General features: G+C 68.6%; 110 protein-coding genes, 1 tRNA gene and 1 pseudogene (1 of these 112 running past the window's edge). 49 read left to right on the forward strand and 63 right to left on the reverse strand.

The genetic code is table 11. The features are described from left to right. From mnmG to hemE, 7 genes are all read right to left on the reverse strand, one after another. The coding region (mnmG, locus tag ACK4I0_RS06120; RefSeq protein ID WP_409609030.1) for a tRNA uridine-5-carboxymethylaminomethyl(34) synthesis enzyme MnmG at positions 1-1,760 on the reverse strand (1,760 nt) is incomplete at its 3' end. A 69-nt stretch (positions 1,761-1,829) separates the two neighbouring features. Beyond that, positions 1,830-3,134, reverse strand: a complete 1,305-nt coding sequence (mnmE, locus tag ACK4I0_RS06125) for a tRNA uridine-5-carboxymethylaminomethyl(34) synthesis GTPase MnmE (RefSeq protein WP_409609032.1) — start codon at positions 3,132-3,134, stop codon at positions 1,830-1,832. A gap of 40 nt (positions 3,135-3,174) precedes the next feature. Beyond that, the gene (locus tag ACK4I0_RS06130) at positions 3,175-3,399 is read right to left on the reverse strand and encodes a DUF6489 family protein (RefSeq protein ID WP_135062401.1); all 225 of its coding nucleotides are present in this window, start codon (positions 3,397-3,399) and stop codon (positions 3,175-3,177) included. Positions 3,400-3,478: 79 nt separating this feature from the next. Beyond that, complete coding sequence (gene rho / locus ACK4I0_RS06135) at positions 3,479-4,894, reverse strand: transcription termination factor Rho (RefSeq protein ID WP_409609034.1); 1,416 nt, start codon at positions 4,892-4,894, stop codon at positions 3,479-3,481. A gap of 204 nt (positions 4,895-5,098) precedes the next feature. Then, positions 5,099-5,563: a CopD family protein gene (locus ACK4I0_RS06140; protein WP_409609036.1), complete on the reverse strand. Its 465-nt coding sequence runs from the start codon at positions 5,561-5,563 to the stop codon at positions 5,099-5,101. Then, a complete protein-coding gene (hemH, locus tag ACK4I0_RS06145; protein WP_409609038.1) occupies positions 5,560-6,612 on the reverse strand; it encodes a ferrochelatase in 1,053 nt (350 codons plus the stop codon). The genes ACK4I0_RS06140 and hemH overlap by 4 nt, the downstream gene beginning before the upstream one ends. Then, positions 6,609-7,643 (reverse strand): uroporphyrinogen decarboxylase, encoded by a 1,035-nt coding sequence (gene hemE, locus ACK4I0_RS06150; RefSeq protein ID WP_409609040.1) that lies wholly within the window; start codon positions 7,641-7,643, stop codon positions 6,609-6,611. Before hemE ends, hemH begins: the two co-directional genes overlap by 4 nt. Positions 7,644-8,125: 482 nt before the next feature. On the opposite strand from hemE, the gene ACK4I0_RS06155 reads away from it, so the two are divergent. From ACK4I0_RS06155 to dnaQ, 5 genes are read left to right on the forward strand one after another with little or no spacing between them, the layout of a single operon-like run. Then, positions 8,126-8,995 (forward strand): pyruvate, water dikinase regulatory protein, encoded by an 870-nt coding sequence (locus tag ACK4I0_RS06155; RefSeq protein ID WP_409609042.1) that lies wholly within the window; start codon positions 8,126-8,128, stop codon positions 8,993-8,995. Then, a complete protein-coding gene (locus tag ACK4I0_RS06160; RefSeq protein WP_409609044.1) occupies positions 8,992-9,597 on the forward strand; it encodes a Maf family protein in 606 nt (201 codons plus the stop codon). The genes ACK4I0_RS06155 and ACK4I0_RS06160 overlap by 4 nt, the downstream gene beginning before the upstream one ends. Next, positions 9,594-10,385, forward strand: a complete 792-nt coding sequence (locus ACK4I0_RS06165) for a shikimate dehydrogenase family protein (protein WP_409609046.1) — start codon at positions 9,594-9,596, stop codon at positions 10,383-10,385. The genes ACK4I0_RS06160 and ACK4I0_RS06165 overlap by 4 nt, the downstream gene beginning before the upstream one ends. Next, complete coding sequence (gene coaE / locus ACK4I0_RS06170; protein WP_409609048.1) at positions 10,382-11,023, forward strand: dephospho-CoA kinase; 642 nt, start codon at positions 10,382-10,384, stop codon at positions 11,021-11,023. Before ACK4I0_RS06165 ends, coaE begins: the two co-directional genes overlap by 4 nt. A gap of 6 nt (positions 11,024-11,029) precedes the next feature. Further along, positions 11,030-11,758, forward strand: coding sequence for a DNA polymerase III subunit epsilon (gene dnaQ / locus ACK4I0_RS06175; RefSeq protein ID WP_409609050.1), 729 nt, complete (start codon positions 11,030-11,032; stop codon positions 11,756-11,758). 6 nt (positions 11,759-11,764) lie between these two features. On the opposite strand, the gene ACK4I0_RS06180 is transcribed toward dnaQ, so the two are convergent. The 5 genes from ACK4I0_RS06180 to ACK4I0_RS06200 are packed head-to-tail and all read right to left on the reverse strand — an operon-like array spanning position 11,765 to position 16,869. Continuing rightward, complete coding sequence (locus ACK4I0_RS06180; RefSeq protein WP_409609052.1) at positions 11,765-13,591, reverse strand: heparinase II/III family protein; 1,827 nt, start codon at positions 13,589-13,591, stop codon at positions 11,765-11,767. Further along, complete coding sequence (gene rpe / locus ACK4I0_RS06185; protein ID WP_409609054.1) at positions 13,588-14,262, reverse strand: ribulose-phosphate 3-epimerase; 675 nt, start codon at positions 14,260-14,262, stop codon at positions 13,588-13,590. Before rpe ends, ACK4I0_RS06180 begins: the two co-directional genes overlap by 4 nt. Positions 14,263-14,314: 52 nt before the next feature. After that, entirely contained in the window at positions 14,315-15,187 is an 873-nt protein-coding gene (locus ACK4I0_RS06190; protein ID WP_409609056.1) for an alpha/beta fold hydrolase, read from the reverse strand. A 54-nt stretch (positions 15,188-15,241) separates the two neighbouring features. Further along, positions 15,242-15,763, reverse strand: coding sequence for a D-glycero-alpha-D-manno-heptose-1,7-bisphosphate 7-phosphatase (locus ACK4I0_RS06195; protein ID WP_409609058.1), 522 nt, complete (start codon positions 15,761-15,763; stop codon positions 15,242-15,244). Beyond that, a complete protein-coding gene (locus ACK4I0_RS06200; protein ID WP_409609060.1) occupies positions 15,760-16,869 on the reverse strand; it encodes an AGE family epimerase/isomerase in 1,110 nt (369 codons plus the stop codon). Before ACK4I0_RS06200 ends, ACK4I0_RS06195 begins: the two co-directional genes overlap by 4 nt. A 168-nt stretch (positions 16,870-17,037) precedes the next feature. Between ACK4I0_RS06200 and ACK4I0_RS06205 the strand changes: the two genes are divergently transcribed. Genes ACK4I0_RS06205 through metK form a run of 4 tightly spaced genes read left to right on the forward strand, consistent with a single transcriptional unit; the run spans position 17,038 to position 20,903 of the window. Then, entirely contained in the window at positions 17,038-18,207 is a 1,170-nt protein-coding gene (locus ACK4I0_RS06205) for a DegT/DnrJ/EryC1/StrS family aminotransferase (protein ID WP_409609062.1), read from the forward strand. Then, entirely contained in the window at positions 18,204-19,133 is a 930-nt protein-coding gene (locus ACK4I0_RS06210; RefSeq protein ID WP_409609064.1) for a Gfo/Idh/MocA family protein, read from the forward strand. Before ACK4I0_RS06205 ends, ACK4I0_RS06210 begins: the two co-directional genes overlap by 4 nt. Before the next feature lie 13 nt (positions 19,134-19,146). After that, on the forward strand, positions 19,147-19,668 hold the full coding sequence (locus ACK4I0_RS06215; protein WP_409609066.1) for a biotin transporter BioY: 522 nt from the start codon (positions 19,147-19,149) through the stop codon (positions 19,666-19,668). A 47-nt stretch (positions 19,669-19,715) separates the two neighbouring features. Beyond that, on the forward strand, positions 19,716-20,903 hold the full coding sequence (gene metK, locus ACK4I0_RS06220) for a methionine adenosyltransferase (protein ID WP_409609068.1): 1,188 nt from the start codon (positions 19,716-19,718) through the stop codon (positions 20,901-20,903). A gap of 22 nt (positions 20,904-20,925) precedes the next feature. On the opposite strand, the gene hslU is transcribed toward metK, so the two are convergent. From hslU to ACK4I0_RS06255, 7 genes are all read right to left on the reverse strand, one after another. Beyond that, positions 20,926-22,224, reverse strand: coding sequence for an ATP-dependent protease ATPase subunit HslU (gene hslU / locus ACK4I0_RS06225; RefSeq protein ID WP_409609070.1), 1,299 nt, complete (start codon positions 22,222-22,224; stop codon positions 20,926-20,928). Positions 22,225-22,298: 74 nt separating this feature from the next. Continuing rightward, positions 22,299-22,868: an ATP-dependent protease subunit HslV gene (gene hslV, locus ACK4I0_RS06230; RefSeq protein ID WP_409609072.1), complete on the reverse strand. Its 570-nt coding sequence runs from the start codon at positions 22,866-22,868 to the stop codon at positions 22,299-22,301. Positions 22,869-22,939: 71 nt separating this feature from the next. Further along, on the reverse strand, positions 22,940-23,764 hold the full coding sequence (locus ACK4I0_RS06235; protein ID WP_409609074.1) for a glycosyltransferase family 2 protein: 825 nt from the start codon (positions 23,762-23,764) through the stop codon (positions 22,940-22,942). 26 nt (positions 23,765-23,790) lie between these two features. Further along, entirely contained in the window at positions 23,791-24,861 is a 1,071-nt protein-coding gene (locus ACK4I0_RS06240) for a hypothetical protein (RefSeq protein ID WP_409609076.1), read from the reverse strand. A gap of 62 nt (positions 24,862-24,923) precedes the next feature. Continuing rightward, positions 24,924-26,030 (reverse strand): nucleotide sugar dehydrogenase, encoded by a 1,107-nt coding sequence (locus tag ACK4I0_RS06245; RefSeq protein WP_409609078.1) that lies wholly within the window; start codon positions 26,028-26,030, stop codon positions 24,924-24,926. After that, positions 25,931-26,176, reverse strand: coding sequence for a hypothetical protein (locus ACK4I0_RS06250; RefSeq protein ID WP_409609243.1), 246 nt, complete (start codon positions 26,174-26,176; stop codon positions 25,931-25,933). Before ACK4I0_RS06250 ends, ACK4I0_RS06245 begins: the two co-directional genes overlap by 100 nt. Before the next feature lie 256 nt (positions 26,177-26,432). Further along, positions 26,433-26,509 (reverse strand) — tRNA-Arg (locus tag ACK4I0_RS06255). A 99-nt stretch (positions 26,510-26,608) separates the two neighbouring features. On the opposite strand from ACK4I0_RS06255, the gene ACK4I0_RS06260 reads away from it, so the two are divergent. Next, positions 26,609-27,175 (forward strand): DUF2141 domain-containing protein, encoded by a 567-nt coding sequence (locus ACK4I0_RS06260; protein WP_409609080.1) that lies wholly within the window; start codon positions 26,609-26,611, stop codon positions 27,173-27,175. 23 nt (positions 27,176-27,198) lie between these two features. Next, complete coding sequence (locus ACK4I0_RS06265; protein ID WP_409609082.1) at positions 27,199-28,656, forward strand: carotenoid oxygenase family protein; 1,458 nt, start codon at positions 27,199-27,201, stop codon at positions 28,654-28,656. Here the strand turns inward: ACK4I0_RS06265 and ACK4I0_RS06270 are convergent. Both ACK4I0_RS06270 and ACK4I0_RS06275 read right to left on the reverse strand, forming a co-directional pair. After that, positions 28,653-29,411 carry a LytTR family DNA-binding domain-containing protein gene (locus tag ACK4I0_RS06270; RefSeq protein WP_409609084.1) on the reverse strand — a complete coding sequence of 253 codons (759 nt, stop codon included), beginning with the start codon at positions 29,409-29,411 and terminating at the stop codon, positions 28,653-28,655. The two genes, ACK4I0_RS06265 and ACK4I0_RS06270, sit on opposite strands and share 4 nt — an antisense overlap. Next, positions 29,408-30,127, reverse strand: a complete 720-nt coding sequence (locus ACK4I0_RS06275; RefSeq protein ID WP_409609086.1) for a TetR/AcrR family transcriptional regulator — start codon at positions 30,125-30,127, stop codon at positions 29,408-29,410. The genes ACK4I0_RS06270 and ACK4I0_RS06275 overlap by 4 nt, the downstream gene beginning before the upstream one ends. 174 nt (positions 30,128-30,301) lie before the next feature. Here ACK4I0_RS06275 and ACK4I0_RS06280 point away from each other — a divergent pair, with 174 nt between their 5' ends. From ACK4I0_RS06280 to odhB, 6 genes are all read left to right on the forward strand, one after another. Continuing rightward, positions 30,302-32,542 (forward strand): TonB-dependent receptor, encoded by a 2,241-nt coding sequence (locus ACK4I0_RS06280; protein ID WP_409609088.1) that lies wholly within the window; start codon positions 30,302-30,304, stop codon positions 32,540-32,542. Between the two features lie 155 nt (positions 32,543-32,697). After that, entirely contained in the window at positions 32,698-34,233 is a 1,536-nt protein-coding gene (locus tag ACK4I0_RS06285; RefSeq protein WP_409609090.1) for a spinster family MFS transporter, read from the forward strand. 96 nt (positions 34,234-34,329) lie between these two features. Continuing rightward, positions 34,330-35,520, forward strand: a complete 1,191-nt coding sequence (sucC, locus tag ACK4I0_RS06290) for an ADP-forming succinate--CoA ligase subunit beta (protein ID WP_409609092.1) — start codon at positions 34,330-34,332, stop codon at positions 35,518-35,520. Between the two features lie 45 nt (positions 35,521-35,565). Then, on the forward strand, positions 35,566-36,468 hold the full coding sequence (sucD, locus tag ACK4I0_RS06295; protein ID WP_409609094.1) for a succinate--CoA ligase subunit alpha: 903 nt from the start codon (positions 35,566-35,568) through the stop codon (positions 36,466-36,468). Between the two features lie 258 nt (positions 36,469-36,726). After that, positions 36,727-39,711: a 2-oxoglutarate dehydrogenase E1 component gene (locus ACK4I0_RS06300; protein WP_409609096.1), complete on the forward strand. Its 2,985-nt coding sequence runs from the start codon at positions 36,727-36,729 to the stop codon at positions 39,709-39,711. A 46-nt stretch (positions 39,712-39,757) separates the two neighbouring features. Next, on the forward strand, positions 39,758-41,260 hold the full coding sequence (gene odhB, locus ACK4I0_RS06305) for a 2-oxoglutarate dehydrogenase complex dihydrolipoyllysine-residue succinyltransferase (RefSeq protein WP_409609098.1): 1,503 nt from the start codon (positions 39,758-39,760) through the stop codon (positions 41,258-41,260). A gap of 138 nt (positions 41,261-41,398) precedes the next feature. Here the strand turns inward: odhB and groL are convergent, their stop codons facing one another. Continuing rightward, the gene (groL, locus tag ACK4I0_RS06310) at positions 41,399-43,048 is read right to left on the reverse strand and encodes a chaperonin GroEL (RefSeq protein ID WP_409609100.1); all 1,650 of its coding nucleotides are present in this window, start codon (positions 43,046-43,048) and stop codon (positions 41,399-41,401) included. Positions 43,049-43,099: 51 nt separating this feature from the next. Then, positions 43,100-43,387, reverse strand: coding sequence for a co-chaperone GroES (locus ACK4I0_RS06315; protein ID WP_135062067.1), 288 nt, complete (start codon positions 43,385-43,387; stop codon positions 43,100-43,102). 256 nt (positions 43,388-43,643) lie between these two features. Between ACK4I0_RS06315 and ACK4I0_RS06320 the strand changes: the two genes are divergently transcribed. Next, positions 43,644-44,072 (forward strand): hypothetical protein, encoded by a 429-nt coding sequence (locus ACK4I0_RS06320; protein WP_409609102.1) that lies wholly within the window; start codon positions 43,644-43,646, stop codon positions 44,070-44,072. A gap of 63 nt (positions 44,073-44,135) precedes the next feature. Here ACK4I0_RS06320 and pgi read toward each other — a convergent pair whose 3' ends face one another. Beyond that, positions 44,136-45,764 (reverse strand): glucose-6-phosphate isomerase, encoded by a 1,629-nt coding sequence (gene pgi / locus ACK4I0_RS06325; protein ID WP_409609104.1) that lies wholly within the window; start codon positions 45,762-45,764, stop codon positions 44,136-44,138. Positions 45,765-45,865: 101 nt separating this feature from the next. On the opposite strand from pgi, the gene ACK4I0_RS06330 reads away from it, so the two are divergent. Beyond that, positions 45,866-46,345, forward strand: a complete 480-nt coding sequence (locus ACK4I0_RS06330) for a hypothetical protein (RefSeq protein ID WP_409609106.1) — start codon at positions 45,866-45,868, stop codon at positions 46,343-46,345. 110 nt (positions 46,346-46,455) lie between these two features. On the opposite strand, the gene phnE is transcribed toward ACK4I0_RS06330, so the two are convergent. The 4 genes from phnE to ACK4I0_RS06350 form a co-directional block, all read right to left on the reverse strand. Next, entirely contained in the window at positions 46,456-47,265 is an 810-nt protein-coding gene (phnE, locus tag ACK4I0_RS06335; protein ID WP_409609108.1) for a phosphonate ABC transporter, permease protein PhnE, read from the reverse strand. Then, the gene (gene phnD / locus ACK4I0_RS06340; protein ID WP_409609110.1) at positions 47,262-48,269 is read right to left on the reverse strand and encodes a phosphate/phosphite/phosphonate ABC transporter substrate-binding protein; all 1,008 of its coding nucleotides are present in this window, start codon (positions 48,267-48,269) and stop codon (positions 47,262-47,264) included. The genes phnE and phnD overlap by 4 nt, the downstream gene beginning before the upstream one ends. Further along, positions 48,266-49,072, reverse strand: a complete 807-nt coding sequence (phnC, locus tag ACK4I0_RS06345) for a phosphonate ABC transporter ATP-binding protein (protein WP_409609112.1) — start codon at positions 49,070-49,072, stop codon at positions 48,266-48,268. The genes phnD and phnC overlap by 4 nt, the downstream gene beginning before the upstream one ends. 107 nt (positions 49,073-49,179) lie before the next feature. Next, positions 49,180-50,406, reverse strand: coding sequence for a DUF2254 domain-containing protein (locus ACK4I0_RS06350; RefSeq protein WP_409609114.1), 1,227 nt, complete (start codon positions 50,404-50,406; stop codon positions 49,180-49,182). A 229-nt stretch (positions 50,407-50,635) separates the two neighbouring features. Between ACK4I0_RS06350 and ACK4I0_RS06355 the strand changes: the two genes are divergently transcribed. The 3 genes from ACK4I0_RS06355 to ACK4I0_RS06365 all read left to right on the forward strand — a co-directional run bounded on the left by ACK4I0_RS06355 (position 50,636) and on the right by ACK4I0_RS06365 (position 53,597). After that, on the forward strand, positions 50,636-51,901 hold the full coding sequence (locus ACK4I0_RS06355) for a type III PLP-dependent enzyme (RefSeq protein WP_409609116.1): 1,266 nt from the start codon (positions 50,636-50,638) through the stop codon (positions 51,899-51,901). A gap of 221 nt (positions 51,902-52,122) precedes the next feature. Next, on the forward strand, positions 52,123-53,175 hold the full coding sequence (locus tag ACK4I0_RS06360) for a 1,9-bis(guanidino)-5-aza-nonane synthase (RefSeq protein ID WP_409609118.1): 1,053 nt from the start codon (positions 52,123-52,125) through the stop codon (positions 53,173-53,175). Positions 53,176-53,285: 110 nt separating this feature from the next. Next, positions 53,286-53,597, forward strand: coding sequence for a ribonuclease (locus ACK4I0_RS06365; RefSeq protein WP_409609120.1), 312 nt, complete (start codon positions 53,286-53,288; stop codon positions 53,595-53,597). An 8-nt stretch (positions 53,598-53,605) separates the two neighbouring features. Here ACK4I0_RS06365 and ACK4I0_RS06370 read toward each other — a convergent pair whose 3' ends face one another. Then, positions 53,606-54,058 (reverse strand): COG3650 family protein, encoded by a 453-nt coding sequence (locus tag ACK4I0_RS06370; protein ID WP_409609122.1) that lies wholly within the window; start codon positions 54,056-54,058, stop codon positions 53,606-53,608. A 67-nt stretch (positions 54,059-54,125) separates the two neighbouring features. On the opposite strand from ACK4I0_RS06370, the gene ACK4I0_RS06375 reads away from it, so the two are divergent. Beyond that, positions 54,126-55,283 carry a DNA cytosine methyltransferase gene (locus tag ACK4I0_RS06375; protein WP_409609124.1) on the forward strand — a complete coding sequence of 386 codons (1,158 nt, stop codon included), beginning with the start codon at positions 54,126-54,128 and terminating at the stop codon, positions 55,281-55,283. A gap of 9 nt (positions 55,284-55,292) precedes the next feature. On the opposite strand, the gene purH is transcribed toward ACK4I0_RS06375, so the two are convergent. The 3 genes from purH to ACK4I0_RS06390 form a co-directional block, all read right to left on the reverse strand. Continuing rightward, entirely contained in the window at positions 55,293-56,897 is a 1,605-nt protein-coding gene (purH, locus tag ACK4I0_RS06380) for a bifunctional phosphoribosylaminoimidazolecarboxamide formyltransferase/IMP cyclohydrolase (RefSeq protein ID WP_409609126.1), read from the reverse strand. Between the two features lie 88 nt (positions 56,898-56,985). After that, positions 56,986-57,507 carry a protein-export chaperone SecB gene (gene secB / locus ACK4I0_RS06385; protein ID WP_409609128.1) on the reverse strand — a complete coding sequence of 174 codons (522 nt, stop codon included), beginning with the start codon at positions 57,505-57,507 and terminating at the stop codon, positions 56,986-56,988. Between the two features lie 69 nt (positions 57,508-57,576). Next, a complete protein-coding gene (locus ACK4I0_RS06390; RefSeq protein WP_409609130.1) occupies positions 57,577-57,918 on the reverse strand; it encodes a hypothetical protein in 342 nt (113 codons plus the stop codon). A gap of 175 nt (positions 57,919-58,093) precedes the next feature. On the opposite strand from ACK4I0_RS06390, the gene sdhC reads away from it, so the two are divergent. The 6 genes from sdhC to ACK4I0_RS06420 are packed head-to-tail and all read left to right on the forward strand — an operon-like array spanning position 58,094 to position 62,285. Then, on the forward strand, positions 58,094-58,543 hold the full coding sequence (gene sdhC, locus ACK4I0_RS06395) for a succinate dehydrogenase, cytochrome b556 subunit (RefSeq protein WP_409609132.1): 450 nt from the start codon (positions 58,094-58,096) through the stop codon (positions 58,541-58,543). Then, on the forward strand, positions 58,540-58,944 hold the full coding sequence (locus tag ACK4I0_RS06400) for a succinate dehydrogenase, hydrophobic membrane anchor protein (RefSeq protein ID WP_409609134.1): 405 nt from the start codon (positions 58,540-58,542) through the stop codon (positions 58,942-58,944). The genes sdhC and ACK4I0_RS06400 overlap by 4 nt, the downstream gene beginning before the upstream one ends. Positions 58,945-58,951: 7 nt before the next feature. Continuing rightward, positions 58,952-60,751 (forward strand): succinate dehydrogenase flavoprotein subunit, encoded by a 1,800-nt coding sequence (sdhA, locus tag ACK4I0_RS06405; RefSeq protein WP_409609136.1) that lies wholly within the window; start codon positions 58,952-58,954, stop codon positions 60,749-60,751. Further along, positions 60,751-61,554: a succinate dehydrogenase iron-sulfur subunit gene (locus ACK4I0_RS06410; protein ID WP_409609138.1), complete on the forward strand. Its 804-nt coding sequence runs from the start codon at positions 60,751-60,753 to the stop codon at positions 61,552-61,554. Before sdhA ends, ACK4I0_RS06410 begins: the two co-directional genes overlap by 1 nt. 40 nt (positions 61,555-61,594) lie before the next feature. Further along, the gene (locus tag ACK4I0_RS06415) at positions 61,595-61,915 is read left to right on the forward strand and encodes a 2Fe-2S iron-sulfur cluster-binding protein (RefSeq protein ID WP_409609140.1); all 321 of its coding nucleotides are present in this window, start codon (positions 61,595-61,597) and stop codon (positions 61,913-61,915) included. 31 nt (positions 61,916-61,946) lie between these two features. Next, positions 61,947-62,285, forward strand: coding sequence for a PilZ domain-containing protein (locus ACK4I0_RS06420; RefSeq protein ID WP_409609142.1), 339 nt, complete (start codon positions 61,947-61,949; stop codon positions 62,283-62,285). A 3-nt stretch (positions 62,286-62,288) separates the two neighbouring features. Here the strand turns inward: ACK4I0_RS06420 and ACK4I0_RS06425 are convergent, their stop codons facing one another. Further along, positions 62,289-63,140, reverse strand: a complete 852-nt coding sequence (locus ACK4I0_RS06425) for an HAD family hydrolase (protein ID WP_409609144.1) — start codon at positions 63,138-63,140, stop codon at positions 62,289-62,291. 63 nt (positions 63,141-63,203) lie between these two features. Further along, positions 63,204-65,528, reverse strand: coding sequence for an ATP-binding protein (locus ACK4I0_RS06430; protein ID WP_409609146.1), 2,325 nt, complete (start codon positions 65,526-65,528; stop codon positions 63,204-63,206). A gap of 139 nt (positions 65,529-65,667) precedes the next feature. Between ACK4I0_RS06430 and ACK4I0_RS06435 the strand changes: the two genes are divergently transcribed. Beyond that, positions 65,668-66,090 (forward strand): metallopeptidase family protein, encoded by a 423-nt coding sequence (locus ACK4I0_RS06435; RefSeq protein WP_409609148.1) that lies wholly within the window; start codon positions 65,668-65,670, stop codon positions 66,088-66,090. A 4-nt stretch (positions 66,091-66,094) separates the two neighbouring features. Here the strand turns inward: ACK4I0_RS06435 and ACK4I0_RS06440 are convergent, their stop codons facing one another. The 7 genes from ACK4I0_RS06440 to ACK4I0_RS06470 all read right to left on the reverse strand — a co-directional run bounded on the left by ACK4I0_RS06440 (position 66,095) and on the right by ACK4I0_RS06470 (position 71,838). Next, entirely contained in the window at positions 66,095-66,634 is a 540-nt protein-coding gene (locus ACK4I0_RS06440) for a hypothetical protein (RefSeq protein ID WP_409609150.1), read from the reverse strand. Between the two features lie 78 nt (positions 66,635-66,712). Next, a complete protein-coding gene (locus tag ACK4I0_RS06445) occupies positions 66,713-67,180 on the reverse strand; it encodes a translation initiation factor IF-2 (protein ID WP_409609152.1) in 468 nt (155 codons plus the stop codon). Positions 67,181-67,269: 89 nt separating this feature from the next. Further along, positions 67,270-68,502 (reverse strand): argininosuccinate synthase, encoded by a 1,233-nt coding sequence (locus ACK4I0_RS06450; RefSeq protein ID WP_409609154.1) that lies wholly within the window; start codon positions 68,500-68,502, stop codon positions 67,270-67,272. An 81-nt stretch (positions 68,503-68,583) separates the two neighbouring features. After that, on the reverse strand, positions 68,584-69,522 hold the full coding sequence (locus tag ACK4I0_RS06455; protein WP_409609156.1) for a MotE family protein: 939 nt from the start codon (positions 69,520-69,522) through the stop codon (positions 68,584-68,586). Positions 69,523-69,595: 73 nt separating this feature from the next. Continuing rightward, positions 69,596-70,147, reverse strand: coding sequence for a DUF6468 domain-containing protein (locus tag ACK4I0_RS06460; RefSeq protein WP_409609158.1), 552 nt, complete (start codon positions 70,145-70,147; stop codon positions 69,596-69,598). Between the two features lie 3 nt (positions 70,148-70,150). Next, a complete protein-coding gene (gene fliM / locus ACK4I0_RS06465; RefSeq protein WP_409609160.1) occupies positions 70,151-71,194 on the reverse strand; it encodes a flagellar motor switch protein FliM in 1,044 nt (347 codons plus the stop codon). Continuing rightward, the gene (locus tag ACK4I0_RS06470) at positions 71,191-71,838 is read right to left on the reverse strand and encodes a flagellar basal body-associated FliL family protein (RefSeq protein ID WP_409609162.1); all 648 of its coding nucleotides are present in this window, start codon (positions 71,836-71,838) and stop codon (positions 71,191-71,193) included. The genes fliM and ACK4I0_RS06470 overlap by 4 nt, the downstream gene beginning before the upstream one ends. Before the next feature lie 201 nt (positions 71,839-72,039). On the opposite strand from ACK4I0_RS06470, the gene flgF reads away from it, so the two are divergent. The 4 genes from flgF (at position 72,040) to flgH (ending at position 75,189) form a co-directional block, all read left to right on the forward strand. Continuing rightward, on the forward strand, positions 72,040-72,777 hold the full coding sequence (gene flgF / locus ACK4I0_RS06475) for a flagellar basal-body rod protein FlgF (protein WP_409609164.1): 738 nt from the start codon (positions 72,040-72,042) through the stop codon (positions 72,775-72,777). 94 nt (positions 72,778-72,871) lie between these two features. Beyond that, positions 72,872-73,660 carry a flagellar basal-body rod protein FlgG gene (flgG, locus tag ACK4I0_RS06480; protein ID WP_135062086.1) on the forward strand — a complete coding sequence of 263 codons (789 nt, stop codon included), beginning with the start codon at positions 72,872-72,874 and terminating at the stop codon, positions 73,658-73,660. A gap of 3 nt (positions 73,661-73,663) precedes the next feature. Further along, entirely contained in the window at positions 73,664-74,431 is a 768-nt protein-coding gene (gene flgA / locus ACK4I0_RS06485; protein ID WP_409609166.1) for a flagellar basal body P-ring formation chaperone FlgA, read from the forward strand. A gap of 11 nt (positions 74,432-74,442) precedes the next feature. Then, positions 74,443-75,189, forward strand: coding sequence for a flagellar basal body L-ring protein FlgH (flgH, locus tag ACK4I0_RS06490; protein ID WP_409609168.1), 747 nt, complete (start codon positions 74,443-74,445; stop codon positions 75,187-75,189). 8 nt (positions 75,190-75,197) lie between these two features. Here flgH and ACK4I0_RS06495 read toward each other — a convergent pair. Next, a pseudogene (locus tag ACK4I0_RS06495) lies at positions 75,198-77,369 on the reverse strand (primosomal protein N'); the annotation flags it as partial. A gap of 21 nt (positions 77,370-77,390) precedes the next feature. On the opposite strand from ACK4I0_RS06495, the gene fsa reads away from it, so the two are divergent. The 4 genes from fsa to ACK4I0_RS06515 are packed head-to-tail and all read left to right on the forward strand — an operon-like array spanning position 77,391 to position 80,668. Beyond that, on the forward strand, positions 77,391-78,044 hold the full coding sequence (fsa, locus tag ACK4I0_RS06500) for a fructose-6-phosphate aldolase (RefSeq protein WP_409609245.1): 654 nt from the start codon (positions 77,391-77,393) through the stop codon (positions 78,042-78,044). Between the two features lie 22 nt (positions 78,045-78,066). Continuing rightward, positions 78,067-78,768 carry a DUF484 family protein gene (locus tag ACK4I0_RS06505; RefSeq protein ID WP_409609170.1) on the forward strand — a complete coding sequence of 234 codons (702 nt, stop codon included), beginning with the start codon at positions 78,067-78,069 and terminating at the stop codon, positions 78,766-78,768. Positions 78,769-78,772: 4 nt separating this feature from the next. Next, positions 78,773-79,687 (forward strand): tyrosine recombinase XerC, encoded by a 915-nt coding sequence (locus ACK4I0_RS06510; RefSeq protein ID WP_409609172.1) that lies wholly within the window; start codon positions 78,773-78,775, stop codon positions 79,685-79,687. 30 nt (positions 79,688-79,717) lie between these two features. Then, complete coding sequence (locus ACK4I0_RS06515; protein WP_409609174.1) at positions 79,718-80,668, forward strand: retroviral-like aspartic protease family protein; 951 nt, start codon at positions 79,718-79,720, stop codon at positions 80,666-80,668. Here the strand turns inward: ACK4I0_RS06515 and ACK4I0_RS06520 are convergent. Together ACK4I0_RS06520 and ACK4I0_RS06525 are read right to left on the reverse strand one after the other, a co-directional pair. Continuing rightward, positions 80,665-81,477 (reverse strand): SDR family NAD(P)-dependent oxidoreductase, encoded by an 813-nt coding sequence (locus ACK4I0_RS06520; RefSeq protein WP_409609176.1) that lies wholly within the window; start codon positions 81,475-81,477, stop codon positions 80,665-80,667. The two genes, ACK4I0_RS06515 and ACK4I0_RS06520, sit on opposite strands and share 4 nt — an antisense overlap. Beyond that, positions 81,474-81,938 (reverse strand): Rrf2 family transcriptional regulator, encoded by a 465-nt coding sequence (locus ACK4I0_RS06525; protein WP_409609178.1) that lies wholly within the window; start codon positions 81,936-81,938, stop codon positions 81,474-81,476. Before ACK4I0_RS06525 ends, ACK4I0_RS06520 begins: the two co-directional genes overlap by 4 nt. Positions 81,939-82,082: 144 nt before the next feature. Here ACK4I0_RS06525 and ACK4I0_RS06530 point away from each other — a divergent pair, with 144 nt between their 5' ends. Beyond that, positions 82,083-84,044, forward strand: a complete 1,962-nt coding sequence (locus ACK4I0_RS06530) for a potassium transporter Kup (protein ID WP_409609180.1) — start codon at positions 82,083-82,085, stop codon at positions 84,042-84,044. A gap of 50 nt (positions 84,045-84,094) precedes the next feature. Then, the gene (locus ACK4I0_RS06535) at positions 84,095-85,429 is read left to right on the forward strand and encodes an RsmB/NOP family class I SAM-dependent RNA methyltransferase (protein WP_409609247.1); all 1,335 of its coding nucleotides are present in this window, start codon (positions 84,095-84,097) and stop codon (positions 85,427-85,429) included. A 10-nt stretch (positions 85,430-85,439) separates the two neighbouring features. On the opposite strand, the gene dapD is transcribed toward ACK4I0_RS06535, so the two are convergent. The 3 genes from dapD to argB are packed head-to-tail and all read right to left on the reverse strand — an operon-like array spanning position 85,440 to position 87,882. Next, entirely contained in the window at positions 85,440-86,297 is an 858-nt protein-coding gene (dapD, locus tag ACK4I0_RS06540) for a 2,3,4,5-tetrahydropyridine-2,6-dicarboxylate N-succinyltransferase (RefSeq protein ID WP_409609182.1), read from the reverse strand. Further along, the gene (locus tag ACK4I0_RS06545) at positions 86,294-86,956 is read right to left on the reverse strand and encodes a pyrimidine 5'-nucleotidase (RefSeq protein WP_409609184.1); all 663 of its coding nucleotides are present in this window, start codon (positions 86,954-86,956) and stop codon (positions 86,294-86,296) included. Before ACK4I0_RS06545 ends, dapD begins: the two co-directional genes overlap by 4 nt. After that, entirely contained in the window at positions 86,953-87,882 is a 930-nt protein-coding gene (gene argB / locus ACK4I0_RS06550) for an acetylglutamate kinase (RefSeq protein ID WP_409609186.1), read from the reverse strand. Before argB ends, ACK4I0_RS06545 begins: the two co-directional genes overlap by 4 nt. Positions 87,883-87,954: 72 nt before the next feature. On the opposite strand from argB, the gene ACK4I0_RS06555 reads away from it, so the two are divergent. The 6 genes from ACK4I0_RS06555 (at position 87,955) to ACK4I0_RS06580 (ending at position 93,326) form a co-directional block, all read left to right on the forward strand. Continuing rightward, positions 87,955-88,140, forward strand: coding sequence for a hypothetical protein (locus ACK4I0_RS06555; RefSeq protein ID WP_409609188.1), 186 nt, complete (start codon positions 87,955-87,957; stop codon positions 88,138-88,140). A 47-nt stretch (positions 88,141-88,187) separates the two neighbouring features. Next, positions 88,188-89,231 carry a mannose-1-phosphate guanylyltransferase gene (locus tag ACK4I0_RS06560; RefSeq protein ID WP_409609190.1) on the forward strand — a complete coding sequence of 348 codons (1,044 nt, stop codon included), beginning with the start codon at positions 88,188-88,190 and terminating at the stop codon, positions 89,229-89,231. Between the two features lie 60 nt (positions 89,232-89,291). After that, positions 89,292-90,422 (forward strand): acyltransferase family protein, encoded by a 1,131-nt coding sequence (locus ACK4I0_RS06565; RefSeq protein ID WP_409609192.1) that lies wholly within the window; start codon positions 89,292-89,294, stop codon positions 90,420-90,422. A gap of 36 nt (positions 90,423-90,458) precedes the next feature. After that, positions 90,459-90,989 (forward strand): CHAP domain-containing protein, encoded by a 531-nt coding sequence (locus ACK4I0_RS06570; RefSeq protein ID WP_409609194.1) that lies wholly within the window; start codon positions 90,459-90,461, stop codon positions 90,987-90,989. 130 nt (positions 90,990-91,119) lie between these two features. Further along, positions 91,120-92,346 (forward strand): MFS transporter, encoded by a 1,227-nt coding sequence (locus ACK4I0_RS06575; RefSeq protein WP_409609249.1) that lies wholly within the window; start codon positions 91,120-91,122, stop codon positions 92,344-92,346. Beyond that, positions 92,343-93,326: a hypothetical protein gene (locus tag ACK4I0_RS06580; RefSeq protein WP_409609196.1), complete on the forward strand. Its 984-nt coding sequence runs from the start codon at positions 92,343-92,345 to the stop codon at positions 93,324-93,326. The genes ACK4I0_RS06575 and ACK4I0_RS06580 overlap by 4 nt, the downstream gene beginning before the upstream one ends. Positions 93,327-93,329: 3 nt before the next feature. Here the strand turns inward: ACK4I0_RS06580 and yihA are convergent, their stop codons facing one another. The 4 genes from yihA to rpmH all read right to left on the reverse strand — a co-directional run bounded on the left by yihA (position 93,330) and on the right by rpmH (position 96,418). Beyond that, a complete protein-coding gene (yihA, locus tag ACK4I0_RS06585; protein ID WP_409609198.1) occupies positions 93,330-93,974 on the reverse strand; it encodes a ribosome biogenesis GTP-binding protein YihA/YsxC in 645 nt (214 codons plus the stop codon). Positions 93,975-94,041: 67 nt separating this feature from the next. Further along, the gene (yidC, locus tag ACK4I0_RS06590; RefSeq protein WP_409609200.1) at positions 94,042-95,838 is read right to left on the reverse strand and encodes a membrane protein insertase YidC; all 1,797 of its coding nucleotides are present in this window, start codon (positions 95,836-95,838) and stop codon (positions 94,042-94,044) included. Next, positions 95,835-96,260, reverse strand: coding sequence for a ribonuclease P protein component (gene rnpA / locus ACK4I0_RS06595; protein WP_409609202.1), 426 nt, complete (start codon positions 96,258-96,260; stop codon positions 95,835-95,837). The genes yidC and rnpA overlap by 4 nt, the downstream gene beginning before the upstream one ends. A 23-nt stretch (positions 96,261-96,283) precedes the next feature. Beyond that, positions 96,284-96,418, reverse strand: a complete 135-nt coding sequence (gene rpmH, locus ACK4I0_RS06600) for a 50S ribosomal protein L34 (RefSeq protein ID WP_003164000.1) — start codon at positions 96,416-96,418, stop codon at positions 96,284-96,286. Between the two features lie 123 nt (positions 96,419-96,541). Between rpmH and ACK4I0_RS06605 the strand changes: the two genes are divergently transcribed. Together ACK4I0_RS06605 and ACK4I0_RS06610 are read left to right on the forward strand one after the other, a co-directional pair. Beyond that, positions 96,542-97,291 carry a TVP38/TMEM64 family protein gene (locus tag ACK4I0_RS06605; protein WP_409609206.1) on the forward strand — a complete coding sequence of 250 codons (750 nt, stop codon included), beginning with the start codon at positions 96,542-96,544 and terminating at the stop codon, positions 97,289-97,291. After that, positions 97,288-98,709 carry a sensor histidine kinase gene (locus tag ACK4I0_RS06610; RefSeq protein WP_409609208.1) on the forward strand — a complete coding sequence of 474 codons (1,422 nt, stop codon included), beginning with the start codon at positions 97,288-97,290 and terminating at the stop codon, positions 98,707-98,709. Before ACK4I0_RS06605 ends, ACK4I0_RS06610 begins: the two co-directional genes overlap by 4 nt. 2 nt (positions 98,710-98,711) lie before the next feature. Here the strand turns inward: ACK4I0_RS06610 and ACK4I0_RS06615 are convergent, their stop codons facing one another. Next, the gene (locus tag ACK4I0_RS06615) at positions 98,712-98,975 is read right to left on the reverse strand and encodes a hypothetical protein (protein WP_409609210.1); all 264 of its coding nucleotides are present in this window, start codon (positions 98,973-98,975) and stop codon (positions 98,712-98,714) included. 105 nt (positions 98,976-99,080) lie between these two features. Here ACK4I0_RS06615 and ACK4I0_RS06620 point away from each other — a divergent pair, with 105 nt between their 5' ends. Beyond that, positions 99,081-99,614 (forward strand): cell wall hydrolase, encoded by a 534-nt coding sequence (locus ACK4I0_RS06620; RefSeq protein WP_409609212.1) that lies wholly within the window; start codon positions 99,081-99,083, stop codon positions 99,612-99,614. Here ACK4I0_RS06620 and ACK4I0_RS06625 read toward each other — a convergent pair whose 3' ends face one another. The 11 genes from ACK4I0_RS06625 to prmC form a co-directional block, all read right to left on the reverse strand. Further along, entirely contained in the window at positions 99,615-100,088 is a 474-nt protein-coding gene (locus ACK4I0_RS06625) for an RNA pyrophosphohydrolase (protein ID WP_409609214.1), read from the reverse strand. A gap of 31 nt (positions 100,089-100,119) precedes the next feature. Further along, positions 100,120-101,307, reverse strand: a complete 1,188-nt coding sequence (locus ACK4I0_RS06630) for a divergent polysaccharide deacetylase family protein (RefSeq protein ID WP_409609216.1) — start codon at positions 101,305-101,307, stop codon at positions 100,120-100,122. A 235-nt stretch (positions 101,308-101,542) separates the two neighbouring features. Then, positions 101,543-103,009 (reverse strand): S41 family peptidase, encoded by a 1,467-nt coding sequence (locus ACK4I0_RS06635; protein WP_409609218.1) that lies wholly within the window; start codon positions 103,007-103,009, stop codon positions 101,543-101,545. A 131-nt stretch (positions 103,010-103,140) separates the two neighbouring features. Then, positions 103,141-104,223 carry a murein hydrolase activator EnvC family protein gene (locus tag ACK4I0_RS06640; protein WP_409609220.1) on the reverse strand — a complete coding sequence of 361 codons (1,083 nt, stop codon included), beginning with the start codon at positions 104,221-104,223 and terminating at the stop codon, positions 103,141-103,143. Continuing rightward, a complete protein-coding gene (gene rlmH, locus ACK4I0_RS06645) occupies positions 104,224-104,688 on the reverse strand; it encodes a 23S rRNA (pseudouridine(1915)-N(3))-methyltransferase RlmH (protein WP_409609222.1) in 465 nt (154 codons plus the stop codon). An 85-nt stretch (positions 104,689-104,773) separates the two neighbouring features. Beyond that, on the reverse strand, positions 104,774-105,214 hold the full coding sequence (gene rsfS / locus ACK4I0_RS06650) for a ribosome silencing factor (RefSeq protein WP_409609224.1): 441 nt from the start codon (positions 105,212-105,214) through the stop codon (positions 104,774-104,776). Between the two features lie 117 nt (positions 105,215-105,331). Then, the gene (locus tag ACK4I0_RS06655; protein WP_409609251.1) at positions 105,332-105,994 is read right to left on the reverse strand and encodes a nicotinate-nucleotide adenylyltransferase; all 663 of its coding nucleotides are present in this window, start codon (positions 105,992-105,994) and stop codon (positions 105,332-105,334) included. Between the two features lie 93 nt (positions 105,995-106,087). After that, positions 106,088-107,341 (reverse strand): pentapeptide repeat-containing protein, encoded by a 1,254-nt coding sequence (locus tag ACK4I0_RS06660; RefSeq protein WP_409609226.1) that lies wholly within the window; start codon positions 107,339-107,341, stop codon positions 106,088-106,090. Continuing rightward, on the reverse strand, positions 107,338-108,618 hold the full coding sequence (locus ACK4I0_RS06665; RefSeq protein WP_409609228.1) for a pentapeptide repeat-containing protein: 1,281 nt from the start codon (positions 108,616-108,618) through the stop codon (positions 107,338-107,340). Before ACK4I0_RS06665 ends, ACK4I0_RS06660 begins: the two co-directional genes overlap by 4 nt. A 74-nt stretch (positions 108,619-108,692) precedes the next feature. Continuing rightward, on the reverse strand, positions 108,693-109,658 hold the full coding sequence (locus tag ACK4I0_RS06670; RefSeq protein ID WP_409609230.1) for a DUF4167 domain-containing protein: 966 nt from the start codon (positions 109,656-109,658) through the stop codon (positions 108,693-108,695). Between the two features lie 323 nt (positions 109,659-109,981). After that, on the reverse strand, positions 109,982-110,459 hold the 3' portion of the coding sequence (prmC, locus tag ACK4I0_RS06675; RefSeq protein ID WP_409609232.1) for a peptide chain release factor N(5)-glutamine methyltransferase. The gene runs 413 nt beyond the window's last position; 478 of the gene's 891 nt are visible here — the last part of the coding sequence; the start codon falls outside the window, past its right edge; the stop codon is at positions 109,982-109,984.

The following is a 110,459-nucleotide window of genomic DNA, read 5'->3' on the forward strand; positions in this document are numbered from 1 at the left end:
GGCCTGACCCGCTCGAGCTTTTCGCGAACCTCGTTGGACAGACCGCCGATCGCCGCATAGTCCAGACCGGCCGGCAGCGTCAGCCCTTCATCACGGCGCAGGGCCTCTGCGTCGGCCGCCTGGCGATCCAGATAGCCGGCGTAGCCCGCGTCGATCTCGACCTGCTCTCGCACCGTCGCGGACCATTCGGCGATCTCGGGCCAGCGCCCCTCAAACCGCGTCAGGTCGACGCCGGGATAGGCCAGCAGGTCGCGTAGAGACCGACGCTGCCCATCGGCGTTGACCGCCACGCCCAGCGCTTGGGCCTCGTTCGGCGTCAGGCGGATATCGCGCGCAAAGGCCTGGGCCTCGGTCACGGCCGCGCGCTTGACCTCGAAGGCGCCGGCGCGCTTGGGCCCAACGACCCCGATCTCGACGCCCAGTCCTGTCAGACGCAGATCGGCGTTGTCGGCCCTGAGGCTGAGCCGGTACTCGGCCCGGCTGGTGAACATCCGATAAGGCTCGGTGACCCCGCGGGTCACCAGATCGTCAATCATGACACCGATATAGGCCTGTTCGCGGCCGAGAATGACCGGCGCTTGGCCGCCGGCGGCGCGCGCGGCGTTCAGCCCCGCCATCAGGCCCTGCGCGCCCGCCTCTTCATAGCCGGTCGTGCCGTTGATCTGGCCCGCCAGATAAAGGCCCGGCCGCGCCTTGACCTCAAGCGCCGGTGTCAGTTCGCGCGGATCGACATAGTCGTATTCGATCGCATAGCCGAAGCGGAACACCTCCACCGCCTCCAGTCCCGGAATGGTGCGCAGGAACTTCAGCTGGGTCTCATCGGACACTGAGGTCGAGATGCCGTTGGGATAGACGGTCGGATCGTCCAAGCCCTCGGGCTCCAGAAAGATCTGGTGGGAGGTCTTGTCGGCGAACCGGACGACCTTGTCCTCGATGGAGGGACAATAGCGCGGGCCGCGGCCTGACAGGCGGCCGCCGTACACGGCGCTCTCACCCAGGTTTTCGGCGATGATCCGGTGCGTTTCCTCCGTCGTGTGCGTCACGCCACACGCGATCTGAGGCACGTTGATACGGTCGGTCAGGAAGCTGAAAGGCACAGGCTCGGCGTCGGCCTGCTGCATCTCCAGACGGTCCCAGGCGATGGTTCGGCCGTCCAGGCGCGCGGGCGTGCCGGTTTTGAGCCGCCCCATGCTCAGGCCCGCCCCGTACAGATCGGCGGCCAGGCCAGTCGAGGGCGCCTCACCGAAACGGCCCGCGGCGATCCGCTCCTCCCCCCGATGGATGACGCCGTTCAGGAAGGTCCCGGTCGTCAGAACGACGGCGCCAGCACGCACTTCCTTACCCTCGCCGGTCACCACCCCGACGACGCGGTCGCCGTCCAGCATCAGCCTCTCGGCCGTCGCGCCCTTCAGCGTCAGATTGGGCATGACAGCCAGTTCGGCCTGCATGGCTTCGCGATACAGTCGACGGTCGATCTGGCTGCGCGGCCCGCGCACCGCTGCGCCCTTGGATCGGTTGAGCATGCGAAACTGGATGCCGGACACGTCCGCCAGCCGACCCATCAGTCCATCCAGCGCATCGATCTCGCGCACCAGATGGCCCTTGCCCAGGCCACCGATAGCCGGGTTGCAGCTCATCTCGCCGATGGTCTCGAGCTTCTGGGTCAGCAGCAAGGTGCGGGCACCAAGACGCGCCGAAGCGGCCGCAGCCTCACAGCCGGCGTGGCCGCCGCCGATGACGATGACGTCGAAAGCATTCATGGCCGCTCACATAATCGAAATGGACCGATGCCGCCACCGAGGCCATGGGGTCGTTTCACGTGAAACAGCCTACTTGCCGATGCAGAAGGTTGAGAAGACCTCGCCCAGGATGTCCTCAACCCCGATCTCGCCCGTCACTCGAGAGAGGGCGAGCGCGGCTCGGCGGAGATCATCGCCGGCCATCTCGGGCGCATTGTCGAGAGCGCGACGGCCGGCATCGACCGCCTCAAGCGCCTCGACCATACGACGCCGATGGCGCTCTCGCGTCACTGCCGGGAAGTCGGCGCCGGACAGGTCCCGCGCCAGCCGGCGTGCGATCCAATCGTGAAGCTCGACCAGTCCCTGCCCCGTAGTGGTCGAGACGGACACCTCGTCCGGTCCATCGGCCGAGCGAGACGCCAAGTCGGCCTTGGTGCGCACCACCAGATCATCCGGCCGGGCGAAAGCGGCGGCCGCGCCGGCCGGGTCGCCGGGTGCCCGGACCCATAGCCGCAGGTCGGCGGCCTCGGCCCGCGCACGGGCGCGCCGCACCCCTTCCGCCTCCACCAGGTCGTCGCTGTCGCGCAGACCTGCGGTGTCGGACAGCGTCACCGCATAGCCGCCGATCACCAGTTCGGCGTCGAGCACATCGCGCGTGGTCCCAGCGATGGGCGTGACGATGGCGGCTTCGCGCTCGACTAGGGCGTTAAACAGCGAGGACTTGCCGGCGTTCGTTTCGCCGATCAGCACGACCCGGTAGCCCTCGCGCACGCGCCGCCCGCGATCCGCATCGCCCAAGGCACGGCGAAGGTCGTTGGCCAAGGCGTCCAGAACCGGCCCGGCGGTCGAGGCCAGATGGTCAGGCACCTCTTCGTCGGGAAAGTCGATCTCGGCCTCGACCAGAGACAGGGCCTTGAGCAGGTCACGACGAAATCCGGCGTAGGCGGCGGACAGGGCGCCGTCCAACTGACCCAGGGCCTGCTCGCGCTGGGCCGCCGTTTCGGCATCGATCAGGTCCGCGACAGCCTCGGCCTGAGCGAGGTCCATTCGGCCGTTCTGGAACGCGCGACGGGTGAACTCACCGGGCTCCGCAGGCCGTACGCCCAGAGCGATGAGGGCCTGGGTGGCCGCTTCGACGACCGCGCGTCCGCCATGCAGATGGAGCTCGGCCACGTCCTCGCCGGTGAAGCTGCGAGGCGCCAAAAACTTGAGCACCAGCGCCTGATCAATCGGGCGGCCGTCGCGCCCCAGGTCGCGCACGGACGCTTGACGCGGCTTCAGTCCGGCGGCGCCCAAGGCCGAGAGCGCGTTTTCTACGCCCGGCCCCGACACGCGGATGACCGCGATGGCGCCGCGACCGGGCGGCGTAGCGAGCGCAAAGATGGTGTCGGTCATCGATTATCTCCTCCCCACATCGTGGGAAGGCGACGGCTCACTATTTGACCGCCGCTTCCATCAGACGGCGGAACTGATCCTGGGCCTGCAGCCCGAAGCTGGTCCAGGTCTTCATCAGCTCTTCGGGCTGCATGGCCGCGACATTGGCCTGCATGCGTTTTTGCATCTCGGCCACCATCGCCTCGTTCAGCGGCGTGACATCGGGCAGTCCGAGAAAGGCGCGCGCCTCGGCCGGCGTGCAGTCCACTTCGACATTCATCTTCATGCGGCGCGCTCCTGTTTCACGTGAAACATCTTTTGGTCCCTATCGCCTCGCGCGCGGCGCGTGGCTGCTTGAGGGAGGCTTATGTGTTCATCGACTGGAAGAAGTCCGAGTTGTTCTTCGACTGACGCAGCTTGTCGAGCAGGAACTCGATCGCGTCCTGCGGACCCATTGGGTTCAGGATGCGACGCAGGACATAGGTCTTGGCCAGCTGATCCTTCGGCGTGATCAGGTCTTCCTTGCGCGTGCCGGACTTAAGCACGTCGATGGCCGGGAAGATGCGCTTGTCGGCGACCTTGCGGTCCAGGACAATCTCGGAGTTGCCGGTGCCCTTGAACTCTTCGAAGATCACCTCGTCCATGCGGCTGCCCGTGTCGATCAGGGCCGTGGCGATGATGGTCAGCGAGCCGCCCTGCTCGACATTGCGCGCCGCGCCGAAGAAGCGCTTGGGCCGCTGCAGGGCGTTGGCGTCGACGCCGCCGGTCAGCACCTTGCCCGACGACGGCACAGTGGCGTTGTAGGCGCGGCCCAAACGGGTGATGGAGTCTAGGAGGATCACTACGTCCTTCTTGTGCTCGACCAGACGCTTGGCCTTTTCGATCACCATTTCGGCGACGGCGACGTGGCGGGTGGCGGGCTCGTCGAAGGTCGAGGCGACGACTTCGCCCTTCACCGTCCGCTGCATGTCGGTGACTTCCTCGGGCCGTTCGTCGATCAGCAGGACGATCAGCGACACCTCGGGGTGGTTGGCCTCGATCGACTTGGCGATGTTCTGCAGCATCACCGTCTTGCCGACGCGCGGCGGCGCCACAATCAAGCAGCGCTGGCCCTTGCCCAGCGGAGCGACGATGTCGATGACCCGGCCAGAGCGATCTTTCAGCGTCGGATCCTGGATTTCCATGTTCAGCCGCTCTTCGGGATAAAGCGGCGTCAGGTTGTCGAACAGGACCTTGGTGCGGACGGCCTCGGGGTCTTCATAGTTGATCGTGTCGCACTTCAGCAGGGCGAAGTAGCGCTCACCCTCACGCGGGGCACGCACGGCGCCGTGCACCGTGTCGCCCGAGCGGAGGCCGAAACGGCGGATCTGCGACGGCGAGACATAGATGTCGTCCGGGCCCGGCAGATAGTTGGCGTCGGGGCTGCGCAGGAAGCCGAAGCCGTCCGGCAGGATCTCCAGCACGCCGTCAGCGATGATCTCGACCTCTTCCTCGGCCAGGGCCTTGAGGATAGCGAACATGAGGTCCTGCTTGCGCAGGTTGGAGGCGTTCTCGACCTCCAACTGTTCGGCGAAGGCGACCAGATCGGCCGGCGTCTTCTCGTTCAGCTCCTGCAGGGTAATGCGGCCGGAGGGGACGACAGGATCGCCCTCTTCCTCGTCGTCGACTTCCTGGTCGATCACGGCGTTGCCCTGATCTTCGCCCGCCGCTTCGGTCTGGACCTGCTCGTCCAGAGTCTCGGCTTCGGGGGCGGTGTTGTCGGTGTCGCGGACGTCGGTCATGTGCAGGCTCACGCTCGCGCGGCGCAGCGGCGCCGGCGATGGACTGGAAGTCGGATTGTGCGGCCTCGCGGCCGAGAGGGAGGCGCGACGGTCTCCGGTCCGCTCAAGGGACAGGCGTCACGAAAAGGCGGGGTCCGCCCCAAGCTGGAACGGCGTCGTCAGCGGAACCACGAAACGCCCCTTCAGGTCAAGCGCAGCCGCTTGTCAGAAGGTCCATTCCAGAGTGACCGACAGCACCATGATGATGGCCAGCACGAAGGGAATTTCGTTGGTCATGCGCCAGAAGCGGCCGGTGCGCACCGAGGTCCCCGCCGCGATCCGCTTGCGCTCGGCCGACAGGAAACCGTGCCAGCCGCTGAGCAGCAGCACGCCCAGAAGCTTGGCCAGCATCCAGGGCTCCAACAGGAAGGTCCAGCCGCGCGCAACGGTGTCGATGTGGATCAGCCACAGGCCGAACGCCCAGGCCAGGATCATCGCCGGGTTCAGGATGATGCGCAGCAGCCGTGTCTGCCATGCGCGCAGAAGCGCTTGCATCTCGCTGCGCAGCGGCTCGGGCTTGTCGCGCTGCTCGGCGTCATAGGCATACAGGCGAGGCAGGAACAGCAGGCCAGCCATCCAGGCGATCACCGCCAGAATATGCAGCCCGCGAGCCAGGTCATAGACGCTCATGCCGCATCCTTGCGTTCAGCCTGACACGGACAGGCCTTCCAGCGACCCCGACAGCCAGGACCGAAAGGTCGTGTCCCCTCGCGGCCCAGGGCCTCGGTGACGGCGTCCGCCAGGGTGTCGATGAACAGCGGCCCGGCGCCCACGGCCGGCGCCCGCAGATAGGGGCTGACGCCCTGCTCGTGCGCCAATTCGGCGTATTCGATGTCCAACTCGACCAGGGTCTCGATGTGCTCCGAGACGAAGGCGACCGGCGTGACCACGACGCCCACCTTGTCTCGGGCGGCGTGTTCGATCGCCTCGGGCGTGGATGGGCCCAGCCACTTCAGCGGGCCGACCCGGCTCTGATAGCAAAGGGCGTGATCGATCGGTCCGCGCAGCGCCTCGATGCGCGCGACCACGGCGGCCACGGTCGTCTCGACCTGTTCCTGATAGGGATCGCCCTTGCCGCTGACCAGCTTCTCGGGAATGCCGTGGGCCGAGAACAGCACGCGCATGGGCGCGTCGCCCGCCTCGTCCATCTTGCCGATGACCGCCTGCGCCTGCGCCTCGATCCAGCCGTCCGCGGCCGGATAGCAGCAGACGGTGCGGCTGCGGCCCGGTCCGGCGTAGACTTCGTTCCACTTCTTCAGCGACGACGCCGTGGTGGTGGTCGAGAACTGCGGATAGAGCGGCAGCAGGACGATCTCGTCGGGCGCAAAGGCCGCCACCTCGGCAGCCGTTCGTTCCGTCAGCGGGTTCCAATAGCGCATGGCGATGAAGACGCCGATCTCTGCGCCCGCCATCCGCTGGCCCAGCGCAGCCTTCAGCGCCTCGGCTTGGGTGCGCGTCTCGGGCAGCAGGGGCGATCCGCCGCCCATCAGGGCGTAGTTGGCCTGGGCGCTCTTCTCGCGCCGGCTTGAGATCAGCCGGGCCACCGCCGTGCGGGCGATGCCGGGTAGGCCAATGATGGCCGGGTCATTGAACAGGTTGAAAAGAAAAGGCTTTACCGACGCCTGGTCATCCGGACCACCGAGGTTGAACAGGACGACGGCGATACGGCCCCCGCTCATTGGGCGCCGATCCGACGCAGGGCCCGCTCGACGTGGGCGATGGGCACGTCCGGCAAGATGCCGTGGCCCAGGTTGAAGATCCACGGCCCGTGGCCCCAGGCCTCCATCAGCTGATCGATGCGCCGATCCAGCGCCGGGCCGCCTGCTCGCAGCAGCAGGGGATCCAGCGCGCCCTGGATGGGTTTGATCGCCTGCACCCTCTTGCCGACCTCAAGCGGGCAGGCCGTGTCCAACGCCACGGCCTCGAAAGCTGTTTCGCGAGCATAACGCTCGGCCAACGCCGCGGAACCGCGCGGGAAGCCGATCAGCGGAACGGTCACCCCCAGCTCGCGCACCCGGCGGACCAGGGCCTGGTGCGGCCGCAGCACCAGGCGTTCGAACAGGTCGTCCGGCAGGCCCTCGGCCCAGCTCTCGAACACCTTCAGCACCTGGGCGCCGCTGTCCGCCTGCATCTTCAGATAATGGGCCGTGGCCTCGACCAGCACGGCCAGCAGGGCGTCCACCATCTCGGGCTGGGCGTAGGCGTAGGTGCGGGCCGTGGCGCGCTCGCCCTTGCCGATGGTGCGGGCCTCGCCGTCCAGCATGTAGGTGGCCACCGTCCAGGGCGCGCCGGCGAAGCCGATCAGGGCTCGTTCCGGCTCCAGCTTGTCGCGCACGATCGACAGGGTCTGGCCCACGGACTTCAGCGCCGCTCCGGCGCCCTGGGCCTTGTCGCGCATGCTCTCGACCGGGGGCATGGCGCCCAGCCGAGGCCCTTCACCCGCCTCGAACCAGACCTCCTGGCCCAGCGCGCCCGGGATCAGCAGGATGTCGGCGAACACGATGGCCGCATCGAAACCGAAGCGCCGCATAGGCTGAAGGGTCGCCTCGGCGGCCTTGTCCGGCGTCATGCAGAAGTCGATGAAGCCCGAGGTCGTGGCCCTCAGCGCCCGGTACTCGGGCAGGTACCGCCCCGCCTGGCGCATGAACCACACCGGCGGCCGGTCTAGCGTCTCGCCCCGAAGGACACGGATCAGCGCGGGCGTTGTCATGAACGCCATCTACGACCCGGTGAGCCCAGTCTCAAGGGCGTCGCCGTCGCAGGCTTCCTCTTTCTCCCTTTCAAGAATTGAAAGGATTGGAAGCAGAGGTGTGGGGCCGGGGATGGCGGGGATGACTCGGGTGAGATCCGCCGGTCATGCCGGGCTTATCCCAGGGTTTTCCCAGGTCCGCGGCCTGGGCGCCGCCCTGTGGGCATCATGAGGGTGATCGAGCAGGCCAGCCCGGTGTGTCGGGGCCAAGCCGACATCGACCGCCTGTGGACCCTGGGCGCCGTTAGGGTTTCATTAGGATTTGCCCGACCTTTCGATGAGGGATTGTCCGCCCGTGGATGGACACGGTCCAAGCTCTCGCGTTTTCCGACCCCGTCCCCAGGATCGGCGGGTCGCGGGCGGGCCTTCGTCCGGCTAAGAGGAAACGGCGCCCTGCGGCGCGTCAGAGGCTCAACCGTCATGTCCACAGAAGAGCGAACCTTATGAGTCCGTCGCGCAGCGGCCCCGGTGGACGGCTGGCCACCTATTTCCACGTGCACCTGGTGTCGGACTCGACCGGCGAAACGCTGAACGCCATGGCCAAGGCGGTCACTGCCCGCTTCGACGGCGTCATCCCCATCGAGCACATCTATGCGTTGGTCCGCTCCGAGAAGCAGATGGAGCGGGTGCTGGAGGAGATTGCGTCCGCGCCGGGCGTGGTGCTGCACACCATCGTCGACCGCGAGCTGCGCGAACAGCTGGAGGAAGGCTGCCGACGGCTGGACATGCCTCAGATCGGCGCGCTGGATCCGCTGGTGGGCGCCCTGTCGCGCTATCTGGGCGCGGCCCTGTCGACGCGGGTCGGCGCTCAGCACGCGCTGGACCACGACTATTTCAACCGTATCGCCGCCTTGGACTACGCCATGGCCCACGACGACGGACAGGGCACGCTGGACCAGCTGGAGGGGGCCGACGTTGTGCTGTGCGGAGTGTCGCGCACATCCAAGACGCCGACCTGCATCTATCTGGCCCATCGGGGCATTCGCGCCGCCAACGTGCCTTTGGTGCCGGGCCAGGAGGATGGCGAGCGTCTGACGGCCCTGCGCAATCCGCTGGTGGTCGGGCTGACGGTCTCGCCGGATAGGCTGGTTCAGATCCGGCGCAACCGTCTGGATGGGCTGAACGCCGCCCACGCCTCGGCCTACGTCGACCATGACGCGGTGCGCGACGAGACCGTCAAGGCGCGGCGCGCCTTCGAGCGGCGCGGCTGGCCCACCATCGACGTGACCCGCCGCTCGGTCGAGGAGACCGCCGCCGCCATCGTCAATCTGCTGAGCGAGCGCCGCACCCGTCGTCTGGGAGCCAGCTGGTGAGCGGATTGGTAGGAAACGGCGAGCGCCTGATCCTCGCCTCCAAGAGCGCCGCCCGTCAGGCCATGCTGCGCGATGCGGGCGTGCTGTTTTCCGTCCAGGTCGCCGATGTCGATGAGGACGCCTTGAAGCGACCCGGCGTGGACGCCGCCGCCCTGGCCGTTGAACTGGCCCAGGCCAAGGCCCTGGCGGTGTCGCGCCACGACGCCGAGGCCTGGGTGCTGGGCGCGGACCAGACCCTGGTGTTCGACGGCGGCCTGATTTCCAAGGCGCCGGATCTGGACGCTGCCCGCGTTCGCTTGTCGGTCATGCGCGGCCGGCCGCACGCCCTGCATTCCGGCGCCGCCCTGGCGCGTAACGGTCAGATCGTCTGGTCCGGCGTCGATACGGCGACGATGGAGGTCCGCGACTTCTCCGACGCCTTTCTGGATGGCTATCTGGCGGCCGAGGGTGAGGCCCTGCTGTCTTGCGTCGGCAGCTATCGGCTTGAGGGCCTGGGGTCGCAGCTGTTCGATCGGATCGACGGCGACTATTTCACCGTCCTGGGTCTGCCGCTGTGGCCCGTGCTGGCCGAGCTGCGGCGCGCCGGGGTGATCGCGGCATGACGGTGCGCGCCGGGGTCGCCGGCTGGCCGATCGCCCATTCGCTGAGCCCGCTGATCCACACGGCCTGGCTCTCGGCGGCGGGCCTGGACGGCGCCTATGCGGCGCACCCCTGCGGGACCGAGGCCGATTTCAACCGCTTGCTGGACGGGGGACGCGCCGGCCGGCTGCGCGGCCTGAACGTCACGGCCCCGTGGAAGGAACAGGCGTTGTCAGAGGCCGACATCGTCTCACCGACAGCCCGCGCCTGCGGCTCGGCCAATCTGCTGGTGTTCGAGGGCGGCCGGATCGTGGCCGACAGCACGGACGGCCACGGTCTCCTGATCGCACTGGCGGAGCAGGCGCCTCACCTCTCGCTGTCGGGCGCGTCGGTGGTCGTGCTGGGCGCCGGCGGCGCGGCGCGGGCGGCGGTCCAGGCCCTGGTCGCCGCTGGGGCCGAGGTCGGTGTGCTGAACCGCACGGCCGAACGCGCCGAACGCCTGGCCCAGGACCTGGGCGCGAGGGTCGTCACCCCCGAAGCGCTCACGACGGCCCGGCTGGTCGTCAATGCGCTGAGCGTGCCGCCCGCCCTGGACCTGGACGCCCTGCCGGCCGACGCCGTGGTCATGGACATGACCTATCGCCCGCTGGAGACGCCCTTTCTGGCTCAGGCGCGCGCGCGGGGCCTGACGGGCGTCGACGGTCTGGCGATGCTGATCGGCCAGGCCCGGCCGTCATTCGAGGCCCTCTTCGGCGTCTCGCCACCCGACGTGGATGTGCGCGCCCTGGCGCTGGAGGCGCTGGCGTCATGATCGTGCTCGGTCTCACCGGATCCATCGGCATGGGCAAGTCCACCACCACGGCCATGTTCCGCCGTCACGGCGCCCTGGTGTGGAACGCCGACGAGGCCGTGCACCGTCTCTACGCGCCCGGAGGCGCGGCCGTGGGGCCCATCGCCCAGGCCTTTCCCGGTACAATCGTCGATGGCGGTGTGGATCGCGATCGCCTGGCCGCCGCCCTGGGGCAGAACGCCGAGGCCTTCGCAAGGCTGGAAGCCATCGTCCATCCCCTGGTCGCCCAGGGCCGCGCCGATGAGTTGAAGGCGGCGTCTGATGGAGGGGCGCGGCTGGCGGTCTTGGACATCCCCCTGCTGTTCGAGACCGGCGCCGACCAGGCCGTTCACGCCGTGGTGGTCGTCACCGCCCCCGCCGACGTCCAGGCCCAGCGCGTCCTGGCGCGACCCGGCATGACGCGCGAGCGCTTCGACGCCATCCTGGCGCGACAGACGCCCGACGCCGAAAAGCGCCGCCGCGCCGACTATGTCGTCGACACCAGCCGGGGACTTCAGGCCGCCGAGGCCCGCGTCGCCGAAATCGTGGCAGAGGTGCTGTCGCCGCAGTGGAAACCGCCACGCCGAACTCTTCCGTCAGAGGCCGAACGGCCCCATTAAGAGGCTATGGCTCGCGAGATCGTTCTGGATACGGAAACCACCGGCTTCGACCCGCGCACGGGCGACCGGCTGATCGAGGTCGGCTGCATCGAGATCGAGGACCTGCTGCCGACGGGCCGCACCTTCCACCGCTTCGTCAATCCCGAGCGTCTGATCCCGCCTGACGCCATCCGCGTGCACGGCATCACCGACGACAAGGTGCGCGACGCGCCGAAATTCCACCAGATCGTGGGCGACCTGATGGAGTTCATCGGCGACGCCCAGATCATCGCCCACAACGCCGCCTTCGACCGCAACTTCATCGATTTCGAGTGCGGCCGCTGCAATCATCCGATCACCGGCGAGGCGCGCTGGATCGACACGCTGCAGCTGGCGCAGAAGCGCTTTCCGGGCATGGCCAACTCGCTGGACGCCCTGTGCAAGCGGTTCAAGATCTCGCTGGTCGAACGCACCCTGCACGGCGCCCTGATCGACGCCCGCCTGCTGGCCGAGGTCTATCTGGAGCTCAAGGGCGGCAAGGAACGGGTGCTGGATCTCAGCGCCGCGCGGTCGACCGGCTCCGATGTCGGCCAGACCGGGCCGCGCGCCTATGGGCCTCGCCCGCGCCCACTGTCGCCGCTGGGCACGCCCCAGGAGCATCTGGCCCACGCCGCCTTCGTGCGCGACGTGGTCAAGGACGCAAGCCTGTGGGCCGCCTATGGCTTGGAGGTCGCCCCGGCCGAGGCCGCCGCCTGAGTCCGATCAGTGCGGATCGTCGGCGGCGCCGGCGGGGCTGAGCTTCCAGCGCACCTTGGTCTCGGCGTCTGTACGAGCCGAACCGCGCACCACGATCTGAAGCGATCGACGGGTCAGACCCTCGTCGACATGAACCGCCGGCTCGATCGCCACGTCCGGCCCGTCGGTGCGGAACCACCAGCCTCGCCCGGAGGGTCCGCGCAGAAGGATGGCGCGGCGGTCACGTGACAGGGACGCCTGGACGCCTGGCTCAAGCTGGAACCGCAACGCATAGGGCGCGGCGATAGGGCGTTCGCCGACCTGACCCTCGGCCGGCGGATGCAGCCGCTCCTCGGCGCGAAGCTCGTCCAGCCGCTGATCCAGATACAGTCTCCGCTGGTGAACCAGGCCGAACGGCCGCTTCCAGCCGTCGTGCTCCATCTCGAGCCAGACCGCGCCTTCGGCCGCCTGAGCGTCATGGCTGACACTGAAGGGTTCGCCGACCAGCCGCTGCCCCAGAATCTCGCCCATCCATCCGCCTAGCGGCTCGCCCAGCGGCTGTTCGCCAAGTGTCAGGGTGGAATGGGCAGGCGACAGGCGCAGGGCCTGACGATCCGCCGCGGCCGGCGTCCAGTCGCAGCCGGTCATGAGCCGATCGCGCCCGCAGGTGACGACGAGCGCGAGGGGCTGTGCGCAAGCGGCCTCGCTCCAGCCGCCTCTGGGCGGCGCGCCGGCGTCCGCCACGACGGTTATGAGGGGGCTGGCGATGCGGATCAGGCCGCCGACTTGGCCGGAGGCGTCCTCACGGTCTGTCTCGTCATGGGCGCGGGCCGCGGCGACTCGCTCGGCGGTCGAAGGCCCGCCGCCGTGAAAGCCCGCCAGCCGGCCGTCAGGCAGGGTCTGAAGCCGCAACGCGCGGGTCAGCCGTTCGATCGCGCGGCCGACCGGCTGCGGCGTCGGCAGAGACAGCTGCGCCAGCGCGTCGTCCAGCGTCAGCAAATCCAACAGCAACTCCAGCCCGGCTTCAGGACTGCGCGCCGAATGACCCCCGTCGGGCTGGACCGTCTGCTCCAATGCCTTGTCCAGCTTGGCCAGGGCCCGCATGCGGATCGACGCGCCCGGTCCGCCCGACAGGACGCAGCCGGCGACCGCCGCCGCCGTGAACCGCTCGGCTCGGCCTGCCAAGGCGCCCGGCGGGCGGAGCAACTGCCGCGCCTGGCGCCCCAGAATATCGGCCAGTCGCTGGCGCTCGGGCTCGCTGGCGGCCTGCCCCATCCGGCGCGCCGCGCAGGCTAGGTTCATGACCCGGCGCGCCAGAATGCGCGCCTCCCAGGCGAAGGGCGACCAGCGCGCGAAATGATCGTTCCAAGCCAACGTCAGCCGTGTCGCCTCGCGCGCGCCGCGGTCGCCCTGGCTCATGAGGCCAGGCAGCCAGGCGAAGGCGTGCAGTTGCACCGCAAAGGCGCGGCTGGGGCTGGGGCGATTCCAAGGGTCGGCCGGCGCCGGCGCGTCCATCGTGGCGCCGGCCAGGGCGAAGCGGCCCGACATCACCGCCTTGCCCGGAGCGGGATCCACCGGCCGGAAATCGCGTGGAGAGGCGGCGAAGCCGACCGCGCGCCCGAACCCGAGCGTCAGCCCATAGCCGGGCAGGCCGTAAAGCTCGATCCACATCTGCCGGGTGATCAGTCGCCCCAGCACGGCGGGCAAAAGGGCTGCGCTGGCCTGGGAGCGCCCGGGCTTGACGGGCGTACGCATGGGCGCACCGCGCAGACCGGGGATGACGCCGGTCGGTTCCGACGCTCCGCCTGACGATGTCGGCTCGGGGCGGTCGGCGAACGGACCCAGCGGGCTCACGCGGCGCGGCTCCCGGCGGCTTTCAGGGCGGCGATGTTGGGGGCGTAGGCGCCCGGACCGCCCTTGAACACGGCCGTGCCGGCGACCAGCGCGTCAGCCCCGGCCGAGACGCAAGCGCCGATGGTGTCCACCGTCACGCCGCCGTCGACCTGCAGATGCGCGGGCGAGCCGACGCGGTCCAGGATGGCGCGGACCCGCTCGATCTTGCGCGTCGAGGCGTCGATGAACTTCTGGCCGCCATAGCCGGGATTGACCGACATGATCAGCACCACGTCCACGGCCTCGACCACCTCTTCCAGGATCGCGACCGGCGTGGCGGGGTTCAGCACCAGCCCGGCCTTGGCGCCCAGCTGGCGGATGCGGCCCAGGGTGCGGTGCGTGTGCGGTCCGCTTTCGGGGTGGATGCTCAGGATGTCGGCGCCCGCCTCCCGATAGGCCTCCAGCCAATTGTCGACCGGCGCGGTCATCAGATGGACGTCAAACGGCAGGCTGCTGTGCGGCCTCAGGGCCTTCACCACGTCGGGGCCGATGGTAAGGTTGGGCACGAAATGCCCGTCCATCACGTCGACATGGACCCAGTCGGCGCCCGCCGCCTCGATGGCGCGGACCTCCTCGCCCAGTCGGGCGAAATCACTGGCGAGAATGGACGGGCAGATCAGGGGCGCGCTCATTCACCCCGCTTAGGACCCGTAAACGGCGGCGGCAAGGCGCCGCGCAGACCCGTCAGGGAACCTCGGCCAGAAACTGGAAGATGGCCGAGCGCGAAGCGGCCTCGTCCAGCATGGGGGCGTGGCCGACGCCGGGGATCTCGGCGAAGATCATTTTGCGCGCGGCCTTGCGCATCTTGGCGGCGATCTCTTCGCTCAGCAGGTCCGAGTTTTGGCCCCGGATCAGCAGGACGGGCCGGCCACGCGTCAGGCGGCGGAACATGGGCCACAGGTTCGGGACCAGCGCCTTGGCCCCCGCTGCCTTGATCGGAACTGATATGTCCGGGTCGTAGTCCGGCACCGGTGCGCCCTCGGTGCCTTCCTTGAAGGTTCGGCGAGCGAAGGTGTCCCAGTCTGCATCGGTGTAATGCGGCAGGGCGGCGGCGTTGATGGTCTTGACGTAGGCGGCGGCGTCGTCCCAGGACTGGACCACCACCGGCTTGCCGGCATAGGCGGCGATGCGGGCCAGGCCTTCCTTGGCCACCTCGGGCCCGACGTCGTTCAGAATGGCTGCGGCGATGACCTTCGAGCGCTGCGCCGCCAGGGCCATGGTGATCAGTCCGCCCATGGAGGTGCCCAGGAACACCGCCCGCTCGATGCCGGTCTGCGCCAGAAGAGACTGGATGTCGCGGGCGTAGACATCGGGCGTGTAGGTCATGGGATCCGGCGCCCGGTCCGAGCCGCCGCGCCCGCGCACGTCCACCGCCAGGACGCGACGACCGCTCTGGGCGATCAGGGGCGCGATGACGTCGAAGTCGGCGGCGTTGCGCGTCAGGCCGTGGATGGCGACGACCGGCAGGCGGGCGGGACCGGCGGCTGGGGCGTAGTCGCGAGCGTGCAGGCTGAGGCCGTCGTGGGACGTCCAGCGGCGATCGACGAAGGCGGACATGGCGAGGTCTCCGGGTCGGGGCGGCGGTCGTCGGCCGCGTCTGAAGGGGGCGACCTATGTGCTGCCCGAGGGCTGGGCAAGGATGCGGGCGACAAAGGCGTCCAGATCGCCGCCCTGAAACAGATGGCCCGCGACATGGGCGCGGCGCGCGGCCTCCAGGTCGCTGGGCTGGTCGCCGATCATCAGCGAACGCGCGGGATCGAGGTCGTGATCCGCTACGGCGCGCAGGATCATGCCGGGGGCCGGCTTGCGGTCGGGATGGTCGGGGTGCCGCCACTGCGGATCGGCCGCGTCGGCGTGATAGGGGCAGGCGTAGACGGCGTCGATCACGCCCCCGTCCTGGGCCAGCCGCTCCAGCAGAAGGGCGTTGAAGGCCTGCATCTGCTCCAGGCTGAAATAGCCGCGCGCCACGCCGGACTGATTGGTCACGATGACGGTGACGAAGCCTGCCGCCTTCAGCCGGGCGACCGCTGCGCCCGCACCCGGAGTCAGGCGCAGCTGGTCCGGGCGATGCGGATAGCCGACGTCCTCGATCAGCACGCCGTCGCGATCCAGGAAGGCGGCGGGGCGGCTCATGCGCGAGCTGGCTCGCGGATCAGGGCCGAGAAGGCGGTCATCAGGTGATAAAGGGTCGAGGCGGGCACACTTCGGTCGGGGCTCTGCCCAGCGGCGTCGTAGCTGTCGGTCCACAGGCCGGGCACTTCAGTCGCGAGATGGGTGGCGAAAACTCCGTCGAAAAGCTGGCCGAAGCGCGCCTCCGCCCCCACAAGCGCCAGGGCGCGCAGGCCTTCCGTCTGGGCCCAGAGACGCCGGCCGCCATCTATGAAGCCGGCCCGGCGGTCGATCTCGCGCACTACGAAGCCCTGCTCGTCCAGGCCGCGGGACAGGGCGGTCTCCAGCAGCGGCTGGTCGGCCTCACGCACGGCCAGGCCAGCGCGGCGTGCGCGGTCCAGCAGCCAGATCCATTCGAAATGGTGTCCCGGCTCGACGACCCGGCCAGGCAGGCCTTGGGCCGGCGAAAGCCCTGCGTCGAAATATTCGCCCAGAGTTCCGGTCGCGACGTCAAAGAAGCGATCGTGGAACAGGTCCAGCACGGTGGCGGCGCAATCGCGGAAGCCGGCCTCGGGCGCCGTCTCCATCCAGGCGAGGATCGCCTCCAGCAGATGCATGTGCGGATTCTGGCGGCGCGGCAGGATGGGCGGCAGGCCCTCGCTCCAGCCGCCGGAGGGCTCGCGCATCTGGGCGTTGATGGCCGCCAGCGTCTGTCGCGTAAGCTCCAGCGTCCGGCCGTCTTTCAGCACGCGGTGAGCGGCCGCGAACGCGAACAGGACGAAGGCTTGGTCGTAAAGGTCGGCGCGCTCGTTCAGCGGCTGGCCCGCGTCGTCGGTGGTCAGCCGCCACAGGCCGTCATCGCGCCGGCATGTGGCGATCAGTCCGTCCAGCCCGCGACGCGCGACGGCCTCGGCGCCGGCCCAGCCCAGGGACGCCGCCTCGCAGAAGACATAGACCTGTCGAGCCTGCACCCGGGTGCGGCGGGCGACGCCGATGATCGGCCGCGCATCGAAGTGCAGCGCCTCGTAAAACCGGCCGTTGGCGTCGACACCCCGGTCCGCCCAAAGCGGCAAGGCCTGGTCGAACAACCAGGCGCGGGCCTTTTCGCGGGCGTCGGTCAGCGTCGTCACCGCTCCCGATTAGGCGGGCTTCCCGACTTTGCCAAGCGGACGCCTTGTTGCGAGACGCAACGCGATGTGACGCGCGGGGATTTGGCCTTTGTCGCCCGCCTTGCTAGCTAGCCCCATTCCGCGCCCGCGCGACAGACGCGCCCCAGCCGCCGCCGGAGAAATCCCGTCATGACCCTCCCCTTCATCGACCTTCAGGCCCAGCGCCTTCGCCTCGGCGGCAAGATCGAGGCCGCCGTCCAGGAGGCCGTGGTCGGCGGCGCCTGGGTCATGGGGCCTCAGGTGCGCCAGTTCGAGGCCGACCTGGCCGCCTTCGGCCAGGCCAAGCACGCCCTGGGCTGCGCCAATGGCACCGACGCCCTGGCCCTGCCGATTATGGCGTGGGGCATCGGCCGCGGCGACGCGGTCTTTGTGCCGTCCTTCACCTTCGCCGCCACCGCCGAGATCGTGCCCTGGTTCGACGCCGAACCGATCTTCGTGGACGTCGACGAGAACACCTACAACATGGATCCGGCCGCCCTGGAGCGCGCCATCGACGGCATCAAGGCCGAGGGGCGACTGACGCCGCGCGTGGTCATCGCCGTCGACCTGTTCGGCCAGCCGGCCGACTATCCGGCCATCAAGGCGATCTGCGACAAGCACGGGCTGAAGCTGATCGCGGATTCGGCCCAGGGCTTCGGCTGCACCCTGGGCGGCGAACACCCGCTGAAGTGGGCCGACATCACCACCACCAGCTTCTTTCCGGCCAAGCCGCTGGGCTGCTACGGCGACGGCGGGGCGGTGCTGACCAATGACGACGAACTGGCCCAGCTGATCGATTCCGTGCGTGTTCACGGCAAGGCCGTGGCGGTGGACCTGAAGGACCGCACCTTCGACCACGATCCCAAGTACCTGAACATGCGCATCGGCCTGAACAGTCGGCTGGACACCATCCAGGCCGCCGTCCTGATCGAGAAGCTCAAGGTGTTCGGCGACGAGATCGAATGGCGCAATCGCATCGCCGCCCGATACAACGAGGCCCTGCGCCCGCACGTGACCAAGGTGCCCGATGTGCCGGCTGGAAACGTCTCGAACTGGGCCCAGTACACGATCGAACATCCCGACCGCGACGCCCTGGCCGCGCACCTGAAGGATCAGGGCGTGCCCACCGCCGTCTACTATCCGATCCCGCTGCACCTTCAGCCGGCCTATGAGCACTATCCGCGCGGCGCAGGTGGTTTGCCGGTGACCGAGCGTCTGAAGGACGTGGTCGTCAGCCTGCCCATGCACGCCGATCTGGACGAGGCGACGCAGGCCCGCATCATCGACGCCGTCGCCAGCTTCAAGGGACAAGCCGCATGACCCAGATCCCGATCAAGGTGGGCGTCGCCGGCGCCGGCGTCATGGGGCGCAACCACGCCCGCGTCCTGGCCGAGACCCGCGACTTCCGCCTGACCCACATTCTGGACGCCGACGCCGTGACGGCCGAGGGCGTCGCGGCCGCCTATGAGGCGACCGGCGTCGCCAGCGTCGAAGCCTTCGTCGATGCCGGATTGGACGCCGCCGTCGTCGCCACGCCCAACCGCACCCACGCGGATCTCAGCGTCGCCCTGCTGGAAAAGGGCGTCCACGTCCTGGTCGAGAAGCCGATCGCCGCCACCGTCGCCGACGCCCAGCGCATGATCGACGCGGCCAAGGCCAACAACCGCGTGCTGATGGTCGGCCAGGTCGAGCGCTTCAACCCGGCGGTCGAGGCGGTCAAGCGCGCCATCGCCGACGAAGACGTCATCTCCATCCAGATCACCCGCGTCGGCCCCTTCCCGCCGCGCATGGGCGAGGTCGGGGTGGTCATCGATCTGGCGGTGCACGACATCGACATCATCCGCCATCTGACGGGCGCCGAGATCGTCGACGTCCAGCCGCAGCTGGCCCGCACCAAGGCCGAGCGCGAGGACACGGCCCTGCTGCAGTTTCGGCTCGACAACGGGGTGATCGCCCATATCACCACCAACTGGGTCACCCCCTACAAGACCCGCACCCTGCAGGTGGCGACCAAGGGCAAGTTCGTCGTCGCCGACCTGATGACGCGCCAGGTCACAGAATATTTCGGCCAGCAGCCCGACGGCAGCTATTCGACCCGCGGCCTGATGAGCTGGCCCAACGAGCCTCTCAAGAAGGAGCTCGAGGCCTTCGCCTACGCCATCCGCACCGGCGAGACCCCGGCCGTGACGGGCGAGGATGGGCTGCGCAACCTCGAAGTCGCCCTGCGTTGTCTGGGCGAAGCCTGATCCGCTTGAACCAATGAGGCGATCGGCGTCGGCCTTCATCGTCTGGACGCTGATCGGGGCCGCTTTGATCGCGGTCGGCGCGCGGCTGGACGTGGCTATGCATCCCGTGCCGATGTCGCTACAGAGCCTCGCCGTCCTGGCGGCGGGCGTGCTTGGCGGCTGGCGCATCGGTTTGGCCGCCAGCCTGCTCTATCTGACGGCGGGCGCTCTCGGCGCGCCTGTGTTCGCGGGCGGGTCGAGCGGCTGGACCGCCCTGACGGGACCGACGGCCGGCTATCTGATCAGCTTCCCCATCGCCGCCTTCGCGGCGGCCCTGATCGCCCGAAGAAAGCCGAAGCGCCTCGCCTTCATCGCCGGCCTGGCCGGCCACGCCCTGATCCTGGGCCTGGGATGGGCCTGGCTGGCCCAGACGATCGGTGCGCAGGCGGCGTGGAGCGGCGGCGTTCAGCCCTTTCTGATCGGCGCGATCGCCAAGTCAGCGGCCCTGGCGCTCATCGCGCTTTTCACGATCCCGCGCGGTCTCTTGAAGACATAAGCATATCTTTATATGTCTGCGGGCCACGTCGACAGCAGGAGCCTGCCTTGGCCCGTACGTCCTTCCTCTTCACCTCCGAGAGCGTCTCGGAAGGTCACCCCGACAAGGTCGCAGACCGCATCTCCGACACGGTGGTGGATCTGTTCCTGGCCCGCGACCCCGAGGCCCGCGTGGCCTGCGAGTGCCTGACCACCACCAACCGCGTGGTCCTGGCCGGCGAAATCCGGGGCAAGGGCATCTGGGAGAACGGCGCCTGGGCCGATGGCATCGAGGCCGAGATCGAACAGGCCGTCCGCGCCGCCGTGCGCGACATCGGCTATGAGCAGGACCAGTTCCACTGGGACACCTTCGAGTTCTCGAACTATCTGCACGGCCAGTCGGTCGATATCGCCGTCGGCGTCGACGCCGCCGACAACAAGGACGAGGGCGCGGGGGACCAGGGCATCATGTTCGGCTACGCCTCGAACGAGACGCCCGAGCTGATGCCGGCGACTTTGGCCTACAGCCACAACATCCTGAAGAAGCTGGCCGAGGTGCGACACGCTGGCGGCACCCTGCTTGAGCCCGACGCCAAGAGCCAGGTCACGATCGAATACGTCGATGGCAAGCCGGTGCGCGCCACCTCGATCGTGCTGTCGACCCAGCACGCCAAGGGCAAGGCCGACGCCGTCGCCGCCTTCGTCAAGCCGCTGATCCTGGAGGTCCTGCCCGAGGGCTTCACCGACGAGAAGACGGTCTGGCACATCAATCCCACCGGCATTTTCGAGATCGGCGGACCGGACGGCGACACCGGCCTGACCGGGCGCAAGATCATCGTCGACACCTACGGCGGCGCGGCGCCCCACGGCGGCGGCGCTTTCTCGGGCAAGGATCCGACCAAGGTGGACCGTTCGGCGGCCTATGCCTGCCGCTACCTGGCCAAGAACGTGGTCGCGGCAGGTCTGGCGGACCGCTGCACCATCCAGATCAGCTACGCCATCGGCGTGGCCGAGCCCCAGTCGATCCACGTCGACCTGCACCGCACGGGCCGGATCGATGAGGCCGTGCTGGAGCGCGAACTGCTGGGCCTGATCGGCGGCGCCACCCCGCGCGCGATCCGAGAGCACCTGGGGCTGAACAAGCCGATCTACGCCCGCACCGCCGCCTACGGCCACTTCGGCCGCGAGCCTGACGCGGACGGCGGTTTCTCGTGGGAGAAGACGGACCTGGTCGACAAGCTTAAGGCGCTGGCCTGAGCCCTCGCCTTCAGTTCACATCCTACAGGATGTAGCGGCTGAGATCGGCGTCCTTGGCCAGGTCGCCGATCTTCTCGCGCACCTTGTCGCCGTCGAAGACCAGGGTCTGACCTGACAGGTCAGACGCCTTGAAGCTGGTCTCTTCAAGCACGCGCTCGATCACCGTCTGAAGCCGGCGTGCGCCGATGTTCTCGACCGCGCCATTGGCCGCAACGGCCGCGTCGGCCAGGGCGTCCACGCCGTCGGGCGTGAATTCCAGCGTCACGTCCTCGGTCGCCAGCAGGGCCTGGTTCTGGCGGATCAGATTGGCCTCGGGCTCGGTCAGAATGCGGCGGAAGTCGTCGCGCGTCAGGGCTTTCAGTTCGACCCGGATGGGCAGGCGCCCCTGCAGTTCGGGCAGCAGGTCCGACGGCTTGGCCACGTGGAAGGCGCCCGAGGCGATGAACAGGACGTGGTCGGTCTTCACCGGCCCGTATTTGGTCGACACCGTCGTGCCCTCGATCAGCGGCAGCAGATCGCGCTGGACGCCCTCGCGGCTGACATCGCCGCCCTGCGCGCCCTGGTGCGCGGCGACCTTGTCGATCTCGTCCAGGAAGACGATGCCCTCGTTCTCGGCCAGCAGAAGGGCCTCCTTGGTCAGGCTGTCCTGATCCAGCAGCTTGTCGCTCTCTTCGGCGACTAGGGGCGCGACCGCGTCGCGGACGGGGATCTTGACCGTCTTGGTCTTCTGCCCGCCCATCTTGCCCAGCATCTCGGACAGGTTGATCAGGCCGACATTGCCGCCCGGAATGTCCAGCCCCTGCATGGGCGAGGCCGTATCGGCCAGGGCGATCTCGATCTCCTTGTCGTCCAGTTCGCCGGCGCGCAGCTTCTTGCGGAAGGCGTCGCGCGTGGCCGGCTGGCTGCCCGGTCCGACAAGCGTGTCCAGAATGCGGTCCTCGGCCGCCGCCTCGGCGCGGGCGCGCACGCCGGTGCGGCGCTTGTCGCGCACCATGACCAGGGCGCTCTCGACCAGGTCGCGCATGATCTGATCCACGTCGCGGCCGACATAACCGACCTCGGTGAACTTGGTGGCCTCAACCTTCAGGAAGGGCGAGCCGGCCAGGCGCGCCAGGCGCCGCGCGATCTCGGTCTTGCCCACGCCCGTGGGCCCGATCATCAAGATGTTCTTGGGCGTGACCTCGTCGCGCAGGTCCTCCGGCACGCGCTTGCGCCGCCATCTGTTGCGCAGCGCCACGGCCACGGCGCGCTTGGCGTCGTCCTGGCCGACGATAAAGCGGTCCAGTTCGGAGACTATTTCACGGGGAGACAGGTCGGTCATGCAGGGTATCCGTTCAGAGTTCGCGAGCGCCACGCGCTCAAGCAGCGAGGCTCCGCGAGCCTCGCGGTAGCGCCCTAAAGCCGCTCCACCGTCAGGTTGCCGTTGGTGTAGACGCAGATTTCGGCCGCGATCTTCATGGCCTTGCGGGCGATGGCCTCGGCGTCCAGCTCGGTGTTCTCGTCGATGAGGGCGCGGGCGGCGGCCAAGGCGTAGTTGCCGCCCGAACCGACGGCGGCCACGCCATGCTCAGGCTCCAGCACATCGCCGACGCCGGTGACGGTGAAGATCGAGTCCTTGTCGGCCACCAGCAGCATGGCCTCCAGCCGGCGCAGATAGCGGTCGGTGCGCCAGTCCTTGGCCAGATCAACGCAGGCCCGCGCCAGCTGGCCCGGATACTGCTCCAGCTTGGCTTCCAGCCGCTCGATCAGGGTGAAGGCGTCGGCCGTGGCCCCGGCGAAGCCGGCCAGCACCTTGCCCCCCGACAGCACACGCACCTTGCGCGCCGCGCCCTTGACGATGGTCGGGCCCATCGAGACCTGGCCGTCGCCGGCGATGATGGTCTGGCCGTTCTTGCGCACCGCCAAGATAGTGGTGCCGTGCCAGCCGGGAGAGGGGGCTGAGGTCGAAAATGCGTCGTGGGTCATTCAGGCCAGATGGAGTGGCGCTCGAGCCGTGGCAAGCGTGCGCGACATTGCGACCGATCAGGGCGTGCGGATCATAGGTCCGCTGGCTCGATGGCCATTCGCTGAAGGAGAGGGTGATTGGGCACGTGGTTGATGACGGACTGAAAAAAACGCGATCCATGCAAGCGCTGCAGTGTCATCCGCGCCTGTGCCTTCAGTTCGTCGCGCTGGGCGGCTGAAAAGCTCTGGGTTTTGAAGTGAACCGCCATTATCCAGGGGGCGATGGCGCAGAACCAGCCGGCCTGCATCAGCCGGAAGCAGAGATCGTCTTCCTCGCCATAGCCGCGCGGGAAGTTGATCGCATCGAAGCCCCCGACCTCTCGGATCGCCTCTGTACGCCAGAGGGCGCAAAAGCCATTGATTGACGGCACGACAATCGGCCGCCGACCGAACTTCCACTCCAGTTTCGGCGCAAGATAGTCGATCGCCGAGAAAATCTCGGCCTGAGTGAGGTGTATCCAGGAGCGTTCCGACGACAGCACGACGCTCTGGCTGCCGGCCTGGTTCGATAGGGGACCGATCGCCGCGAGCATGGGGAAAGCTTCCGCCGCCTCGACCATGGCCTCGATGTCGGCGCGCCGGATGAGGCAGTCGGAGTTCAACAGCAGAACGTATTTCGACGCGCCGTCAAAGGCGCGGGCGATGTTGGCGGTGTAGCCTTGGTTCTCCTCATGCCGCTCATAGGCGCAGCCTCGCTGGGTCGCCCAATCTCTCAATTCGCTCCAGCATTCGTCCGTCGAACCGTCGTCTAGCAGACGGATGCGATCCACGGGAACACCGCTGCTGAGCAGGCATTCGACGGCGCGGCGCGTCAGCTCGATCGCATTGTAGATCGGGATCGCGACGATCCAGTCCACAGATGCTTTGGCGGAGGAAGGCTGTCTCACCACGAGTTCACGACGACGCCTGGAGTGTTCCGCAGGTGTGTTTGGCCGCCGTTGAACAGTGACACCTTCAAGGCGCTGTGCTTCAGGGCCAGAGGAAGAGTGACCTGGTCCCTGGCGATGAATCGTCGGGCGAGGCCAAAGGCCCTCCTGAGCACGCGCGCCGTTTCGGGGGTGGCCCGGAAGCCGATCGCTCCGGTCTCCATCAACCCGCCAGATCTTTCAAATTCCTGTTCCGTCAGGTGGTTTCGGAATTCCGCGACCTCATCTGCTGACGCTCTGTTTCCGCGTATTATTGCATCGAGCTCATCGTAGACGCAGTCGCGCTCATAATGGGCGAAGGCGCAGATGTCGGAGTGATCCAGGGTAGCGGATATTTCCTCGAGCGCATGTCGCTGAACCGAAACACGGGAATCGATCCAGATGATCTTGCTGCCCTCAGGCATCAGAGAGGCCAGGCAGTATTTGTGAAACAGGACTGCAAGCTTGGGATTTGCGTCCCAGTACAGACTTGGAATGAGGCGCCATCCCTTCACATCCAGCCCAGCGTCGTTGTAGAGTCGCATATCCGGCCACTGGGTGGTGTTGTTTGTCAGGGCGTGCCGCTCGCCTGAGATGGCCGTGAAGACTATGGCCTCAGTGCTTCCCGGCTGTCTGGCAAGCCCATACAGCGGCAAGATCGGCGTTTCGGTCGTCGGCTGAGGGTCGGGCGTCTCCGTCCTCGTCCACGCTGTCCGCATCGCATCGGCTCGAGCGGCGTCGAGAGCCAGAAGATGCGTGAGGGGATCGTCCTGATTTGTAAGGCCGAACTGGGCTCGATATGCGGCGGGATCAAACCACGGCGCCGGCCATCGCCCCTCGCGACACCCATGATTGAGCCAATGCTTCATGGGATCGACACCCGCTCGCGCCACATCGCGGTACTTTGACAGGTAGAAGTCGGCGTCGAAATAAGACGCCAGAAGGCCGTCGCGCGTCGCCTCCGACGAACAATCCTCGCTCAGATCGGTCGGCTCGTCGCGAACGGTCGATCCTGCCGCCTGCCGTTTCCACAGCCGCCGCAGGCTCAACTTCTGTCTCGCCGAGCCGACCCGGAACCCCGTAGCAACGTCCTATCCCCCCTCGTGCCGCGTCAGGCGCAGTACAGACCTTCGAACATCTTGCGATAACGACCCCGCGTGTCCACGACGGCCTGTGCCTCGCGCTGAATGCGGGCATAGTCGTAATAGTCGTGGTCGGTGGTGATGACGATGCAGTCGTAGGCGGCGAAGCCTTCGGCCTCGGCGTCCACCTGAGCGATGCCCTCGGGCGCTTCATGACGGTTCAGATCGGTGACGTAGCGGTCGTCGTAAACCAGGTCGGCGCCCATGGCCGAGAGCTGGTGGATGATCTCGAGAGCCGGGCTCTCGCGGAGGTCGTCAATGTTCTTCTTGTAAGCCAGGCCGCAGATCAGAATGCGGCTGCCGTTCACTGATTTGGACGCGTCGTTGAGCGCCTTGAGCACCTTGCTGACCACGAATTCCGGCATGGCGGAGTTCACCTGCCCGGCCAGTTCGATGAAGCGGGTATCGATGCCGTACTCGCGCGCCTTCCAGGTCATGTAGAAGGGGTCGATCGGAATGCAGTGGCCGCCCAGACCGGGGCCGGGCCAATAGGCGGTGAAGCCGAAGGGTTTGGTGGCGGCCGCCGAGATGACCTCGTGGATGTTGATGTCCATGCGGTCGGCGACGATCTTCATCTCGTTGACCAGGCCGATGTTCACGCAGCGGTGGATGTTCTCCAGCAGCTTGGTCATCTCGGCCGTGCGCATGGACGAAACCTCGACCACCTGGTCGGTCATCTTGCCGTACAGATAGCTGGCGCGTTCCAGGCACTTCTCGGTGTGGCCGCCGCAGACCTTGGGCGTGTTGTGCGCCGAGAAGCGGGCGTTGCCGGGATCTTCGCGTTCCGGCGAATAGGCCAGGAAGATGTCACGGCCCACCACCAGACCTTCCGCCTCAAGAGCAGGCAGGAAGAACTCCTCGGTCGCGCCGGGATAGACGGTCGATTCCAGCGCGACCACTTGGCCCGGCCGGAAATGCGGCCGCAACGCTTCGGCGGCGTCAGCCACATAGGACATGTCCGGCGTGCGGTTGGCGGTCAGGGGCGTGGGCACGCAGACGATGACGGCGTCGGCTTCCTCCAGAACCGAATAGTCGCTGGTGAAGCGGCAGCCATCGTTGTCGACCAGGGTCTGCACGGCGCTGTCGGCGATTGACGGATGGGCGATCGCCCTTCCGAGAGCAGGTCCACCCGCTCGCCGCTGGCGTCCAGCCCGATGACGGGAAAGCCCACTTCGCTGAAGCGCATCATCAGCGGAAGACCGACATAACCCAGGCCGACCACGGCGACGGTCAGAGCGCGCTCATCGACCTTGCGTTTGAACTCTGTCCCGGAAAGACGTCCAGGATGTGCACCATCTGCCAAGGCGAAACTCTCTACTAGAAGTGGTCAGGCGCCGCCCTTTAGACCACGTTTGATACGAACGCCCTGCCGCAGGGTGCGGTGGAGTGTCGCACGGGCTGGCAGCGCGCACGAAGCCGAAGCTTGACCATAATCATCTGACTTCGCTGGACACTCGTGAGGGCGAGTGTCGGAAAGATGGCGCACCCGAGAGGATTCGAACCTCTGACCCCTGCCTTCGGAGGGCAGTACTCTATCCAGCTGAGCTACGGGTGCGTCTGCGGCGCGAGGCCGGAGCGGCTGCTTACAGCATGGGTGAGGACGCCTCAATCCCCAGGATGATCGACGCGGTCGGCGGGCGCGGGGCGGTGGGCGTTGGCGCTTCGCGAACGGACGGCGGTGGTCATCGGCGAAGACGAGGCGGTCGCCGCCGCAAACGGCATGGTGGGCTGGTGGCGGCCGGCTCAGGGTCCGGTCATCGAGGCCCGGCGGTTCGGGCCTTTTCATAAACCCGGAGCCCCGCAGATGATCCTGTCCGCCCTCGTTCTCGCCGCCGCCCTGTCCGCCTCGCCCCTGCAGGAGGCGACGCCCGCCGCCGTGGCCTTCACCTTTGACGCCGCCGCGCAGGGCACGATCCGTGTGGCGCTGTTCGACAGCGCCGAGGCCTATGCCGGGCGCGGCCAGCCGGTGCGCGTCGCCGAGCTCAAGGGCGATGCGGCCTCGACGGGCGCCGTCTTCGAGGGCCTGCCTACCGGCCAGTACGCCGCCAAGATCTATCACGACCTGAACGACAACGGCCGCATGGACGCCAATCCGTTCGGCATGCCGACCGAGCCCTTCGCCTTCTCCAACAATGCGGTGGGCAACATGGGGCCGGCCAACTGGGAGCGGGCGCGCTTCAGCGTGTCGGGCGACACCGCCCAGTCGATCGTGCTGCGCTGAAGCGAAGCTGCAAGGAGATCGCCATGCGCCCCAACCGCCGCGCCTTCATGATCGGCGCCTCCGCCCTGGTCGCCACGCCCGATGTCAGCTGGGCCGCGCACGCCCTGAATGTCGCCTCGGACTGGTCGCTGGCCACGGCCGACGTCGATACCGACGTGGCGCCGCGCGCTCTGGAGCTGGTGCACGGCCGGGCGCCCGAGGGCCTGGCCGGCTCTCTGTATCGCAACGGCCCGGCCAAGTTTCGGCGGCCGGGCGGGGCGGCGACCCACTGGTTCGACGGCGACGGCATGATGCGTCGATTCCGCATTCAGGACGGCCAGGCCAACCTGGCGGCGCGCTTCGCCGATACGCCCAAGCGCCGGCAGGAAAGCCGGCTGGACGCCATGGTCATGCCGGGCTTCGGCACAGCCGCCGATCCGCGCGCCGAGCTGGGCGGACCCGACGACGCCAATGCGGCCAACACCTCGGTTATACCGGTCGGCGACGCGGTCTGGGCCTTGTGGGAAGGTGGATCGCCTCTGGCCATGGACGCCGACAGCCTGGCGACGCGAGACTTCGTCACCCTGCGGCCCGATCTGAAAGCCATGCCCTTCCTGGCCCATCCGCGCATCGAGCCGGACGGCCGCATCTGGAACCTGGGCATGAGCGGAAACCGCGCCATCGTCTGGCGTCTGGCGTCCGACGGCGCGCTGGAGGACGCCCAGCTGATCGATCTGCCGCGGGCCAGCTATGTCCACGACTTCACTGCCACGGCCCGCCATCTGGTGATCGTGCTCCAGCCTTGGGTTCAAATCCGCGACGTCATGCCGGTCAGCCACAGCTATGACTGGCGCCCGGAGGCGGGGACCCAGGTCCTGATCGTCGATAAGGCGGACCTGAGCCGCCGGCGCGTGGTCGAGCTGGAGGCGTTCGGCTTCTTCCACCTTGGCGACGCCTGGGAGACGGCGGACGGGGAGATCCGTTTCGACGTCTGCGCCCATCGGGACATGAGCTTCGCCGCCACCGGCGCCTCAAACCTGCTGAACGGCCAATCCTCAGGCGCGCGACCGGCGGAGCTGGCCCTGGCCGTGTTGCCGCTCAATGGGCCGGGCCGGCTGGAACGAACTGGGGTGGCGGCCGAGTTCCCGCGCGGTCTGTCCCGTCTGGCCGGCGAGGCGCGGCGCTTCAGCGTGCATACGGCGGGTGAAACGCCCGGCCGGCCGCTGGCCACCGGCGTCGGCGTCACGGACTGGTCGACGGGCCGCACGCGCACCTTCGACTTCGGCGACGGCCATGTGGTGGACGAGATGATCCCCGTCGCCCGTCCCGGAGCGGTGCACGAGGCCGACGCCTGGCTGCTGGGACCGACCATCAACCTCAAGGCCGGTGTGACCGAGCTGCACGTCTTCGACATGGCCGATGTCGCGGCCGGACCGGTCGCGACCTGGCGGGCGGACGTGGCCCTGCCCGCCGCCTTCCATGGCAACTGGAAGGCTGCCTAGTACCAGCAGGCCTCTCGCAGAGCACGGGCGTAGCGCCGGCTGACGGGGGCGACCACGCCGCCCTCCAGCGTCAGGGCGGCGCGGCCGTCGCCGCGCTGGATGTCGCGCACGGCGTCCTTGGCCACCCACCAGCTGCGATGGGTCTGGGCGCCTTCCAACCCTTCCAACTCCTCCAGCGCGTCGGACAGGCGCATCAGGATCAGGTCCGAGCCTCGGTCGGTGTGGATGCGAAGATAGTGATCCTCGGCTTGGACAGCATGGATGGCCGCGCCGCGCAGACGAGGCGGCAGGCGGGCGGGAAAGCGGGCGGCGGGCCGGCTCTCGGGCGCCTGATGGGTCTGAACCGGCTGTGCGCGACGGCCGGTGAAGACGTTGATCGCACTGACCACGGCGGTGATCACCACGACGGGAAAGAACAGCTGGCCCATGGCGGTCGGGGCGTACAATCGCCCGGCGAAGGCCAGCCCCGTCGCGGCCCAGACCAGCACCACCAGCGGTCCGCTGATCACAAGGGTCAGCACGATCACCTGCAGCCAGGGCCGCTCGTCCAGGTCGATGAACCGGTCGATCATCACGGAGCACAGGTGGCCCCACAGGCCGCCCAGGATCATGATCGGGATCCAGTAGGCCAGGCGCGCACCTAGCGGCGCCGCGAGGCTGCCGAACGCCCCGGTCAGCGACAGCACGACGCCGGCCGCCACGGCGACGCCCAGACCGCGTGCGATCCGCCGCCAGGCTTCGGACTTCGGCGTCATTGCGGCCGGGTCTCGGGATCGCAGACGGCGCGGAAGCCGGCGGCCGAGAAGCGGACCATGTAGGCGCAGGCGCTTTCCAGGTCGCCCGACCGGCAAAGGCCGCCCGACAGTCGGTCCAGCCGCCCGGTTTCGCCCAGTGTCAGGGTCAGGGCGCCCGACAGATTATGCCAGGCCCAGTACAGGTCGGTCTCTCGCGCCTGGGGCAACACTCGCTTTAGCAACTGGATCAGCCGCAGGATGGCCGGGTCGAAATAGCGCGCCATGGTCTCGCCGCCGAAGGTCGGATTGGCGTTGGTCTGGGCCACCAGGGCGGAATAGTGCTTCCAGCCGGGGCCGCCCTTGAGCGACCATTCGAAGGGCGGGCGCAGGAAGGCTTCGAGCAGTCCCTCCAGCGTCATGGCCTCGCCATGGGCCTCGGCGTAGCGGTTGATGGCGTCCATGCGCTCGTCGTTCCACACCTGGGCGCGCCGCACGAAGACGGCGTCGAACAGGTCGCGCTTGGCCCCGAAATAATAGTGAACCAGCGCCGTATCCACGCCGGCCTCGCGCGCCACCTCGCGGATGGTGACGCCGTAGAACCCGTGCTTGGAGAACAGGTCCTCGGCGGCGTCCAGAATCGAGTCTCGGGTTTCGCCGGCGGCGCGCGCCTGGGTCTTGGGCGGTCGACCGCGACGAGCGGGCTTGGACGGGTCAGCAGTGGCCTTCGGCGCAGTCATGGAGGCAGCTAAGCGCGCTCCGCCAAGCGGTGCAATGGCGCCACAGCGGTGGATGATCCAACCCGTCCAAAAGCGTGGCCGTTTGACATCATGGCGAAAGCTGGTCAGTTTCACGAAAATCATTGAACGCTGAATAAAAGCGTCATCGGGCTGGAAACAGAGATTGGGATGCAGATGAACAGACTGGTGAAGACCGCCCTCATGGCGGGCGCGGCCTGGACCGCGATTTCAGGCGTGGCCGCAGCGCAAAGCGTGGAGACTCGCGCCCAGCAGCAGAACGAGCAGGCCGCGTCCGTCGAGGACATCGTCGTCACCGCGCGCCGTCGCGAAGAAAGCTTGCAGGACGTGCCCGTGGCCGTCACCGCCGTCTCGGGGGAGCAGCTGGAGGCGCGCGGCGCCATCGACATCACCGAACTGGCGCGTTCGACCCCCAGCTTGACGCTGAATGCGGCGCGCGGATCGAATTCCACCCTGATCTCCTTCATCCGCGGCGTGGGCCAGCAGGACCCGCTGTGGGGCTTCGACCCCGGCGTCGGTCTGTACATCGACGACGTTTATGTGGCGCGTCCGCAGGCCGCCGTTCTGGACATCTTTGACGTCGAGCGCATCGAGGTGCTGCGCGGGCCGCAAGGCACGCTGTATGGCCGCAACACCATCGGTGGCGCGATCAAATACGTCACCCGCCGGATCAACGTCGACGAGCCGGAAGGTTCGATCCGCGCCTCGTACGGCAGCTATGATCAGCGCGACTTCGTCGCCACCGCCGCCCTGCCCTTCAGCGAAGACTTCGCCGTGTCGGCCTCGCTAGGCCGCTATCTGCGCGACGGCTACGGCGTGAATCTCAACACGGGCAACGAACACTACAACAAGGACGTCACCGCCTTCCGCGCCAGCGCGGAATGGACGCCGACCGACAGCCTGTTCTTCCGTCTGGCCGGCGACATCGTGAAGGACGACTCCAACGCCCGCCACGGTCACCGCGAAACCGCCCCCAGCCCGACCGATCCGTACGACACGGCCGCCGGCGCCGGCGACACCAACAAGGTGGTGGCCAAGGGGCTGTCGCTGACTGGCGAATGGGCCGTCAACGACTGGCTGACCCTGAAGTCGATCACCGCCGCGCGCGACGGCTTCACGCGCGGAAACATCGACTTCGATAACTTGCCCGGGCCGATCCTGGACATTCCTGCGCGCTATGACGACGAGCAGTTCAGCCAGGAATTCCAGGCGCTGCTGACCGGCGACCGCTGGTCGGCCGTCGCCGGTGTCTATTACATGGACGCCACGGCCTCGGGCGCCTTCGACACCGTGGTGGGCCTGGCCAATCTGACGACCCTGACTGCGGGCTCGGTGGACACCAAGAGCTACGCCGTCTTCGGCGACGTCAGCCTGGACGTGACCGACGCCCTGTCGCTGTCCGTCGGCGGCCGTTTCACCCACGACGAGAAGACCGGAACCGTCTTCCGCCAGCAGTATCTCGGCATCCGCAGCCCCGACTTCGGCAATAACGCCGCCGTGCCGCTGGGCGGGCCGCGCACCGACTACACCGCCACGCGCGAGTTTGAAGAGTTCACGCCGCGTGTCTCGGCCAGCTACAAGTTTGGCCCGGACCTGACGGCCTATGCCTCCTGGGGCAAGGGCTTCAAGTCGGGCGGTTTCGACATGCGCGGCGACGCCGTCCTCTATCCCGACACCGTCAACGGCTATGATCCCGAGATCGTCGAGACCTATGAGATCGGCCTGAAGGGCTCGCTGTTCGACCGCCGCTTCACCTTCGCCACGGCGATCTTCGACTCGTCGTATGAAGATCAGCAGATCACGACCCAGTACCCGGCCGGTGCGACCGTCGCCTCGGTGGTGGACAACGTCGGATCGTCCTCGATCCGGGGCTGGGAGTTCGAGGGCCGCCTGCGCGCCACCCCGGCCCTGACCTTCCAGGGCACGCTCAGCTACATCGACGCCAAGTTCGACGAGTTCCTGGCCTACATCCCGACCGGCCCGCTCAACGCGACCTGCCCGACGCAGCCGGGCTGCTTCGTCGATGTCTCGAACGCGCGTGACTTCCAGAACACGCCGGAATGGACCGGTTCGATCGGGGCGACCTACAACCTGTTCCTGAGCGACGGTTCGATGATCTCGTTCCTGCCTTCGGCGGCCTATCGCGGCGCCTATCAGCAGTTCGAGACGCCGGCTCCGCTGCTGGACCAGAGCGACAGCTTCTGGCTGTACGACGCCAGCGTCGTGTGGACCTCGGCCGACGACCGCCTGACCTTCGGCGTGCACGGCAAGAACCTTTCGGACGAGCGCTACAAGATCGGCGGCTACAACTTCCCCGGCGCGCTGACCGGCGACTCGATCATCGCCTTCTACGGCCCGCCGCGCACCGTCACGGCGACCCTGGGGCTGAAGTTCTGATCGCCCGTATTCTCCTGAAAGCCTGATCCGAAAGTGATCCGGGCGGCGGTCCCGACGGGCCGCCGCCCTTTTTCTTGGCGCCGGGGGCCTGTCGCGCTTACCGTCGTCCGCAAGCGGCCAGCCAAGACGCCGCAACCGCATCCGAGGACACGCCCATGACCGCCGCCTCCGCGACCCCGCCCGAAACGGCTCCGGCCTCGCCCGGCTACCGCTTCTATGTGCTGGGGGTGCTGATCCTCGTCTATATGCTGAACTTCCTGGATCGGCAGATCATCGGCATCCTGGCCGCGCCGCTGAAGGCGGAGTTCGGCCTGTCGGACAGCCAGTTCGGCCTGCTGGGCGGCATCGCCTTCGCTTCGGTCTATTCCACCCTGGCTATTCCACTGGCCGCCCTGGCGGACCGGGCCAGCCGGGTGTGGATCATGACCGGCGCCCTGGCGGTCTGGTCAGGCTTCACCGCCCTGTGCGGCGTGGCGGGCTCGTTCGGCCAACTGTTCCTGTTCCGCATGGGCGTCGGCGTAGGCGAGGCCGGCGGCGTAGCCCCCGCCTATTCGCTGATCGCGGACTATTTCCCGCCGAGACAGCGCGCGCGGGCGCTGGCGGCCTTCGCCTTCGGCATTCCGCTGGGGACCGCTGCGGGCACCCTCGTGGGCGGCCTCCTGGCCGCAACCTACGGCTGGCGCACCGCCTTCATCGTCGTCGGCCTGATCGGCCTGCTGGTGGCGCCTATCCTGCGCCTGACCGTGCGCGATCCCAAGCGCGGCGGGTCCGATGCGCCCAAGGTGATCCAGCCCGCCGCGCCCGTGGACGCCGCGCCGGTGGCGGCCCAACCGCCCGTGAACGTCTCGGACCGCGTCGGCCGCATCGCCTCGCGCATCATGCTGGGCCTGGGGGCGGGCTGCCTCGTCCTGGCGGCGCTGGCGCAGTTCGCCGGCCTGGGGCTGAACCCGCTGGTCGCCGGCTTTGGAGGCCTGCTGGCCATCGTCATCGGCGTATCGCTGCACGTCGCGCGGGTCACCGCCTCGGTGGTCATTCCCAAGAAGAGCTTCTGGCTTCTGGCCCTGGGCGCCGCCTCGTCGTCGGTGTGCGGCTATGGCGTGGCCGGCTGGCTGCCGCTGTTCTTCATGCGCAGCTTCGACCTGACCCTGGCCCAGACCAGCTGGTACTACGCCGGCATCGCCCTGATCGGCGGCCTGGTCGGCATCTGGATGGGCGGCATGATCGCCGACAAGCTGGCCAGCCGCGGCAAGGGCGCCTATCCGCTGACGCCCGCGATCGCCTTCCTGATCTCGGCGCCCTGTTTCATTCTGGCGATGAACTCGCCCTGGCTGATCGGCCTGGTCCTGCCGGGCGGCGGGTCGCAGGCGCAGCAGCTGACGCTGGCCTTCCTGATCTTCCTGATCCCGACCGGGCTGAATCTGGCGTGGCTGGGACCGATCACGGCGGCGATCCAGCACATCGCGCCGGCGCCCATGCGTTCGACCGCCTCGGCCCTGTTCCTGCTGATCAACAACCTCTTGGGGATCGCCGTCGGCTTCTACTATTTCGGCTGGATGAGCGACCTGCTGGCGCCCCGCTTCGGCGACGAGAGCCTGCGCTGGGCGATCTACACCGGCATGGGCTTCTATGTTCTGGCGTCCATGCTGCTGATCGGCGCGTCGCGCACCCTCAAGAAGGACTGGGTCGACTAAAGGCCCCGCCGTTCGCGCCATACCCCTGTTGCGCCTGCGAAGGGCCGACGCCTATAAGCGCCGCAACTCTCTCTCAAGCGGTCAGGGCGTCGGTCCATGAACATTCACGAATATCAGGCCAAACAGGTCCTCAAGGGCTTCGGCGCCCCGGTCGCGGCGGGCGTTCCGATCACCTCGGCCGACGAGGCCGAAGCGGCCGCCAAGCAGCTGCCCGGCCCGCTCTATGTCGTGAAGTCGCAGATCCACGCCGGCGGGCGCGGCAAGGGCAAGTTCAAGGAACTGGGCGCCGACGCCAAGGGCGGCGTCCGTCTGGCCTTTTCGATCGAGGAAGCCGTCGCCCACGCCAGGGAAATGCTGGGCAACACCCTGGTGACCGCCCAGACCGGCCCGGCCGGCAAGCAGGTCAACCGCCTGTACATCGAAGACGGCGCCGACATCGCCCGTGAACTGTACCTGTCGCTGCTGGTGGACCGCTCGGTCGGCCGCGTGGCCTTTGTCGTCTCCACCGAAGGCGGCATGGACATCGAGACGGTCGCCCACGACACGCCCGAGAAGATCCACACCATCGCCATCAATCCGGAAGCCGGCGTGACCGACGCCGACGTGGCCGCCATCTCCAAAGCGCTGGAGCTGACGGGCGACGCCGCCGAGGACGCCAAGTCCCTGTTCCCGGCGCTCTACAAGGCCTTCGTCGAGAAGGACATGGCCATGCTGGAGATCAACCCTCTGATCGTCATGGAGAACGGCCGCCTGCGCGTGCTGGACGCCAAGGTCAGCTTCGACGGCAACGCCCTGTTCCGCCACGAGGACATCCGCGCCTTGCGTGACGAGACCGAGGAAGACGCCAAGGAGATCGAGGCCTCCAAGTGGGACCTCGCCTATGTCGCCCTGGACGGCAACATCGGCTGCATGGTCAACGGCGCGGGCCTGGCCATGGCGACGATGGACATCATCAAGCTGTACGGCAAGGAGCCCGCCAACTTCTGCGATGTCGGCGGCGGCGCGTCCAAGGAGAAGGTCGCTGCGGCCTTCAAGATCATCACCGCCGACCCCAAGGTTGAGGGCATCCTGGTCAACATCTTCGGCGGCATCATGAAGTGTGACGTCATCGCCGAAGGCGTGGTCGCGGCCGTCAAGGAAGTGGGCCTGAAGGTGCCGCTGGTCGTCCGCCTGGAAGGCACCAATGTCGAGCTGGGCAAGAAGATCCTGAACGAGTCGGGCCTGGCCATCACCGCCGCCGACGACCTGGACGACGCCGCCCAGAAGATCGTCGCGGCGGTCGCCTAAGCGACCCGACCGCCCCAGACACGCACGAATTCAGAGCACAGACACATGTCCATTCTGGTCGACAAGAACACCAAGATCCTGGTCCAGGGCCTGACCGGCAAGACCGGCAGCTTCCACACCGAACAGGCGCTGGCCTACTACGGCACCCAGATGGTCGGCGGCATCCATCCGGCCAAGGGCGGCCAGACCTGGACCGGCTCGCACGGCGAGAGCCTGCCGATCTTCGCGTCGGTGGCCGAGGGCCGCGACGTGACCGGCGCCGACGCGACCGTGATCTACGTCCCGCCGGCGGGCGCCGCCGACGCCATCATCGAGGCCATCGAGGCCGAAATCCCCTTCATCACCTGCATCACCGAGGGCATCCCGGTCATGGACATGGTGCGGGTCAAGGCGCGGCTGGACCGCTCCAACTCGCGCCTCCTGGGCCCCAACTGCCCCGGCGTGCTGACCCCCGAAGAGTGCAAGATCGGCATCATGCCGGGCTCGATCTTCAAGAAGGGCTCGGTCGGCATCGTCTCGCGCTCGGGCACCCTGACCTATGAGGCCGTGTTCCAGACCACCAACGAGGGCCTGGGCCAGACCACGGCCGTCGGCATCGGCGGCGACCCGGTCAAGGGCACCGAGTTCATCGACATGCTGGAGATGTTCCTGGCCGACGACGCCACGGAATCCATCATCATGATCGGAGAGATCGGCGGCGCGGCCGAGGAAGACGCCGCCCAGTTCCTGATCGACGAGGCCAAGAAGGGCCGCAAGAAGCCGATGGCCGGCTTCATCGCGGGCCGCACGGCCCCGGAAGGCCGCACCATGGGCCACGCCGGCGCGGTCGTCTCGGGCGGCAAGGGCGATGCGGGCTCCAAGATCGAAGCCATGGAAGCGGCCGGCATCAAGGTCTCGCCTTCGCCGGCGCGCCTGGGCAAGACGCTTGTTGAAGTGCTGAAGGGCTGAGCCCTTCAGCGGCGCTTCGCGCGGGCGCTATGCTCGCGACGCGGTCGCTCGCGGCTTGAGCGCCTTCGAGTTGATGAGGCGGTTTTTCCGCCTGAAACGCCTCCGGTTCGCGCCGGAGGCGTTTTTCTTTGCCGTTTGCGACCAATTTCCCGCCGAATCGCCCCGCTTCGGTCATGACCCATAAGGAAACAGCGCCTATATGAGCACACCGCCTACGTGCAGACGTGCGCGTGCGGGTCCAAGGGACTGACAAGAACAATGGCTGACGACGCCGGACGGCTGAACCAGGTCTTTGCAGAGACCGCCTTCCTCTACGGCTCCAACGCCGCCTTCCTCGAAGATCTGCACGCGAAGTGGGCCGCGAACCCCGCCTCGGTGTCGGACGAGTGGCGCGCCTTTTTCGACCAGCTGCGCGACAACGCCGACCAGGTGAAACAGGCCGCCGCCGCCGGCGCCTGGGGCCGCTCGGTTAATGGAGAGCCGACCGAAGAGACCGGCGTCTTTGACGGCCGCTGGCCCGAGCCGAAGCCCGATCCCAAGAAGCCCGGCGCCGCCCCGGCCAAATCCGCGCCGACCTCGGCCGACGAGATCAAGGCCGCCGCCCACGATTCCATCCGCGCCCTGATGCTGATCCGCGCCTATCGCGTGCGCGGCCACCTGCAGGCGACGCTGGACCCGCTGGGCATCGAACAGCCTGTCCAGAACCCCGAGCTGACGCCCGAGTTCTACGGCTTCACCGGTGCCGACCTGGACCGCCCGATCTATCTGGACGGCGTTCTGGGCCTGCAGACCGGCACAATCCGTGACGTTTTGGAGATCCTGAAGCGCACCTACTGCGGCCACATCGGCATCCAGTACATGCACATCGCCGAGCCCGAGGAGAAGTCCTGGCTCCAGGCGCGCTTCGAAGGGCCCGACAAGTTCGAGAAGAACGCCTTCACCAAGGAAGGCAAGCTGGCCATCCTGAACAAGCTGATCGAAGCCGAAGGCTTCGAACGCTTCCTGCACAAGCGCTTCCCCGGCACCAAGCGGTTCGGCCTGGACGGCGGCGAGGCCATGGTCCCGGCTCTGGAGCAGGTGATCAAGCGCGGCGGGAACCTGGGCGTCGACGAGATCGTGCTGGGCATGGCGCACCGCGGCCGCCTGAACACCCTGGCCGCCGTCATGGGCAAGCCCTATCGCGCCATCTTCCACGAGTTCCAGGGCGGCTCGACCGTCCCGTCGGACATCGAGGGCTCTGGCGACGTCAAATACCACATGGGCGCCTCGTCGGACCGCGAGTTCGACGGCAACACGGTGCACCTGTCGCTGACCGCCAACCCGTCGCACCTAGAGATCGTCAATCCGGTCGTGCTGGGCAAGGCGCGCGCCAAGCAGGCGTTCGACATCAGAGAGGCCAACGCCGGCAAGGCCGAAGCCGAATGGGCGCTGGACCGCACCAAGGTCGTGCCGCTGCTGATCCACGGCGACGCCGCCTTCGCTGGCCAGGGCGTGGTGGCCGAGTGCTTCGCCCTGATGGGACTGAAGGGCTACCGCACCGGCGGCACCCTGCACTTCGTCATCAACAACCAGATCGGCTTCACCACCAGCCCGCGCAACAGCCGGTCGTCGCCCTATCCGTCGGATGTGGCCCTGATGGTCCAGGCGCCGATCTTCCACGTGAACGGCGACGACCCGGAAGCGGTCGTCTTCGCCGCCAAGGTGGCCACCGAATATCGCCAGAAGTTCAACAAGGACGTGGTGGTGGACATGTTCTGCTACCGCCGCTTCGGTCACAACGAAGGTGACGACCCGACCTTCACCCAGCCGCTGATGTATTCGAAGATCCGGGCGCAGGCCTCCACGCGCGAGATCTACTCCAAGCGCCTGATCGAAGAGGGCGTCATCAGCCAGGGCGAGGTCGACGCCGAGATCGCGCGCTTCGAGGCCTTCCTCGACGCTGAATTCGATGCCGGCAAGAGCTTCGAGGCCAAGAAGGCCGACTGGCTGGACGGCCAGTGGCAGGGCCTCCAGGCGCCCAAGGAAGAACAGCGCGGTGAAACCGCCGTGCCGGCCGACAAGCTGCGCGATTATGGCCACCGCCTGACCACGCTGCCCAACGACGTGGACGCCCACAAGACGCTGAAGCGCGTGATCGACGGCCGCCGCGAAGCCATCGACAGCGGCCAGAACATCGACTGGGCCACCGCCGAGAGCCTGGCCTTCGCGTCGCTGCTAGACGAGGGCTATCCGGTGCGCCTGTCGGGCCAGGATTCAGTGCGCGGCACCTTCTCGCAGCGCCACTCGGGCATCATCGATCAGACGACCGAGGCCCGCTACATCCCGCTCAACAACCTGCGCGACGGGCAGGCTCATTTCGAGGTCATCGACTCGGCCCTGTCGGAAGAGGCGGTGCTGGGCTTCGAGTACGGCTATTCGCTGGCCGACCCGAACAGCCTGGTGCTGTGGGAGGCCCAGTTCGGCGACTTCGTGAATGGCGCCCAGGTGGTGATCGACCAGTTCATCTCGTCGGGCGAGCGCAAGTGGTTGCGCATGAGCGGCCTGACCATGCTGCTGCCGCACGGCTACGAGGGGCAGGGGCCCGAACACTCCTCGGCCCGCCTGGAGCGCTTCCTGCAGCAGTGCGCCGAAGAGAACATGCAGGTCGCCAACTGCACGACGCCGGCCAACTATTTCCACATCCTGCGCCGCCAGATGCACCGGTCGTTCAGGAAGCCGCTGATCCTGATGACGCCCAAGTCGCTGCTGCGTCACAAGAAGGCGGTCTCGACCCTGGCTGACATGGCCGAGGGCAGCGCCTTCCACCGCGTGCTGCACGACGACGCCCAGACGCGGCCCGAGGTTGCCGGCGTCAGCATCCGCCCCGACAAGGACATCCGCCGGGTCATTCTCTGCTCGGGCAAGGTCTATTACGACCTGCTCGACGCCCGCGAGAAACAAGGCGTGGACGACGTCTACATCCTGCGCCTGGAGCAGTTCTATCCGTGGCCGATCCAGTCGCTGCGCAAGGAGCTGGCCCGCTTCGTCAACGCCGAGCTGGTGTGGTGTCAGGAAGAGCCCAAGAACATGGGCGGCTGGACCTTCGTCGATCCGTGGATCGAGCTGACACTGGAGAAGATGGACATCAAGGCCAAGCGCGCCCGCTATGTCGGCCGCCCGGCCTCGGCCTCGACCGCCGCAGGCCTGATGAGCCGACACCTCAAGGAACTCGAGGCTTTCACCACCGAAGCCTTCGCCCGATAATCAACTAGCCGCCCCGATACAGACGCACCCGCACGAGACCGACGACATGGCCGACATCCTGACCCCCGCCCTTGGCGAATCCGTATCCGAGGCGACCATCGCCAAGTGGTCGAAGAAGGTCGGCGAGCCGGTCAAGAAGGACGAGGTCCTGGTCGAGCTGGAAACAGACAAGGTCTCGCTGGAGGTCGTGGCGCCGGCCGACGGCGTGCTGGGCGAGATCAAGTTTGGCGAGGGCGACACGGTGACGCCGGGCGCGGTGTTGGGCTCGGTGTCCGAGGGCGGCGCGGCCGCCGCGGCCCCCGCTCAGTCGAAAGCCGAGGCGGAACCGGCCAAGGCCGAGGCCGCTCCGACCGACGCCGCTTCCGAGGCCGTCGCCATCAATGTCCCGACCATGGGCGAAAGCGTCGCCGAGGGCTCGATGGGCAAGTGGCTCAAGACGTCCGGCGAGGCGGTGAAGAAGGACGAACTGCTGGTCGAGATCGAGACCGACAAGGTCGCGGTCGAAGTCTCGTCGCCGGTCGACGGCGTCCTGACCATTGAGGCCGACGAGGGCGCGACCGTCACCCCGGGCCAGAAGATCGGCTCCGTCTCGGCCTCGGGCGCGGCGTCCGCCCCGCAGGCCGCCGCCCCGGCTAAGTCGGCCAACACCGGCTCGGCTCAGGTTTCCGGCGACAAGCTGTCGCCGGCCGTCCAGCGCGTCGTCGCCGAGAACAACCTGGACCCCAAGGCCATCGCGGCTACCGGGCCCAAGGGCAACATCACCAAGGGCGATGCGCTCGCGGCCATCGGCTCGGACGCGACCGCGCCGGCGCCCAAGGCCGCTGCGCCGTCCGCGCCGCGTGAAACCGGCCCGCGCGAAGAGCGCGTGAAGATGACGCGCCTGCGTCAGACCATCGCTCGCCGCTTGAAGGAATCGCAGAATACGGCCGCGCAGCTGACTACCTTCAACGAGGTGGACATGACCAACGTCATGGCCCTGCGCGCCGCCTACAAGGATGTGTTCGAGAAGCGCCACGGCGTGAAGCTGGGCTTCATGAGCTTCTTCACCAAGGCGGTCGTCGCCGCCCTGAAGGAGATTCCCGCCGTCAACGCCGAGATCGACGGCACGGACATCATCTACAAGAACCACTACGACATCGGCGTGGCCGTCGGCACCGACAAGGGCCTGGTCGTGCCGGTGCTGCGCGACGCTGACCAGCTGTCGCTGGCGGGCATCGAAAAGGGCATCGGCGCCCTGGGCAAGGCCGCGCGTGACGGCGACCTGACGCTGGACCAGCTGCAGGGCGGCACCTTCACCATCACCAACGGCGGCACCTACGGCTCGCTGATGTCGACGCCGATCCTGAACGCGCCGCAGTCCGGCATCCTGGGCATGCACAACATCGTCCAGCGCCCCATGGCGGTGAACGGCGAGGTGAAGATCCGCCCGATGATGTACATCGCCCTCAGCTACGACCACCGCCTGGTCGACGGCAAGGAGGCGGTGACCTTCCTGGTGCGCGTCAAGGAACTGCTGGAAGACCCGCAGCGGGCTCTGCTGGACCTCTAGGTCCGACGACCCTCGAAACAACGAAGCCCCGGGGTGATCCCCGGGGTTTTTTTGTCGCCCGCTTTGGCGGCGGTCCACGAAAAAGGGCGGCGTCCGCGAAGACGCCGCCCTTCATTCTCAGTGAGCCGATGAACTTCCTTAGAAGTCCATGCCGCCCATGCCGCCCATGCCGCCGCCCATGTCGGGGGCGCCGCCGCCGGAGGCCTTCTTCGGCGCATCGGCCACGGCCGCTTCGGTCGTGATCAGGATACCAGCAACCGAAGCCGCGTCCTGCAGAGCCGTTCGGACCACCTTGGCGGGGTCGATGACGCCCATCTTGACCAGGTCGCCATACTCTTCGGTCTGGGCGTTGAAGCCGAACGACGGGTCGTTGTTCTCCAGCACCTTGCCGACCACGATCGAGCCTTCGACGCCGGAGTTTTCGGCGATCTGGCGGATCGGAGCCTGCAGGGCGCGGCGGATGATGGCGATGCCGGCGTTCTGGTCGGCGTTGTCACCCTTGACGTCGGCCAAGATCTTGGAGGCCTTCAGCAGGGCGATGCCGCCGCCCGGAACGATGCCTTCGTCAGCCGCGGCGCGCGTGGCGTTCAGGGCGTCGTCGACGCGGTCCTTCTTTTCCTTCACTTCGACTTCGGTCGAGCCGCCGACGCGGAGCACGGCGACGCCGCCGGCCAGCTTGGCCAGACGTTCTTGCAGCTTCTCCTTGTCGTAGTCCGAGGTGGTGTCTTCGATCTGGCGCTTGATCTGGGCCACGCGGCCTTCGATGTCGGCCTTCTCACCCACGCCTTCGACGATGGTGGTGTCGTCCTTGGTGATCGAGACCTTCTTGGCCTTGCCGAGCATGTCCAGGGTCACCGACTCGAGCTTGATGCCCAGGTCTTCCGAGATGACCTGGCCGCCCGTCAGGATGGCGATGTCTTCCAGCATAGCCTTGCGGCGGTCGCCGAAGCCCGGAGCCTTGACGGCGGCGACACGCAGGCCGCCACGCAGCTTGTTGACCACCAGGGTGGCCAGGGCCTCGCCTTCGATGTCCTCGGCGATGATCAGCAGCGGACGGCCCGACTGCACCACGGCTTCCAGGATCGGCAGCATGGCTTGCAGCGAGGTCAGCTTCTTCTCGAACAGCAGGATGAGCGGCTCTTCGAGGACGGCCTCCATCTTGTCGGCGTTGGTGATGAAGTAGGGCGACAGGTAGCCGCGGTCGAACTGCATGCCTTCGACGACGTCGACGGTGGTGTCGGCGGTCTTGGCTTCCTCGACGGTGATGACGCCTTCGTTGCCGACCTTGGCCATGGCCTGGGCGATCAGCTCACCAATTTCCGAGTCGCCATTGGCCGAGATGGTGCCGACCTGGGCGATTTCCGAGTTGTTCGAAACCGGCTTGGAGCTGTTCTTGATGTCTTCCAGGACCAGGGTCACGGCCTTGTCGATGCCGCGCTTCAGATCCATCGGGTTCATGCCGGCGGCGACGGCCTTGAGGCCCTCTTGCACGATGGCCTGAGCCAGGACGGTCGCGGTGGTGGTGCCGTCACCCGCCTTGTCGTTCGTCTTCGAAGCGACTTCGCGGATCATCTGGGCGCCCATGTTCTCGAAGGCGTCTTCCAGCTCGATCTCTTTGGCGACCGACACGCCGTCCTTGGTCGAGCGCGGCGCGCCGAAGGACTTCTGGATCACGACGTTGCGGCCCTTGGGCCCCAGGGTCACCTTGACGGCGTTGGCTAGTACGTTGACGCCCTTGAGCATCTTGTCGCGAGCGTCGGTGTTGAAGTGTACGATTTTAGCGGCCATGCGGGCAGCTCCTATCTAATTGGGATGTAAGGGAAACCGGTCAGACGCGTCTTACGACAGCACGCCCAGGACGTCGGATTCCTTCATGATGATCAGGTCGTCGCCGTCGATCTTCACTTCCGTGCCCGACCACTTACCGAACAGGATGCGGTCGCCGGCCTTCAGCTCCAGGGCGTTGACCACGCCCTTGTCGTCACGGGCGCCGGGGCCGACGGAGACGACTTCGCCTTCCTGGGGCTTTTCCTTGGCCGTGTCGGGGATGATGATCCCGCCCTTGGTCTTGGACTCTTCTTCAACGCGCTTGACCAGCACGCGGTCGCCGAGGGGACGAAACGCCATCTGCATGTTTCCTCTAAAGGGTTGTCGATACGCCCGACGGAGCGCCGTTTGGCAGCCAGAGCCGTCGAGTGCTAACGCCGCCGGAGGTAGGCAGACGAAGGGGTCGAGTCAAGGCGGGCGAGGCGCGTTTCGGGCTGGATTTCCGGCCGCTCGATGAACCGAGAATGAACGCAGGGCTCCGGGGACGTTCAAGCCGGCTGTCTTAGAAAAGGTGCAACGCCGGGAATTCCCTCGGCCATGGACCAAGGAGACGGACATGACCAAGATGATGAAGACGGGCATCCTCGCCGCGGGCGCCGTGGCTCTGACCATGGCCGCGGCCAGCCCCGCCGCCGCCCAGTATCGGGACCGCGACCGCGACAACACCGGCCGTGACGCCGTCGTCGGCGCCGTCGTCGGCGGCCTGGCCGGCGCTCTGATCGGCAATGGCGACGGCCGCTATATCGCCGGCGGCGCCCTGGCTGGTGCTGCGGTCGGCGCTACGGCCACCAATCGCGGCTCGGGCTGCGAATACTACCGCGGCGGCCAGTGCTACCGGAACCAGGGCCACTGGGAGCGGGAACATGGCATCAACAGCCGCGACCCGCGCTGGCAGCAGCGTCGCGATTATCGCGACCACCGCTACAATAGCCGCCACGACCGTCGCGATTATCGCCGCGACTACCGCTACGACCGTCGCTGGTAGAACGACGGCGCATCGAGAACGAGATGAGGGAACGGGCGCTTCGGCGCCCGTTTTCTTTTGGGTTCAGCTGAGGCGACGCAGCAGGTCGGCCGTCGAGGGGTCCAGGCTTTCCGACACCTGGCCGCCGTGCGCATCCGTCAGGATCGCTTTCGCCAGAACCTTGCCCAGTTCCACGCCCCACTGGTCGAAGCTGTTGATGTCCCAGAGGACGCCCTCGACGAAGGTCTTGTGCTCATACAGCGCCAGAAGGGCCCCGAGCGCCTGCGGCGTCAGGCGATCCATGACGATGGTGGTCGAAGGCCGGTTGCCCGGAAACGCCTTGTGCGGCGCCAAGCGGTCGGCCTCTTCCGCCGCGACGCCCGAGGCCAGCAGCTCCTCCCGCGCCTGATCCTCGGTCTTGCCGATCATCAGGGCCTGGGCCTGGGCCAGGGCGTTGGCCCACAGCGGGGCCTCGACGGCGTCGCCCAGGGTGCGGCGCAAGACCACGAACTCGGCCGGGACGGTCATTGGGCCCTGGTGGATCTGCTGGAAGAAAGCGTGCTGACCGTTGGTGCCCGGCTCGCCGAACACGACCGGGCAGGTCTGGCGCTCGACCGGCCGCCCGTCCAGCCGCACCCGTTTGCCGTTCGACTCCATCTCCAACTGCTGCAGGAAGCTGGGCAGGCGGCGCAGGCCGTGGGCGTAGGGCGCGACCGTCCGCGCCGGCCGGTTCAGCCCATCGACGTTGTAGATCTGCGCCAAGGCCATCAGCACCGGGGCGTTCGCCTCGAGCGGCGCCTCCAAGAAATGCGTATCCATGGCGGCCGCGCCGTCCAGCAGGCCCTGGAAGACATTCCAGCCCAGGGCGATGGCGCAGGACAGGCCCACCGCCGACCACAGCGAATACCGCCCCCCGACCCAGTCGCGAAACCCGAAGGTCCGCCCGCAGCCGAACGCCATGGCCTTGTCCGGCGCGGCGGTGACGCCGATGAAGTGCCGATCCAACCCTTCTTCCGGCAGGGCGGCCTTCAGCCAGTCGCGCGCCAGCACGGCGTTCGCCAGCGTCTCCTGGGTCGTGAAGGTCTTGGAGACGACGACGACAAGGGTCGTTCGCGGGTCCACCCCGGCCAGGGTCTCGGCCATCTCGCGGGGGTCGATATTGGCCACGAACCGCAGGTCCAGCGCCGCGTCGATCGGGCGAAGCGCGTCCCAGATCAGACGCGGCCCCAGATCCGAGCCGCCGATGCCGACGTGGACGATGGTCTCGAAGCGCTGGCCCGTGGCACTACGTTCGGATCCGGTGCGCACAGCCTCGGCATAGGCGCGCATCTCGGCCCGCACCGCCTCAACCTCGGCCGAGACGGGTTCGCCCAGGGCCTTGAAGCCGGCGCCCGCGCTGGCCCGCAGCGCCGGATGCAGCACCGCCCGGCCCTCGGTCGGATTGACCACTTCGCCCCCGAACAGGGCGGCGCGGCGGCCTTCCACATCTGCGGCGCGCGCCAGGGCCAGGGCCGCGACGAACCCCTCGCGGCTCCAGGACTGCTTCGAAAGATCCAGATGCAGGCCGGCGGCTTCCACGCTGAACCGCGCCAGACGCTCCGGGTCGGCCGCGAATTGATCCAGGATGGGTATCCGCCCGTCGCCTTGCGCCGCCGCCGTCAGCGCGCCCCAGGCCGTGTCGATGGTCAGGGCGTTTGCGGTCGGGTCGGTCATGGTCGGCTCCAACGAAGTCAGGGAGGTCATAAGCCCTCGTTTACGGTCCAGGCGTAAGCCGGTTCAATCCGCAAGGCCGGATTCATTGGAAAGGTCTCGCCATGTCCTGCGCACTCGCCCTCGCCTCCGCTCTTCTGCTGGCCGATCCGGTTGCGGCGACGGCCGCCGCCCAGCCCGCAGCTGCAACTGCAGCCGCGCCAGTGTCGGTGGCTGGAGAGCCCCTGTTCGCCGACATCATCGCCCGCTCGGCGCGGCTGAAGGCGGTCGTGGACGGCTGGAGCGCCTCGGGCGCCGCCGACGCGTCCGGTTTCGTGACGGGCGCCGACTTCACCGCCTTCAAGGCCCAGACGGTCGAACTGGCCGCCCTGGACATGCAGGGCCACGTCATCCTGCGTGAACGCGGGACGGACGGCGATCTGAAATGCATCCTGCGCGGCATCTCCGAGGACATGCCCAAGAAGGTCGCCGCCGTCGAAAGCGCGGCCGACGCCCACGCCCGTCATACGGCGCTGGAAGAGCTGGCCTATCTGCTGAACGACAATGTCGAGGTCATCACCGCCCCGCCTCAGCCGGAAGTGTAGGGATTTTTCTGGCGCTACGTTCGCCGCGCGGCGGCTCACCGCTTGAGCGCAAAAGAAAAGGGGCCGCGACTGTCGCGACCCCTTTTTGCATTACGAAATGTCAGTCGCTGTCAGAGCAGGCGCTTGCGCATGGCCTGGGACAGGAAGTCGATCAGGGTCACGGCGACCACGACGATGATGACCACGGCCGACACGTCGCGGAACGCGAAGGCGTTCATACGGTCGAACAGGACCTGGCCGATGCCGCCGGCGCCGATCAGGCCCAGCACGGTGGCCGAGCGGCTGTTGGATTCGAAGCGGTAAAGGGCGAACGAGGTCCACAGGGGCGCGACCTGCGGGATGACGCCCCAGTTGATCTCGTGCAGCTTGGAGGCGCCGGTGGCGCGCACGCCCTCGACCGGGCCCTTGTCGATGGATTCCACCGCTTCGGAGAACAGCTTCGCCAGCACGCCGGCTGTGTTCAGGGTGATGGCCAGCACGCCGGCCAGCGGCCCCAGACCCACGGCGACCACGAACAGCAGGCCGATCACCAGGTCCGGGATCGAGCGCAGCAGGTTCATGACGATGCGGACCGGCTGAACCACCCAGACGGGCGCGATGTTGCGCGACGCGGCCAGGCCCATGGGCACGGCGAAGATCACGGCCAGGAAGGTGCCCCACAGGGCGATCTGCACCGTCTCCCACATCTTGTCGACGAATAGGCGCCAGTCGGTGAAGTTCGGACGCAGCAGCTCGGCGCCGAAGTTCTGGATGCTGGCCGAGTTGGTGACCAGGTTGGAGATGTTGCCCAGGTCGACGGGGCCGAAGCTGATGATCAGCAGGACGGCCACGCCGCCCCAGATCAGAACGTCGAGCGCCCAGGCTCCGGCCGACTTGGTCGGCGGCTTGGGAATGGCGGTCGCGGCGACGGCGTCGGTCAAGGCTGGACCTCACGCAGGGCGCGCAGGCGGTTCAGCTCGGCCTCGGCGGCCGTGACGGCGGCGGCGTTGTTGCCGCGCCGCGCCTGGGACAGGGCCTGGTCGGCGATCAGTTCGCGCACCGGGTTCAGATAGCTGTCATCGGCGGGGTTGAAGCGCGAATAGTTGAGCCCGGCCAGAACCTGGCGCTGACGTTCGGCCTCGGCGCCCTCGCCCTGGCCATAGGTCAGGAAGAACTGGCGCACCTTTTCCTTCAGCGCCGGATCCAGATCCTTGCGCACCACGATGCCCGATTCCGGGATCGGCGGGGATTCCCAGATCTCGACCAGCTGATCGGCGATGCGCGGGTTCTCGCGGCGGATGAAGATGGTGTTGACGCTGTTCGACGTCGCCACGTCCAGCACGCCCGAGGCGACCGAGAAGGCGTTGGCCTGGTGGTTGGCCGAGCGCACGGTGCGGAAGCAGCGCGACGGATCGATGTTGCGCGGATTGAACAGGAAGGTCAGCGGCGCCAGCGTGCCCGAGGTCGATTGGGCGTCGCCGATGCCGAAGTTGTACCGCTGCCCGCACGCAAGCACGCTGTCCAGGGTGATGCCCGACCCCTGACGCACGATCAGGGTGGACTTGTAGCTGTCGTTGCCTTCCGGATCGACGATGCGGGCGATCACCTCGGCGTCAGCGCGGTCGATGGCTTCGACCGCCGGCTTGGCCGAGAACCACGCCACCTGGGTCTGGTTGGCGCGCATGGCCTCGACCAGAACGGTGTAGTTGGAGCCGAAGTGCGGGCGCACGCGCACGCCCGTGGCCTTGGCCATGTCGTCCAGTAGCGGCTGCCATAGCGGGCCCGACGAGGCCTGGCCTTCGGCGGACAGGATGGAGAAGGTGATTTCGGTCGGCGCGCCCGAGGCGGACTTGCCGTCGCCCTGGCCGCACGAGGTCAGACCCAGGGCCAGCGCGCCGGCGGCCGCCAGGCCGAGAGCGCGACGCGAAAAGTTGAAACGGCTCATGCCTTGGTTTCCCAGAAGGCGTCCTCGAACTCGGGACCGTAGATTTCAATAAGGCGCTTGGTGTCCAGCCCGGTCGAGGGGCCGTCATAGACCACCTTACCGCCCTGAAGCGCGATGACGCGGTCGCAGTAGCGGATGGCGTAGTCGACCTGGTGAAGGGTGACGATCACGCCCAAGCCGTCCCGCTTGTTCAGCTCGACCAGAAGCTCCATCACCTTGCGGGCGGAGACCGGGTCCAGCGAGGCGACGGGCTCGTCGGCCAGGATGGCCTTTGCGCCCTGGACCAGGGCGCGGGCGATGGCGCCACGCTGCTGCTGTCCGCCCGACAGGGTGTTGGCGCGCTGGGCGGCGTAGTCGGACACGCCGACGCGGTGCAGGGCCGCCATGGCCTTGTCCTTGTCGGCCTGGGGCCAGACGCCGAAGAAGCCGCGCCAGCCCGGCAGGCGGCCCAGCGATCCCAGCATGACGTTGGAGAACAGGCTCAGCCGGCCGACCAGATTGAACTGCTGAAAAATCATGCCCAGGCGCGAACGCGCGCGACGCACGGCGTTGGTGGTGCGCCCGTCCTTCTGGACGGTTTCGCCGAACACCTGGATCGTGCCGCCTGGGTCGATGGTCTGCAGCCCCGTGATGGAGCGCAGCAGCGTGGACTTGCCCGAACCCGAGGGTCCGATCAAAGCCACCATTTCACCGGCGTCCACGGAAATGGAGACGCCGTTCAACGCTTTGCGGGCGCCGAAGGTCTTCGTCACGTCGCGCGCCAGGACTAGGCCCGGGCCGGCGGTGGCGGTTGCAGAACTCATGGACTCGCTAAGGGTCGGCTGCGGGTGGGGGCGCCGGATGACGCGAGAGCGGCGTTTCGGCAAGTCTTAATCGCACGCCTGCGTCGATCTCGTCCAGTGTGCGGTGTTCAGGCCGCGCCCGCGGCCTCCCGAAGGCGGGCGCGATCGTCGTCGTCGGTCAACGCGCGCAGGCTGCGGGCCAGCGCCTGATCGGCCAGACCGGCGGCCGCTCGGCCGACAGAGCCGGGATCGCGCGCCAAGGCTCGTAGAGTCTTCTGCAAGCGCACCGCGACCATCAGATCTGCGTCGCCATAGCGCATGGAGGGCCCGAAAAGGTCGTCGATCAGGTCCTTGGCCGACAGCGCCGGACCAAGCAGCCGGTCGCAACCCGCCTCGACCGGCTTGTCGCACCCCTCGGCCCACACCTCGGCCACGCGCAGCGCCGCGGCCATCACCGCCACCGCGGTGCCGGGGTCGTTCACCCCGGGCGACAAGGCGCGGGCCGTGACCTCTCCCAGGACGACGGCGCCATAGCGCGGGTCCTGATCGTAGGACCGATTGTCCCCGATTACGAAGGCCGAGCAGATGCGGGCGCGTCGAGCGTCGTCGGCCTCGCCCTGGAGGCGGGCCAGGGGGTCGCCCTTCCGAACTAGGTCGCCCGGCTGAACCAGGATCTGGATGCGGCCTTCGATGGCTTCGGCGCAGGCCTGCAGGCGTTTGGGGTCGACATTCTGAACATAGCCCGTGGCCGGGGCATGCACTGTCGGGCCGTCCAGCAATGCTCCAGCCGAGCCGCCCAGCCGCGGCTGCGTCAATCGGTGAATGAGGGCGTCGGCCGCACGCGTCTCGATCTGCTGAATCGTGTGGCTGAGGCGCGCCAGGCTGGACAGGCGGTCCACCCAGGCCAGAAGCCTGAACGCGACCAGGCCCACCACGAACAGGCTGACCACGAAGATGATCGCCCGCCCTTCGGCTCCATAGTACTGGGCGTTGATCGCCGTCAGTCCGACGATGGCGTAGAGGAAGGCTCCCACGAAGGTCGCCAGCGCCTTCTGAACCGCCTCGTCGCCGGTCACCAGTCCCGCCGCGCGCGGCGTCGCCGAGGACGAAACCGAGGTGTAGGCCGTCACCATCGCGCCAAGCGAAAAGGTGGCCACCGCCAGCAGGCTGGAGGCCAGTACCGCCAGGATCTCCTCGACCGACTCTCCGCCCAGGCGCTCGGCCATCACGTCCGGCACCCAAGGGCGCAGGAATACCGCCGCAAGCGCCGTGAACACGCCGAGCGCTGCATACAGACCCGCACGCCACCACAGGCGGCGGCTAAGCTTGCGCCAGAAGAACAGCCAACGGCTCATGATCGCCCCTCGAACCCCGCGACCGGGGAAGTTTTTCGGAACGCCCCGGGGACAGGACGGTTCTCCTGAACGCATCCACCCACAGGCCCCGGCCGGCCGCGTCATCAAAATACCGCTTTACATGACGGCGACGCGACCCTAAATCGCGCGCTCCGGCGGACCCCGTGGTCTAACCGTTATGCGCTGCTAACGCCGGTCTGGGTTAACAATCAACAGGGGGTTACGTGAATTGCGCACGTACCAGCTTCCCCTGGACCTGGTCCGCGAGCGGCCTCCTGAACGTCCCGTCGCCCTCGTGCGGCCGCGTTCGGTTTCCGTAGCGGCGCGCTGGTTCCAGGACAATCTGAAAGCCGACGTCTTCTATGCGGTGAAGGCGAACCCGTCGCGCTGGGTCATCGAGACCCTGGTCGACGCGGGCGTCACCGCCTTTGACGTGGCCTCCATCGCCGAGATCGAACTGGTCCGCTCGGTCAGCCCGACCGCGCGCTTGGCCTTCATGCACCCGGTCAAGAGCCGGGCCGCCATCGCGCGCGCCTATTTCGACCATGGCGTGAAGACCTTCTCGCTGGATTGCCACGAAGAGCTGACCAAGATCGTCGAGGCCACCGACGGCGCCGCCGACCTGAACCTGGTCGTGCGCATGGCGGTCTCGGCCGACGGCGCGGCCTATACGCTGTCGGGCAAGTTCGGCGTGTCGTCGGATCAGGCGCCGGCCCTGCTGATGGCCACGCGTCAGGCGGTCAAGGACGGCCTGATGGGCGTGTCCTTCCACGTCGGATCGCAGTGCATGCGCCCGTCCGCCTATGAGGCCGCCATGGCCCAGGTCGGCCGGTCGATCGCGCGCGCCGGTGTGTTCGTCGACATCGTCGATGTCGGTGGCGGCTTCCCCTCGGTTTATCCGGGCATGGTCCCGCCGGACATGAGCGAATACGCCGACGCCATCCATCGCGGCTTCAACGAGATGCCGGTGTCCGAGACGACCGAGCTGTGGTGCGAGCCCGGCCGCGCGCTCGTGGCTGAAAGCTCGTCGGTGCTGGCCCGCGTCGACCTGCGCAAGGGCGACGCCCTGTATCTGAACGACGGCTCCTACGGGTCGCTGTTCGACGCCACTCACTCGCGCTGGCCCTTCCCGACCAAGCTGGTCCGGGACGGTTCGTCGTCGAGCGAGTTGAAGCCCTTTCGCTTCTACGGCCCGACCTGCGATTCCATCGACCACATGCCCGGCCCGTTCTGGCTGCCGGCCGATGTGCAGGAAGGCGACTTCATCGAGATCGGCATGCTCGGCGCCTATGGCGTCGCCATGTCGACCGGCTTCAACGGGTATGGCGAGCACGACATCGCCGTGGTCGAGGACGCCCCGATGGCTTCGCTGTACGGCCTGGCGCCCCGCTCCATCCCGACCGTGCGCACCACGGCGGAAGAGCAGGCCCGCAAGGTCGTTCGCCTGTCGCGCCCCAAGGGCAAGGCCGGTCAAAGGAAGAAGTCGCGTCGCTGATCCCTCTCCCGTTGGGAGAGGGCTTGAGCCTCCGAGAGCCTAGCGATCGGTTAGGCGAAAGGGTGAGGGCCGCAGGTCAGAAGCGTCAGGCCGGAACCCCTTATCCTCCCACCCGCTGAGGCGGGCGGGCCCGTTTGCTTCTCCCGCCGGGAGAAGGTTCTAATCGCCGTCGCTCCGTCCGGCTATCCGACGGGCGCTCACCTGTAAGGGAAACCAAACCGATGAACGCACCCGTCCAATCGAACACGAAGGCCGAGTTGCTCCAGAACACGGTCGAGCACGTCGACATCACCAGCTTCGACGCCCGCCCGATCATCGACAGCATGCGCAAGATGTCGTTCTCGTCGCGCGACACCGCCCGCGCCGCCGACATCTTCAACATGGCGCTGGAAGACAAGAGCTGCTCGCCGTGGCTGATCCTGGCCGGCTCTACGTCGGCCGGCGGCTGCATGCACGTGTACCGTGACATGGTGAAGATGGGCATGATCGACGCCGTGGTCGCCACCGGCGCCTCGATCGTCGACATGGATTTCTTCGAGGCTTTGGGCTTCAAACACTACCAGGCCGCCGGCCCGGTGGACGACAATGTCCTGCGCGACAACTACATCGACCGCATCTACGACACCTACATCGACGAGGAAGAACTCCAGGCCTGCGATCACACCATCCTGGAGATCGCCAACCGTCTGGAGCCGCGCGGCTATTCCAGCCGCGAGTTCATCTGGGAGATGGGCAAGTGGCTGTCGGAGGGCAACGCCAAGAAGGAAGGCAGCCTGATCCAGACCGCCTATGAAGAAGGCGTGCCGATCTTCTGCCCGGCGTTCGTGGACTCCTCGGCCGGCTTCGGCCTGGTCAAGCACCAGAAGGAGCGCGCGGCCGCCGGCCAGCCCTACATGATGCTGGACGCCATCGCCGACTTCCGCGAACTGACGGACATCAAGATCGCGGCCGGCACCACGGGCCTGTTCATGGTCGGCGGCGGCGTGCCCAAGAACTTCGCCCAGGACACCGTCGTCTGCGCCGAGATCCTCGGCGTCGAGGCCGACATGCACAAATATGCGGTCCAGATCACAGTCGCCGACGTGCGCGACGGCGCCTGCTCGTCCTCGACGCTCAAGGAGGCCGCCTCGTGGGGCAAGGTCGACACGACCTTCGAACAGATGGTCTTCGCCGAGGCCACCACGGTGGTGCCGCTGATTGGGTCGGACGCCTACCACCGCGGCGCCTGGAAGACCCGCGAGAAGCCCCGGTGGGCCAAGCTGTTCGGGAAGTGATCAAAACTGATCGCTGAGATCATGGAGCGCTGGGATTTCGATCCCGGCGCTCTTTTCGTTTGGGAACCTGCGGCCCGCCGCGCTCGCTCTAGTCGGCGAAGGAGATCGCCATGACCGACCAGAACCAGACCAACGACGCACGCGAAGCCGAGGACGCCGGCGAAAAGCCCGATCTGGGCCGCAAGCCGGACGCGCTGAACGAGGCTCTGAGCGGTTCAGACCTGGGCTCGGACAGCCGCGCCGGATCGCTGCGCGGCGGATCGGCCTCGGGCTCGGACATCGACCCCGATCAGGACGCGATCAATGAAAGCCTGGCCAGCGAAGGGATGGCGTCCGCCGATCCCGAGGCCAAGGACGCGGAGTCTCGGAACGACGGCGATGATCCCAAGGCGGGCGGCGAGGCCGACGCCGCCACGGGCTGATCAGCTGATCAGCCGACAGGGCCGCTTTCCGACGCGCGCAGAATGGCGGCCGTCGAGGCGGCGCAGCCGTTCAGGGTGTCCTGCCCGATCTGGACCCGCGCCGTCAGCCGATAGGTGCGGTCGCTCATGCCGTCAGAGCATTCGGTCGCCATCAGGGTTACGGTCATGGAGCCGTCATTGGCGCGCCAGGTCGCCATGGTGCCTTGCACCTGCGGGCCCGAATGCGCGGCACGCGTAGCGGTCACCACGCCGGCGCGGTCATAGGCCATCTGATCCGGTCCGATCTCCACGCTCCAGAAGGGTTCGGTCCCCAGGGCGCGGACCGGCTCGCTCAGATTGACCCCGCCCAGCATGGCCGGTCGCACTTCAGGCGTGGTCTCGATCGGTTCGGGCGCAGAGGCCGGCTCGGAGCAGGCCGCCAGGGCCAGAACGGGAAGGCTGAGCAGGGCGAGGCGGCCCATGGAAATCTCCTGGAGGTAGGCGAGGCTGCGATGGCTGAACGCGTCGGGCGCTCTATGGTGGCGAATCATGAGCCCGCCGTCGCCAGCCCAGGCCCCCGTCGCCTATGAATTTTTCGCCGGGGGCGGCCTGGCGGGCCTGGGCCTGTCCGGCTTTCGCATCGGCTTCGCCAACGACCTGGACGCGATGAAGGCCGCCGCCTTCCGGGCCAACCACCCCGAGACGCCGTTCCGCCTGGGCGACGTCTGGGACATCACGCTCGGCGACCTGCCGGGCCGGCCGGACCTGATGTGGGCCTCGTCGCCATGCCAGGATCTGAGCCTGGCGGGCGCGCGAGGCGGGCTGAAGGCCGAGCGGTCGGGCGCTTTCTGGGGCTTCTGGCGGCTGGTCGAGGGCCTTCAGGCCGAGGACCGCGGCCCGTCCGCCGTGGTGCTGGAGAACGTCTGCGGCCTGCTGACGTCCGGCGGTGGGGCCGATTTCTCGGCCGTCTGCGAGGCCATGACGCGGGCCGGCTACCGCGTCGGCGCGCTGGAGATGGACGCGGCGCTGTGGCTGCCCCAGTCGCGCCCACGGCTGTTTGTGGTGGGGCTGAAGTGCGCCGATCATCTGGCGAGCGAGGGGCCTGCGCAGCCCTTCCACTCGCCCCGTCTGATCCGCGCGCACGCGCGCCTGCCGCAGTCCGTGCGCGACGCCTGGGCCTGGTGGCGTCTGGCGCCGCCGTCCCAGCGAAACGGCGACCTGGCTTCGGTGCTGGCGCCCGAGGCCGAGTGGCTGGGCGAGGCGGAGACCGAACGTCTGCTCGCCCTTCTGTCGCCCCTGCACCGCCAGCGGCTGGAAGCCATCCGCGCCTCAGGCGAGCGACGGATCGGCGCGGGTTTCCGCCGGGTGCGCCGCGAGGGCGACCAGCGTGTCCAGCGGCTGGAGTTGCGGTTCGACGGTCTAGCCGGCTGCCTGCGCACCCCCTCGGGCGGCTCGTCGCGTCAGTATGTGATCAAGGCGGCCGAGGGCCGCGTCCGCATCCGCCGTCTGACCGGCCGCGAGGCGGCGCGCCTGATGGGCCTGCCCGACGACTACCGACTGCCCGACCGCGACAACGCCGCTCTCAAGCTGACCGGCGACGCCGTGGCCGTGCCGGTGGTGCGGGCGCTGTCGGATCAGCTGCTGCTGCCGGCCGTCGCAGTGCAGACCCGGGCGCTCAAGCCGCGAGCGACCGCGTCGCGAGCCTAGCGCCCTTGATCAGTGCCTGAACACCCGCACGCCCGTGAAGGCCATGGCCACACCCTTTTCGTCGGCGGCGGCGATGACCTCGGCGTCGCGCATCGAGCCGCCCGGCTGGATCACCGCCGTGGCCCCGGCGGCCACCGCTTCCAGCAGTCCGTCGGCGAAGGGGAAGAAGGCTTCGGACGCGCAGGCAGAGCCCTCGGCCAGAGACTGGGTCAGCCCCTTAGCCTCGCCGGCTTCCTTGGCGCGGATGGCGGCGATGCGGGCGCTGTCGCGACGGTTCATCTGACCGGCGCCGATCCCGGCGGTCTGGCCGTCCTTGGCATAGACGATGGCGTTGGACTTGACGTGCTTGGCCACGGTGAAGGCGAACAGCATGTCCTGGATTTCGGTCGGCGTCGGCTGGCGGCGCGTGACGATCTTCAGGTCCGATGGCTTGATCAGGCTGCGGTCGCGCGACTGCACCAGGAAGCCGCCGGCGACCGAGCGGAACACCTCGCCCGCGCCGTGCGGATCCGGCAGGCCGTCGGTGATCAGCAGGCGCAGGTTCTTCTTGGCGGCGAAGACGGCCTTGGCCTCATCGTCGGCGCCCGGCGCGATGACGACCTCGGTGAAGATGCCGGTGATGGCGCGGGCGTCGTCGCCGTTCAGGGGGCGGTTGACTGCAATCACGCCGCCGAAGGCCGAGACGGCGTCGCATTCCAGCGCACGGGCGTAGGCTTCCGACAGGTTCTTGCCGATCGCCACGCCGCAGGGGTTGGCGTGCTTGACGATGACACAGGCCGGGGCCTGGAATTCGGCCACCAGCTCATAGGCGGCGTCGGCGTCGGCGATGTTGTTGTAGCCCAGCGCCTTGCCTTGGACCTGGGTCGCATAGGCCACGCCTGGGCGGCGTTCGCCGGTGCGGTAGAAGGCGCCGGTCTGGTGCGGGTTTTCGCCATAGCGAAGCGTCTGGGCCAGGGTTCCGGCGATGGCCTTGCGGGCCGGGGCTGCGTCTTCCAGCTGACCGGCGAACCAGGCCGAGACGGCCGCGTCATAGGCGGCGGTGCGGGCGAAGGCGCGCGCGGCCAGCTGCTTGCGCAGCGCCAGCGTCGTCGCGCCGTCGGCTTTGAGAGCTTCGAGGATCAGGCCGATGCTTTCGCCGTCCACCGCCACCGCCACATGGCCGTGGTTCTTGGAGCCCGAGCGGATCATGGCCGGGCCGCCGATGTCGATGTTCTCGATGGCGGCCTCGAAGCCGCCTCCGCCCTCCACGGTCTTTTCGAACGGATAGAGATCGATCCAGACGATATCGATCGGGCCGATGCCATGGGTCGTCATGGCCTCGGCGTGGGCCGGCGCGTTGCGCACGCCCAGCAGGCCGCCGTGCACGACGGGGTGCAGCGTCTTGACCCGGCCGTCCATCATTTCGGGAAAGCCCGTCAGGTCGGCCACATCCTTGACCGGCAGGCCGAGCGCCGCGATCGCCGCCTTGGTGCCGCCGGTCGACACCAGTTCGACACCCAGGTCGTGCAGGGCGCGGGCCGCCTCATCCAGCCCCGCCTTGTCGGACAGGGAGATCAGGGCGCGCTGCGGCGCCACCCGGTCGGGAGCGGGCGGAAAGTCGGGGGCTGCGGGCATGGCGGCGTCCTAGGAGCGAGGAGGAGACGGGACGCCGGCGCCTCTAGCACGCGGCGCCCGGTCTTTCACCCCGGCGGACGCCGTTAAATCAGGCCTGGCCGGCGTCGTTCGGGCCGCGGGCGATCTGCTGCTGGCGCTGGACGTAGATGCCGGCGAAGTCGATCGGGTCCAGCATGAAGGGCGGATAGAAGCCGCCGTCCGCCGTGGCGCCCGAGATGATCTCGCGTGCGTAGGGGAACAGGTAGCGCGGGCATTCGATCAGCAGCATCGGCTCGATGTCCTGCTCCTGCACGCCGGTCAGGGCGAACAGGCCGGCGTAGACCAGCTCGACATGGAACACGGCCATGCTCTCGGTCGACGCCTTGACCGACAGGCGCAGCTCAACCTCGAAGAGGCCGTCCGGGCGGCCCTGGGCGCTCATTTCGACACCCATGTCGATCTGCGGCTTGGCCTCGATGCGCAGGCTTTCCGGCGCGCGCGGGTTTTCGAAGGACATGTCCTTCACATACTGGGCCAGGATGCGGAAACCCGGTCCCTGCTGCTGATCCTGGGGCTGACCCTCGGCGGGCGCGCCGTTGTTGGCGTCGGCGGGGGGCGTGGCGTCGGTCATGATGAAGCGGCTCTGTGAAATGGGCGCGGTCGCCTCACGCCGTTGCGCGAGGCTCCGAAGGCGGCGCGACTAACACGAGCGAGGGTGCGCCCGCAACGGCGGCCGGGTCCCCGCGGCGGCGTCAGCGGCTCGCTCGGCCAAGGCCACGCCCTGGTCGTATTCGCGTTGAGCTAAGCTCGGGGCAGTCTCATAAGCCCCGCAGTAGGCGTCTATGGTGACCGAGCCGTACAGCGGTGCTCGCAGAACAACGCGCTCTACCGGCCTGGACCCTTCGCGTCCGAAGTCGGACGGCGGCTGATACGCGCCGACGGCGGGTCTGACATAGGGTTGGTAGCGGCTCAACACCTCCAGCGGCTCGCCGGGCAGCATCAGAACGGCCATGATAGGTGCGACCAGGGCAGGCGTGATCATGTGCCGAGGCTGCCTCAGCGGCGGCGGGCTGCGCTACTGCCTCGCGCAGAACCCGCGAAAACGTGATCGGTTCCCCTCGAAACGCCTGGTTTCGTTGACACCGCGCCGAAACCCTCACTAAAGCCTGTTGCATCCTCCCGAGGCTTGAATTTCCTCGCTTTTGAGAACGATTCGCATGTCGAGCAACGACGCGCGCGACGACCAGACCGGTCGTTTCGTCACGCAGCCGAACGGACGCATCCGACCGCTGTCGCCGCACCTTCAGACCTGGCGCTGGCACATCACCATGGCCGCTTCGATCCTGTTCCGAGCGACGATCGGCGCGGCCTCGTTCGGCGCTCTGTTTGCTATTGGCTGGCTGGCGGCCCTGGCTTTTGGTCCCGAGGCCTATGCGGATCTGCTGGCTTTCGCCGGATCGCCGCTGGGCCTGCTGATCGGATTCGGCCTGACCTGGGTGCTGTTCTCGTTCCTGCTGAACGGCGGCCGCCACCTGTTTAACGACACGGGCGAAGGTCTGACGATCAAGAGCGCCGACGCCCTGTCGCACGTCGCGGTCTGGGGGCCGATCGTCCTATCGGTCCTGTTCTGGGCTGCTCTGTTCGCCTCGGGGAGGGTTTCGCTGTGAGCCGTCAGACGCGCTACCGCAACATGGTCAAGGTCTCCGAGCGCCACGGCGCGGGCGAATGGCTGACTGAGAAGGTGCTGCTGGCCCTTCTGATGCCGCTGGGCCTCTGGGTCGCCTTCAGCGCCTGGGCCCTGGCGGGCGCCGGCTATGACGCCGTGCTGGCTTGGATCGCCAGCCCGCTGAACGCCGGTCTGGCCGCCGCGACGCTGCTGGTTTTCTGCGGCTACGCCAGCCTGGCTTGGAAGGTCATCATCGAGGACTACATCCATCGTCCGGGCAACAAGGGGATGCTGATCCTCCTGTCGAACCTGATCTTCCTCGCGCTGGCGGCCGCCGGCGTCTTCCTCATCGTGCGGCTGGCGCTGGGCTCGGCGCCGCTGCCGGCTGGTCTCGGAGTCTGAACGCCTGATGGCTGCTTACGAATTCATCGACCACGAATATGACGTCGTCGTCGTCGGCGCCGGCGGCTCGGGCCTGCGCGCCGCGCTCGGCGCCGCCCAGCAGGGCCTGAAGGTCGCCTGCGTGACCAAGGTCTTCCCGACCCGCTCGCACACCGTGGCGGCCCAGGGCGGCATCTCCGCCTCGCTGGGCAACATGGGCGAGGACAGCTGGCAGTGGCACATGTACGACACCGTCAAGGGGTCGGACTGGCTGGGCGACCAGGACGCCATCGAATACCTGGTCAGGAATGCGCCCAAGGCCGTCTATGAGCTGGAGCACTGGGGTGTGCCCTTCAGCCGGACGGACGAGGGCAAGATCTATCAGCGCGCCTTCGGCGGCATGACCCGCAACTTCGGCGAGGGTCCGGTTCAGCGCACCTGCGCCGCCGCCGACCGCACCGGCCACGCCATCCTGCACACCCTGTACGGCCAGTCGGTCCGCCGCGAAGTGAAGTTCTTCGTCGAATATTTCGCGCTGGACCTGATTATGCAGGCCCAATCTGACGGGACTCAAGCCTGCACCGGCGTCACCGCCCTGCAGCTCGACACCGGCCAGATGCACCAGTTCCGCGCCAAGATGGTGGTGCTGGCGACCGGCGGTTACGGCCGCGCCTATTTCTCGGCCACCTCGGCCCACACCTGCACCGGCGACGGCAACGCCATGGTGCTGCGCGCCGGCCTGCCGCTGCAGGACATGGAGTTCGTGCAGTTCCATCCCACTGGGATCTACGGCGCCGGCTGCCTGATCACCGAGGGCGCGCGGGGCGAGGGCGGTTATCTGACCAACTCCGAGGGCGAGCGCTTCATGGAGCGCTATGCGCCGACCGTGAAGGACCTGGCGCCGCGCGACATGGTCTCGCGCTCCATGACGCTGGAAATCCGCGAAGGCCGCGGCGTAGGCCCGAACAAGGACCACATCTTCCTGCACCTGGACCATCTGGATCCCAAGATCCTGCACCAGCGCCTGCCGGGCATCTCCGAAAGCGCCAAGATCTTCGCCGGGGTCGATGTCACCAAGGCGCCGATCCCGGTGCTGCCGACCGTCCACTACAACATGGGCGGCATTCCCACGAACTACCACGGCGAGGTGCTGACGCTGCGCGACGGCAACCCCGACAGCGTGGTGCCCGGCCTGATGGCCGTGGGCGAGGCGGCTTGCGTGTCGGTGCACGGCGCCAACCGTCTGGGCTCCAACTCCCTGACCGACCTGGTGGTGTTCGGCCGCGCCGCCGGCCTGCGCTGCGGCGAGGTGGTGGACAAGTCATCGAGCGTGCCCAGCGCCCCGGCCGCGACCACCGAGGCGCACCTGGCGCGCTTCGACCGCTTCCGCAACGCAAACGGCTCTACCCCCACCGCCAAGCTGCGGCTGGAGATGCAGCGCGCCATGCAGTCGGACGCTGCGGTGTTCCGCACCGGCAAGACGCTGGAGGAAGGCGTAGCCAAGCTGCGCGACATTCACGCGCAAGGGTCGGACATCAAGACCACCGATCGCGGCCTGATCTGGAACACCGACCTGATCGAGACCCTGGAATACGACAACCTGATCGACCAGGCGCTGGTGACCATCGAAGGCGCGCTGAACCGCACCGAGTCGCGCGGCGCCCACGCCCGCGAGGATTATCCGGACCGCGACGACGCCAATTGGATGAAGCACACCCTGGCGTGGAAGCGCCCGGACGAAAGCGTCCAGATCGACTACCGTCCGGTGCACAACTACACCATGTCCAAGGACATCGATTACATCGAACCGAAGGCTCGGGTTTACTGATGGTCCAGCTTACCCTTCCCAAAGGCTCCAAGCCCGCTGCCGGCAAGGTCCACAAGGCCCCGCCGGGTGCCCAGAACGTCAAGACCTACAAGGTCTATCGCTACGACCCCGAGGTCGATGCGGATCCGCGCTGGGACACCTATGAGGTCTCGACGGACGACCACGGCCCGATGCTGCTGGACGCCCTGATCCACATCAAGAACGAGATCGATCCGACCCTGGCCTTCCGCCGGTCGTGCCGCGAAGGCATCTGCGGCTCGTGCTCGATGACTATCGACGGCCGCAACGCCCTGGCCTGCACCAAGGGCTGGGACGAGTGCTCGGGCAATTCGATCTCGATCGCGCCCCTGCCGCACCAGCCGGTGGTCAAGGATCTGGTGACGGACCTGACCCTGTTCTACGCCCAGTACGACTCCATCCAGCCCTACCTCCAGACCAACGACGAGGTGGAGCCCGAGAAGGAGCGTCTGCAGTCGCCGGCCGACCGCGAGAAGCTGGACGGGCTGTACGAATGCATCCTGTGCGCCTGCTGCTCGACGTCATGCCCCAGCTACTGGTGGAACCAGACGGACTATCTGGGCCCGGCCGCCCTGCTGCAGTCCTACCGCTGGATCGCCGACAGCCGCGACGAGGCCACGGACAAGCGCCTGGACGACCTGGAAGACCCGTTCAAGCTCTACCGCTGCCACACCATCATGAACTGCGCCCAGGTGTGCCCCAAGGGCCTGAACCCCGCCAAGGCCATCGCCGAAACTAAGAAGCTGATGGTCTCACCGAGCCGCAAGAAGACGGCGGCGGCCTGAGCATGTTGTTTCGCCCTATCGCTGCGCTACCTGAGGGCTGATGGCCAAGATCACCTACATCGAACACGACGGCCGTGAGCACGTCGTGGAGGTCAAGACCGGCCTGTCGGTCATGGAAGGCGCGATCCGCAACAACGTGCCTGGGATCGATGCGGACTGCGGCGGCGCCTGCGCCTGCGCGACGTGCCATGTCTACGTGGACGAGTCCCTCCAGGACGTGACCGGCCGGGCCTCGGCGATGGAGGAGTCGATGCTCGATTTCGCCGAGAACGTTCAGCCCAACAGCCGGCTGTCGTGCCAGATCCGCGTCAAGGACGAGCTGGACGGCCTGATCGTGCGTCTGCCGGAAAACCAGCACTAAACCGCCCACAGCCTCGCGCGTTCAAGAGCCCATGCCCTTCTTCGACATGAGCAAGAACCGACGCCAGGGCGAACGCAAGGCGGTCAATCTGCGCGGGTTGATCGTGGCGCAGGGGCTGGAACTGCGCTGCGTCATCGTCGATCTTTCCGACGGCGGCATGAAGGTCAGGCTGGATCGCGGCGTCGCCCTGCCCGACCGGCTCATCATCGTCGATATAGCCGCCGGCCAGGCTCACGAGGCCCAGGCCGCCTGGGCCAAGGGTCAGGAAGCCGGGCTCAAGACCTCGGGGCGCCCCGTCCCGCTGGGCGGTCTCGCCCCGGCGCGGTTTGTCGCCGCGCGCGACGCCTGGCTGCGCGTGAAGAGCCGCTAGGTCCTAATCAATCGCGCGCATCGTCCCGGCGTTGATGGCGATGCGGCCGATCAGGCCCTTGACGATCAGGTCCAGCGCCGAGCCTTCGCGATAGTCGGCGGCCGCGACGAAGTTCACCCGGTCCTCGGAGATCAGGCCGTAGATCTTCTCCTGGTCCCGGGCGCTGTTGCGCGGATCATAGACCGCGATCGAGAAGCCGCCCTTGGTGTGCATCATCTTCATGGTCGGCACATCGGTGTCGCCGTCGCCCAGGAAGATCATCCGCTCGAACGGCACCGGCCGGTCGTCGTCGGCCATGAAGCGGTTGATCCGCTCATGCTCCCAGTGGTTCAGAACGCCCTTGTTGATGCGGAACAGATACTGGGTCTTGGTGGTGTAGTTCACCCCCACCGCCGGCCAGATGGCCACGCCGTTCTCGTCATAGACGAACTTGGACGCAAAGACGTGGCGGAAGGCGTCGCGGATGGGGCAGCCGTCGATCATCTCCTCCAGGCCGGCGGAGATGATGTAGTGCTCGATCTCCAGCCCGTATTCGCGGCCGATGGCGTCGATACGCTCGAACCAGCCCTTGCCCGTCAGGTCCGACTTAAGACCGTCGAACAGCTTCACGTCCTGGCCATGCTCGTGCAGCGTCTTGCGGGTGATCGGCGCGCCGTTCTCGCGAGCGCGGGCCAGCATCAGCTGCATGTACATCAAGATGTTGTCGCCGTCGGCGTCGCGCGTCAGGGCGTCCGCCGCGCCCCAGAAATCGCCGATGCTCATCCCCACCGAGGGGATGAAGGTGACTTCCTGCATATTGCCGCGCGCCAGCGTGCCGTCGAAGTCGTAGATGAGGGCGGTCTTCAAAAGGGCCATGGGCCGGGGCTCCGTGTTCGGCCCGCCTCTTACAGCGCCTTGGCGCGCGGCCCAAGCGGCCCGTCAGTTCAGCTGAAGCTCTGGCGCGGCGGCGGCGCCCGCCGCCTGCAACGGCAGGTGAAGGATGAAGGCGGCGCCCTTGCCCGGCTCGCTCTCCACCTCGGCCCAGCCGCCATGCAGTTCGACCAGCGCCTTGACGAGGGCCAGGCCCACGCCCGGCCCGCCGCGCTCGCGCCGCACGAAGCGGTCGAAGACGTGGGGCTGCAGGTGATAGGGGATGCCGCGCCCGGTGTCGGCGATGCGGATACGGGCCTCCGACGCCCCGCGCTCGGCGCTCAGCCTGACCTCGCCGCCTTCCGAGACGGCGCGGGCGGCGTTCTCCAGCAGGTGGTCGATGGCCTGCCCGATGCGGCGGGCGTCCGCGCGGATCGGGCTAAGGTCGGGCGGGCAGCTGACCGTCAGCGTCGCGCCCCGGCCTTCGACGCGCGCGCGCACCTTGTCGGCCGCCTCGTCCAGCAGGTCGCAGACCCGCACGTCGCCCAGCGTCAGCTCCATCTCCCCGGCGTCGATCTGGCTCATGTCCAGCACGTCGTCGATGGAGCGGGCCAGCTGACTGGCGGCGACGCGGATGGCGCCGGCGTGCTGGCGGCTGCGTTCGGGCAGATCGCCCATCGTCTCGAGCAATTCGGAATAGCCGACGATGGTGGTCAGCGGCGTGCGCAGCTCGTAGCTGACCGAGCCGACGAACTCTCGCTTCAGCGCCTGGCTTTCCTGCAGCGCCGCCTCGCGCTGCGCCAGGGCCTGCTCCAGGGCGCGACGGGCGGTGACGTCGGAAAAAGCCACCAGGGTCGCACCGTCCGGCAGCGGCCGGGTCTGCCAGGCGGCGAACCGCCCGTCAGCGGTGCGCCCCTCGCCCGAGATCGGCACGCGGCTTTCGGGATCCGGATCGGCCACCCGCGCCTTGAGCCCCAGCCACAGGCTGGGATCGGGCAAGACAGGCTCGCACAGCGCGGCCACGGCGTCGAAGTCCGAGGCGGCGGTCAGCCGCTCGGCCCCCACGCCCCAGAAGGCCTCGAACGCCTCGTTGTGCAGCCGCATCCGCCCGTCGGAGCCAAACACGGCCACGGCGTCGTTCAGCTTGTCGAGCGTCGCCGTCTGGACCTGCAGCTGGGCGTTGAAGCGGCTGCGCAGCTTCAGCTCGTCGGTGATGTCCGAGAAGATCAGCAGCACCCCGCCCAAGGGGTGGGGCTGGCGCACGATCCGCAGGGTCCTGCCGTCGGGCAGTGACCAGCTGTCGTCCGGCGCGGCCTGGGCGGCGCCGTAGAAGTCCAGTTCGTTGGCCTTCCAGCCGGCGTAGTCGATGACCTCGGGCAGCAGGCGGCGCTGGCGCAGGCGGTCCAGCAACTCGGCGTGGGTCGGCCGCTCGTCCAACCAGGCCGGATCGATGTCGAACAGGGTCTGGAAGGCGGTGTTGTGGAAGGCCAGCCGCTTAGCCGGGCCGAAAATGGCGACCGCGTCGGCCAGGTGGTTCAGGGTTTCGTCGTGGGCCTCGACGTGGCGGCGCAGGGTGTCGCGCGTCTCTTCGGCCTCGGTCACGTCCAAGGCAAAGGCGATGACAGCGCCTGAGGGGCCGGCCGCCGGCTCGACCACGACGCGCCAGGCGCGGCGCCGGCCGCCGCCGGTGGTCCAGCGGAAGCCCTCCTGGCGCAGGCCCAGGCGCTGAGCCTCGGCGGCCAGCGCATCGGCGGCGCGGTCGAAGCTGGCGCCCGACGCGATCGCGGCCTCCAGCGACGGACAGCCGGTCTCCTCCAGCCAGGCGCGGTTGGCCCAGGCCAAGCGTCCGGCTGGGTTCAGCACCCAGGTCGGCACGGGCGAGGCGTCGGCCAGCACGCCAAGGCCGCTCTCGACCGCCGTCTCGGCGCCGGCCGCGAGCGGCTCAAGCCTCAGCCAGGCGGTCCCGCCGACGATGCGGCCCTCCAGCCGCCAGGCGCGCTCGCCACCCTCGACCAGGGCGTCGAAAGGCGAGCCCTCCAGGAAAAGGGCCTGCAGCCGCGCCGAATGGATTTCAGCCAGGCGCGCCAGCACGCCGTCGGCCGCCGCCACGCCCGAGCGGCCGCCCAGATCGCGTCGCGCCGCCTCCAGTGCGTCGGGCGCGCCCATCACCTGATCGATCCGGCCCTTGGGGGTCAGCGACAGCCGCACGTCATCGAAGGCCGACAGGGCCGCTTCGCGATCGAACAGGGCGCGTCGTCGGTCCTCGTCCACGCTAGAGACCGCCAGCTCGCGCGCCGACAGCCGGGCGCGCAGACGCCAGGCCCAGGCGCTGACGGCCAGGGCCAGGCCGGCGGCGCCTGCCGTGGCGGCGTATGCGATCTCGGCTTCGGCCATCCCCGCTCAATCCCCACCCCGTTCGATCAGGGGCGATTCGCGTTCACCATAACGCAAGCCGAGGCGGAATGGTTGGGGTGATGCATGTGCGGCGAGCGGCCCGATTGCGGGCTGGCGCACGGCGGCCGATACGGACCGGATGAGCACCCCCGCAACGCGCTTCGTCTGGGCCGATCAGTTCGCCCCCTCGCTGGAGGATTTCGCCCGCCTGGCCGAACAGGCCTTCGCCGATCTGCCCGACGCGTTCAGGGGCCTGGCCGGCGAGGTGGTGATCCGCGTTGACGACTTCGCCGACGAGGCGACCCTGGCGGAAATGGGCATCGAGGACCCGTTCGAGCTGACGGGCCTGTACTACGGCGTGGACCTATCCAGCCGCGAAGGGCTGGGGCCGGCGCCGGAGCCGTCACGCGTGTTTCTTTACCGTCGGCCGATCCTGGACGAATGGTGCGAGCGCGGCGACGTCGGCCTGGCCGAGATCATCGCTCACGTGCTGATCCACGAGATCGGCCATCACTTCGGCCTGTCCGACGACCGGATCGACTTGATCGAGGCGATGGACTGAGGCCTCAGTCGACCTTCGGCGCCGACAGCGACGCCTTGGCCGCCTCGGCGTGAGCCTCGTCTATCGCGTCGGCCGCCTGCGACAGGCCGTAGTCGGCCAGCAGCTCATAGGTGACCATCTGGTCCGGGTCGGGATTGGTCCAGGCGCTGTTGGCGATGACGCCCTGAACCGGCGCCATGGCGGTCTGAACCGCCTCCCCGGTGATACGCGCCACATCCACCTCGGTCATGGCGGCCTGCGCGAGCTCGCCGCCCAGCCGCACGGCCAGGGTGGTGAACTCCGCCAAGGCCGGTTCTTGCGCCGCCCACAGGGCATGCAGACGCGCTTCACGCTCGTCTTCGGTTAGGGTCTGGTTCTTTTCGAGCGCCTCGGCCTGGGCGGCGAAGGCCTCCATCCGCTTGCCGAAGGCTTCGGCGGCGGCTTCAAGCCGGGCTTCGGCGGCTGGCGCGGGCTCGGGCGCGGACTGCGCGGAGGCGGGCGCAGCCGCAAGGATCGCCATTGCGGCGACAGGCGCGGTCAGGGCGGCGAGGGATATGCGGGCCATGGGCGGACCTCCTGCAAAAGCGCGCAGAAGGTCCGCCCGATCAGCCGTCGCGACAAGTGAAATCGCGGTAAGGCGGTCTTACTGGGGCGCCTCGGCCGGGGCCTGGGCGGCGGCGAGCTGTTCCGGCGTGGCCTGGCCGATCTGGTCGCGCATCATGGTCGGAACACTGCGGATCTGCGTCACGCCCTGGGCGATCTGAGCCTGGGCTTCGGCAGGGACGCCCGACGCCGGATCGGCGGCGAAGGCGGCCAGGGCGTCGGCAAAGGCGTCGGCCTGCGGCTGATAGCGGGCGAGAACGGCTTGAGAGTCCGCTTGATACTTGGCGGTGTCGGTCCCGGCGGCGGTGCGCAGGGCGATCAGTTCGCCCTGCATCTGCTCGACGCCGGCTTCGAACTTCTGGGCTTCGGCTTCGACAGCCGCCTGAGCAGCCGAGGGCGCCGGTGCGGCGGCGGGTGCGGGCGGGGCGGCGGGGGCCTCTTGAGCCAGGGCCGGCGCGGCCATCAGGGCGAGGGCGGCCGTGGCCGTGGCGAGGGTGGCGAGACGCATGTGAGGCTCCTTGGCTCTGCGATCACGCCACCGTGAAGGGCGAATGGGGCGGGGGCAAGCCGTCAATGCGGCGCCCCGCCCCCGGACTCTTAGCGCTGGTCGCGGCGCGCCAAGACGCGCAGACGCAGGGCGTTCAGCTTGATGAAGCCCGCCGCGTCGCGGTGGTCATAGGCCTGAACGCCCTCTTCGAAGGTCACCAGATCCTGGTCGTACAGGCTGTCGGGGCTTTCGCGGCCGATGATGGTGACATTGCCCTTGTAAAGCTTGACCCGGACGGTCCCGTTCACCCGCAGCTGCGAGTGATCGATGGCCGCCTGCAGCATCTCGCGCTCGGGCGCGAACCAGAAGCCGTTGTAGATCAGGTGGGCGTATTTGACCGCCAGCTCGTCCTTCAGGTGCATGGCGCCGCGGTCCAGGGTGATGGACTCGATGCCGCGGTGCGCCGCCAGCAGGATAGTGCCTCCCGGCGTCTCGTAAACGCCGCGCGACTTCATGCCCACGAAGCGGTTCTCGACCAGATCCAGGCGGCCGACGCCGTTGTCGTGGCCCAGCTGGTTCAGTCGGGTCAGAATTTCGGCCGGCGACAGAGCCTCGCCGTCGATCGAGACGGCGTCGCCCTTTTCGAAGCCGATAGTGAAGATGGTCGGCGTGTCCGGCGCGTCCTCAGGGCTGATGGTGCGCTGGTGCACGAACTCGGGCACCTCGACCGCCGGGTCCTCCAGCACCTTGCCCTCGGACGAGGAGTGCAGAAGGTTGGCGTCGACCGAGAAGGGCGCCTCGCCGCGCTTGTCCTTGGAGATCGGGATCTGGTGCTTTTCGGCGAAGTCCAGCAGGGCCTCGCGGCTGCGGAACTCCCACTCGCGCCAGGGGGCGATGACGTGGATGTCGGGGTTCAGGGCGTAGTAGCCCAGCTCGAAGCGGACCTGGTCGTTTCCCTTGCCCGTCGCGCCGTGACAGACGGCGTCGGCGCCGACCTGGCGGGCGATCTCGATCTGGCGCTTGGCGATCAGCGGCCGCGCGATCGAGGTGCCCAGCAGATACTGGCCCTCATAGACGGTGTTGGCGCGGAACATCGGGAAGACGAAGTCCCGCACGAACTCTTCACGCAGGTCGTCGACGAAGATGTTCTCGGGCTTGATGCCCAGCTTCAGCGCCTTCTCGCGCGCCGGCCCAAGCTCCTCGCCCTGGCCCAGGTCGGCGGTGAAAGTCACCACCTCGGCCTGATACTCGGTCTGCAGCCACTTCAGGATGATCGAAGTGTCCAGACCACCGGAATAGGCCAGGACGACCTTCTTGACGGGCTTGTCGGCGGGCGAGCTCATGGGCGGATCCTTGCACCGGACGCGGGGAGGCGTTCGCGCGGCTTAAAGGGCCAGACGCGCCGGGATGCAAGAGGCGCCGCGCTACTGCACCTGCTGGCGGCCGGGAGCAGCGGCGGGGGCTTCGGCGGCCGGCGCGGCGCGATAGGGCTGCGGGCCGGCGGGTTCGGGAGCGGGGGCGGCGGCGGGCGGGCGGCTTTCCGTCGTTCTGTTGGCCGCGCGTTGCGCCGGCGGCCGGGCGCGCGCGGCTGGCTGGGCAGCCGGCTGAGCCGCCGGTCGGGCGACGGGAGGTGCAGCGGCGGGCGTCGGCGCGGGTGCGGCTGCGGGCGCCCCGGTCGCGACCGAGCCGGGCTCGGCGGCGGTCAAGGGCGCGCTGGCCGTGGCCGTGCGGGCGGCCAGTTGCTGGGCCTCGTAGCGCCGCGCCAGTTTCTCGGTCAGTTCGCGGGCGGCTGCGGGCGGCATCTGGGCCATGACGGCCGCCAGCGACCGGGGGCGCATGGCGGCGGCGACCGGCAGGCGCACGGAGTCGTTCAGTGTATTGAAGACCGCCGCCGCTTCTCGCGGGCGCATGGCTGAATAGACCTGGACCAGGCGGTCGATCTCGGCCTTTTCGCGCTCGTCGACCTGGCCCAGCAGGCCTTGCATCTCGGCCTTCAGCGCCTCCATGGCCTGGAGCTTGGCGTCCAGCTTCTGCTCGGCCGAGGCCATCAAGGGCAGCATGGTCGCGAAGTCGGCGTCGCGCGCGTCCAAGTCCTCGCGACGCTTGGACAACGATTGCAGAACGCGCAGCTCGGCGGGCGACAGGCCGGCCTGCTGGGCCAGCTGTTCGGGGCTCAGGGCGCAGACTGCGGGGGCCGGCTTGGCGGGCGCGGCGGCGGCGCCTTCGCCTGCGGGCTGCACTGCTTCTTCGGCCCAGGCGCGCGCGCCTTGGAACAGCTCTGGCGCAGCGCCGGCGGCGCGCAGCACCACCACCCCGCCGATGGCGACGGCGATCAGGGGCAGGATGCGGGGCAGTCGGCTCATCGTCGGCTCACTCTCAAATCAGGCTGACCTGCCCTCAAGTCGTCCGTCGCCGCGCGACGGACATAGGGCTGCATCATGCCGCGAACAGGTCTTCGTCCAGGCTACGGCGGGCGCGGTTGAGGCTTTGTTTCGCAGCCTGGTTAGCGGCCAGGGCCTGCAATACGGGGGTGAAACGCTCGACCTGCTCCTCGTTCAGCAGACGCGGCCGCTCGGGCGCGCGGTCGGCGAATAGGGAGCGGTCGCGGTCGCGCGACCCGCTCAGCACAGGCTCGCCGCGCGGTTCGCGGGGGCGCGGCGCGGGTTCGGCCGTTGGCTCGATCTCGACAGGGGCGCGGGAGACGACCGGCGCCGTCGGCGCGCGCGCGATCAGGGTTTCGAGCTGTTGCTTGACCTCGCGCGCCTTGACGATGCGGTCGTGCAGAAGATCGGTCTCCTGGCCCGAGCCGCGCAGGGCCGACAGGGCGGCTTCGGCACGCGAGGCGGCCTGGTTCAGCTCGGTCACGGCGCCGGCAAAGGCCAGTTGGCCTTCGCGCAGAGCCCGCAGCCGCTTCTCCAGCCGCACCCCGTAGCCCAGGGCGGCGACCAGCAGCAGCATCAGAACGGCGTCCATCACCAGTCCGGCCATGGTTCAAGCTCCTCTTCGCGACAGGGCGGATGCGGCGTCGACGCTGATAGGCCCCTCGACGCGGACGGCGATGTGCTGGCCCTTGCGGCCCATCTTCCCGGTGGTCAGGGGGATCGAGCCCGCGCGCACCGAAATGTCGCTGTCGGGCGTGGCGTTCAGCATCAGGGTGTCGCCGACCTTCAGATCCAGCACCCGCGACAGCGGCACCTGCTGCTCGTCCAGCACGGCCCGCACCTCGGTGCCGGTGGTCCAGAGCTCGGTGGCCAGGTGGCCTTCCCAGATGTTGTCGCGCCCGAACTTCTCGCCCATGAACTGCTGCAGCAGCATCTTGCGGATCGGCTCCAGCGTCGCATACGGCAGCAGCAGCTCGACCCGGCCGCCGCGGTCTTCCATGTCGATGCGCAGCTTGACCAGGATAGCGGCGTTGGCCGGGCGCGCGATGGCGGCGAAACGAGGATTGGTCTCCAGCCGGTCCAGATTGAAATGCACCGGCGTCAGCGGCTCGAACGCCGCCTGGGCGTCGGCCAGGATGACCTCGACCATCCGCTGCACCAGAACCCGCTCGATGGTGGTGTAGGGCCGGCCCTCGATGCGCAGCGCCGCTGTCCCTCGGCGGCCGCCCAGCAGGACGTCCACAATCGAATAGATCAGGTTGGAATCGACCGTCAGCAGGCCGTAGTTGTCCAGCTCCTCGGCCCGGAACACCGCCAGTATGGCCGGCAGCGGGATGGAGTTCAGATAGTCGCCGAACCGGATCGACGAGATGTTGTCCAGCGACACCTCGACGTTGTCCGACGTGAAGTTCCGCAGGGATGTCGTCATCAGCCGCACCAGGCGATCGAAGACGATCTCGAGCATCGGCAGCCGCTCGTAGCTGACCAGGGCCGAGTTGATGATGGCGCGGATGCCCGATCGCTCGGAGCCGTCGTCGTCGCCCAGGTCGAAGCCCAGCAGGCTGTCGATCTCGTCCTGGTTCAGAACCCGTTCGGAGACGGCGGGGCGATCCGCTTCGTCCGCGCCGAAGGGATCGGCCATGGTGTCGGTCATTGCACCAGCATCTCTTCGATCAGCACGGCGTCGACCTTGCCCGGCGCGGCGATCAGATTGACCCGGCGCAGGATCTCGGCGCGCAGCTGATAGGTCCCGGCCGAGCCGGCCAGATCCTCGGGCCGCAGTTCGCGCAGGAAGCCCTGGAACATGTCCTGCATGCGCGGCATCTCGCTTTGCAGGTGCGAGGCCAGGGCGGCGTCCTTGGTCTCGAGGGTCAGCTTCAGCTTCAGGAAGGTCGGCCGTCCGTCCGGCGACTGAATGTTCACGACCATGTCGGGCAGGGTGTAGAAGGTGACCCCATCGGGGCCCGCGCTGATCTTGCCCAGCGCCGGGTCGGCCTCGCCTTCCTTGCCGCCGCCGTGGCCGCCGCCCTTTTCAGCCTTCTTGGGCGCGGCGGCGTGGCCGTCCTCGCCCTGCGCCGCTTCGGCCGGCTTGGGCTTCAGCAGGAAGAATGCCGCGCCTCCGCCCCCGCCCAGCACGACGAGCGCGGCGGGAATGATGATGAACAGCAGGGGCAGTTTCTTCTTCTTGGGCGCCTCGCCCTCGCCCTCGGCCCCGGCTTCGCCTTCGGGGGCGGGCGCGGCTTCGGCGGCGGCCTCTTCGGGCGCGCCCTTCTTCTTCTTCTTGCCCAGCTTCAGCATGGCGACGCCCCGGTCGATCCTCGCAGACACCCGTCTCTGGATGCTGGGGGTCGAATTGCGCCGGGTTTGGTTAACGAGCCGTTTAGAACCGGCAAATCCTGCCGGGCGCCGACGAGGGCGATCCCGGCAAAACGCCCGCCCCGCCTGGATTCACCCTGTTGGCACGACCGTTGCGACGGACTTCTGCGAAAGGAGCCCGCCGTGGAAAACGCCGCCTATATCGGATTGTCCCGCCAGATGACGCTGCGCCGCGAGCTCGACATCGTGGCCAACAACATCGCCAACGCCGACACGACCGGCTTCAAGGTCGAGCAGCTGCTGGTGGGTGAAGAGGTCGGCGACCGCGCCCGCAACGCCTTTGTGCGGCCCGGCGTCAGCTTCGTCATGGACCACGGCGTCGGCCGCGACTTCGGCCAGGGCGCGCTGAAGCAGACCAGCCGCAGCCTGGACTTCGCCATTGAGGGCGAGGGCGTCTTCTTCGCCCTGAAGGACGGCCAGGGCCGCGACGCCTACACCCGCGACGGGGCCTTCACCACCGACGCCGAGGGCCGGCTGATGACCCAGGCCGGCGCCCTGGTCCAGGGCGACGGCGGCGAGATCGTGCTGGACCCGGCGCTGGGCGCCCCGGCGGTCGCCGCTGATGGAACCATCAGCCAGAACGGCCAGCCTGTCGGCCGTCTGTCGGTGGTCCGCTTCGCCGCTCTGGGCGTGCTCGAGAAGGGCGGCGACGGCCTTTACCGCAACGCCTCCAACGCGGCCCCGATGGACGCGACCGACGCCCAGGTGCGCCAGGGCATGCTGGAAGGCTCCAACGTCAACTCGATCCTCGAGATCACCAACCTCATCGAGATCAGCCGGTCCTACGAACGGATCAGCCGGATGATCGAACAGACCACCGACCTGTCCAAGCGCGCCGTCGAGCGCCTCGGCAAGGTCTGACGCAAACCCGGTCGCTGACCCGACCAGAAACAAACCTATCGCTCAAGCAGCGAGGTCCCGCGGACCGAGCGTAGCGATCACGGAGTGGACAAAAATGAGAGCGCTGCGAACCGCCGCCTCCGGCATGGCCGCCCAGGCCCTGAACGTCGAGGTCATCTCGAACAACATCGCCAACATGAACACGGTGGGCTTCAAGCGTCAGCGCGCCGAATTCCAGGACCTGCTGTATCAGAACGTCGAGCGAATGGGCGCGCAGTCGTCCAGCCAGGGCACCGTGGTTCCCACCGGAATCCAGATCGGCGCGGGCGTGAAGGCCGGCAGCGTCTACCGCATCACCGAACAGGGCACGCCCAACCGCACCGGCAACACCTACGACCTGGCCATCGACGGCAAGGGCTATTTCCAGATCACCCTGCCCTCGGGCGAACAGGCCTACACCCGCGCCGGCAACTTCGCGATCAACGGCGAAGGCCAGCTGGTCACCGACGACGGCTATGCGGTCGAGCCGGCGATCAACATTCCCCAGGGCGCGGTGGACGTCTCCATCTCCAAGTCCGGCCAGGTGCAGGCGATCCTGCAGGGCCAGGCCGAGCCGCAGGTGGTGGGCCAGCTGGAGCTGGCGACCTTCTTCAACGAAGCGGGTCTGGAAGCTATCGGCGACAACCTGCTGCTCGAGACCTCGGCCTCGGGTCCGGCCACCGTCGGCGCCCCGGGCGAGGTCGGTTTCGGCCAGCTGCTGCAGGGCTACACCGAGTCCTCCAACGTCGACGCCGTGGCCGAGATCAGCGCCCTGATCGTGGCCCAGCGCGCCTACGAGATGAACTCCAAGGTCATCACCACCGCCGACGACATGCTGGCCGTCGCCGCCCAAGTGAAGAGCTGAGCCATGAAACTGGTCGCCTCGGTTATCGCTTTCGCCCTCATCGCCGGTCCTGCGCTGGCGGGTCCGGTCACGCTGCGCGCCGACATCGTCGACGACGACGGCCGCATCACCCTGGGCGAGCTGTTCGAGGGCGCCGGCTCGGCGTCGGGCGTGGTCATCGGCCGTCGCGCCGGCGCCACCGCCGTGCTTGAGGCCGGTCAGGTCCAGGCCGCCGCGCGCCAGGCCGGGCTCGAGTGGTCCAACCCCAACGGCCTGCGCCGCATCGTGGTGCGCGAAGGTGGTTCGGCCCCGGCCGCGGACGCCTCCGCCCGCCCGGTCGCGGCGACCGCCGGACCGGGTCGCACCGTCGAGGTCCTGACCTACGCCCGCAGCCTGGCCGCCGGCGACGTCATCCAGCCCGCCGACGTGGTCTGGTCCAGCGTCCAGTCCCATATGGCGGCTGGCGGCGGACCGCAGGACGCCGAGCAGGTGATCGGCCTGTCCGCCCGCCGCGCGCTGCGCGCCGGCCAGCCGGTCTCGGCCCGCGACCTGGCCTCGCCCCAGGTCATCGCCCGCAACGACATGGTCCAGGTCTCCTACGAGGTCGGTGGCGTGAAGCTGACGGTCTCGGGTCGGGCGTCTCGCAACGCCTCGGTCGGCGAGGCCGTACCGATCGTCAACGCCACCTCCGGCCGGATGATCGACGCCGTCGCCACCGGTCCCGGCCGCGCCGTCGCCGGCCCCGCCGCCCAATACGCCCGCTCCGCCCCGCAACAGTTCGCCGCCCGCTGAGAGCCCTCGTCATGCGCAAGTTCGTCTTCATCGCCGCCGCCGCCCTCTCGGCCCTGTCGCTTCAGGCCTGTTCGACCGCCATGGAGGCCGTGCGCGGCCCCGAACTGGCGCCGATCGGCTATCCGGCCGCCCTGGTGCCGGTCAGTCAGCAATATCTGCCGACCCCCGGCGTTCATGGTCCGGACGCGCGCCCGGCCAGCGCCAACAGCCTGTGGCGCACCGGCGCCCGCACCTTCTTCGGCGATCAGCGCGCCCGCCGCGTGGGCGACATCCTGACCATCAACATCAACATCGACGACCGCGCCCAGACCCAGAACGCCACCCAGCGCACGCGCTCGAACAACATCTCGGGCGGGATCAACAATCTGCTGGGCCTGGAAAGCAGCCTGGGCCGCGCCTTCCCCGGCGGCTTCGACGCCTCCAGCCTGATCGACCTGGAGGGCCAGAGCGCCTCGAACGGCTCGGGCAGCGTCAATCGCGCCGAAAAGGTCAATCTGACCATCGCGGCGGTCGTCACCGACGTGCTGGGCAACGGCAATCTGGTGATCCAGGGCCGCCAAGAGGTCCGAACCAACCGCGAAGTGCGCGAACTGACCGTCGCCGGCATCGTTCGGCCCGAGGACATCTCCTCGGCCAACACCATCAACCACACCCAGATCGCCGAAGCCCGCATCAGCTACGGCGGCCGCGGCGACATAACCCGCGTCCAGGCACCCCCCGCCGCCCAGGCCCTGGCCGAACGCTTCAGCCCGTTCTGAGGCTTGGCTCAGAGGAACGAGTAGGGATCGACGTCGACGGTCAGTCGCACGCTGGCAGGGATCTTCACGCGCATCAGCCAGGCGCGCAGGAAGGACTGCAGGTCCACGTCGCGGTCCGCGCGCACCAGCAGCCGCTTGCGCCGCCGCCCGCGCACCAGGGCCAGGGGCGCGTCGGCCGGGCCATAGACCTCCAGCCGCTCGGCATTGGGAATGGACTGGGCCAGGTCGTTGGCCGTCTTCTCGACCGCGGCGGCGTTCTCGCTCGACAGGATCAGCCCCGCCAGCCGGCCGTAGGGCGGCAGCTGCGCGGCTTCGCGCTCGGCCATCTCGGCCTCGATGAAGGCTTCCCGATCGCCGGCGGCCAGGGCCTGCAGCACCGGGTGATCGGGCGTCCAGGTCTGCAGCAGGGCGCGGCCGGGCCGGTCGGCGCGACCCGCCCGGCCTGTCGCCTGGGCCAGCAACTGATAGGTGCGCTCGGCCGCTCTAAGGTCGCCGCCGCGCAGGCCCAGGTCGGCGTCCACCACCCCGACTAACGTCAGGCGCGGGAAGTTGTGTCCCTTGGCCGCCGCCTGGGTGGCCACCAGAATGTCGATCTCGCCGTCGGCCATGGCCTGGATCAAGGCGCGCGCGGCCTTGGCGTCTGGCACGGTGTCGGACGAGAAGACGGCCGTGCGCGCCTGCGGGAACAGCTGACGCACCTCTTCCTCGACCCGCTCCACGCCGGGTCCGACTGAGACGAGACTGTCCTCGGCGCCGCATGAGGGACAGTGTTTGGGCCGCGCCATGGTGAAGCCGGTCAGGTGGCACACCAGCCGCCCGGTGTAGCGATGCTCGACCAGCCAGCTGTCGGTGTCCGGCGCCGTCAGCCGATGGCCGCAGGCGCGGCACAGCACGACCGGCGCATAGCCGCGCCGGTTCAGAAACAGCAGGGTCTGCTCACCCTTCAGCAGCGTCTCGCCGATGGCTTCGCGCAGGGTCTGGGACAGCCAGGTCTGCGGATCCGGCGGGCTTTCGCGCAGGTCCAGCAAGTCGATGCGGGGCAGGACCGCCGCCCCGTGGCGCGCCCGCAGCCGCAGCCAGCCGTAGCGGCCCTGACGTGCGTTCCACAGCGTTTCAAGCGACGGTGTGGCCGAGGCCAGCACCACCGCCGAACCCTCGATGCGCGCGCGCGCCACGGCCAGGTCGCGGCCGTGATAGACCAGCCCGTCCTCCTGCTTGAACGAGCCGTCGTGCTCTTCGTCGACCACCAGCAGGCGCAGATTGCCGAACGGCAGGAACAGGGCCGAGCGGGCCCCGACCACGATGTTGCAGCGCCCGGCCCGGACCGCCTCCCACACCTGACGGCGGCGCGGCGGGGCGACACCCGAATGCCATTCGGCCGGGGCCGCGCCGAAGCGGGCGGTGATGCGCGCGATCAGGGCCTGGGTCAGGGCGATCTCGGGCAAAAGGATCAGGATCTGGGCCGTCGGATCGGCCCGCAGCGCCTGGGCCGCCGCCTCCAGATAGGCCTCGGTCTTGCCCGACCCCGTCACCCCGTCCAGCAGGAAGGGGGCGAAGCCGCCCTTGGCCGCCGCCGCGCCAATGGCCTGGGCCGCCGCCGCCTGATCCGGGTTCAGGTCCGACGGGGCATGATCGGGATTGGGCGCGTCGAAGGCGGCGACGGCCTCGATCTCGATGGTTTCCAGCACGCCCTCGTCGATCAGGCCTTTGATGACGCCCGACGATACGCCCGCCAGCCGGGCCAGTTCGGCGCCGGGCAGGGCGCGCGGGCCCAAAGCCTCCAGCACCGCCGTACGGGCCGGGGTGGCGCGCGCGGGTGTTCGGTCGCCGGCCCGGCGCACCCGCCGCTCGGGCCGGGGTCGGGGGGCGCGCAAGCCTTTCAAGGCGGCCGCCGCCATTTCGCCGGGGGGCGACAGGGTCCAGCGCGCCGCCCATTCGACGAAGTCGACGACGCGCTCGGGCAGGGCGGGATCGTCCAGGCGGTGATCGACCGCCTTGAGCCGCCGGTTGGACCCTGTGGTCTCGCGCACCTCGGACACCACGCCCCGGATCAGGCGCGGACCCAGCGGCACGGCCACCTGATCGCCGCGCGCGAGGTCCAGGGTATCGGCGACCTCGTAGTCAAAGGCCTCCGGCACCGGCAGGGGGATGAGGACAGAGGCGACTTTCACCGCGTCAGCCGCTCGGGTATGACCGCGACCATGAAACTCTTTCTCGACACCGCCGACGTCGCCGTCATCAAGGACATGCTCCCCACCGGAATGGTGGACGGCGTGACCACCAATCCTTCGCTGATCGCCAAATCCGGTCGCAACATCGCCGAGGTCATCGCTGAAATCTGCGCCCTGGTCGAGGGGCCGATCTCGGCCGAGGCTGTGGCGACCGACTATGAGACCATGGTCAAGGAAGGCGACACGCTGGCGGGCATCGCCCCCAACGTCGTGGTCAAGCTGCCCCTGACGTGGGACGGACTGCGCGCCGCACGGACGTTTTCGGACAAGGGGATCAAGACCAACGTCACCCTGTGCTTCTCGGCCGCCCAGGCCCTCATGGCGGCCAAAGCCGGCGCCACCTTCATCTCGCCCTTCGTGGGTCGGCTGGAAGACCACGGCGCCGACGGCATCGGCCTGCTGGAGGAAATTCGCACCCTCTATGACATCCACGGTTTCGAGACCAAAGTCCTGGCCGCGTCCCTGCGAAACCCCGGCCACGTCTCGGCCGCGGCCCTGGCCGGCGCCGACGCCGCGACCCTGCCGGCCGACACCTTCAAGGCCCTGGTCAAGCACCCGTTAACCGACAAGGGTCTTGATGCCTTCCTGGCGGACTGGGGCAAGACCGGTCAGTCGATCCTGTAGCGCGAGCCCTCAAGAGGTCCTGTTGAAACCGTCTCCGGACCTCTTCGAGCCCGCATCCGAGCTGCACTGGCCCCAGGTGCGCGCCTGGCTTCAGGCCGATCCGGCGCATCTGGTCGAGGACCGGGCGCTGCTGGAGGAGCTGGGCCTCAAGACCACCGGCCCCAATGTCGTGGACTTCGGGCGCGCCGCCCTGACGCGGCTGGAGGCCGTGGTCGAGCGCGAGGCCGGCGCCCGCAAGCAGATCGAGGCGGTCGCCCGCGCCAACTTCGCCGCCCAGACCCAGACCCACGTCGCCATCCTGGATCTGATGGAGGCGCGAAATCACTCAGACCTGGCCCGGCGTCTGGACGCCTCGGTTCAGGGCCGGTTCGGCCTGACCTCGGCGGCGATCGCCATCGAAAAGCCGGGCGCCGCGCCGTTCGGCTGGCGTCTGCTGGAGGCGGGCGGCGTCGATTCCCTGCTCGGCGACGACGGCCTGGCCTGGCTGGGGCCGGTCTTCCCTGGCCTGAACCTGTTCGGCGCGCTGGAGGACGAGGTGCGGTCCGTCGCCCTGGTGCGTATGAACCCGCATCTGCCGGGCGAGGACATGCCCCGCCCGGCCATCTGCGCCTTCGGGTCGCCCGAGCCCGAGGGCTTCACCCCCGACATGGGCTGCGAACTGGCCGCCTTCATCGCCCGCGTGGTCGAGCGGATGATCGAGCGCTGGCCCGCGCCCGGCGCGTGACGTCATGACGGCCGACGAGGCCCTCTTCGCCTGGCTCGAGCATCTGGCCCACGAACGCCGCCTGTCGCCCCGCACGCTGGAGGCTTACGGACACATCGGCCGAACCTGGCTGGCCTTTCTGCAGGCCCATCGGGGCGAGCTGCAGTCGATGGCCGCGCTCGGCACGGTCACCGCCGCCGAGGTGCGCGCGCATCTGGCGGTGCGCCGCTCGGGCGAAAACCCGCTGAACGCGCGATCGCTGTCGCAGACCCTGTCGGCCGTACGGGGCTTTCACGCCTTCATCGATCGCCGGATGGGCGTGGCCACGCCGCAGATGGGGCTGGTGCGCGGCCCGCGCGTCAAGCCCGGCCTGCCGCGTCCGCTCAGCGAAGACCAGGCCCGCGGCCTGCTGGGCGAAAGCGACGCCGATCCGGACATCGAGCCCTGGGAAGCCGCGCGCGACCGGGCGGTGCTGACGCTGCTCTACGGCTGCGGCCTGCGCATATCGGAGGGGCTGTCGCTGACGCGCGGCCAGGTTCCGCTGGGCGAGACCCTGCGCATCCTCGGCAAGGGGTCCAAGACGCGGCTGGTCCCGGTGCTGCCGGCGGTGGTTCAGGCGGTCGACGACTATGTCGCCCTGCTGCCGTTCACCGTCGGGCCGGAAGAGCCGCTGTTCCGCGCCCGTCGCGGCGGCCCCTTGAGCCCGCGTCATGTCCAGGCCGCGATGCAGAGGCTGCGCGGTCGGTTGGGCCTGTCGGAACGCGCCACGCCCCACGCTCTACGCCACAGTTTCGCGACGCATCTTTTGGGCACCGGAGTCGATCTGCGCTCGATCCAGGAGCTGCTGGGCCACGCCAGCCTGTCCACCACCCAGAAGTATGCGGCTGTGGACGCCGAGCATCTGCTGGCGGCCTATGCAACCGCCCATCCCAGGGCGTAAACTGATGATGAAACGGGTCGGAGTTCGGCCATGGAGCCGGGGTCGTCTCATCGTCGCGCCGTGCTGGCCGGACTGGCGGCTCTCGGTTTCGCGCGGCCGTCGGTCGGCCAGGATGCCGAGCCTGACCCGCTGCTCTCGCTTTACGAACGCCTGCCGCTCTTCACCAACCTGACCACACGCATCGGCGCGGCGGTCGTTCTGAACGGCCGGAAGCGGAGAACCTTCGTCATCGACACAGGCGCCGAGCGCAGCGTCCTGGCCCAGGATGTCGCCGACGCTCTTGAGCTCGACGAGGGCCCCGAAGTGACGGTTCACGGCGTTACGTCGGCCGCCCGTACGCCCACAGCGCGGCTCGACCGGTTGGCTATAGGCGGGCGCACCTTCCGTGATCTGCACCTGCCGATTATTCCGCGCGCGGCGTTGGCGGCGGACGGCCTTTTGGGGCTGGATGTCCTCTCTCACTTTCGCCTTGAGCTGGAGCTGGCCGACCGCCGCATGGCGCTGACCCCCTCGGACGGCTCAGGCTTCAGGGGGTACGAGGGATTCGCCACGCCGACACGCCTCAATCGACCGGACGCCGGGCGAGCGCGAAAGGGTCGTTTCGGTCAGCTGATCCTGACGGATGGCCTGGTGGATGACACGCCAGTGCGCGCCTTCATCGACACGGGAGCGCAGTATTCGATCGGCAACAGTCAACTGGAGACGGCGCTGGGTCGGTCTTCTAGAGACACAGCGACAACCGTCCGGCTGCATGGCGTGACCGGTCAGAGTCTGGTGGTGCGGCCCGGCTCACCGCGCGCCGTGCGTCTGGCGCGGCAGACCCTGGAAGGCGCGCCTCTGCTGTTCGGCGACCTGCACGCTTTCGACATTCTCGATCTGAACGCCGGGCCCGCCCTGCTGCTAGGCGCCGACATCCTCTACCGGTTTCGCAGGGTGACGCTGGACTACGGCCGGGGGCGTCTGGCGCTGGCGCTCCGCTAAATCCGCTCCAGCCGCTGAGCGTGGCCGCCGACCATTTTCAGCGCCAGGCCTTCTGGCAAGTGACGGGCCAGGCCGGACAGGACGCGGTTGGCGAGGCCGGGCGTGACGGAGGCCTTGCCGGCCTCGCAGGCCGCCCAGCCGATGCGTGCGACGCGATCGGCCTCCATCCACATCCAGGCGGGATAGGCCGAGGACACCTGCTCGCGCGAACCGTTGACGTCGTGGAACTCGGTCAGGGTGTAGCCGGGGTTCAGGACCGTGACGTTCACACCCGTGCCGCGCGTCTCCAGATAAAGGCCCTGGCTGGCCTTGATCAGGAAGCTCTTGATCGGGCCGTATAGGGTGTCCCCGCCAGTCGCCGGCATCAGTCCGGCCAGGGAGGCTACGTTCAGCACGCGGCCAAAATCCCGCTGGACCATGCCGGGCAGCAACAGGCGCGTCAGTTCGACCGGCGCGCTGAGCATGACGCGCAGCATGGCGGCGTGGTCGGCCGGGTCGGTGGCCAGAAAGCCGGTGGTGCGGCTGAAGCCGGCGTTGTTGATCAGGCCGTCGATGACCAAGCCCTGATCCTGGATCGCATGGACCAGGGCGCGCGCGGCTTCGGGCTGGGACAGGTCGTCGGCGATGACGCGGGCCTGAACCGGATGGGCGGCCATGATCTCGTCGGCCAGGGCCAGCAGGCGGTCTTCGCGGCGTGCGGTTAGGACCAGGTCCCAGCCGTCGGCGGCGCAGACCCGCGCGAGAGCAGCGCCGATCCCGGCCGAGGCGCCGGTGATCAGGATGGTCCGGCGAGCGGGCTTGGGGCTCACGCCGGGACGGGGCTCGAAACGGTGAAGGCGGCTAGGGAGGCGGGGGCCTCGTCCAGCAGGTCGGCGATGGTGATGCGCGACAGGGCCTCGTTGGCCGCGAGGTCCGCCGCCGTCAGGGCCTTGGCCACCTGACGCGGAATGTGTTCGCCGACCGGGCAGCCGCGCGCGCCGGCGGGCGGCGAGCCGAGATGGGCGCAGCCGTTCACCGCGCGCAGAACCTCATCCAGCCGGATGTTCTCGGGCCGACGCAGCAGCCAGGAGCCGCCGGACGCGCCGGGACGTGACGCGATCAGGCCGGCCTTGGCCAACAGGGCGGTGACGCGACGCACGACCACGGGATTGGTGGGCACCGAAGCCGCCAGAAGCGCGCTGGGCGCCGCCTGGGCAGGGCCGTACGCGCCCTTGTGGGCCATATAGGCCAAGGCGTGAGCGGCGACGGGGAAGCGCTGGCTGTCCGACATGATACGTCGAAAATAGGCACGACACGGCGGTTTCACAAACCACGGAACGATTCCAGGGTCGGCGCGATTGAACCGCGCGTGGAATGGGCGTATGCGCCCCGCTGCTTTTGATGGGCCCGACCGTTCGCGGCCCGGAGGACAAGCATGGCAGGGGACACCCCCCTCGGCGCCGACGCATCCGCCGCCGCCGATACTCAGACCGCTTCGCCGCAAGACGCATCGCACGGACCAGGCCACGGGCCGGGCGGCGCGGGCTTTCGCACTCTGCTGATCGGCGCGATCGGCGTCGTCTTCGGCGACATCGGCACCAGCCCGCTGTACGCCATGCGAGAGGCCCTGGCCCATTCCCGCAGCGGCGGCGCCGCAGAGCTGGCCGTGCTGGGCACCGTGTCCCTGATCTTCTGGGCCCTGATCCTGGTCGTGACGGTCAAGTACGTCATTTTCCTGATGAGGGCCGACAACAAGGGCGAGGGCGGCACCCTGTCGCTTATGGCGCTGGCGCAGCGCGCGCTGGGCCGGCGGTCGGCGACGGTGTTTCTCCTGGGCGTCTGCGGCGCCGCGCTGTTCTACGCAGACGGGGTGTTGACGCCGGCCGTTTCGGTGCTGTCGGCGGTCGAGGGCCTGGGCGAAGCGCCGGTCGTCGGACGCCACTTCACGCCCTTCATCCTGCCCATCGCAGCCGGGATTTTGATCAGCCTGTTCATGGTTCAGTCGCGCGGGACCGCCAGCATGGCCCGCGCCTTCGGGCCGCTGACGACCATCTGGTTCCTGACCCTGGCCGGACTTGGCGTCCTGCACATCTTCGACGACGTTTCGATCCTGCGGGCGCTGTCGCCTCACTATGGGGTCATGTTTCTGATCGACAACGGATTCCTTGGCTTCGTCCTGCTGGGCAGCGTGTTCCTGGCCGTGACGGGCGCCGAGGCGCTCTACACAGACATGGGCCATTTCGGCAAAGCCCCGATCCGGGCGGGCTGGTTGTGGGTCGTGCTGCCCTGTCTGATGCTGAACTATCTGGGCCAGGGCGCCCTTGTGCTCAGCGATCCGGGCGCGCGGACCAATCCCTTCTGGGAGATGATCCCGCAGATGGCCTACTGGCCGGTGCTCATCCTGGCCACCCTGGCCACGGTGATCGCCAGCCAGGCCGTCATCACCGGCGCCTTCTCCCTCACGCAGCAGGCCGTGCAACTGGGCCTGCTGCCGCGCCTGAGCATCCGCCAGACCAGCGAAAGCCAGGCGGGTCAGATCTATGTGCCGTCGGTCAACATGCTGATGCTTGTCGGCGTGCTGCTTCTGCTGGCGCTGTTCCCGACCTCCTCGCAGCTGGCGGGCGCCTACGGGGTGGCGGTCACCGGCGCGATGCTGGTGGACAGTCTCCTGGCCTGGTTCATCGTGCGCCGCATGTGGAAGTGGAGCCTGCCGCTCAGCCTGGCCTTCGTCGCGCCCTTCCTGATGATCGACCTGGCCTTCTTCGGTTCGAACCTGCTGAAGATTCCGCAGGGCGCCTGGGCGCCCCTGGCCATGGGCGCGGGCCTGGTGACCATCATGTGGACCTGGGTGCGCGGCACTCAGCTGCTGACGGTCAAGACCCACAAGGACAGCCTGCCGCTAACGGATCTGATCCAGATGCTGAAGGCGCGGCCGCCGCATCGCGCGCCGGGCACGGCGGTGTTCCTCACCTCCGACGCCGAGATCGCGCCGGTCGCCCTGATGCACAATCTCAAGCACAACAAGGTGCTGCACGAGAAGAACGTCATCCTGACCGTGCGCACGGCCGACCGGCCCCGCGTGCCCGAGGCCCAGCGCATCGTGATGGAGCCGATCAGCGACGACTTCAAACGGCTGACGGTGACCTATGGCTTCATGGAGACGCCCAACGTTCCGCGTGCTCTGAGCCTGTGCCGCAAGCAGGGGCTGAAGTTCGACATCATGTCCACCAGCTTCTTCCTGGGTCGGCGCTCGGTCGTGCCTGCGGCGCGCAGGGGGATGCCCCTGTGGCAGGACCGGCTGTATATCTTCCTGATGAGAAACGCCGCCAACCCGACCGACTTCTACCACATCCCCCCCGGCCGAGTGGTCGAGATGGGCACGCAGGTGTCGGTTTGAGCCCCGCCCGGCCGGGCGCCGGCCGCAACTCCGCCTCGCGCGGGCGCCGCATGGCCGAGAAGGGTCGCACGCCTCGCCCCGCCGCGCCCTCCGCGCCCGATGCGGCGGCCGACATCGGCGTGGAGGCCCGCATCGCCGCCGGCCTGTTGCTGAACGCGGCGTTGGAGCGGCGCAACGGCCTGGACGAGACCCTGGCCTCGCCGGCGTTGTCGAGCCTGCCGGCGCCGGATCGCGCCTTCGCCCGCGCCACGGCCATGGCGGCTCTGCGCCGCCTTGGCGAGATCGACCAGATCCTGGATCGCCGCTTCTCCAAGCGGCCGCCCGAGCCGGTCATGACCATTCTGCGCATCGCCTTGGCCCAGACGCTGGTGCTGGAAACGCCGGCGTTTGCAGCCGTGTCCACGGCGGTGAAGCTGGCCGAACGCGACGCCAAGGCGCGGCCCTACAAGAACCTGGTCAATGCGGTGCTGCGCGGCATCGGCCGCGACGGCCCCGGCCTGACCACGGCCGAAGCCAACCTGCCCGACTGGATCGCCGCCCGCTGGAAGGCGGCTTACGGCGAGCCGGGTCTGGCCGCCCTGGCCCTGGCCGGTCGGGACGAACCGCCGACGGACTTGACGCTGAAGCCCGGAATGGACCCGGCCGACGTGGCGGCGGCTGTCGAGGGCGAGGTGCTGCCCGGCGGAAACGTCCGCACCGGGCGGCGCGGCGATGTCGCGCTGTGGCCGGGATTCGAGGACGGCGGGTGGTGGGTGCAGGACGCCGCCGCCGCCGCGCCCGCGCGCCTGCTTGACGTGAAGCCGGGCGAAACGGCGCTTGATCTGTGCGCCGCGCCGGGCGGCAAGACGCTGCAACTGGCGGCGGCGGGCGCCGAGGTGACAGCCCTGGACCGGTCGGCCTCGCGGCTGAAGCGGCTGGACGCCAATCTGAAGCGCACCGGGCTTGAGGCCCGCGTTATCGCCGTGCCCGCCGAGGACTGGGAGGAGCCGGATCAGTTCGACGCGGTCCTTCTTGACGCGCCCTGCACCTCGACCGGCACCTATCGCCGCAACCCCGAAGTCCTGCGCGCCACGCGTCCGGCCGAGGTCGCTAAGCTGGCGGATGTGCAGCACCGCTTGCTCGACGTCGCCGCCGAGCGGGTCAAGCCCGGCGGACGGCTGGTGTACTGCACCTGCTCCCTGGAGCGGGAAGAGGGCGAGACCCAGATCATCGCCTTCCTGCGTCGCAACCCCGCCTTCAAGACCGTGGCCGCCGATCCTGGGGCCGTCGGTGCGCCGGCCGAGGCCCTGACGCCCGAAGGATGGCTGCGCATTCTGCCGTCGATGTGGGCGGAACGCGGTGGCGTCGATGGCTTCTTCGCCGCTCTGATGGTGCGCGAGGACTGATCTAGAGGGATCAGTCTCGAAGCAGTTCGTTGACACCGGTCTTAGCCCGGGTCTGGGCGTCGACGCGCTTGACGATGACGGCGCAGTACAGCGACGGCCCGCCCTTGGGGTCCGGCAGCGAGCCGGGCACCACGACCGAATAGGCCGGCACTTCGCCGCGGAACACTTCGCCCGTCGCGCGGTCCACGATCTTGGTCGAGGCCGACAGATAGACGCCCATGGCCAGGACGGCGCCTTCGCGCACGATCACGCCCTCGGCCACCTCGGCGCGGGCGCCGATGAAGCAGCCGTCCTCGATGATGGTCGGATTGGCCTGCAGAGGCTCCAGCACGCCGCCGATTCCGGCGCCGCCGGACAGGTGGACGTTCTTGCCGATCTGGGCGCAGGAGCCGACCGTCGCCCAGGCGTCGACCATCGACCCCTCGTCGACATAGGCGCCGATGTTCACGAAGCTGGGCATCAGCACGACGTTCCGGCCAACGTAGGCCCCCTTGCGGACGATCGAGCCGGGCACCGAGCGGAAGCCTGCGTCTTGATAGTCGCTGGCGGTCCAGTCGCCGAACTTGTTGGGCACCTTGTCCCAGAAGGGACCGACGCCGGGGGCGGCGCTGGTCGGGCCGCGGTCGCCGGCGCGCAAGATCTGGTTGTCGTTCAGACGGAAGGAGAGCAACACCGCCTTCTTCAGCCACTGATGCGTGGTCCAGACGCCGTCGGCGCCGCGCGAGGCGACCCGCGCCTGACCCGCGTCCAGCAGCTCCAGCGCGCTTTCGACCGCGTCGCGGACCTCGCCGTGGGTCGAGGCCGAGACGGCGGCGCGGTCTTCCCAGGCCGCTTCGATGACGGATTCAAGGTGGGTCAGGTCGGTCATGCGGCGGCCTCGGTAAAGGTCAGGTCGGTCAGGAAATCGAGCAGATAGGGCGCGATGTGGTCGATGTGGTCGCCCAGCGGCTTGCCATGCCCGTCGCCGATCAGGACGGTCGCCATCCCCATCGCCTTGGCCGGCTCCAGGTTTTTGGGCGTGTCCTCGAAAAAGCAGGCCGAGCGGGGCTCGAAGCCGAAGCGTTCGATCACGCGGCGAAAGGCCGAGGGCGCCGGCTTGGGCGTCAGGTCTCCGTCCTCGATGGCGAAGACGCCGTCGAAACAGTGGGCGATGCCGATCCGGTCCAGCACGCGATGGGCATAGCTCCGCGCGCCATTGGTGAAGACGTAGCGCTTGCCGGGCAGGCGCATCAGCTGTTCGGCCAGGCGCGGATTGGGCTCGACGCCGTCCAGAGGCACGTCGTGCACGACCTCCAGAAAGTCGTCGGAGTCGATCGTGTAGTTGGCCATCAGCCCGGCCAGGGTCGTGCCGTGCTCGTCCAGGAACTGGCGCTGCAGCAGGCCCGCCTCTTCCGGCGCCATGCCGACGGCCTCGACGACATAGGCGTTGATCCGCGCCTGGACGAGCGACATCAGCCCCTGTTCGCGCGGGTACAGGGTGTCGTCCATGTCGAACACCCAGGTCCGGACGTGGTCCAGACCGGTCAAGACGCCTTCACCAAGGTGCCGGCGCCGAACTCGGTGAACAGCTCCACCAGCATGGCGTGGGGGCGGCGGCCGTCCAGAATGACCACGGCCTCGACGCCCGCGCGCACGGCGGCCATGGCGGTCTCCAGCTTGGGGATCATCCCGCCGGTGGCGACGCCGGTGTCGATCAGCGCCTGCGCCTCGTCCAGCGTCATCTGGCGGATGATCTGGCCGTCCGCGCCCTTGACCCCGGGCACGTCGGTCAGCAGCAGCATCCGCTTGGCGTCCAGCGATCCGGCGATGGCGCCGGCCACGGTGTCGGCATTGACGTTGTAGGTCTGGCCGTCCTCGGCCACGCCGATCGGGGCGATGACCGGCACCCAGTCCTCGGTCTCCGACGCGATCAGGCCGGCGATCAGCTTGGGGTCCACGCGCGTCGGCTCGCCAACAAAGCCGAGATCCACCTCATGCTCGATCATGCTGTCGGGATCGCGCTTGGTGCGGCGCGTCTTCTCGACCGTCAGCAGGCCGGCGTCCTTGCCCGACAGGCCCACGCCCCGCACGTCGGCCTCTTTGCCCGCCATGGTTATCCAGTGGGCGATTTCCTTGTTCACCGCCCCGGACAGAACCATCTCGGCGACCTGCATTGTGTCGGGGTCGGTGACGCGCAGGCCGTCGACGAAGCTGGACTTCACCCCGGCCTTTTCCAGCATGGCGCTGATCTGAGGCCCGCCGCCGTGCACGACGACCGGGTTTACGCCCATGAGCTTGAGCAGCACCACGTCTGCGGCGAACTGCTTGGCCACGGCGCTCTCGCCCATGGCGTGGCCGCCATATTTGATGACCACGGTCTCGCGATCGTAGACCTGGATGTACGGCAGGGCCTCGGCCAGAGTCTTGGCCGTTTCCCAGCTGCGTTCCTCGGATTGGCGCTCGTTCTCTTCCATCGGGCGCGAAATAGCGTTCGAAGGCGCCCGAGTCACCCTGAAACCCTGAACGCCGTCAGTCGTTGGACCTGCATGAGCGACACCGACATCGACGACCGCGGCCTGACGCCGGAAGACCCCGCCGATCCGGCGGCGCATCAGCACCCCGATGCGACCCTGTGCCCGGAATGTCAGGGCGTCGGCGCCCTGTCGTCCGGCGAGACCTGTCCGGTCTGCGAGAGCTCGGGCAAGGCCGTGGGTCGAACCGGCGGCGGCTAGGCGGTTCAAGCGGGTTGTGGCGTCAGCCCGGCGCGGTATGACAGGGCATGGCTCTCTATCCCGTGATCATGTGCGGCGGCGCCGGCACGCGTCTCTGGCCCGCTTCGCGCCCGTCGCGGCCCAAGCCCTTTCTGAAGCTGACCGGCGACCGGTCCCTGTTCCAGGAGACGGTTCTGCGTGTCGCGCCTCTGGCCGAGGGAGGGCGTTTGATCGTCGTCGGCGGCCAAGGCCACACGCGCTGGATCAGCGACCAGCTGGCCGAAATCAACATCGACGCTCAAATCCTGCTGGAGCCCGAGGCCCGCGATTCTGGCCCCGCCATGGCCGCCGCCGCCGCCTGGACGCATCGCATCGATCCAGAAGGCGTGAACGCCTTCGTCGCCTCCGACCACCATATCCCTGACGCCTCGGCCTTCAGAGCCGCCGTGACCGAAGCGGCCGTCGAAGCCGAGCGGGGGCGCATCGTCACCTTGGGCGTGGCCCCGACATCGCCGGCGTCGTCCTATGGCTACATCAAGCCCGCTGGGCGCGGCCTGTCGCGTGTCGAGGCCTTTGTAGAGAAGCCCGACGCCCAGACCGCCGGCCGTTACATCCTGGACGGCTATCTGTGGAACAGCGGCAACTTCATCGTCCGCGCCGCGACCCTGATCGAGGAGCTGCGCCGCCACGCGCCCGGCATGGCCGAGGCGACGGCTGCCGCCTTGCCCGCGGAAGGTGAGACCACCTTGGGCGCGGCATTCGCCGAGGCGCCCAAGCTGTCGATCGACTACGCCGTTATGGAGAAGACGGACCTGGCCTCGGTGCTGGAGGTTCACTTCCAGTGGTCCGATCTGGGCGCCTGGGACGCCCTGGCGGCGGTCGAGGGCGGCGGCGGCGGACGTCGCATCCTGCAGGACGCGGAGGGCTGCGTCGTTCGCGCCGCCGAAGGCATGGTCGTGGCCGCCGTCGGCGTGCGCAACCTGGCCATCATCGCCGAACGCGATGCGGTCCTCGTCTGCGACCTGTCCCAGGCTCAGAACCTGAAGGATGTGATCGAAGCCCTGAAAGGCGACGCGCCGCATCACTTGGACTTCCCGGACAACGCCGGCTGACACCTTTCGTCAATCACGACGCTTAACGCGATCTGCAAGGGTGGCGCGCATTCTGGCGGAATGACCCCCGTCCAGACTCCCGACGACCTGCGCTCCATCACCTCGCTGCGATTTGTCGCGGCGATGTGGGTGGTGATGTTCCACTACTGGCCCAACCTCGATGTCGGCTTCCTGCCCAACATCGTCGCCAAGGGCTATCTGGGGGTGGAGCTGTTCTTCGTCCTGTCCGGCTTCATCCTGTGCCACGTCTATCTGGCGGCGGCGGGCGAGAAGCGGTTCAGCTACGGCGGCTTCCTGTGGGCGCGGATCGCACGGGTCTATCCGCTGCATCTGGCGACCTTGATCGGCGTCGGCGTGCTGGCCTTCGGCGCCTCGATGGCCGGCATGGCGGTGGACGACAGCGTGCTGAGCTGGAAGTCGCTCCCGGCCAACCTGCTGATGGTCCACGCCTGGGGCTTCGCACCCGAGGCCGGCTGGAACCATCCCTCGTGGTCGATCTCGGCGGAATGGTTCGCCTATCTGCTGTTCCCGGTCTTCGCCTTCGCCGCCTGGAAGCTGCGCCATCGGCCAACGGCGGCGGTGGCCGGGGCAGCGGCCCTGATGCTGGGCCTTTACGCCGCGTTCGAGGCTCTAGCCGGCTTCCCGCTGACCCAGGCGACCATTGCCTGGGGCGCGCTGCGGATCGTGCCGTGCTTCGCCCTGGGCTGCGCGCTCTACCTGGCCTATCGCCGCGCGCCGCTGCATCGACCGGGCCTGTCGGCGGCGGTGTTCCTCGTCGCCCTGGTCGTAGCGTCGTCGGTGATGGCCTGGGACGGCGCCATCGTGCTGCTGGCCGGCGGGCTGATCCTGGCGCTGGCGTCGCTTCCAAACGCCCAGGCCGGACCGCTGGCATCCAAGCCGGCCGTCTATCTCGGCGAGATCAGCTATTCGGTCTACATGGTCTGCATTCCGTGGAAACTGGCGGCCGTAAATCTTGCGGCGCAGTTGACGGGAGCCGAGGACAAGCGACTTCACATTTTCGTGTGGCTGGCGGTTGTTGCTGCTATTCCTCTGGTCGCCGCCGCGTCATATCACCTGGTCGAACGCCCGGCCCGCAAGGCTCTGCGCGATCTTGCCGAGCGCCGTCGCGCGAAAAAGGGCGGAAAAACAGCAGGCGAAAGGGTTCTTCAACCCTCGGAAACTATCGGCTAGGACTGTCACAGGGCGTAACAGTCGGAAATACATCGTATGGCGAAACGGCTCACAGCCGCCGCGGTTGCGGCGACCCTCGGCTTTTTTGCGCTGGGCGCCACGCCCCAGCCGGCCCAGGCCAGCGACCCCTACTGGCAGTGCGTCACCTTCGCCCGCATGTTCTCCGGTATTCAGATTTTCGGCGACGCCTGGACCTGGTGGCGTCAGGCCGTGAACAACTTTCGCACCGGCTCTGCGCCTGAAACGGGCTCGGTGCTGGTCTTCCGCCCCGAGGGCCGCATGAACCGGGGTCATGTCGCCGTCGTTTCCGACGTGGTGACCGACCGCGTGATCCGCGTCACCCACGCCAACTGGGGTGGCAGCCGCGGCAAGGTCGAGGAGAACGTCACCGTCGTTGACGTGTCGTCGTCCAACGACTGGAGCCAGGTCAAGGTCTGGTACAATCCGATCAACGGCCTGGGCACGACGGCCTATCCGACCTACGGCTTCATCTACAAAGGCGCGCGTGACGCCTTCCAGGGTGGGCGTGAAATGGCCGCCAGCGCCGCCGCGGCGGCGGCTCAGTAGGCCGACCCCGGCCCCGCCTCGTTAAGCAAAGACTTTATTCTTTCGGCCGGACGGGCTCCTATGCGGGGCCGCTGACCGAGAGACCACGCTGAACGCCGCCCGCGCCCCCTTTGCGCTCATTCTCGCGCTGATCGTCCTCGCCCAGGCGACGGGCGTGATCGACCGCAGTCTCACGGCGGTGGTCGCGCCCGGGCTTCAGGCGACCTTCCAACTCGACGATACGGGCTTTGGCCTGATTCATGGACCGGCCTACGCCATCGTCCACGCCGCAGGACTTCTGGTCGTCGGCCTGTACGTGGACCGATTGGATCGCTTTCGCCTGATGGGTCTCGGCGTCCTTGGATGGACGCTGGGCAATCTGATCTGCGCCCTGGCGGGATCGATCGAGGTCTTCGTCCTCGGGCGGATGCTGATGGGCACGGCCCAGGCCGTCTTCATGCCGGCCGCCGTCGCCCTGATCCTGGATCGGGCGCCGTCCGGTCGCGCCGGGCTCGCCCTGTCGGCCTTCACCGCCGCGTCAGCTACGGGGCGCAGCGCGGCGATGATCCTTGGCGGCGCCGGCCTTGCCCTCATCGGGCTGATCGCGGGGTCGCAGACGATGCTGGCGGGGATTGAAGACTGGCGGGCGCTGCTGTTGCTGTCCTGCGCACCGAACCTGCTGCTGGCCGCGGCGCTTCTGACCCTGAACGATACGGGGCGGACAGGTTCGCGGGAGCGGGCCCGCGTCTGGCGCTGGATGGCGGACCGTGCGGCGATGATCGCGCCCCATGGTCTGGCGGCTGTCTGCGTGGTGCTGCTGACGCACGCCGCCACCGCCTGGGGCCCGTCGTTGCTGCATCGCGCCCATGGCTTCGGTCAGGCCGAGGCTGGGCTGGCGATGGGGTTCGGCATCCTCGCCGGCGCGCCCCTTGGACACCTGCTCGGCGGTTGGGGCGTCGACCGGCTGCGCGCTCTGGGCCGCCCGGAGGGGCTGCTTCTGGCCGTGGCCCTGGCGGCCGCCGGCGGGGCGGGCGTCTGGTTGGGCGCAGCGCCGAGCCCGGCACAGGCCATAGTCGCCTACGGCCTGCTGGCCGCCTGCCTGGCGGTGGCGTCCCTCACCGCCCTGGCGGTCTTCGCGGGGCTTGGCCCGCCTGGCGGTCGCGGCGGTGCGGCGGCCGTCTTCTTCGCCCTGACGTCGCTTGTGGGCGCGACCGCCGGCCCGCCGCTGGTCGGCCTAGTCAGCGATGCGCGCTTGTCGGCGCTCGGGGGCCAGTTGGGCGGCGCCGTGGCGATCGTCGTAGCCGCCGCGTCAGGGGTTGGGGTGCTCGCCGCCTTGGCGAGCCTGCATGCAGGGCGTCGACGCGGCGTGGCGACATGACGATCGAAAGCTTCACCTTTTCGACCCGCGAGCATCCGGACGGGCAGGGGTTCGACGCCTATCGCAGTCTCTACGCGCTGGGCGCGGACGTGCAGCGTCGCGGCTCCGGCTTCCACGCCGAGGTGACGGCCCTGCGCTTGCATCGCCTGATCCTTTTCAAGCGCGAGCTGAGCCAGGTCACGCACGTCCGCGCGGCGCCGCGTGTGTCGGAAACCGGCTTTTCCCACTTCACCTTGACGCTGGTATGCTCCGGGGTGCTGGAGCATCTCGGTGCGGACGGCGCCCTGACGGTCATCGGGCCGGGCCAAGTGCTGGTCCTGGACATGCGCCGGCCGACCCACCTGTCCGCGCCTCAAGCCGAATTGATAACGGTCAGCGCCGCTCGAGACGTCATCGAGGCGGCGGCTGGCTCTGCCAATGGACTGCATGGACGCATTCTGGGGCCGGAAGCCGGGGTGCTCGGAGACCTGCTGTCGTCCCTGATCCGGCATGCGCCCACGCTGTCCGCCGACAGCCTGCCGGGGGTGACGCGGCTGTTCGTCGAGGCCCTGAGCCTGGCCCTGCGCGATCGGGCGGGCGTCTTGGCTCTGGACGGCCGCCGCGAAGCCTTTCAACGACGCGAAGTGGTCGAGGCCCACATCGACGCCCATCTCGGCGATCGGCGGCTGAACAGCGAGGGGGTCGCACAAGGCGCGGGCCTGTCGCGCGCCACCCTCTATCGCCTGTTGGAGCCCTACGGGGGTGTGGGCGCCTTCATCCTGAGCCGACGGCTGGCCCGGGCGCGCATGGCGGCCGATGCGTCGCCGGAGCCGATCAACCCAAGCGCATTCGGCTTTCCGAATCCGGCGGTGATGCAGGCCCGCTTCGAACAGATGTTCGGCCTTCCCCTGGCCGACTACCAGGCCCTGGCCCATGACCCCGCACGCCGCGTTTCGGCCCTGAGACAGCGTTGGGCGTCCTGGATGGTCGAGGTGCGGTGAACGCTATTCGGGAGAGGTTTCGGTGGCGCGCATGACCATGGCGCGCAGCTCGGGAATGCCCGTGCCCTTGTCCGACGAGGTCACCGCGACTTCCGGGTAGGCGGCGGGTCGTTTCGAGATGGCCTTCAGCGTCGCCTCGGCCACACGGTCGGCTTCTCCGGCCTTGAGCTTGTCCGCCTTGGTCAGGACGATCTGGTAGCTGACGGCCGACAGGTCCAGCGCGTCCAGCGCCTCGGTGTCGACCGCCTTCAGGCCGTGGCGGCTGTCGATCAGCAGATAGACCCGTTTCAGCGTCACCCGGCCGCGCAGATAGTCACGCCCCAGGTTCTGGAACCGCTTCACCTCGCCCTTGGACGCCTTGGCCCAGCCGTAGCCGGGCAGGTCGACCAGCCGCATCTTGCCGTCCAGGTCGAAGAAGTTGACCTCGCGCGTGCGGCCCGGCTCGTTGGACGCCCGCGCCAGCTTGTTCATGCCGACCAGAGCGTTGATCAGGCTGGACTTGCCGACGTTTGAGCGCCCGGCGAAGGCGACTTCGGGCAGGTCGGGCTCGGGCAGCTGCTCGATCTTGGCGCAGCCCATGACGAAGGTCGCCGGCCGCGCGAACAGCACGCGCGCCCCTTCGAGTTCTTCGTCGGTGAAATCGCTCATATCCGTCTCCCGGCGACGCCGGGCTCCAGGGATGGAGCGCGGTCATTCACGGGTGGTGCAGTCGGCCTCAGGCCTTCTTGAAGCGGGCCAAGAAGGTGTCGATCGGGTTCTCGGCCTTGAAGCGGTGCATGATGATGTACTGCTGCAGGATCGACAGGATGTTGTTCCAAGCCCAGTAGATCAGCAGGCCGGCCGCGAAGGGCGCCATGATGAAGGTGAAGACCAGCGGCATGAAGGCGAAGATCTTGCGCTGCACCGGATCAGGCGCGGGCGGGTTCATCGCCATCTGCAGCCACATCGTCAGGCCGTAGAAGATCGGCAGGATGCCCAGGTGCAGCGGCCCGTTCAGAAGGCCGCCGATCAGGGGAACCGACGCCACGTCCCAGGGGAACAGGCCGAAACCGGTGAAGATCGACGACGGATCGCGCGCCGACAGGTCGCGGATCCAGGCGAAGAAGGGCGCGTGGCGCATCTCGATTGTGACGAACAGCACTTTGTACAGGGCGTAGAATACCGGAATCTGGATCAGGATGGGCACGCAGCCCGCCAGCGGATTGATCTTCTCGCGCTGATACAGCGCCATGATTTCCTGCTGCTGCTTCTGCGTGTCGCCGTCGTGCTTCTTCTTGATCTCCTCCATCTTGGGCTGGAGGGTCCGCATCTTGGACAGGCTCTCGTAGGCCTTGTTGGCCAGCGGGAACATGATCAGCTTGACCACGACGGTCAGGCCCAGGATCGCCAGGCCGAAGTTGCCCATCAGGTTGAAGAAGAACTCCACGACCATGAACAGCGGTCGCGTCAGGAACCAGAACATTCCCCAGTCGATGGCGTAGACGAAGCGCGGTAGGTCCAGCTGCTCTTCATACGACTTCAGAATCTCGTTGCGCTTGACCCCGGCGAACAGGCGCTGGGTCTCGGTGACCTGGCGGCCCGGCTGAATGGTGCGCGCCTGGCCCAGCAGATTGGCCTCGTGGACGTTGGTTTCGCCCGCCGCGCGCACGCGGAACTCACCCTGGACCTGTTCGGTCTGTGGGGGGATCAGGGCGGCCAGCCAGTATTTGTCGGTGATGCCCATCCAGCCGCCGGTCGAGGTCTGCTCGACCCGGGGGCGCTTTTCCCAGTCCTTGTATTTGATCTGCTCGGTCGAATAGGAGCCCTCGCGGCCGAAGGTGCCGATCGCGCCCTCATGCAGGATCATCTGCCGGCCGAGGTCTTCCGGCACGCCCTGGCGCTGCACCGAGCCGTAGGGTGCGATGGTGATGGGCTGGGCGCCGAGATTGGCGACCGTGTCGGCGACCGTGAACAGATACTGATCGTCGATGGAGATGACGCGGGTGAAGCGCAGGCCCTGACCGTTGTCCCAGATCAGGGTGACGGGTGTGGTCGGCGTCAGTGTCTGGCCGTTTGTCAGGCGCCACACCGTGTTAGGTCCAGGCACGCCGCCCGGGACATTCGGGCCGGTCCAGCCGAACTGGGCGAAGTAGGCGTGCTGCATGCCCTGCGGGCGGAACAACTCCACCGGCGGCGAGTCGACGTCCAGCGTCTCGCGGTAGCGGGTCAGGAACAGATCGTCGATGCGGCCGCCCTGCAGCGACAGCGATCCGCGCAGGGTAGGCGTCTCGATCGCCACGCGCGCCGCCGAGCCGAGAGCCGCTGATCGATCGGTGACGAAGACGCCGGTTTCGGGTCGCAGCGCCGTATTGGAGGCGTCGGCGGCCGGTTGGCTTTGCTGCTCGGCTGCGGCGCGCTGGGCGGCCTGGCGGCGCTCGGCCTGGGGCTGCATCACGAAGGCGTAGTAGGCCAACATGATGACCGCCGAACACACGATGAAGATCAGCGTGTTGCGCGAGTTCTCGTTCTTCATCGGGGCGGGCTGTCCTGCACAACGGCGGAAGGGTCGGCCGGTCGGCCTGAGGGGGCGGCGGGCGCGGGGGCCGCGCGCGGCGTCGCCAGCCTTGTAAGCGCCCATTTCACATCGTCAAGCAAACGGTCCCATGGACGGTCCGCCGTGCCCATTCGGGCGATGAAGACATAGTCGCGTCCCGCCAGGGCGTGGGCGGGCGCCAGAAGCCGCGCGGCCTCTCTAAGACGGCGCTTGGCGCGGTTGCGGACCACCGCGCCGCCGATCTTGCGCGTAGCGGTGAAGCCCAGTCCGACGGCTTCCGATCCGTCGGCGCGATCCAGCATCTGGATGACCACCCCGCCGCGCGCTTCCGAACGACCTTTGGCGGCCGCCAGGAACTGGGGCCGCCGCTTCAGTCGATGAAGTTCAAAGGCGTCGGTCATGCGCCGGACAACGGCGCGCGCCGTCAGGCCGTCAGGCGCTTGCGGCCCTTGGCGCGGCGGCGGGCGACGATCTTCTGGCCGTTCTTGGTCGCCATCCGCGAACGGAAACCGTGACGGCGCTTGCGCACGAGTCGCGACGGCTGATAGGTCCGCTTCACGGTCGGCTCCAAACATTACTTGTGTGAGGCGACAGGCGCGAAGGCGTCCGTCGCAGGAAGGGCGGGCGTATAAGGGGGGACCGGCGTGGTGTCAACGCCGGCCCTGGTCGGGAAGCGAGCGAAATGCAGCAGCGGAGGGTGAAGGACTGGGCGATCCGTCTGCTGCCGCTGGCGGCGGTCGCCGGCCTGGTCGCCCTGATCTTCGCCATGGGCTGGAACCGTTATCTCTCCATGGAGATGATCCGTGAACACGGCCTGGCGCTTCAGGCCTATGCGCGCGAGCATTATGTAATCGCCCTGATCGGCTTCATCTTCGTCTACGCCTTGGCCACAGCCTCGACCATACCAGGGCCCGTGTTCCTAACCCTGCTGGGCGGCATGATGTTCGGCCCCTATGTCGGCGCCCTGGCCCAAGCCACGGGAGCCACCATCGGCTCGGTTGTCATCTACATGGTCTATCGCACCGCCATCGGCCGCTGGCTGCGCGCCAAGTTCGAGGCGGACGCCGGTCTGATGGACCGCATCACCAAGGGCATAGACCGCAACGCCTTCGTCACCCTGCTGACCTTGCGGCTGATCCCCAGCGTCCCGTTCGTCCTGATCAACGCCTGCGCCGGCATGGTGGCGGCGCCGCTCAGGCCCTACATCGCCGCGACCTTCCTCGGGCTGCTGCCTTCGACTTTCATCTACACCTGGATCGGCTCGGGCCTGGGCGATCTGTTGCGCGCCGGCGTGCGGCCCGACCTGCGCATGCTGGTCGGTCAGTTCTTCTGGCCGCTGATGGGCGTGGCCTTCCTGTCTCTGCTGCTGCCGGCCCTGATCAAGGGCGTTCAGCTCTGGCGAGCGCGGCGTCGTCCGGCGGCGGCGGCATGAGCGAACTCAGGAGCATGATGGCCGGACTGCGTCGGCGCCTGCGTCCGGCCGCGCCCGAGGGGCTGACGCCCCGTCTGCTGATCCTGACAGCTCTGTTCACCCTGGCGGTGCTGGCCGCCATCGTCCTGCCGAGCGCGGCCGCCTTCCACGAACGCTGGCTGCAGGACCGGCTGCAGTCGGCCGAACTGGCCTCTGTCGGCGTCGAGGCCCTGCCCTATTCAGCCGTCGAGGACGAAACCGGTGCGGAGCTGCTGCGCATCGGCGGGGTGCAGTCGGTGGTGGTCGGCGAACAGGGCGTCCGCCGCCTGCTCCTTCAGGCGCCCAACCTGCCGCGCGCGCCCGATCTGATCGACCTGCGCGAGCGTAACATCGGCCAGCGCTTGATGGACCCCTGGCGCACCCTGTTCGGCCACCCGGACCGGTCGCTCCGCGTCCAGGCGGCGCCGCGCTACCGTTCGGGCGACCTCATCGAAATCCTGGCCCCGGCCCAGCCGCTCAAGATCGAGCTGCGCGGCTTCCTGCTGAACACTTTGCTGACTGCGCTGCTGATCTCGGCCCTGGCCGGCGGTCTGCTCTATGCGGCCCTCGCCTATCTGGTGGTCCAGCCGCTTCGGCGGGTGACCAAGGCGATCGAACGCTTCGCCGCCGACCCTGAGAGCGCCGGCGAGCCGCCCAGTCCCCGTCGCGACGAGATCGGCCGCGTCGAACGCGAACTCGCGCGCATGCAGGACGAGGTGCGTCAGTCCCTGCGCGCCCGCGCCCGCCTGGTCGCGCTGGGCGAGGCGGTCGCCAAGATCAATCACGACCTCAGAAACATGCTGACGTCGGCCCAGATGGCCTCCGAGCGGCTGGCCGCCTCGGCCGATCCCCACGTGGCCAAGGCCCTGCCGCGGCTGGAGCGGGCCCTGGGGCGCGCCTCGACCCTGGCGCGAAATGTGCTGGACTATGGCAAGAGCGAAGAGCCGGCGCCTCAGAAGGTCCGCTTGGCCCTGGCGACCGCCGTGCGGACGGCGGCCGAGGACGCGGGGCTGGACCCCCAGGGCGTGCGCCTCAAGACCCGTCTGCCGGCCCGCATGATGGTCGAGGCCGACGCAGATCAGTTGCATCGAATCCTTGTCAATCTGATGCGCAACGCCCGCCAGGCCATCGAGGCCGCCGGCCTGGAGGAAGGCGTCATCGAGGTGTCTGCGCAAGAGGCCGGGGGACGCTGCCTGATCCGCCTGACCGACAACGGTCCCGGGATCCCTCCACGCCTGGCCGAGCGCCTTTTCGAGCCCTTCGTCAGCGGCAAGGCCTCGGACGGTACGGGCCTGGGCCTGACCATATCTCGAGAGCTTGCTGCGCTTCACGGCGGCGACCTGCGCCTGGTCGAGACCAGCGAGCGCGGCGCCGTCTTCGAGCTGGCCCTGCCGGCCTGACTTCAGTCCAGGCCGTCCTCGGTGACGACGAACGGGCGGTTCTGGGCCTTGGCCTCGGCGGCCAGATCCTCCTGAACCCGATGCCAGCGACGCAGGCGCTCGAAGGCGATGGCGTTCTCGGGCGAGGCCTCCATCCAGTCCCGGAAGGCGATGACGTCGGGGTCGCGCTCGCCAGCGTCCGGCGTCGGCATGGGCGGCGTCGAAGGCAGCCGCGCGGCCACGCTCGCGGGGATGGGATAGTCGCCAAAGGGCGTGCTCAGCATCATGACCGGCATCTAAGCCGCGCTTTGCCATACAGCGCAATCTCAACCTTTCGCCGCGACAAGCGTTGCCGCTTTCGACAGGATGCCGAAGATCACAAGGGAAGCCCCATGAAACGCCCCGTCCTCACCGCCGCAGCCCTCTCGGCCCTGGCCCTCGGCCTGGCCGCGCCCGCCGTCGCCCAGTCTCAAGCTCAGTCTCAGGCTCAGTCTCAGGCCGAGGTTTCCGCCCAGACGGTCCCGATCGACGCCGCCGCTCAGGCCCGCCTGCGGGCGCAGGGCGAGGCGTATCACCGCGCGCCGGATTCCGCTCAGGATCCCGACGAACTGGTGCGGACCCGGATCCTCAACGCCGAGATCGCCGCCGGCAATATGGCGGCCGAGGATCAGGAGCGCGATTCGGCCGCGCTTCACGCCCAGGCCCTGGCCAGCCATCAGGAGGAGGAGGAGCGCGCCGCCACGGCTCGCGCCGAATACGAAGCCACGGTGCGCGCCTCCGAAGCCGCACAGGCCCGCTACAATGAGATGTACGCCGCCTGGGAGGCCCAGGTCAGGGCCTGCAACGCCGGCGACCGTCGCGGCTGCGCCGCCGGCCCCGCACGCTTCGATCCGACGCCGCCCGCACCGGCGCCGCGCCGCTGGTGATCAGGCGGCGAAGCGGGCGAAGGCTTCGACCACGCGGGCGTAGGCCTCGCGCTTGAACGGCACGATCAGATCGCAGGCCTCGCTCAGCCGCCCCCAGCGCCAGGCGTCGAACTCCGGCTCGCCATCCGCCATCAGATCGACTTCGGCGTCCTGACCCAAAAAGCGGCAGGCGAACCACATCTGCTTCTGACCCTGCCAGCCGCGCGCCTGTTTGGAGCCGCCGTAGTCGGGCGGAAAGTCGTAGGCGATCCAGTCGTCGGTCCGGCCGATGACCTCGACCGAGGTGACGCCCGTCTCCTCGGCGAGCTCGCGCAGGGCGGCGGCCTGAAGGTCCTCGCCCTCGTCGACGCCGCCTTGAGGGAACTGCCAGGCATGGGCCCCGGAGGTGTGGATGCGATGTCCATACCAGGCTAGGCCGTCGCTGTTGAACAGGACGACGCCGACGTTGGGGCGATGCAGGCTGAGGTCGGTCATAGACGCCAGATAGACCGCGCCGCCGCTCGTGTCAGCGCCCCGGTCGTTGCGTCATGGCCGAAGCGGGAGCCAGCTGCAGGCCGCGCGCGTCCAGACCCTCTGCCCAGCGGGCGGCGGCCTCAACAGTGACTGGATAGCTGAAGCCGGCGCCCATGGCCGAGCCGCGCGCCTTGGCCAGGGCCTCGATCGCATTCAGCTGGGCCATGATGGCGGCCGGGCTCTGGGACTGGTCGATGACGCGGTCGGCGCTGGCGCGCGCCCAGGCGCCCGGCCGGCGGCCCGCCGAGCCGTCGTCCAGGAAGGCCACGCCGCGCTGGCGCAGCACGCCCAGGAAGGCGTTCATGCCGGCGTCCGACGCCATGAAGCGGTCGCCGAGGTAGTTGGTCACGCCGAAGTAGCCGGTTGCGCGACCCAGCAGCCAGTTCATCTTGGCCGTGACGTCGTCGGCGCCGCCCGAGGCCAGCAGGGTGTAGGGGCCGGGATCGTTGTCGGGATAGCCCGAGGGCTCCATCGGCATTTCGATCAGGACCTCGTGGCCCTGGGCGCGCGCCTGGTCGATCCAGCTCTGCAGATTGTCGGCGTAGGGCACGAAGCTCAGCGTCACCTCGGCCGGCAGGCGTTCGATGGCGGCGCGGGTCGTGACGGCGTTCAGCCCCAGGCCGCCGACGATCAGCGCCACGCGCGGCTTGCCGTTCGAGCGGAACGGCCGGGCGTAGGCCTGGGCGGGCACTCGGCCGTCCGTGGCGATGACCGGCAACGCGCCGTTCGGCCCTGGCTGGCTGAGGCCCGCGATCGGCGCAGGCGCCAGAGGATCGGCGGCGCGGCGCGGGGCGCCCACGGGCACGCCGCCCGAGACCACCGCGCCGTCCGGCAGGGTGATAAGGGCCTCGCCGCCCTCCACGCCCGCCGACATAGGATCGGTGGCGATCAGCGCCTGATACGGGTCCATGCCCTCGATGGAAAAGGCTTCGAAGCCCGACAGCGGCGCGGCCGAGGCGGCCTCGCGCGTGATCTCACCGCGCGCGCTCGGCGTTCCGGCGCGGGGGTCGCCCAGCACCGCCACGAACAGGGCGCCCGCGGCCAGCAGCAGCCCTCCCGCCGCCGCGACGGCGACCGGCGGCTTCTTCAGGGCGGCGACAACCGGCGCGAAACTCAGCGACGCCTTGGGGGGCGGCGATCCGGCGGCGGCGGCGAGGGCGGACTGACGTTTAGCGAACATGGCTCGAGCGGGTCGGACGGACAGCGTCCACTCCACCCTGACGCCCGCCGGTTAAGAAACCCTAACGGCGGATTCACCACGATCTTCCCTCTCCCGCTAGGAGAGGGCTTGAGCGCACGGCTGCGCGGCCGTCGTCCTTGGGTGAGCGTCGACCGCCAGCCAGCGGCTTCGCCGCCCCAAACCGCCCCCCCTCATCCGACCCCTTCGGGGCCACCTTCTCCCATCGGGAGAAGGATCAGGGCTGAGGCGCTGGGCGCGGTTCGTTGCCGGGCGTCACGTCCGGCGGCAGGTTGGGGCGCGTCACGGGGTCGGTTCCTGGTGGCGCGACAACGACATTCGGCCGCTGCTCAGGGGCCGGGGCCTGCTCCGCCACCTCCACCGTCGGCTCGGTGACCACGATGTTCTCAGGCGCGGCTGCCAGACGGCTCAGGTTTCCGCCCGCGCGCAGCACGTCGAAGGCACGCTGCAGCTGGTAGTCGGCCTCCTTGTCGTAGTCCGGTCCCGGCGCCTCGCGCGGGGTGTGCGCCCCGCGCCGTTCGGCGCCGATCGACGAGTCCAGCGCGGTCGAATAGGCGGCCTCCGAATAGATGAAGCTGGAGCGCGAAACGATGCGCGCCTCCGCCTCGCTGCGCGCCACCTCCAGGTCCGGCTCGATGCCGATCTTCTGGATCGAGCGGCCCGATGGCGTGTAGTAGCGCGCCGTGGTGATCGAGAGGGCGCCGTCCTGGCCGCCGCGGATCGGGATGACGGTCTGCACCGATCCCTTGCCGAAGCTGGTCAGGCCCACGACCGTCGCCCGCTCCTGGTCCTTCAGGGCGCCGGCCACGATCTCGGACGCTGAGGCCGAGCCGTAGTTGATCAGCACCACGATAGGCAGACCGTCGGCCAGGTCGCCCGGCTTGGCGGCGTAGCGTTCAATCTGGTCGGGGCGGCGACCGCGCTGGCTGACGATCTCGCCGCGCTCCAGGAAGGCGTCCGACACGTCGATGGCCGCTGTCAGCAGACCGCCGCCGTTGTTGCGCAGGTCCAGCACATAGCCCTTCAGGCCCGGCTTCTCGGTCTTCAGGCGCGCGATGGTCTCGTTCAGTTCGCGGCCGGTGTTCTCGTTGAAGGTCGAGACGCGCAGATAGCCGAAGTCGCCTTCGATGCGGCCGGTGACGGATTCGATGCGGATCACCTCGCGGGTCAGCACCACCTCACGCGGCTCCTCTCCGTCGCGCAGGAAGGTCACGGTCACGCTGGTGCCCATGGCGCCGCGCAGCTTCTCGGACACCTGGCTGACGGTCATGCCGGCCGCGTTCTGGCCGTCGATGGCCGAGATGACGTCGCCCGCCTGGACGTTGGCGCGGCTGGCCGGGCTGTTGTCCATCGGTGAGATGACCTTCACCAGGCCGCCCTCGGCGGTGATGGTCAGGCCGACGCCGGAATACTGGCCCTCGGTGCGCTCACGCAGGTCGTCGAACCCGCTGGCGGGCAGATAGTTGGAGTGCGGATCCAGCGAGGTCATCATCCCCTGCAGGGCCGCCTCGATCAGCTTCTTGTTGTCGACCGGCACCACATAATACTGCTCGACCACCCCCAGGACGTCGCCGAACAGCTCCAGCAGGCGGAAGGTCTCGTTGCGGGGGGTCTGGCTGGACACGGCCATGGCCGACCCGCCAAGCACCGCGGCGGCGCAGCCCAGAAGAAGCAGTTTACGCATTCGGTCTCTTTCGATCGGCGTCATCTCAACACCGGGGCGTCAGGTAAGTCCGGTGTAGCGGCCAAAAGGCGGCGCCGGGGAGTCTCGTCGATAAAATCAGCGTCAGCGGGGGACGCAAGGGATTTCCACCGTCAACGCAGCCAGGGCGCCGGATCGATCGGGCGTTCGTCGCGGCGCAGTTCGAAATAGATCTCGCCGTCCGCCGCCGACCGGCCCAGCGCCTGACCATCGGCGACCGCGTCGCCCGCCGAGACATCCAGCCGCTCCAACCCGGCCACGACCGCGCGCCAGCCTGGCCCCAGGTCCAAGATGACCACCTCGCCCCAGCCCGACAGCGACCCGGCGTAGGCCACGCGGCCCGCCGCCGGCGCCCTGGCCAGCGCCCCGTCGGCCCGCCAGCGCCAGCCGTCCGACCGCGCCCCTTCGCCTCGTCCCCAGGTCGCGGACGGCGCACCGGCCACCGGCGCGGTCAGCCGCGCGCGCCCCGCCGGCAGGCTGGCCGTTTCGCGGGGCGCGGCCTCCGGCGCGCGGGCGTCGCCGCCCAATTCGCGCACACGCGCCTCCAGCGCCCGAGCGGAGCGTTCGGCCTGCTCGGCCTCGGCCTTCAGCACCGCAGCCAAGGCGGTGCGACGGGCGCGCAGCTGATCGACGCCGGCCAGCCGGTCCTCCTGGGCGCTCTCGCGGGTGATCAGCCGCTCGGCCGACATGACCGCCAGCCGGCGAATGCGGCCCAGCTCGGCCTGTTCGGTCATAAGTCCCTCGGCCCGCGCCTCGACCTCGGGGGCCATGGCGCGGATCAGGATGGCGGCCCGCACCGTGTCGGTCGCCCGCTCGGCCGGGATCAGCAGCGGCGGCGGCGGCTTGCGGCTCATCAGCTGCAGCGCCGACAGCAGCCGCGCCTGCGCATTGCGCTCACGCGCCAGCCGGGTGACCAGCTGCGCCTCACGCTGCGACAGCTCGTCCAGCCTCAGCCGCTGCGAGCGGATCTGGATGTCTTCCTGGGCGGCTTCCCGCTCCAGGGCGTTCAGGCGGCGCTCCAGCTCGGCGGTTTCGCGCTGGGCGGCCTGGGCGTCTGCCCTGAGCCGGCGCGCCCGCACGGTCTCGTCGCGATACTCGGCCTCCAGCCGGCGCAGGTCCTGCGCGGCCTGAGGCAGGCGCGCGGAGGCGGGCGCGGCGACGGCCAGCATCAAAAGGGCGGGAATCAGCGGTTTCATCTAGTCGCGATGATAGGGCGATCCCGCCAGGATGGTCACCGCCCGATACAGCTGTTCGGCCAGCATCGCGCGCGCCAGGGCGTGAGGCCAGGTCTGCGGCCCGAAGGCCAGGAGCGAACCGGCCCGCGCCCGCACGCTCTCGTCCAGCCCGTCGGCTCCGCCGATGGCGAAGGCAAGACGTCGCTCACCCCGGTCCCTCAGCAACGCTACATGCTCGGCGAAGGCGCGGGAGGACCAGGCCTTGCCACGCTCGTCGCAGGCGATCAGGTGCGCGCCCTCGGCCGCGCCCAGGATCAGCTCGGCCTCCGGGGCTTTGCCGGCTTTCCTGGGCTCAAGGTCGATGAGCTCCAGCGGCCCCAGGCCGAGAGGCCGGCCGGCCAGGGTTGCACGACGCGCATAGTCGTCGGCCAGCGCGGCCTCAGGCCCGCGACCCGGCTTGCCGATGGCGATGAGCGAGAGCTTCATGATGTAGGCCCTATCGCCTTGCACACGGTGCAAGGCTGCTTGAGGGCGCCGCAGCGGGAGGAACCATCCACCCGCTTGGCCTCCGTCAGGCGTTGGCGCCCGCGCCGCGGTGGGCGCTGTCGACCGACCAGATCTTCTCGATGTTGTAGAAGGTCCGCACTTCGGGCCGGAACAGGTGGATCACCACGTCGCCGGCGTCAATCAGAACCCAATCGCAGTGCGGCAGGCCCTCGACCTTGGCCTTGCCCAGGCCGTGGTCCTTCAGCAGGCGCAGCAGGTGATCGGCGATGGCGCCGACGTGGCGGTGGGACCGGCCCGACGCCACGATCATGGCGTCCGACATCGGGCTTTTGCCGCGCAGGTCGATCAGAACGATGTCCTGGGCCTTGTCGTCGTCCAGCTTGGTCAGCAACGCCTGCTCCAGCGGCGTGGCGCCGACCGGCAGGGGATCGCTGGCATCGCGGGCTGCGGAAAAGTCGCCGTCTTCCAGGCCGTCTTCGGGATGGATCGGGTCGATCGGGTCCATCTCGTTCGCCGTATTCGAAACGGCGGTGTCTTGCGCGTCGTGCGCGGGCGAGGGGGTCAGCGGAGGGCTCCGAGGCGGTGAACTAAAGAGGCTCTGTAGCACGGGCGGCGCGCTCGGTCACCCGTTGGCGTCCTGTGCGTCGCGCGCGGCCCGGATGGCGGTCGATGAGCGGTGGTTCAGCGGGGCCGTCAGATAGGTCCAGGCCGGCGCCGCCATGCGCGGCAGCAGGCGCGCCTGGGCGGCCGGCACGCGGAAGCGGGCGAACCGCTGGGCGGCCGGCGCGGTGCGGCTGTCCAGCAGGCTGCCGGGCCGCGCGATCACCGCCACGGGCATCAACCGCATGATGTCGCTCCACCCCCGCCAGCGATGAAACCCGGCCAGATTGTCCGAGCCCATCAACCAGACGAAGCGCACCTCGGGATGGCGCGCGACCAGGACACGCAGGGTGTCGATGGTCCAGGAGGTCCCGGCCCGCGTCTCGAAGTCCGACACGATCATCGACGGCCCATGGGCGACGGCGCTCGCCGAGGACACGCGATCGGCCAGGGGCGCGCTGTCGGCCGCGTTCTTCAGCGGGTTCTGCGGCGAGACCAGCCAGACGACCCGGTCGAGGCCCAGCCGCGCCAGCGCCGTCTCCGCCACATGCAGATGGCCGTCATGCGCGGGATTGAACGAGCCGCCGAACAGGCCGACCCGCATGCCGGGCTGCAGGCCCAGGCCGTCTCTCAGGGCGCCCCGTCGCGGACCGGAGGCTTTCGGCGCGGGGCCGGCGTGAAACAGGGGCAAGACGGGCTCGAGGGTTATGCTCAGTGCGGAGCTAACACGGCGCAACGTGGCTGTCGCCTGTCCGTCGCAGTCGACCGCCGCGATGATTCAGGCTGCGACGCTTCCAGCCGGCAGGCCCTTGACCCGGTCAACCCGCGCGTTGGACAGCTGTTCGGCGGTCACGATGGCCAGGGTCAGGTCGGCTCCGGCGAGGTCCGCGCCGTTCAGATCCGCACCCGTCAGGTCACAGGCCTCCAAAGAGGCGTACCGCAACTCGGCCCGGGCCAGGCTGGCCGGCATGGATCGCGTCTTGGACAACGGCAGCGGCGTCAGGCTGGCCCCGCCTAGATCAGCCTTGCTCAGCAGCGCCCCGGTCAGGCGGGCGCCGCGCAGGTCGGCTCCGCGCAGGTCGGCGCAACGCAGATCAGCCCCGGTGAGGTTGGCCCCCTGAAAGCCCGCGTCACGCAGATCCATGCCCACGAAACAGGCGCCGGCCGCACTGATGGCCGGCAGCCTGAAACCGCGCAGCCGATCACCGAGTGAGCGCATGTCTTCACCATCCAGCACCGCCGGCTGGCCCAGAACGCCGCCGCTCTCGGCCCAGGCCATGGCGTCCTTGAGCGATTCCAGCAGGGTTTCCGCGCGAGCGATCATGGCGGCGTCGGGCGTGCGCAGGGCGCCTGTCATGTCGGTGCGATCCAGCCGCGCCGCCTCCATGGCCACATCGGTCAGCACCGCGCCTCTAAGCCGTGCGCCGGCCAGGTTGGCGCCGCCCACGTCCGCGCCGTCCATCAAGGCGCCCGACAGGTCCGCGTCCTTCAAATTGGCGCCGTTCAACCGCGCGCCGCGCATGGAGCAGTCGGTGAAGTCCGCCTTGTGGGCGCTGACGCCGTCCAGCCGCGAACCGTCCAGAACGGCCCCGGCGAAGCGCGCGCCGTCCGCGATGCCCACCATCTTCTCGTTCTTGACCGCCGACAGTCCCTTGGTGGCGTGGGGAATGGCCAGCACGCCCTCCCGGAAATCAGCCTGGGCGAGGTCCGCCTGGGTCAGGTTCGCGCCCCGCAGGCAGGCGCCTCGAAGGTCGGCCCGGCGCAGGGTCGCCCCCGTCAGGTCGGCGCCGCGCAGATCGCAGCCGAACAGAACCGCGCGCTCAAGCCGGGCACCCGCCAGCCGCGCGCCTTCCAGCGACGAGCCGGTGAAGTCGGCGTCGTCCAACAGGCTTTCGCTCAAATCCAGGCTGCTGAGGTCAAGAAACTTCAACGCCGCGCGGCGACCGCCGGCGCGACCCTCCAGAAATCGGACATGGGCCTGGACGAACATGTCCAGTTCGCCCTGTGTCAGTCGTCGGCGCACGAAGGTCATGCGGACTCGTCGTCCAGGCCCTTGGCCCCGTCCAGTCGTGCGCCTTCCAGGCGCGCACGGTCGAGCACGGCCTGTTTCAGATTGGCGCCGTGCAAATGCGCCCGGCTAAGATCGGCGTCGGTCAGGTTGGCGCGATGCAGATCGGCGCCCGATAGGTCCGCGCCGCGCAGGCTTGCCCCGGTCAGATCGGCCGCCAGCAAGCGTTCGGGCCCGATCAGCAAGGGCCCAAGCTGGGCCTGGCGCAGATCAGCGCCCGACAGACGAGCGTTTTTCAGGCGCGCCCCGCGCAGGTCGGCGCCCTTCATCCGCGTCGAGCGCAGATCGGCGCCCTCCAAATGCGCGCCCTGAAGCTGCACGCCCTCCATGTCCAAGCCGTAGAAGACCGCCTCCTTGGCCGACAAGGCGGTTAGGTTCAGGCCGACGATCGAACCCAGACCGCGCAGATCGACCCGGTCGAACACCGACGGCTGGCCCTCAGTCCCGCCGGTCTCGCACCAGCGTGCATGCTCGCGCAGCATCTCGGCGGCAGGCATTTCCGCCACGGGCGCGCCCGACGAGCGGTCGTCGGTCAGCACGCCTTCCATCTTGGCTCCGTCGGTTCGCCACATGGCGGCCTTGACCCCCACCAGGATGGCGTCGCGCAGATCGGCGCCCGACAGATCCGCGCCCGACAGATCGGCTCCGGCCAGATCGGCGCCGCGGAAGGTGGCCTGTTTCAGATTGGCCCGGACCAGCTTGCAGTCCTTCATGATGGCGTCGGAGAAGTCGGCCGACTGAGCCATGATGCCGGACAGTTTCGACCGCTGGAGATTGGCTCCGACCAGTGTTGCGCCCTGGGCTTCGGCCACATTTCGGTTCTGCACCTCGACCACGCGATATCCCAGGCGTGCGTCTGCGGCGGCCACAGCTCCTTCGCGTAGATCAGCCTCGAACAGATCAGCCCCGGTCAGATCAGCCCCGCGCAGGCAGGCGCCCCGCAGATCGGCGCGCCGCATGCTGGTCTCGACCAGCACCGCGCCCTGGAGATCCGCCCCGAACAGATTGGCGTTGTCCAGCCGCGCACCGGTGAAGTCACAGCCGGCCAGGCAGGAAGCCGCGAAATCGGCGTCCGACAGATTGCAGCCGCGCAGGTCCAGACCCGACAGATCCATCCAGGCGAAAACGGCGCGCGCGCCCCCGGGACGCGCCTGCCACAGCCGGTCATGCCGCGCGCAGATCGCATCGACCTCGGCCTGGGTGAGCTTCTTGCGCTCGATGTCCTGGGGCTTCTCCGCCATGGCGCCATTCTGGGGCGGCCATGCTTAAGGAAGCTTTGCGAAAACCGGCGTTTCCCGCCAGTCCGACGGGGCGATCAGCCCTCGTCGGCGGCGGTCTCGACCTTCTTGCGGGGGGCGCGACGGCGCGGGGCCGGCGCGGCTTCCTCGGCCGCGGTTTCGGTCTCGGCGGCAGGCTCCGCACGCGGCGCGCCGCGCGTCAGGAACCCCGGCAGAGCCGAGGGGCCCTCGTCGTCGGTAGACGCTTCGGTCACGCGCGGGGTGCGCGGACGGCGCGGCGCCCGTTCGGGACGCGCCTCGGCCTGCGGCGCGGCCTCGGCCTGGACCCCAGCGTCTTCGCGCGGAGCGCCGACGATCTCGGCTCGGGCCTCGTCGCCGGGTTCGCCCTGAGCGTCGGCGTGGCCCTCGGTCGGGGCGTCGCCGTCGCGTTCGAAGCGGCGATTGCGTTCCTCGCGGCGACGCTCCCAGCGTTCGCGGCGCGTTTCGCGGCGGCCGCCTTCGCCCTCGGCGCGCGGCTCACGATCGTCCTCGGCGCGGTCGCGCGAAGGCTCGCGACTGGCGTCGCGGTCGCGGTTGTTGTCACGGTCGCGATTGTGGTCGCGATCGCGGTTATTGTCGCGGTTGGCCTCGCGCTCGGCGCGTTCGGCCTGGCGGCGGGCCTCGTCTTCCTGCTTCTGCTGCTCGGCCTGTTGAGCGGCCATGAAGGCGGCGGCCTGGGCGCCGGACTCGTCTTCGAAGTCGATGTCGAAGCCCTGGCCGGCCAGCTCGCGCTGGGCGATCTCGCTGACGGGCCGCTGCGGCTGCAGGGCGCGCAGGACGCGGAAATAGTGCTCGGCGTGTTGGGTGTAGTTCTCGGCCAGAACGCGGTCGCCGGCAGACGAGGCGTCGCGCGCCAGCTGCATGTAGCGCTCGTACACCGTCTGGGCGTTGCCCCGCACCTTGATGTTCTCGGGACCTTGCGAGTCCCAAGACCGGTTCGGATTGGCGTTGTTGGCGTTATTGGCGCCGCCGGGCTTCCTGTTGCGTCCGCGTTGACGCTTCATGCCCTTGAAATCTCTCATCGAACGCTGACCGTGGTTGGGGACGCGCCACCGAGGATCGGCAGCCAGGTCCCTGTTCGTATTCCGCTCGCTCGGGGCCTATCCCCGCTGTCGACCTGTTCGGAAAACCAGTGTCCCCGCCGTGGTGCGCCCGGACCTTGTGAGCCCCGGCCGTCACGATCTCCGCGCGCGCGCCACCGGGCGAACCGGCCCGGACGGATGCGTTTGGAGGGGGAGACGAGGCGAGACTTAGCGCGCCCCGCCGGTTTCTCCAAGACCTTTAAGCGCCGCGCCGAAATCGGAGACCGACCCGGTGCGCTCTCGACCTATTGCGCGCCCTCGGCGACGGGCAGGGCGTGAACACGCGGATCGGGGCCGTTGGTCACCACCCGGTCGCGGTCGGCCAGATCCTTGACCACCTTCACATCCTCGAACCCTTCGGCCTCGAACAGCGCCTTGACCGCCGCGCCCTGGTCCCAGCCGATCTCCACGGCGAAGACGCCGCCCGGCCGCAGGATGCGCCTCACCTCGGGCGCCAGGTCGCGATAGGCCTGCAGCCCGTCCGGCCCGCCGTCCAGCGCCAGGCGCGGATCGTGATCGCGCACCTCGGGATCCAGTCCGTCGATGTCGTCCGACGGGATGTAGGGCGGGTTGGAGGCCACCAGGTCGAAGCTGTGATCCGCGATGCCGGCCGCCCATTCGGTGCGCAGGAAGGTGGCGCGGCTGTCCAGGTCCAGGTTGGCCGCGTTCTCGCGCGCCACCGCCAAGGCCTCGGACGAGATGTCGGTGCCCAGTCCCCGCGCG

The organism is Brevundimonas sp. (assembly GCF_046295775.1).
GTDB lineage: Bacteria > Pseudomonadota > Alphaproteobacteria > Caulobacterales > Caulobacteraceae > Brevundimonas.

Excerpts from the sequence above, each read along its gene's own strand:
- mnmE (WP_409609032.1), bottom strand. The coding sequence starts at position 3,134 with ATGACCGACACCATCTTTGCGCTCGCTACGCCGCCCGGTCGCGGCGCC.
- ACK4I0_RS06130 (WP_135062401.1), bottom strand. The coding sequence starts at position 3,399 with ATGAAGATGAATGTCGAAGTGGACTGCACGCCGGCCGAGGCGCGCGCC.
- rho (WP_409609034.1), bottom strand. The coding sequence starts at position 4,894 with ATGACCGACGTCCGCGACACCGACAACACCGCCCCCGAAGCCGAGACT.
- ACK4I0_RS06140 (WP_409609036.1), bottom strand. The coding sequence starts at position 5,563 with ATGAGCGTCTATGACCTGGCTCGCGGGCTGCATATTCTGGCGGTGATC.
- hemH (WP_409609038.1), bottom strand. The coding sequence starts at position 6,612 with ATGAGCGGGGGCCGTATCGCCGTCGTCCTGTTCAACCTCGGTGGTCCG.
- hemE (WP_409609040.1), bottom strand. The coding sequence starts at position 7,643 with ATGACAACGCCCGCGCTGATCCGTGTCCTTCGGGGCGAGACGCTAGAC.
- ACK4I0_RS06155 (WP_409609042.1), top strand. The coding sequence starts at position 8,126 with ATGAGTCCGTCGCGCAGCGGCCCCGGTGGACGGCTGGCCACCTATTTC.
- ACK4I0_RS06165 (WP_409609046.1), top strand. The coding sequence starts at position 9,594 with ATGACGGTGCGCGCCGGGGTCGCCGGCTGGCCGATCGCCCATTCGCTG.
- coaE (WP_409609048.1), top strand. The coding sequence starts at position 10,382 with ATGATCGTGCTCGGTCTCACCGGATCCATCGGCATGGGCAAGTCCACC.
- dnaQ (WP_409609050.1), top strand. The coding sequence starts at position 11,030 with ATGGCTCGCGAGATCGTTCTGGATACGGAAACCACCGGCTTCGACCCG.
- rpe (WP_409609054.1), bottom strand. The coding sequence starts at position 14,262 with ATGAGCGCGCCCCTGATCTGCCCGTCCATTCTCGCCAGTGATTTCGCC.
- ACK4I0_RS06190 (WP_409609056.1), bottom strand. The coding sequence starts at position 15,187 with ATGTCCGCCTTCGTCGATCGCCGCTGGACGTCCCACGACGGCCTCAGC.
- ACK4I0_RS06195 (WP_409609058.1), bottom strand. The coding sequence starts at position 15,763 with ATGAGCCGCCCCGCCGCCTTCCTGGATCGCGACGGCGTGCTGATCGAG.
- ACK4I0_RS06205 (WP_409609062.1), top strand. The coding sequence starts at position 17,038 with ATGACCCTCCCCTTCATCGACCTTCAGGCCCAGCGCCTTCGCCTCGGC.
- ACK4I0_RS06210 (WP_409609064.1), top strand. The coding sequence starts at position 18,204 with ATGACCCAGATCCCGATCAAGGTGGGCGTCGCCGGCGCCGGCGTCATG.
- ACK4I0_RS06215 (WP_409609066.1), top strand. The coding sequence starts at position 19,147 with ATGAGGCGATCGGCGTCGGCCTTCATCGTCTGGACGCTGATCGGGGCC.
- hslU (WP_409609070.1), bottom strand. The coding sequence starts at position 22,224 with ATGACCGACCTGTCTCCCCGTGAAATAGTCTCCGAACTGGACCGCTTT.
- hslV (WP_409609072.1), bottom strand. The coding sequence starts at position 22,868 with ATGACCCACGACGCATTTTCGACCTCAGCCCCCTCTCCCGGCTGGCAC.
- ACK4I0_RS06265 (WP_409609082.1), top strand. The coding sequence starts at position 27,199 with ATGCGCCCCAACCGCCGCGCCTTCATGATCGGCGCCTCCGCCCTGGTC.
- ACK4I0_RS06270 (WP_409609084.1), bottom strand. The coding sequence starts at position 29,411 with ATGACGCCGAAGTCCGAAGCCTGGCGGCGGATCGCACGCGGTCTGGGC.
- ACK4I0_RS06275 (WP_409609086.1), bottom strand. The coding sequence starts at position 30,127 with ATGACTGCGCCGAAGGCCACTGCTGACCCGTCCAAGCCCGCTCGTCGC.
- ACK4I0_RS06280 (WP_409609088.1), top strand. The coding sequence starts at position 30,302 with ATGAACAGACTGGTGAAGACCGCCCTCATGGCGGGCGCGGCCTGGACC.
- ACK4I0_RS06285 (WP_409609090.1), top strand. The coding sequence starts at position 32,698 with ATGACCGCCGCCTCCGCGACCCCGCCCGAAACGGCTCCGGCCTCGCCC.
- sucC (WP_409609092.1), top strand. The coding sequence starts at position 34,330 with ATGAACATTCACGAATATCAGGCCAAACAGGTCCTCAAGGGCTTCGGC.
- sucD (WP_409609094.1), top strand. The coding sequence starts at position 35,566 with ATGTCCATTCTGGTCGACAAGAACACCAAGATCCTGGTCCAGGGCCTG.
- ACK4I0_RS06300 (WP_409609096.1), top strand. The coding sequence starts at position 36,727 with ATGGCTGACGACGCCGGACGGCTGAACCAGGTCTTTGCAGAGACCGCC.
- odhB (WP_409609098.1), top strand. The coding sequence starts at position 39,758 with ATGGCCGACATCCTGACCCCCGCCCTTGGCGAATCCGTATCCGAGGCG.
- groL (WP_409609100.1), bottom strand. The coding sequence starts at position 43,048 with ATGGCCGCTAAAATCGTACACTTCAACACCGACGCTCGCGACAAGATG.
- ACK4I0_RS06315 (WP_135062067.1), bottom strand. The coding sequence starts at position 43,387 with ATGGCGTTTCGTCCCCTCGGCGACCGCGTGCTGGTCAAGCGCGTTGAA.
- ACK4I0_RS06320 (WP_409609102.1), top strand. The coding sequence starts at position 43,644 with ATGACCAAGATGATGAAGACGGGCATCCTCGCCGCGGGCGCCGTGGCT.
- pgi (WP_409609104.1), bottom strand. The coding sequence starts at position 45,764 with ATGACCGACCCGACCGCAAACGCCCTGACCATCGACACGGCCTGGGGC.
- ACK4I0_RS06330 (WP_409609106.1), top strand. The coding sequence starts at position 45,866 with ATGTCCTGCGCACTCGCCCTCGCCTCCGCTCTTCTGCTGGCCGATCCG.
- phnD (WP_409609110.1), bottom strand. The coding sequence starts at position 48,269 with ATGAGCCGTTTCAACTTTTCGCGTCGCGCTCTCGGCCTGGCGGCCGCC.
- phnC (WP_409609112.1), bottom strand. The coding sequence starts at position 49,072 with ATGAGTTCTGCAACCGCCACCGCCGGCCCGGGCCTAGTCCTGGCGCGC.
- ACK4I0_RS06350 (WP_409609114.1), bottom strand. The coding sequence starts at position 50,406 with ATGAGCCGTTGGCTGTTCTTCTGGCGCAAGCTTAGCCGCCGCCTGTGG.
- ACK4I0_RS06360 (WP_409609118.1), top strand. The coding sequence starts at position 52,123 with ATGAACGCACCCGTCCAATCGAACACGAAGGCCGAGTTGCTCCAGAAC.
- ACK4I0_RS06365 (WP_409609120.1), top strand. The coding sequence starts at position 53,286 with ATGACCGACCAGAACCAGACCAACGACGCACGCGAAGCCGAGGACGCC.
- ACK4I0_RS06370 (WP_409609122.1), bottom strand. The coding sequence starts at position 54,058 with ATGGGCCGCCTCGCCCTGCTCAGCCTTCCCGTTCTGGCCCTGGCGGCC.
- ACK4I0_RS06375 (WP_409609124.1), top strand. The coding sequence starts at position 54,126 with ATGAGCCCGCCGTCGCCAGCCCAGGCCCCCGTCGCCTATGAATTTTTC.
- purH (WP_409609126.1), bottom strand. The coding sequence starts at position 56,897 with ATGCCCGCAGCCCCCGACTTTCCGCCCGCTCCCGACCGGGTGGCGCCG.
- secB (WP_409609128.1), bottom strand. The coding sequence starts at position 57,507 with ATGACCGACGCCACGCCCCCCGCCGACGCCAACAACGGCGCGCCCGCC.
- ACK4I0_RS06390 (WP_409609130.1), bottom strand. The coding sequence starts at position 57,918 with ATGATCACGCCTGCCCTGGTCGCACCTATCATGGCCGTTCTGATGCTG.
- sdhC (WP_409609132.1), top strand. The coding sequence starts at position 58,094 with ATGTCGAGCAACGACGCGCGCGACGACCAGACCGGTCGTTTCGTCACG.
- sdhA (WP_409609136.1), top strand. The coding sequence starts at position 58,952 with ATGGCTGCTTACGAATTCATCGACCACGAATATGACGTCGTCGTCGTC.
- ACK4I0_RS06410 (WP_409609138.1), top strand. The coding sequence starts at position 60,751 with ATGGTCCAGCTTACCCTTCCCAAAGGCTCCAAGCCCGCTGCCGGCAAG.
- ACK4I0_RS06415 (WP_409609140.1), top strand. The coding sequence starts at position 61,595 with ATGGCCAAGATCACCTACATCGAACACGACGGCCGTGAGCACGTCGTG.
- ACK4I0_RS06420 (WP_409609142.1), top strand. The coding sequence starts at position 61,947 with ATGCCCTTCTTCGACATGAGCAAGAACCGACGCCAGGGCGAACGCAAG.
- ACK4I0_RS06425 (WP_409609144.1), bottom strand. The coding sequence starts at position 63,140 with ATGGCCCTTTTGAAGACCGCCCTCATCTACGACTTCGACGGCACGCTG.
- ACK4I0_RS06430 (WP_409609146.1), bottom strand. The coding sequence starts at position 65,528 with ATGGCCGAAGCCGAGATCGCATACGCCGCCACGGCAGGCGCCGCCGGC.
- ACK4I0_RS06435 (WP_409609148.1), top strand. The coding sequence starts at position 65,668 with ATGAGCACCCCCGCAACGCGCTTCGTCTGGGCCGATCAGTTCGCCCCC.
- ACK4I0_RS06440 (WP_409609150.1), bottom strand. The coding sequence starts at position 66,634 with ATGGCCCGCATATCCCTCGCCGCCCTGACCGCGCCTGTCGCCGCAATG.
- ACK4I0_RS06445 (WP_409609152.1), bottom strand. The coding sequence starts at position 67,180 with ATGCGTCTCGCCACCCTCGCCACGGCCACGGCCGCCCTCGCCCTGATG.
- ACK4I0_RS06450 (WP_409609154.1), bottom strand. The coding sequence starts at position 68,502 with ATGAGCTCGCCCGCCGACAAGCCCGTCAAGAAGGTCGTCCTGGCCTAT.
- ACK4I0_RS06455 (WP_409609156.1), bottom strand. The coding sequence starts at position 69,522 with ATGAGCCGACTGCCCCGCATCCTGCCCCTGATCGCCGTCGCCATCGGC.
- ACK4I0_RS06460 (WP_409609158.1), bottom strand. The coding sequence starts at position 70,147 with ATGGCCGGACTGGTGATGGACGCCGTTCTGATGCTGCTGCTGGTCGCC.
- fliM (WP_409609160.1), bottom strand. The coding sequence starts at position 71,194 with ATGACCGACACCATGGCCGATCCCTTCGGCGCGGACGAAGCGGATCGC.
- ACK4I0_RS06470 (WP_409609162.1), bottom strand. The coding sequence starts at position 71,838 with ATGCTGAAGCTGGGCAAGAAGAAGAAGAAGGGCGCGCCCGAAGAGGCC.
- flgG (WP_135062086.1), top strand. The coding sequence starts at position 72,872 with ATGAGAGCGCTGCGAACCGCCGCCTCCGGCATGGCCGCCCAGGCCCTG.
- flgA (WP_409609166.1), top strand. The coding sequence starts at position 73,664 with ATGAAACTGGTCGCCTCGGTTATCGCTTTCGCCCTCATCGCCGGTCCT.
- flgH (WP_409609168.1), top strand. The coding sequence starts at position 74,443 with ATGCGCAAGTTCGTCTTCATCGCCGCCGCCGCCCTCTCGGCCCTGTCG.
- fsa (WP_409609245.1), top strand. The coding sequence starts at position 77,391 with ATGAAACTCTTTCTCGACACCGCCGACGTCGCCGTCATCAAGGACATG.
- ACK4I0_RS06510 (WP_409609172.1), top strand. The coding sequence starts at position 78,773 with ATGACGGCCGACGAGGCCCTCTTCGCCTGGCTCGAGCATCTGGCCCAC.
- ACK4I0_RS06515 (WP_409609174.1), top strand. The coding sequence starts at position 79,718 with ATGGAGCCGGGGTCGTCTCATCGTCGCGCCGTGCTGGCCGGACTGGCG.
- ACK4I0_RS06525 (WP_409609178.1), bottom strand. The coding sequence starts at position 81,938 with ATGTCGGACAGCCAGCGCTTCCCCGTCGCCGCTCACGCCTTGGCCTAT.
- ACK4I0_RS06530 (WP_409609180.1), top strand. The coding sequence starts at position 82,083 with ATGGCAGGGGACACCCCCCTCGGCGCCGACGCATCCGCCGCCGCCGAT.
- ACK4I0_RS06535 (WP_409609247.1), top strand. The coding sequence starts at position 84,095 with ATGGCCGAGAAGGGTCGCACGCCTCGCCCCGCCGCGCCCTCCGCGCCC.
- dapD (WP_409609182.1), bottom strand. The coding sequence starts at position 86,297 with ATGACCGACCTGACCCACCTTGAATCCGTCATCGAAGCGGCCTGGGAA.
- argB (WP_409609186.1), bottom strand. The coding sequence starts at position 87,882 with ATGGAAGAGAACGAGCGCCAATCCGAGGAACGCAGCTGGGAAACGGCC.
- ACK4I0_RS06555 (WP_409609188.1), top strand. The coding sequence starts at position 87,955 with ATGAGCGACACCGACATCGACGACCGCGGCCTGACGCCGGAAGACCCC.
- ACK4I0_RS06560 (WP_409609190.1), top strand. The coding sequence starts at position 88,188 with ATGGCTCTCTATCCCGTGATCATGTGCGGCGGCGCCGGCACGCGTCTC.
- ACK4I0_RS06565 (WP_409609192.1), top strand. The coding sequence starts at position 89,292 with ATGACCCCCGTCCAGACTCCCGACGACCTGCGCTCCATCACCTCGCTG.
- ACK4I0_RS06570 (WP_409609194.1), top strand. The coding sequence starts at position 90,459 with ATGGCGAAACGGCTCACAGCCGCCGCGGTTGCGGCGACCCTCGGCTTT.
- ACK4I0_RS06580 (WP_409609196.1), top strand. The coding sequence starts at position 92,343 with ATGACGATCGAAAGCTTCACCTTTTCGACCCGCGAGCATCCGGACGGG.
- yihA (WP_409609198.1), bottom strand. The coding sequence starts at position 93,974 with ATGAGCGATTTCACCGACGAAGAACTCGAAGGGGCGCGCGTGCTGTTC.
- yidC (WP_409609200.1), bottom strand. The coding sequence starts at position 95,838 with ATGAAGAACGAGAACTCGCGCAACACGCTGATCTTCATCGTGTGTTCG.
- rnpA (WP_409609202.1), bottom strand. The coding sequence starts at position 96,260 with ATGACCGACGCCTTTGAACTTCATCGACTGAAGCGGCGGCCCCAGTTC.
- ACK4I0_RS06605 (WP_409609206.1), top strand. The coding sequence starts at position 96,542 with ATGCAGCAGCGGAGGGTGAAGGACTGGGCGATCCGTCTGCTGCCGCTG.
- ACK4I0_RS06610 (WP_409609208.1), top strand. The coding sequence starts at position 97,288 with ATGAGCGAACTCAGGAGCATGATGGCCGGACTGCGTCGGCGCCTGCGT.
- ACK4I0_RS06615 (WP_409609210.1), bottom strand. The coding sequence starts at position 98,975 with ATGATGCTGAGCACGCCCTTTGGCGACTATCCCATCCCCGCGAGCGTG.
- ACK4I0_RS06620 (WP_409609212.1), top strand. The coding sequence starts at position 99,081 with ATGAAACGCCCCGTCCTCACCGCCGCAGCCCTCTCGGCCCTGGCCCTC.
- ACK4I0_RS06625 (WP_409609214.1), bottom strand. The coding sequence starts at position 100,088 with ATGACCGACCTCAGCCTGCATCGCCCCAACGTCGGCGTCGTCCTGTTC.
- ACK4I0_RS06630 (WP_409609216.1), bottom strand. The coding sequence starts at position 101,307 with ATGTTCGCTAAACGTCAGTCCGCCCTCGCCGCCGCCGCCGGATCGCCG.
- ACK4I0_RS06635 (WP_409609218.1), bottom strand. The coding sequence starts at position 103,009 with ATGCGTAAACTGCTTCTTCTGGGCTGCGCCGCCGCGGTGCTTGGCGGG.
- ACK4I0_RS06640 (WP_409609220.1), bottom strand. The coding sequence starts at position 104,223 with ATGAAACCGCTGATTCCCGCCCTTTTGATGCTGGCCGTCGCCGCGCCC.
- rlmH (WP_409609222.1), bottom strand. The coding sequence starts at position 104,688 with ATGAAGCTCTCGCTCATCGCCATCGGCAAGCCGGGTCGCGGGCCTGAG.
- rsfS (WP_409609224.1), bottom strand. The coding sequence starts at position 105,214 with ATGGACCCGATCGACCCGATCCATCCCGAAGACGGCCTGGAAGACGGC.
- ACK4I0_RS06660 (WP_409609226.1), bottom strand. The coding sequence starts at position 107,341 with ATGACCTTCGTGCGCCGACGACTGACACAGGGCGAACTGGACATGTTC.
- ACK4I0_RS06665 (WP_409609228.1), bottom strand. The coding sequence starts at position 108,618 with ATGGCGGAGAAGCCCCAGGACATCGAGCGCAAGAAGCTCACCCAGGCC.
- ACK4I0_RS06670 (WP_409609230.1), bottom strand. The coding sequence starts at position 109,658 with ATGAAGCGTCAACGCGGACGCAACAGGAAGCCCGGCGGCGCCAATAAC.